Source organism: Bacillus sp. YBsi01 (assembly GCF_038406745.1).
Taxonomy (GTDB): Bacteria; Bacillota; Bacilli; order Bacillales; family Bacillaceae; genus Bacillus; species Bacillus siamensis.
Window position 1 is genome coordinate 2409427 of the sequence record NZ_CP151679.1, and the last position, 115343, is coordinate 2524769.

Below are 115343 nucleotides of genomic sequence, written 5' to 3' on the forward strand. Positions count from 1 at the left end.
AAAATACTCCGCATGACACTTCCAAATGGGTGAGAAACAATGGCTCCCGCGTTTTTTATGATTTTGGCATCGCCGTTTCTGAGTCCCATCGCCTGCGGCAGAAGCTCCGTCAGCCTTGTATCCATACAGGATACGATGACAAGCTTTTTTTTCGGGAATTTTGTCGTTTGGTAAGGTTCATATTTCCTTTCTTGGACAAACTGCTGGTTGTGCTCCAAAATGCTTGATAAAGAAACCATTTTTCTAATCATCTCCCATCCGATTGTATTGCAAGCCTTCTTACCCAGCTTACAGTAAGGAATTATAGCACAGAAAAAGGCCTCAAAAGCGCTTTCAAAAAAAGACACGATAATTTAACTGTAAATTCAGATTATATTCATTTATATCTTTCAAAAATAATAAAATTTATCTTTATACAAACCTATAAAGCTTTTGAAAACAGCGGTCCCGCGCTTTTGCCTTTAGAAATATAGGCGGATTCTGTTATGGATTGGAGAAATCACACATGTATATCTCTTCTTCTTTTCATTTTGGGTTCAAAAGAACCAGAAATTCACCGAATGCGTTTGAATATTTCTCACTTTACCGCTTCTCTTATATAATAAAATAGAGATGAAAGACAAAGGAGGAGAAGCCCCGTTGAAACCATATGTATTCATCGCAAAACCGATACCGCCGGAAGTCGAACAAATGATAGGCGAGCATTGCCGCTATGACATCTGGAAAGAAGATACCATTTCAAAAGAAGAATTGTACGAGAAAATGAAGGATGCTGAAGGGCTGCTGACATCCGGAACGGCGATTGACAGTGATTTGCTGGATCACGCGCCGAAACTGAAAGTCGTCAGCAACAATTCAGTCGGCTACGATAATTTTAATATAGAAGAAATGAAAAGACGCGGGGTCGTCGGCACACATACGCCGTACACCTTGGATGACACGGTCGCTGATCTGGCTTTTTCATTAATCCTGTCTTCCGCCAGACGGGTTGCCGAATTGGATCGATTCATCCGGGCCGGCAAATGGGGAACTGTTGAGGAAGAATCCCTTTTCGGTATGGATGTCCACCATCAGACATTAGGCATTATCGGCATGGGCAGAATCGGTGAACAAGCAGCCAAACGGGCAAAATTCGGCTTCGATATGGACGTGTTATACTATAACCGCAATAGAAAACCGGATGCTGAGAAAGAGCTCGGCGTTACATATGCCGACTTAGATACACTGCTGAAAACGTCAGACTTTGTGCTTTTAATTACGCCGCTTACTGACGAAACGTATCATATGATAGAAGAACGGGAATTTAAAATGATGAAAGATACGGCATTTTTCGTCAATATTTCCCGGGGAAAGACGGTTGATGAAAAAGCGCTCATCCGCGCATTGCAGGAGGGCTGGATAAAAGGCGCCGGTTTAGATGTATTTGAAAAAGAGCCGATCGGTGAAGACAATCCGCTCCTCCAGCTGGAAAACGTCACATTGCTTCCGCATATCGGGTCAGCAACGGCTAAAATCCGTTTGAATATGTTCAAGCAAGCCGCCCAAAACATGATTGACGCCGTATACGGAAAAACACCGAAAAACCTCACGAAAGAATTTCAATGAGAGGAAAAATCCCGGTTGGTTCAGCCGGGGTTTATTTTTCGCTGGATCAAAAGTACTATTTTTAAATTCTATCTATTCCTTTCTTTCGATGCTGATACAATAAAAAGGAATCAGCTTCACATGATGAAAAATGGGAGGTATTGCTTTGAAAAAACGTTTATCATGGATTTCCGTATGTTTACTGGTGCTTTTCTCGGCGGCGGGGATACTGTTTTCAACGAATGCCAAGACGGAAACACCGTCTCACAAGGCACACACAGAAGCACAGGTTATCAACACATTTGACGGGGTTGCGGATTATCTTCTGACATATCACAAACTTCCTGATAATTACATTACAAAATCAGAGGCACAGGCCCTCGGCTGGGTAGCATCAAAAGGGAACCTTGCAGACGTCGCTCCGGGGAAAAGCATCGGCGGAGACATCTTCTCAAACAGGGAAGGCAAACTCCCGGCCAAAAGCGGGCGGACGTGGCGTGAAGCGGATATTAACTATACATCAGGCTTCAGAAATTCAGACCGGATTCTTTACTCAAGCGACTGGCTGATTTATAAGACAACAGATCATTATAAAACCTTTACGAAAATCAGATAAACCGAAACAAAAAACGGCTTCCCTGCGGGAGGCCGTTTTTTTCTGCAGGAAATCTGCAGGCTTTACATAAAATGAGTATTAAACTTTTCTTCAAACTCTGATCGGTCTATTCTGCTGTTTTCCGCTGTGCCATCGTGTTTTTTTATTGTTATATTGCGTTCAGACAGAACCATGTGCCCTTCCGGTGTCCGCTTAGAAGCAAGCAGGCGTTTGTTGAAAGGAGAGCGTTCATGTTCAAAGATTGTTTGTTTCATAGACTTGAGGTCCTTTTCATCGATTTCTTCAAGCGAAAATGCGTAACCTGTCTGCCAGCCGTCCCCTTTGTTCATTTCAAGCACGTATGTCCCGAATTCCGTCTCTTCTATCCTCACACGGAACGCGCCGGCCGCTGATACCATCTCGTCTCCCGAAATCGGCACAGGCTGCATGGCGAGATTGAGGCCGAAGCCTGCATCAGCGATGTACTCACTCCCCCCGGCGGAAAGAAGCACGGCCGCATGTGTGCCGGGCAGCGCCCAGCCGTTTTTCCAGACCGTTCCGCGGATCAATTTGACATCAAATCCGGCATCTTTCAGTATGAAATAAAGCAGTCCGTTCAAGTCATAACAAAGGCCGCCATGAGGTTCCTTCACCATGTGCCGCCACAGTCCTTCTTTCGTGACGTCATATTCTTTTTTGGACAAAACCGCGCGATTTTCAAACGGAAACCGATACGCGAGCGCCTTTAAAAACTCCGGCAGGTTGCTGAAATCGAGGGAATCCTTTTCCCAGCCTATCGTTTGATAACAATCTTTCAGAAACTCATTCATCGTTCCGTCCCCCTTACAAAGTGTTTACACTTCTTCCTGCACATAAGCGGACAGCTTTTCCAGCGCTTCCTTTTCATCGTCGCCTTCAGCGATCAGAGTGACTTCCGTCCCCGTGCTGACCGCCAGACTCATTAATCCCATAATGCTTTTGGCATTCACTTTCTTGCCGTTTTTCTCAAGAAACACATCTGATGCAAAACGATTTGCCTCCTGTACAAACAATGCAGCGGGACGCGCCTGCAATCCCGTCTTTAAACGCACTTCCACTTTCTCCTGAACCATAAGATCTCCCCTTTTCTGTACGGTTATTTCAAAGTGATGCTTTGTCCTGTACGCAGCTGTTCTGCAATTTCATCGAGCTTTCTCAGCCTGTGATTGATGCCGGATTTGCTGATTTTCCCGCTTGCAACCATTTCCCCAAGTTCTTTCAGCGTGACTTCCTGATAATCAATCCGCAGCTGCGCAATTTCGCGAAGCTTTTCCGGCAGCGCTTCAAGACCGATCCGTTCATCAATGTATTTAATATTTTCCACCTGTCTGAGCGAAGCCCCGATGGTTTTGTTTAAGTTAGCTGTTTCACAATTAACGAGGCGGTTCACCGAATTTCTCATATCTCTGACAATCCGCACATCTTCAAAGCGAAGCAGTGAATTGTGGGCGCCGATGACATTCAGAAATTCAGTGATTTTTTCCGCCTCTTTTAAGTACGTAATATAGCCTTTTTTCCGTTCAAGCGTTTTGCTGTTCAGATGGAATTCATTCAGCAGCGCGCATAATGAATCGTTATGTTCCTTATAAAGCGAGAAGATTTCCAAGTGGTATGACGATGTTTCAGGATTGTTCACGGATCCCCCCGCCAAAAACGCCCCTCTCATATAAGAACGTTTGCAGCAGCGTTTCGCCACCAGTTCCTCAGAAATATTCCTCTCGAATACAAAGTTCTCCCCGAGGATTTTCAATTCCTCCAAAATCAGCTTTGCATTTTCAGAAAAGCGTACAATATAAACATTGTTTTTTTTCAGCCGCATTTTTTTTCTGACTAACAGTTCGACCGATACATCATATTGTTTCTTCAGCAATGTATAAATACGGCGCGCAATCGCCGCATTTTCGGTTTGAACGTCAAGCACGAGATGGCGGTTTGAAAATGACAATGAACCGTTCATCCGAATCAGCGCGGACAGCTCCGCCTTGGCGCAGCAGTCCTTCACTTCCAGATTCGTCAGTTCTTTTTTGGTTTCCGATGCAAATGACATATTAGCCACCTCATTTCAAAAGACCTCTAGTCCCTTAATAAATCGACGAGAAGAGAAGCCACTTTATGTGTATCGTGACGGATTACGCCATTTTTATACGTGATAATCTGGTCTCTGATCACTTCAAGCCCCATGGCTTTCAGCTTTTCAACGTTAAATTCAACGGGCCGGGCCAGCTCTTTCGCATATTTGCTTTTGATTTCGTCAGGGATATCTTCATTATTGATTAAAATCGTATCGATAAACGGCTGCTCCATATGATCGTTCAGCGCCTTAACATGGTCGGCCGCGCTGTATTGAAGCGTTTCGCCGGGCTGCGTCATGACATTGCAGATATATACTTTTTTGGCCGCAGCCTTGACGACTTCCTCTCCGATTTTCGGCACGAGCAGGTTCGGGAGAATGCTTGTATACAGGCTTCCCGGGCCGATAATGATTAAGTCGGCCTGGCGGATCACGTCAATCGTCTCCGGCAGCGGATCAATTTTTTCAGGCGTAAGAAACACCCGTTTAATGCGCTGGCCGTAAGAAGGAATGGTCGATTCTCCGGAGACGACCTGCCCGTCCTCCATTTCGGCATGAAGAACGACGCTGGTGTTGGCAGCCGGCAATACTCTGCCGCGGACATTCAGCACTTTGCTCATTTCGGTGACAGCGTGAAAGAAATCACCGGTTATATTCGTCATCGCTGCCAAAATCAAATTGCCGAGCGAATGTCCGGTTAAGTCGCTTCCTTTGTTGAAACGGTGCTGAAACAGGTTTTCAACGAGCGGCTCAACATCTGACAAAGCAGCCAGTACGTTACGGATGTCACCCGGCGGCGGAATTTGAAGTTCATCCCGCAGACGGCCTGAACTTCCGCCGTCATCAGCAACGGTCACAATCGCCGTAATATCAACGGGCTTATGCTTTAATCCGCGGAGCAGCACAGACAAACCCGTTCCGCCTCCGAAGATTGCGATTTTCGGCTTCTTATTCATTTTCGGCTTCTCTTTTCAATGTCCCGGTGAGTAACATGAGTATAGAAATCCTTTTTAAAGTAATCAGCCAGATACTCAGCGAGTGTAACAGAGCGGTGCTGGCCGCCCGTACAGCCGATCGCGATGACAAGCTGGCTTTTTCCTTCCCGCTTATAAGACGGAAGCATAAAGCCGAGCAGATCAACAAGCTTTTCGATAAACTTTTGTGTTTCATTCCACTTCATCACATAAGATGAGACTTCCTCATCTTTCCCCGTAAGCGGCCTCATGCTTTCAATGTAGAACGGATTCGGCAGAAACCTTACATCAAACACGAGATCGGCATCTATCGGAAGACCGTATTTGAAACCGAATGACATCACGTTCACTGTAAAGGTCTCACCTTGGTTCGTGGCGAAATGCGCCACTATTTTTTCGCGCAGATCACGCGGTTTCATATCCGACGTGTCATAGATCAGCTGAGAGCGCCCTTTCAATTCTTCAAGCAGCTGGCGCTCCAGTGCGATTCCTTCGAGAGGAAGCCCGGTAGCGGCCAGCGGATGAGAACGTCTCGTTTCTTTGTATCTCGTCACAAGGATGGAATCCTTCGCATCTAAAAAGAGAATGCGCGGTGTAATCCACGGATTTTCCGCCATTTCATCCAGCGCCTCAATCAGCCTGTCAAAAAATTCACGTCCCCGCAGATCCATGACAAGCGCGACCTTGCTCATTTTTGAACTTGATTCTTTCATCAGTTCCAAAAATTTCGGCAGCAAGGAAGGTGGCAGATTGTCGACGCAAAAATAGCCGAGATCCTCAAAGCTTTGAATGGCGACGGTTTTCCCCGCTCCAGACATTCCCGTTATGATGACGAGCTGAATATCATGATTTTCATTCACACTCATCTTTCTCCCCCCTGAGGTCTTTCTTTTACTTGATAAGCTGCGGATCTAAACGATAGCTGAGCAGCTCGAAGTCCGGCGTATACGTAAAGGTGCCGTGCAAAAGCCCTTGGCCCTTGATCATAAAATCAAGGATATGTCCGTCTCCGGGTGCCATCGGAAGGCTGTGGATATCTTTCACGTCATGCCACTTCAGAATGCCTTCCTCTGATTCAGCGACATTCCGCCCCGTGTAGGAATCGGCGACAAAAGTAAACATCATCCACTCTGACACGATTTGTTCCTGTTCCTTAATAATAAAGGTAAACACGCCTTTTAACTGCGGATTTAATATATAAATTCCCGTCTCTTCTCTGTACTCTCTGATGACGGAATCTCTGACTGATTCACCGCTCTCCATCTTCCCGCCGGGCGCGACCCACCAGCCCCGTCTCGGCTTTTGGAGAAGGAGAACCTGATCATCTGTCTGCAGCACACAATTTGTCACTCTTTGCACAAGTACGTCACCTAACCTTCTCAACAAATCATCGTCTCTTCATTATACCGTTTCGGCATGTCTCTCACAATGCAGAGACACCGACATCCTTTTCTTTTATTTGACAGAAAACAAAAATTTACAAAAAAAGGGCACGGATACTGGAATCCGTGCCAAGGTGTATTCATATAAAAAGGGGGTCAATTACTACATTCATCTTAAAACATCAGTATTTCACCCGTGTTACAGCGGAATTAAAAGCCAGTAACGATTCAAAAACTGAACATTACAGTGATTATTTAACGGTTTTGAGCGTCTCCTGAAGCTCTTCCACATAATGCTGAACGCTTTGGGCCGCAATACTTCCGTCACCTGTCGCCGTAACGATCTGGCGGAGTGATTTTTCACGGATGTCTCCCGCAGCGAAAATGCCGGGAACTTTCGTTTCCATTTGATCATTTGTTTCAATGTAGCCTTCTTCATTTGTGATGCCCAAGTTTTCGAACGGTTTAGAAAGCGGAAGCATGCCGATATAAATAAAGACGCCGTCAGCTTTGAATTCTTCCTCTTCTCCCGTCACAGTATCCACAAGTGTCAGTCTGCCGACTTTTCCGTTTTCTTCATGGATTTCTTTTACGGTTTTATTCCATTCGAAATCAATTTTGTCATTGTCAAAGGCACGCGCCTGAAGAATGCTTTGCGCACGCAATTTATCACGTCTGTGAACGATGGTGACTTTTGAAGCGAAGCGTGTCAGATAGACGCCTTCTTCCACAGCCGAGTCTCCGCCGCCGACTACGACAAGCTCTTTATTTTTAAAGAATGCGCCGTCACATACCGCACAGTACGATACGCCGCGGCCGCCAAGTTCTTTTTCCCCGGGAACGCCGATCTTTTTGTATTCCGCTCCGGCAGAAATGACGATGGCGCGCGCTTTATATTCTTTTGAACCGGCTTTGACCGTTTTATATTCTTTGCCGTCGACGATTTCTTTAATATCGCCGTACGCATATTCCGCACCGAATTTTTTCGCATGTTCAAACATTTTATTAGAAAGTTCAGGGCCGAGAATGCTTTCAAAACCCGGATAGTTTTCAACATCCTCTGTGTTAGCCATCTGGCCGCCCGGAATTCCTCTTTCGATCATTAATGTGGATAAGTTCGCTCGTGATGTGTAAACGGCAGCGGTCATCCCCGCCGGACCCGCGCCGATAATGATCACATCATAAATTTTTTCTTCTGACACCATGATTCACTCCTTTTCGAAATGGGGCGCACCCTATATGAATAAGAATCCCCATCAATCGTATTCCTTACCCATATCCTATAAAATCTGAGGGCGATTCGCTATTTTTTTGCTCATTTTTCTGAGAAAACGTGATTAGGCATCTCCTGAGCGGGTATACAAATAAAGAAAGAGCCTTCCGGGATGGAAGGCCCTTGTCTTATTCATTATTGCACGACACGTCTTACATTGCCGTTGAATACTTTTTTCCAGTAAGGGTTGCTCATAGAATCGATGGATACACCATGAGATGTATTATCGTTCAGGAATGTCCCGTTACCTAAGTAGATGCCGACGTGGCCGTTTGTTTTATACGTATCGAAGAATACTAAGTCTCCGCGTTTCATGTCAGACGCGCTGACTGCTTTACCTCTTCCGATTAGCGTATCTGTGCTTGTGCCGCTTACAGGTCCGAGGTTAACGCCTGCGTTAGCATAAGCCCAGCGTACAAATGATGAGCAGTCAAAGATACGGTTGTTAATATCAGATTGTGTGCGTCCGCCGCCGAATTTGTACGGAGATTGACCCACAAGGCTTGATCCTACGCTGATCGCGCCTTCAATACCGCCTGAATTTGAGATAACAGATCCGCCGTCAGAATCATCTGAACCGCCGCTGTTATGAGATGAGCCGCCTGAAGTGCCCGATTTGCTTGAGCTGTCAGATGAATCAGATGATGTTGAAACAGCCGCTTTTTTCACAGTTTTAACCGCTGCCGGCTGGCTGTCATCTGTTTGGTTTTGGTCTTCAGAGGCTTTTTGCGCTTCTTCCTGCTTTTTGATCAGGGCAGCCGCTGCAGCCTGCTCAGCTTTAATGCGCTTCTGTTCTTTTTCAGTGTCAGCTTTTGCGTTTGCAAGCTGTGACGCTTCTTTTTTCAGATCAGAGATAGCGGCAGCCGCTTTTTTCTGACCGTTTTTCGCTTCGTCGAAAAGCTTGTCTTTCTGATCAAGCTGTTTGTTCAGGTCTTTTTGCATAGACTCTAGCTTCGCAAGGTCATCCTGGACTTTTTTCAGCTTCACGTTAAGCTCAGCTTCCGCATCTTCGAGTTTCGCTTTATCCTGCTCCTGCTGTTTGATCAGATCTTTATCCGCATCAACGATAGAAGATACCGCAGTCGCACGTGAAATGAAGTCCCCGAAGCTTGTCGCCCCTAAAAGAACATCTATGTATCCTTGAGAACCGCCGTTTTCCTGTAAAGAACGAACGCGTTTTTTCAGGATTTCATTGCGTTTTTCAATACGCGCTTCTGTTTCTTTGATTTCTTTTTTCAAATCAGCGATGCGCTTTTTCGTTTTTTCGTTTTCAGCTTTTTTATCTTCAATTTTATTACTTGTATCCAACGCTTTTGCGTTAATGTCTTTCAGTTCTTTTTCAATCTTAGCCTGCTTGTCCTGAAGTTTAGACAATTCCTTTTCTTTTGCATCAAGGCTTGAAGCCACCTCAGATTGCTTGCTTTCGATTTTTGCTTTTTTGCTGTCTAATGTTTCCGCCGATGCAGTTTTTGTAAATGGGATCAAAAAACTGCTTGTCCCGATGACGGAAGCCAAACCAAGTGTTAATAAACTCTTTTTCACTTTTTCTTTCCTCCCTTTTACTTTAAACCTGTTCTCATTTGGAATTCTATTATGAACATCAAAGTTACGCTTCCTCACATACCCGTGAGGCTGATGATTTTTATGTATGAATCTTTTAATCTTTTAAATTGGTATAGATTATACAGCACATGTAAAATAAACTAATCTCTTATGTACGAGAATCATTATACCATCATGTTTCGACAATTTTTATTACAGTTATATTTCAATGTGATTGCAAATCTCATATTTTGCAAAATAAACGGTGCTGGCGGCCTGATTTCGGTTCAAAAAGCAAAAAAAAGACGTATAAAAATCTCTTTTTCCGGCAGTAAAGTTCTGTTTTGCCCCTTTCTGATAAAAAAAGAACCGACTCTTTATATAGAAAGAATCGGTTTTATTCCAATATATCATCTATTTGTCTGATGTATTTTGACAGTGTTGCCGGAGATACACCGTAAATGGCGGCCGTATCTTTTTTCGTCGTTTTTTCGCCGTTTGCTTCTTTCCATACGTATGCGATGGCTGCGGCCCATGCCCGCTCATTCTGTACGGCAGCAGCGGCGCGGATGTGCTGAATGACGTGAAAAACCCAGCAGCTCATGACGTCAGTCTTTAAACTGCCGGCATCCGCTTTCTCCAGCAGCTTGACCGTCCGATACGTAAACAAAGCATCATGAGAAACGCCTGAAGCGCCTTCTTCACCGGAAAGCAGCAGTCTGACGAAGTCTTGTTCAAACGGTGAAGCAGCGCGTTTTGCCGTCAGAACTTTCTCAAGCTGGTTTCGCTCTCCTTCAGCGCTGCTGATATAATAGGCGGCGAGCCGCTGTTCAAGTGCAGCAGGCAGCGGTTCCTGCCGTTCTGCCCAAGGCGCGGACCGGTCTGATTCGGGAAATTCGGTTTCGGCCTTTCTCCAAATGGTTTCGGCAAATTCTGTGCGGCCTGTCCCGTAGGCTGAGGCGGCCAGCCAGTAATAAAACGTGTCGTCGCCTTCAAACCCGCTTTTGTAGAGAGACCGGAGCCATTTATAGCCGAGATCATGTCTGCCGACAAGCGCCAGCGTCGCCCCCAGCTTGTAGCGCTGTTCGAATAAAATCGGATACACATTGGAGAGCCTTTCGCTCAATTCCCCGACTTTTTCATCTTCTCTCTCGTAATAGCAGAATACCAGGTAGTTGCACAAGGCATGGAGATTGCCTTCATTTTTCTCAAGCACTTCGAATACCGTCTGTTTCGCTTTTGTGACATTGCCTGAGTAAAAGTAAGCGAGCGCAAGGTTGTTGTACGCGGACCAAAGCTCGGGATAATCGGCTGTAATCTCTTCAAGCATGACAACCGCTTCATGAAGCTGGCCGCTCTCAAGAAGCGTTTTTGCCCGGTCCTGCCTGATCAGCAATTCATCCTGATCATAGAGCGATTCGTTTTCACCCGCTTCACCGAAATCCAAAAGCTCCATCAGATTTTCTATCTCTTCGCTGAATTCTCCGTCCGGTTCGGCATCTGAATAAGCCGCGGCTTCTTTGTATGCTTCCTGAAAGAGCCCCAAATGCGCGAAATTGTTCGCTTTAAAGTAATGACACTCGGGCATTTCTTCTTTCAGGTTCACCATAATAAAGTCGAACAGCTCATTTGACTGCTGGTAGTGGCCCATTTCAGAATAAATGACGGCCAGCCGGGACAGCATTTCGGAATCATTCGGCTCGAGGTGAACGGCCCTCTGAATCAGTTTGCTGGCCCGTTTTAAATTCCGCTCTTTATATGCTTTTAAGCCTTTATGAAAAAAATATTGTCCATCCTGAAGCAGCTGGACAATTTGTGCGTGCTTTTTATGTTCAGAAGTGTGTTTTCCCACAAATATCCTCCGTTTTATACGTATTACCGTCAGTAGTATACCATAAAACGGTTTCGCCTCAATAGTTCAAAAGACAGAATCAGCTTCGTTTTTTACTGGCTGGTTCGACCAGATTTTAGCTGTTTTTTTTCATGCGGATCGGCAGGAAGGGTGACGCGGAAAAGGGTTCCTTCGCCCCGCTTGCTTTCTACCTCTATCGAACCGCCGTGCAGCTCGGCGATTTTTTTGGCGATGGACAGGCCGAGGCCGCTGCCCCCTGCGTTTCTCGCCTTGTCCGCTTTATAAAACCGTTCAAATACGCGCTCCGCCTGCTCAGGCTCCATTCCGATTCCGTTGTCGGCGATTTCGACAGCCGCCGCCTCCGGCAAATCAACAATTTTAACGGATATACGGCCTCCCTCACCGGTAAACTTCACGGCATTGTGAATCAGATTCATCCATACTTGGCTGAGCAGCGCCTCATCTCCGTACACATACGATTCCTGTAAATCGATGAGAAATTCAATCTGTTTGGCGGACCACTCAGGCTCACAGGTCAATATGGTGCGCCGCAGCTGTTTGTCAATGCGAAACGGTTTTTTTTGAATCGGTTCGGTTTGGCGTTCGAGTGCAGTGAGCTTCAGCAGATTTTCACTGATTTTGGATAAGCGTTCTGTTTCTGTCTCGATGATGTGCAAGTAGCGCCCCCGCTCCTCATATGATAAATCCGGTTTTTTCAGGAGGTGCGCGTACCCCTTTAATGAAGTAAGCGGGGTTTGGATTTCATGGGAAACGTTCGAAATAAATTCTTGTTTCAGTTTTTCCATTTCGCTCAGTTCGGCGGCAAGTGTCGACAGTTCATCAGCCAATTTCGTCACGGGGTGGTCCCGTTCAATCTTCTCCATTTTCCTGGAGGCGGCCGCGGTGAAGTTGCCGCTCGACATTTGCTTGATCGTGGCGGTCAGCGAATCCCAGATCGCATGATGTCTTTCACGTGCTGACTTTGAAAAAATAAACATCGTGACAAACAGCAGGCCGAAAACAAGCCAAAGCGTGAGAATCTGCTGGACGTAGGGTACAAGCAAAACCGGCCATATGAGACCGAATCCCTGAACGATCAGGTGGGCCGCCAGCCATAAGAATGCGGTGACGGTGAGAAGGATAATGATTCTTCCAGCCGTTCTGAAGATCCGTTTCATCCTGTCACCACAAACCGATAGCCGAGCCCCCGCACCGTATGAATGGCAAAAGGATAGTCTTTTTCCGGAAACCGTTCTCTCAGCCTTTTAATATGCACGTCAACCGTCCGCTCATCACCTTCATAATCAAAGCCCCAAATATCTTCTATTAAATGTTCTCTAGAAAACGTCTTATTCGGGTAACTGGCGAGCTTGAATAAAAGCTCAAATTCGCGCCGGGGCAGCGTCATTCCCGCTCCGCCGCCGCGCGTTACGGTGCGGGATTGCTTATCTAATGTGACCGTTCCGACGGTCAGCAGTTTTTCAGCGGTGATCCGGTACCGTTTCAGCAATGCTTTGACCCTCGCTTCAAGCTCAAGCGGCTCAAACGGTTTGACGAGATAATCGTCCGCTCCGGAAGTAAAACCTTGCACTTTGTCCAGTGTTTCGCCTTTTGCCGTCAGCATTAAAATCGGAATATCCGTAAAGCTGCGGACGGCTTCACTGACTTCAAACCCGTCCATTTTCGGCATCATCACATCCAGTATGACAAGATCAACAGGTGTTGATTCTATCAGCCGCACCGCCGCTTCTCCGTCTTCAGCTTCTGCGACGTCAAAGCCGCTCTGCTCCATCATAAGGCGGACAAGCTCACGGATATGGCGGTCATCATCCGCAACCAATATGACAGCCATAAAAATCCCTCCTTCTGATTTTTTACTCATCATCTTTTAATGAATCGACATGATTTTTATAAGCCGTCTGATCTTTTCATTGTCTCCTGTATCGACATACACTTTTTTTGTATGGCGGATCATCTCCTCCGTCACTTCTTTCATTACGCCTTTTTCAGAAGACTCCCAGCGCAAAGGAACATTGTATACCTGAATGGTGCCGTCGCCGTTGCTGCTGTAAGTGACCGCCCCATCAACTAAACGGGAACCGGCTAACTGAGTAACATCTTCCGGATAGCGGGCGCTCGTACGATCGTCAGGATTGACGAGTGCTCCGGCCGGAATGCGGCGAACGTTCAATTCATCTATCAGCTGATTTTCCCCAAGCTGCAGCCAGACGCGGGCATATTCAATTTGCAGAGGAGAATAATCTGCCGCGATGCTGTCTGGTTCGCTTTTGTCCGCAGAGATGTGATGTGAATCTTTGTTTACAGCTTCGTTTTTTTCTGCCGGTGATGCTGTTTCAGTCTTGTTTATGCTGCTTCCCCCGGCCGGACTTGAAGAATGGGCCGGCTCTTCGTCGTTACCGCCCGTACACCCGGCAGTCATGAATACGAGCAGCACGGCAGCGTGACAATAAAAAATCGTTGTGCGTTTTTTCATGATTTAACCCCCGCTTCCAATGAATAGGATTCCGGCTGCAAAATAAAAAGCAGCTTTTTCAGCTGCTTTCTATTCCTAAAGTCTTGCTTTACACAGCTTTGTTTTCTAAATCGGCATTCAGCTTCAGCTGCTGTTCCGCAAAATCGCGGTACAGCGCATGGGATGCCATTAATTCATGGTGTGTGCCCCGTCCGGTGATTTCCCCCTGTTCAACAAAGAGAAGCTGATCTGCATCCACAACCGTGGATAAACGGTGGGCAATCACAATAGTGGTGCGCCCTTCCATTAAGACTTCGAGCGCCTGCTGCACCCATTTTTCAGATTGGCTGTCCAGACTGGATGTCGCTTCATCAAGCATCAGAATACTCGGATTGCGGAGAAGTGCTCTGGCAATGGCAATGCGCTGGCGCTGTCCGCCTGAAAGCATAATCCCCCGTTCACCGACCTCGGTTTCAAATTTCTTCGGTAAGTCTTCAATAAATTGCAGGGCGTAGGCCATGTCAGCCGCTTGTCTCAGTTCCTCATCAGTCACCTCGCGTTTTAATCCGTAGCAGATATTATCGCGGATGGTTCCTGACATTAACGGGCTTTCTTGCGACACGTAGCCGATATGCTCCCTCCATGATTCAAGAGAATACGCATCAATCGGTTCGTTTCCGAGCAAGATGCTTCCGGCCGTCGGATTGTAGAATCGTTCAAGCAGCTTAAATAACGTTGTTTTCCCGCCGCCGCTCGGTCCGACAATCGCGGTGACTTTGCCGGCATCAATCGTTGCCGTAATGTCTTTTAAGATGGTTTGATCTTTTTTGTAGCCGAATGAGACTTGTTCAATCTTAATCGGCTGATCTGCGTTTTCAATGATTTTTCCGGTTTGGATATCTTCTTCTTTTTCTGCAAGAATGTGAATCATCCGTTCCGTTGCGCCGACGGATTTTTGAAGCTGTGTAAAAAATGAAGTGATCTGGCCCATCGGCATAATGATCTGAAATAAATACAGAATAAAGGCAACGAGCGCGCCGGCTGTCAGTTCACCGGATGACACCTGCATTCCGCCGTACCCGATGACAGCGACCAGCGCCGCCATTAATACAAGTGTAATAAGCGGGCCTACGAGCGACTGCACCTTCGCTTCACGCAGCCCGAGTTTAAAGAGCGCCATGATGCCGGCTTTTCCGCGGCCGTATTCCGCTTCTTCAGCGTTTGAGGCTTTCACAAGTCTGATTTCCGGAAGGATGTGGTTTAATAATCCGGTGAATCTCGCCGTCTCATCCTGTGTCTCCCGAGAAATTTTAAACATTTTCCGGCCGATCGGCACTAAAATCACCGCAGCCAGCGGCACGACGATCAGCACGAGCAATGTGAGCTTCCAGTTCATGAAAAATAAGATCGTCAGTGACCCGATAACGGAAATGATTCCGGTAATAAATCCGCTGATATTGTTTGTGATCAGCTCTTTTACCACCATCGTGTCATTGGTGACACGGCTGATCGTTTCTCCCGTGGCGTTTTTGTCAAAATAAGAGACAGGCAGTTTAATTAACTTCTGCCACAACAAATCACGCAGCCCCGAGATGATTTTCTGGCCGCTGTAGTTCAGGGCATAGGTGGCGTAGGCGCTTAATGCAGCCTGTACGATAAACACGGCTGCAATGATTCCGATTTGCACGCCTGACAGCGACGACATGGAAAAGCCGTCGACGAGCTGCTTTGTCAACAGCGGAATCAGCAGGCTGACAAGCGTTGTCACAATACTGAGAGACAGCGCGAAGGCCAGCATTCCGTAGGATGGTTTTGTTTTTTTGACTAATGAAAAGAATGAGCTGAATTTCCCTTTAGATTTTGGTTTTTTATTCGGCATATATTTTCCTCCTATATCACTGTTTATACTATAACGGATGTGCATGAACGGAATATGAACAAAACGTACATTTTTGATAAAAACCAAAATAAACTCTATTAGTCAATATTATCAAATTCATCTGCCTCCGGTTGCGAAATAAGGAATATTTTATTGAATGTTTAAGTTCGGGCATATTTAAAAACCTCACGGAGCTCTCCGTGAGGTTTGTTTTACTCAGATGCTGAATGGCGTTTCGCAAGAACGTCAAGCACGTCGTCCAAAGGAAGCGACTGTTCACGCAGAAGAACGAGCAAATGATACAGCAAATCTGCCGCTTCCCATTTCAATTCTTCATGGTCGCGGTTTTTCGCGGCGATGATCACCTCTGCGGCTTCTTCGCCGACTTTTTTAAGAATTTTATCGACGCCTTCCCGAAACAGATACGTTGTGTAGGCTCCCTCAGGCATCTCCGCCTGCCGTTTGGCGATTACGCTTTCCAGTTCGTTTAAGATGCCGAAACGATCCTGTGCGTCCGCTTTTTCCGGAGAAAAGCAGCTGTAGCTTCCCTTATGGCATGCGGGTCCTGAAGGCTCCGCAAGCACAATGAGGGCATCTTGATCGCAATCATAGCGGATGGCTTTCACCTTTTGGGTATTCCCCGACGTCGCTCCTTTATGCCACAGCTCCCCGCGTGAACGGCTGTAAAACCAGGTTTCTTTCGTTTCTATCGTTTTTTCGTAGGATTCACGATTCATATAAGCCAGTGTCAGTACTTCTTTGCTTGCCGCATCCTGTACGATGGCGGGAATCAGCCCGGCCTCGTCAAACCGCAGTTCATCTGCCCGTTTCATCTCACATTCACCCCGTGTTTCTTCATATAATCTTTCACTTCTTTTATAGATGTCTCTTTGTAATGGAAAATGGAAGCTGCAAGCGCGGCGTCCGCTTCACCGATCGTGAAGGCTTCAAGCATATGGTGCGCGCTGCCGGCTCCCCCTGAGGCAATGACGGGCACCGGGACGGCATGTGAGACAAGTTTTGTAAGCGTATGGTTAAAGCCTGTTTTCTCACCGTCAGCGTCCATGCTTGTCAGCAGGATTTCACCCGCTCCCCGTTTGACGGCTTCTTTTGCCCAAGCCGTGACTTCCCACTCGGTTTTCTTTCTGCCGCCGTGTGTGTACACCTTATAGCAATCCGAATCTTCGTCATACTTTGCGTCAATCGCCGCTACGATGCATTGCGAGCCGAAAAACTCAGCTCCTTCCGTAATCAGCTCGGGTCGGAGGACGGCCGCTGTATTAACGGATACTTTATCAGCGCCGGCGCGAAGCATTCTTTTCATATCGCTTAATTGATTGATTCCGCCGCCGACCGTAAACGGAATTGCCAGTTTTGCCGCAACCTGCTCAACGACGCCAGTCATCGTCTTCCGGCCTTCATGAGAGGCGGAAATGTCGAGAAAAACAAGCTCGTCAGCGCCCTCCCTGTCGTAGGCTTCGGCCAGCTCGACAGGATCGCCCGCATCTTTCAGCCCGAGAAATTGAATGCCCTTGACGACGCGTCCTTCTTTCACATCGAGACATGGAATGATTCGTTTCGTGATCATGCGTCCTTCACCCCGCTGAGCGCTTCAGCCAATGAAAATTGTTTTGTATACAGCGCTTTTCCGATAATCGCTCCCGATACGCCGGTGTCTTTGAAGCGGGCCAGCGCTTTGAGGTCGGCGACTGAGCTGACACCGCCTGAGGCGATGACGGTTTTCCCCGTTGCTTTTGCGAGCTGAACGGTGCTTTCGATGTTCGGGCCTGACAGCATGCCGTCAGTCGCAATATCCGTGAAAATGAAGGTTTCCGCCCCTTCCGCCGCCAATTCACGGCCCAGATCGGACGCTCTTACCGAAGATGTTTCCAGCCACCCTTCCGTCGAGACATACCCGTTTCTCGCATCGAGACCGATGGCGATTTTCCCTCCGTATTGTTTCAGCATGCTTTTCACAAACGCCGGATCGGAAACGGCCGAGCTGCCGAGAATGACACGATCAGCGCCTTGTGATAAGTAGCCGTACACATCCGCTTCAGAACGGATCCCGCCGCCGATCTCAACCTTGACATCAAGCTGCCGGACGATGTCCAGAACATGCCTGTCGTTTACTTTCCTGCCCTCTTTCGCACCGTCAAGATCCACGAGATGAATCCATTCGGCACCTTCGTTTGCAAATTGCGCCGCCATGTCTAAAGGTGAGTCTCCGTATATCGTTTCCTTGCCGTAATCACCTTGAATGAGGCGGACGCATTTGCCGTTTCTCATATCGATTGCCGGATATAATGTAAAAGCATTCATTTTTTCACCTTCTGTTCCGCTGCCATTTTTGTAAATTGCGTTAAGATCGCCATTCCGGCCGTGCCGCTTTTTTCCGGGTGAAACTGCGCTCCGAAGACATTGCGTTTCCCGACGACCGCAGGAACACGAACGCCGTACTCAGCGCTTGCCAGAAGATCGCCTTCTTCCATCCCGTCTATATAATAGGAATGGACAAAGTAAACAAAGCCTTCTCCCGCTTCCGAAAGCAAAGGAGATGTTTGGTGAACCGTCAGCCGATTCCAGCCCATATGCGGCACCTTCAGCTTATTTCCTTCGGCATCCCTGTCTTTGAGTCTCACTGCTTTTCCAGCTAATAAACCAAGTCCTTTTGCAGAGCCGTTTTCGCTGCTTTCTTCGAAAATGAGCTGCATGCCGAGGCAGATGCCAAGAAGCAGCTTCCCTTCGTCAACCATACGGTGTATGAATTGATCAAGCTTCGTGCTGCGTAAATTGTCCATGGCGTCACTGAATGATCCGACACCGGGGAGAATAAAAGCATCCGCTTTTTCGAGCTCTTCCGGCCGGTCTGAAACGACATACGGGACGCCGACGCGTTCCAGCGCCTTCGACACGCTGAATAAATTGCCCATTCCGTAATCAATTACACCGATCATTTACAGCATCCCTTTCGTAGACGGCACACCCTTGACGCGCGGGTCAATGGATGACGCTTCGTCCAGCGCTCTGCCAAGCGCCTTAAACACGGCTTCTATCATATGATGGGTATTCGTGCCGTAATGAACGATGACGTGCAGATTCATTCTCGCTTCGAGCGCCAGTTTCCATAAGAATTCATGTACCAGCTCGGTATCAAACGTTCCGACTTTCGCTTGCGGAAATGCAGCGCGCATCTCAAGGTGCGGCCGGTTGCTCAGGTCTACGGCGACTTGGGCGAGCGCTTCGTCCATCGGCACAAGCGCTGATCCGTACCGTTTGATTCCTTTTTTATCACCGAGCGCCTCCAAAAAAGCCTGCCCTAAGCAGATGCCGATATCTTCAGTCGTGTGGTGATCATCTATCTCCGTATCGCCTTTTGCGTCAACGGTTAAATCAAATTGTCCGTGCTTTGTAAACAAATCAAGCATATGAGTCATAAACGGCACATCCGTGCTGATATCGGCTTTTCCTTCTCCGTCAATACCGAAAGCCAGCTTAATATCCGTCTCATTTGTTTTTCTGGCGCGTTCCGCTTTTCTCATCGGTCATTTCCTCCGTTTCTCGCTTCAATCGATCTTGCATGCGCTTCAAGCCCTTCCAGTCTCGCAAAGGCGGCAATGCTGTCCGCGTGGGTTTCAAATGCCTTCCGGCTGTATGAGATGATGCTCGATTTCTTTTGAAAATCCGTGACATTCAGCGGGCTTGAAAACCGCGCCGTCCCGTTTGTCGGCAGAACGTGATTCGGTCCCGCAAAATAATCGCCGACCGGTTCAGCGCTGTATCGCCCTAAGAAAATCGCTCCCGCGTGCCTGATGCTTCCAAGCAAAGCCTCCGGCGAATGCGTCATGATTTCTAAATGCTCAGGCGCCAGCGCATTCACCGTGTCCACCGCATCCTCCATCGTTTCCGCGATGTAAATATGGCCGTGATCTTTGATCGATGCTTCGGCGATTTCTTTACGCGGCAGCGTCTGAAGCTGTTTATCCACTTCACCTGATACCGCTTCTGCAAGCTTCCGTGAGTCGGTGACAAGCACGCATGAGCTGAGCATATCGTGTTCGGCCTGAGAAAGCAGGTCAGCGGCAACTTCTTCGGGCACCGCCGTATCGTCTGCCAGGACTGCGATTTCACTTGGCCCGGCTATCATGTCAATATCCACATCGCCGAAGACTTCGCGCTTCGCCAGCGCCACAAAAATATTGCCGGGACCTGTAATCTTATCAACAGGCTGTATCGTTTCCGTTCCGTAAGCGAGCGCGGCAATCGCCTGCGCGCCTCCCGCTTTGTAAATTTCCTTTATGCCGAGCTCAGACGCTGCCGCCAGAACGCCCGGCGAAAGGCTGCCGTCTTTTCCCGGCGGACTGACAAGAACGATCCGCCCCACTCCCGCAGCGAGAGCGGGGATGACATTCATTAAAACGGAAGACGGATAAGCGGCCGTCCCGCCCGGCACATATACGCCCGCGGAATCAAGCGCCGTTATTTTCTGCCCGAGCATCGTGCCGTCTTTACGATGGTAAAACCAAGAGGATTGCAGCTGGCGCTCGTGATATTCTTTAATATTGGAAATTGCCTGCTTGATCACTTCCAGCAGCTGATCATCAAGCAGACGGTACGCCGCTGCGATTTCTTCTGCGCTCACCGCCAACTGTTCCAGGCTGATGCCGTCAAATGTTTTTGTATAGGCCAAAACGGCTTTGTCGCCGTTTTTTCTGACGTCTTCAATAATCGCCCTGACGGTTTTCCGCTGTTCTTCGGTTCCGCTGTCAATGGAACGCTTCAGTGAAAACCGCTCGCTTTTATTTATTGCGGTTATTTTCATTTTGCCGTTTCTCCTTCCACAACCCTGGCCAGCCTGGCAGCCATTTCGTCGATTACGTCATCCTTCATACGGTAGCTGACCGGATTGACGATAAAACGCGATGTGATGTCACAAATGTGTTCTGATTCAACGAGTCCGTTTTCCTTTAATGTCCGCCCTGTTGATACGATATCCACGATTCTGTCAGCAAGCCCGATTAAAGGTGCCAGCTCAATGGAGCCGTTCAGTTTGATGATTTCCACCTGCTCGCCCTGCTCTCTGAAATAACTTGACGCAACATTCGGATATTTCGTCGCGATCCTCGGGGCGACACCGTTCCAATCCGCTCCCGGAAGCCCCGCAACGGCGAGATGGCATTTGCTGATATTCAGATCGAGCACCTCATACACGTCACGCTTTTCTTCAAGCATGACATCCTTTCCGGCAATACCGGCATCAGCGACGCCATGTTCGACATAAGTCGTGACGTCCATCGGCTTCGCTAAAATAAAGCGGAGATTTTCTTCAGGAACATCGATGATCAGCTTTCTTGATTCCTCAAACTCCTCGGGCAGCCTGTATCCGGCCTGCCGCAGCAATCCGGCCGCTTCTTCGAATATCCGCCCTTTTGGCATTGCCATTGTGAGTACCTTACCCATTTTGCTCTTCCTTTCTGGCACCGATAAAGTATGTGACGTTTGTGAATGATTTTGTCATATGATCGATATTTTCAATGCCCGCCAAATCCTGCAGGACGATCTTTCTGCCTCTTGCCCTTTCTTCCTCCGCGAATAAAATGGCCTGCGCCCGCTGCTCCTTGCTGAAAATAACGGCGTCCGCCTCGCTTGTTTCTTCCTGGATGCCGAGCGCTTCAATCAGCCTGTCGATACGGAGTCCGAAGCCCGTGGCGGGAGCAGGGCTGCCGAAATGGCCGAGAAGATTGTTATAGCGGCCGCCGCTTCCGATGACAAACCCGACATTTGCCGCATACACTTCGAATAAAATTCCCGTGTAATAACTCATATGGCTGACCATGTTCAGATCAAGGCGGATATGCTCGGCACACCCGTAATCTTCAAGAATGTCCCATAGGTCTTCCAGCTCCTGAATCACGTTTTGCCCGGAGATGCCGATGATCTCCTCCGCTTTGGCGCAGATCTCCTTTCCGCCGCGCAATTCCAAAAGTCCGAGCAGCCGGCTTTTGTCTATTGAAGAAAGCGGAAGCGATTTGACATGTTCTTTGTACCCCACATAATTCTTTTCAAAGAGAAAGCGCCGCAGGACATCCGCCCGCTCGGCATTGCCCAGCACCTCGACAAACAGCTCATCTGCGAGTCCTGCATGGCCGATCGCGATTTTAAATTGGTGCAATCCCGCGTTTTTCAACGCGCCGGCCGCGAGTGCAATCACCTCAGCGTCCGCGCTTGTTGATCCGTCGCCGATCAGCTCCGCGCCGACCTGTTCAAATTCGGCCGGACGTCCGCCTTCCCGTTCTTGAGCGCGGTAGACGCTTGCCGCGTATCCCGCTCTGAGCGGATGATTATTTTTGTGCAGCTTAGACGCCGCCACCCGGGCAATCGGTCCGGTCATGTCAGGCCGAAGCACAAGCGTTTTTCCGTCCTGATCGAGAAGCTTAAACAGCTGCTGTTCTTCAATGGCTGACTGGACACCCACTGTTTCATAGAATTCGAGGGTCGGAGTCTCCATAAACTGATAACCCCATTTATCAATTAAATCCGTCAGTGTGGAACGGACTTTCTTCTTTGCTTCGTATAAACCGGGAAGCGTATCTCTCATGCCATGCGGTTTCTCAAACATAAACATTGCCTTTTGCACCTCCGCTTTGTCTGAAGGAAAATTCCGAATCCTTTAGTTCGCTAATATGATAATATGTTAGCAGATAAAAGAATGGATTGCAATGCCCAATGTCCGCCTATTCTTTCCCATATTGATGACTAAATCATGAACAAATCTGTAAACATAACAGAACAATCTAATCATATTGAACAGAAGTGCTATAATACATAGAATAGCTTCATCAGAAACAAGGGAGAATAATTGATAATGAAGACGCTTGGAACATTATGTGTGCTGATTCTGACAGCCGTCCTTGTCTATCTGGGATATAACATCTATACAAACGATATTCATTTGAATTTTTTCAATCAGCAGTCCGACGAGCCTGATGAGAAAACACCGTTAAAAGGGAGCGCGTCACCGCTGAATGTCGTTTTGTACAGACAGATGGATTCACCCAGACTGTACAATGGCTGTGAGGTGACAAGCCTTGCTATGATTTTGAACAATGCCGGATATCATGTATCAAAAAATACATTGGCGGATCGAATCAATAAAGTTCCGCTCACATACAGCAGCGGGCTGAAAGGAGATCCGAATGAAGGATTTGCCGGAGACATGGAAAACGGCCCGGGTTTAGGCGTTTATCATGAGCCGATTGTTAAACTGGCCAAAGAGTATGCGGGAAACAAAGTATACGACCTGACAGGAAAAGACATTTCTGCTGTGTACCGCCAGCTTGAAAAGGGACGGCCGGTCTGGGTGATTATCACCACTTCCTTTAAACCGGTTGATCATATGCAGACTTGGAATACGCCGAACGGAAAGGTCGACATCACGTTCAGCATGCACAGCGTAGCCGTCACCGGTTATGATCACGATTATGTATACGTCAATGACCCTTACGGCTATAAAAACAGAAAAACGGACCGGACTGAATTCGAAAAAGCCTGGAAGCAGATGGGCAGCCAGGCCATTGTAATCAAGTCATAAAAAAACCCCGCTGACGTTAATCAGCGGGGTTTTCCATTCGTTTTTTCATTTCTTCGTGCGTATAGATCAGCTTCATCGGGTTTCCTCCGACAAACGCCCCGGCCGGGACATCTTTATGCACCAGCGTGCCGGCTGATACAACGGCTCCGCTCCCGATGGTGACGCCGGGCAGAATCGTTGTGTTTGCCCCGATCATTACCTCGTCACCGATTGTGACATCACCGGTCCGGTACTCATGTATTAAATATTCATGAGCCAAAATCGTCGTATTGTAGCCGATGATGCTGTTTTCTCCGACAGTGATTTTTTCAGGAAACATAATATCCGGCATCACCATCAGCGCGAATGAGGTTTGTTTTCCGACATTTATTTTCAAAAAGGTTCGGTACAGCCAGTTCTTCACGCTTAGAAACGGCGTATACCTTGCAATCTGGATGATGATGAAGTTTTTTATCACCTTCAGAAAGGGAACCGTCTGATATACATGCCACAATGAATTTGCACCTGTAACCGGATGGCGGTCTGTTTTTCTCACGGATTACTTCACTCCGGTAATGTGCAATAAATCACTCATTTTCTCAAGCATATAATCGGGTTCATACGCGGAAAGCGCCTGTGCGCCTTTAATCGTCCACGCGACGCCGGCTGTTTTCGTGCCGGCGTTTTTGCCCGCCATGACATCGTGATAATTGTCACCGACCATCATGGCCTCCGACGGATCGCACCCCAGCCGGCTGAGCGCAAGCCGCACAGGTTCGGGATCAGGCTTCGGATGCTTTACATCATCAAGCGTGACGACAGTATCGAAAAACTCACCAATGCCTGTCAGCTTCACTCCCATATTGACTGTATCCCTCAGCTTTGTGGTAACAATCCCGAGCTGATAGCCCGCTTTTTTCAATTCATCGAGCGTTTCATAAACCGTTTCGTACTCCGTGACAAGCTCATCGTGCTTCTCATGATTGAATGCCCTGTACATGCTGATCATGTCATCGCACTTTTCGGCATCAATGCCTGAAAATGTTTCGTACAGAGGCGGGCCGATAAACGGAAGCACATCTTCCCGTTTATACTGTCCCGGGCAATAATGATCAAGCGTATGAAGATAAGAAGCGATAATCAGTTCATTCGTGTCAATCAGCGTGCCGTCGAGATCGAATAAAATGGCGGTTAAACGTTTATCAGTCATCTTATGTCCTTTCCGATTTCAGACGTCAGTCCGTATCCGCATACCGCTTATCGGCATACCCTTTAACGCGTCTGAAAACCATTAAAATAATCGCAAGAACAATCAGCACAATGGAAATGACCTGCGCGATCCGAAGCTGGCTCGTGAGCATCAGGCTGTCCGTGCGCATTCCTTCAATAAAGTATCTGCCGATCGAATACCAGATGATATACGTTAAGAACAGATTGCCCCTGCGCAGGTTCACGCGGCGGAGCAGAAGCAGAATCACGACACCCGCAAAGCTCCATAGCGATTCATACAGAAACGTCGGGTGATAATAATGTCCGTCTATGTACATCTGATTAATGATGAAATCCGGAAGGTGAAGACTTTCCAAAAATGAACGGCTGACCGCTTCGCCGTGAGCCTCCTGGTTGATAAAGTTTCCCCAGCGCCCGATGGCCTGACCGAGCAGAATACTCGGCGCGGCAATATCCGCCAGCTTCCAGAATGATATCCCTCTTACTTTTGAAAAAACAACGCCCGTTGCGATCGCGCCGATCAATCCGCCGTGAATCGCGATGCCGCCTTTCCAAATTTTAATGATTTCCCCGGGGTGTTCCGAGTAATAGCTCCACTCGAAAAGCACATAGTATGCCCGTGCGCAAATGATTGCGATCGGGATGGCGAAAAGAACAAGATCAATAAAAATGTCCTTTTTCAGCCCCCGCTTTTCGCTCTCCCTCATGGCCATCCAAAGCCCTAATAACGCACCCGCGCCGATAATGATCCCGTACCAGTGCACGGATAAAGGCCCGAGCTGCAAGGCAATCGGATTGATTGGTGTTCCTGCTTCATTCATATTATTGCCAACTCCTATTCGTCTTGTTCGCCGTCTTCAATGACATCCGCCAGCTTATTCGTAAATTGCTCGGCGGCATTTAAGCCCATCCGCTTCAATCTGAAGTTCATCGCCGCAACTTCGATAATAACAGCGAGATTTCGCCCAGGGCGGACTGGAATGGTCAGTTTTGTAATTTCCGTATCAATGATTTTCATTTTTTCTTCTTCAAGTCCGAGACGGTCGTATTGCTTCCCTTGCTCCCAAAGCTCAAGGTCCATGACGATTGTAATTCTTTTATTGCTTCTGACAGCGCCCGCTCCGAACAGCGTCATGACATTTATAATGCCGAGACCCCTGATTTCAAGCAGATGCTCAATCAGATCAGGCGCATTTCCGACGAGCGTATCCTGATCCTCCTGCCGGATTTCGACGCAGTCATCCGCGACAAGACGATGGCCGCGTTTGACGAGCTCCAGGGCCGTTTCACTTTTACCGACACCGCTTTTTCCCGTTATGAGCACACCGACGCCGTATATATCCACAAGCACGCCGTGAATGGCGGTTGTGGGCGCGAGACGGCTCTCAAGAAAATTCGTCAGCCGGCTTGACAGTCTGGTTGTTTTCAGAGGGGATCTCAGCACCGGCACGCCGTTTTTCTCGGATGCTTCTACAAGCTCCGGCGGGATCGGCATATCTCTGGAAAGTATGATAGCCGGCGTCACATCGGTGCACAGCGATTCCATCCGCTGTTTTTTATCCTCCTCAGGAAGCTGATCGAAAAATGACAGCTCCGTTTTTCCTAAAAGCTGCACCCGTTCTCTCGGGTAATATGTAAAATAACCGGCGATTTCAATACCGGGCCGTGATAAATCACTCATCGTAATCGGGCGGTTAATCCCTTCTTCTCCGCTGATCAATTCTAAATGGAACTGCTCCATTACGTCTTTGGTCCGAACCTTTGCCAAGATATGTTCCTCCTGTTCTGGGATGTTCCGAGCTTTGAACAGTTATATTTTATCACTTTACCGTCTGAACCAAAACAGATTTATACAATTCCGGCATAACTGGTCTAGATAACTAGTCTGAAAAAGAGTAAAATAAAACTAACAACTAACAAGAAAGGCGTGTTTTAAAGTGGCTGAAAGCTTGTTAATCAGCGGTGCGGACATCGTAACAGAAGAGGAAATCATCCGAAACGGATTTCTCGGTATAAAGAACGGCATCATTTCTTACGCGGGGAAAACAAGACCGCAAGAAACGTATGAGAAGGAATGGAAGGCGCCCGCGGGCTCGTATGCGCTTCCCGGAATGATTGATATTCATATTCACGGCGGATACGGCGCGGATACGATGGATGCTGATGTTGCAGCTCTTGATACAATGTCCGCCCGGCTGCCCGAAGAAGGAACAACCGCTTTTCTAGCGACAACGATCACACAGCAGCACGAAAACATTGAAAAAGCGCTTAAAAACGCCAAGGAATGGACGGACTCCTCACCGCAGGCTCATAAAGGCGCTGAGTTGATCGGCATTCATTTAGAAGGACCGTTTGTCTCTCCGAAAAAGGCGGGAGCACAGCCGAAACAATGGATTACGCCGGCCGATGCCGGACTCTTTCAGAAATGGGAGCGTCTCTCCGGAGGGCTGATTAAAATCGTGACGCTTGCGCCGGAAGAAGATCCTGATTTCAGCCTGATCCGTTATTTAAAAGACCGGAACATCATCCCGTCAATGGGACATACAGACGCGGGAGCCGATCTTTTAGAAAAAGCGGCGGATGCCGGAGCGCTGCATATGACACACCTTTTCAACGCCATGAGCTCCTTTCACCACCGTGAGCCGGGGGGCATCGGTACGGCGCTCGCCTGCGGCCGCATCACGGCGGAGCTGATCACTGACGGCATTCATTCTCATCCTTTAGCTGTAAAGCTTGCCTATTTGGCGAAAGGAAGCCAAAACCTGATCATGATTACAGACTCCATGCGGGCAAAAGGGCTTAAGGACGGAGAATACGAATTCGGCGGACAAAGAGTCACCGTTTGCGGAGACCAAGCGCTTCTTTCTGACGGGACGCTGGCCGGTTCCATTTTAAAAATGAATGAAGGCGCGGCGCTCATGCGCAGGTTTACGAACTGCTCATGGCTGGATATAGCTAATATGACAGCAGCAAATGCAGCCCGCCGGCTCGGCATTTTTGACCGTAAAGGAAGCCTTGCGGAAGGAAAAGACGCCGACGTTGTTTTGACGGACGGACAGTGCGGCGTGCTGGCAACGATTTGCCGAGGAAACACCGCATATATCTCAGGAGGAGCTGATTGGACATGAACGTCATCACATGCAGACATTATGAAGAATTAAGTGAAAAAGCCGCAGAGATGATTGCTGAAACAGTTAAACAAAAGCCGGATGCCGTTCTCGGGCTTGCGACGGGCGGCACCCCTGAAGGCGTATACAAAGAGCTTGTGCGGATGCACCGCTCCGAGGGTCTGTCATTCCGGGATGTCACGACGATCAACCTTGATGAATACGCCGGGCTTTCTCCCGAGGACAAAAACAGCTATCATTATTATATGAATACACATTTTTTTGCACATATCGACAGCAAAAAGGACCGCCGCTTTCTCCCTGACGGACGGGCAGACGATCTTGAGGCTGAATGTGAACGCTATGACCGATTGATTCAAACACTCGGCGGAGCGGATATTCAGCTTTTAGGCATCGGACACAACGGCCATATCGGCTTTAATGAGCCCGGAACGCCATTTGAATCCCGAACCCATGTCGTTGAGCTGAATGAAGAGACAAGACGGGCGAATGCGCGGTACTTTCCGTCAATCGATCAAGTTCCTGAAAAAGCCGTGACAATGGGGATCAGGACGATCTTGTCCGGCAAACGGATTTTGATCATGGCATCCGGAAAAAGCAAGGCCCAAGCGGTGAAGCAGCTTCTGGACGGGCGCGTCACTGAAGCATTCCCCGCCTCCGCCCTGCACGAACACCCGGATGTGACGGTCTTGATTGATGAAGAGGCTGCGGGCGGCGATTGAAAGGATTTGACCTATGCAGATTGATAAACAATCTCCGATTCCGATTTACTTTCAGATTATGGAACAATTGAAAACCCAAATCAAAAACGGCGAGCTGCAAGCGGATGCGCTGCTTCCGTCGGAACGGGAATACGCCGAACAATTCGGCATCAGCCGCATGACGGTGCGCCAGGCGCTTTCCAATTTGGTGAATGAAGGATTTTTATACAGACAGAAAGGCCGTGGAACCTTCGTCAGCAAACTGAAGATGGAGCAGCCGCTTCAAGGGCTGACAAGCTTCACCGAAGATATGAGAAGCCGGGGCATGAAGCCGGGGAGCAGACTTGCCGAATACCAGCTGATTCAGGCGACGGAAGAGTTATCTTCTATCCTGGGATGCGGCTGTCCGGCAACGCTTCATAAAATCATCCGCGTCCGGCTGGCGAATGATATCCCGATGGCGATCGAAGCCTCGTACATCCCGTTTGACAAGGCGGGGAAATTGGATGCCTCCCATTTTCAATCATCCATGTATGAGCACATCGAAGCGTACAATCAGATGCCGATTTCACACGCCAAACAAGAGCTTGAACCGGGAGCCGCTTCCGAGGAAGAAGCCGAACTGCTCGGAATCCAGCCCGGCGCGCCCGTCCTCTATATCAAGCGGACCACTTATCTGCAGGACGGCACTGCCTTTGAGCATGTCAAATCCGCCTACAGAGGCGACCGCTACACATTCGTGCATTATATGGACAGGGTGAAATGAAACATCTCCAACCGTTACGGGTTGGAGATGTTTTTTTGATCTGCCATTTTCAAATCAATTCTCTATGACTCTGTCAAAACGGAGAGGCTGGGGTTCTGGTATCTATTTTTATAAAGAAAAGAGTACTAAAATGCTACCCTCTGTTTTGGACAATATACGGAACCTGCTTTGAAATCAGCAGCAGCGGTTCTTTGTTTTTGTGAGCCAGTGAAAACATGATTGCGCCTTCAATCATCGAGTTGATTGTCATCCCAAGCTTCTCCGCTTCCTCTTGTTCAAATCCATGTTCAAGAAATTTTGCCGCAAACACATCCGTCCACTTCTTGAACACCTCAACACATGTGCATCTTAACGTTTCATTGATCAGAGCGGTCTCACCCGCCAGCAATCCAACCGGCACGCCCTCAATATTCTGAGGATCATTAAACTGTTCAGCCGTTACATGAATAAAGTGCTGAATGGCTTCTACAGGGTCCCCGAATTCAGACATACTATTCTGTATTTGCTTTTCAACGCATCTTCCCGTATGTCTGATCGCCGCAATGGCGAGTTCTTCTTTTCCGTTTGGAAAGTGATGATACACAGACCCTCTGGGTGCTCCGCTCTCTTTTATAATTTGATTCAAACCTGTCGCATGGTATCCCTGAATCTGAAAAAGATATGCAGAGGTTTGAATAATTCTTTCTTTTGTCCCGGTTTTACTGTTCATTATGTTTCCTCCTGCATTTAAGAAAACCAATCGATTTTAGTATAGAAAAGGGACATAAAAAAGTCAAAAGCACTTATTACAGCAGGGCGCTGCTATTTCCGTACAGAAAAAATCCTGCTGACCGTCAGATTTCTGAGCGATCAGCAGGCGGTATTTCACTGTTATGGGTTGGAGACATGCCTGAAATCAAGCTGATCCGGAGCTGGAGCATACGGCGTATTTCCCGTTTTGAACATCCAGATCGGTGATATTGTTTTGCCGTTGTACGGATCTTTGACGACGGTGTACCAGTAATAAACTGATTCTGGCTGCAGGCCGTCCCAGACCCACTCTGCGGTTTTTCCGCTTTTTACGTGTTTTTGATGACCGAGCAGTTCGTTCGTATAAACGTTGCATTCAAAATAATCGGTCGCTACCTTTTTCATTTTCGGCTGTAAATCCATTTCAGCTGAAAATTCGTCTTTATCAGCGAACAGATCGGTGTCATAGTAATTGATGTCATCCGTATACGGCGAGTAGGAGAACATGTGAACCTGATTGGCGGCCTGATCGAATTGCATGATGCGCATATAGCCTTGGCCCCCTTCAGGACCGTCCTGATAGTCGGTCAGAATTTGATGAACGAGGCGGTCCGGTTTTCCGTCGCCGTCATCGTCAAGGGCATCGGTTTTTTTCATGGCATTATGATAATGGCCGCTCAATACCATCGCCACATTGCGATTCGGCTTAACGACTTTTTGGTAGATCGTCTCCCCGATCGGGCTTCGGTTTCCGCTCACAAGCAAATACTCATGAAAACATAATATGGCGGTTCGGTCCGGATATTGCTTAAGCACTTGATTGATCCAGTCAATCTCTTGATCCCCAATGCCCCAGCCCATATAAATCATAATAAAATCGTTCCCGCTTGCCGACAGCAGATCATAATGCCCGCGGTTATTTTTGTATGACCCGCCGTAATGCATGTTCTTTTCAAAACGGCGGCTTCCGAAGAAATCCCCGAAGGTGCGGTATGTGCCGTCTTTATGGCCGACGTCATGATTGCCGGCAAGCACGCCGTACGGAATCCCCGCCTTATCAAGTGTCCGCATGGAATGATCGGCGTTTTTCCACTGTTTCATTACCATTGAATCATCGACGATATCGCCGGTATGAAAGACATATTTGATATTGTGCTTTTCCTTATTTTCTTTGATCCACTCCGTCATTTTGTCAAAAATGTTCGGGTGCCCTTGTGCGTAATACTGTGTATCGGACATCCAGACAAACGAGTAATTGCCTTTTGCCGGGATTTGATCCTGAACGATGACATTCATCTTTGAGTTTTTCACCGCATCCGCTGCGGACACGGCGGCTTTTAACGTAAACGGCTTTTTATTTTTGGCAAGGCCGCTGTCCGCCTCCTGCCAGCGGCTTGTCCGGTAATTCCAAATATACATGGTTACCTTTCGGCCGGGCAGAGAGCTTCCTTTCCAGACCGCCTCGGCCAGATCCGTTTCGTCAATAGACGGGTCAACGGTTACTTCAAATCGGTGATAAGGGAAACGTTCCTTGCTTTCTGATGAGACTGTTTTTCCGTCATTTGCCGAGATACGGTTCATTTCCGGCAGTGTAAACGGCATTTCATTTTCTTTTATGCCTTGCGGCGGTTCTGTTAATGAGGCGTGTTTATACACTCTCACGCTGCCCGGATTCCGCGCGGTGTAACGGAATCCCCGGTAAAATGATACATTCATCTCATCCTTCGTCGGATCTTTTACCCGGACGGACAGCTTCGCTTTATGGGCGCTTATGTTTTGATCGGCAAGCTCCGGCTGATCCGGCTCCTCCCGTTTGATATGGAAGGTGCGGACGGACGTTGTTTCATTTCCGGCAAGGTCTGCCGCAGTGATGGTAAGGGTATGCTTTCCGGGCTTAAGATCGGCTGATGACGTATGATGCGGGAGCGTGATGCTTTCTCCGTCCAAAAACGCTTTGACTTCTTCCACCTTGCTCCATTTATCACGGATGTCCGCTTTCAGCTCAAAGTTACCTTTCAATGTCGCGCCTTCTTTGATACCCGGAACAATTTTCGGCCCTGTATTGTCCACCCGTACAGACTGACTGAGCTGCTCCTCACCGTCGCTTACAAAAATCTGATGATAGCCTTCAGAAAGCTTCGCCGTATTCCATGGCAAAAGCCGCGACGTAAATAAATGATCCGGCAGGCTGAATGAGAAGGTCATGCTCTGATTCGCCCGCTTCCCGTCACCGATAAACAGCTGCTCAGCAGGATCCCGCTTCCCGTCTTTGATCAACGTTCCGTCTGAAAGGATCAGGCGGGCATTTTTCACGATAAAATCATCCCGATTCTCCCCCGTGTCATACGGAGAAACCTTTGAGCCCGCGCGGATGGATACTTTCTGCGTTTTGCCCCCTTTTTGTAGCAGACGTTCCGGAAGCAGAACCGAATACGTTCTGTAGCGGTGAGCCGGATCGTCAAAAATGTGCAGCACCTCGTTTTCCATCATGACGGTGTTTTTGAAATAAAGATTGGTTTTTCGGGCATCAAAGGCGAAATAGACCTCTTTTTCCAGCGCCGGCCGGGTCTCCTGCCGCTTGCCGTCAATCCACAGCCTGATCTTATCCGCGTCGGCGTCAGATGTGGCTTTGAGCAGATAGGTGCCCGATATCGTATCTTCCGGTTCAATGTTCATTCTGAGTCCGTGTGATTTACTCGTCTGTTCAATGTCAATCATCTTGACGGGTGTTTTTGCTTCATTTTCCCCGTCACCGGCTGCGATATAATACTCCAGCTGATCCTGGCCGAGCAGTTCCGGAGAATAAATAATGTGACGGTATAAGCTGTCGTTGCGGTCTTTTTCAGCCAGAATTCGTTTGAATGGTTTGTTCTCATTGGTTCTGTAATAAAACGCGGCTGTTTTGACAAGGTTTTTGTCCCGGATGTCCGCTTTTAATTCAATGCTTTCTGCCGGCCGGACCGGCTTTTTGTCTGTAAGGTCTTCAATGACTGGTTTTTCCTTGTCCGGTTTGATCACTCTTTTCTGCTGAGGGATCTGCGCCTGAAAAACGGAGCCCGGTGACGGCTTATGTTCGCTTGTGGAGATCTTCAGCAATTCTCCCGTTCCGTTCAGCGGATATTTGTACAGCAAAGAAGTCAGCCGGCGGAATGCGTGTTTTCGGTAGTGCGCTGAGGCGATGGTTTTTCCGGTGTTTGCTGACAGCACCACCGTCCGCGGGCGGCCGTTGGACATTCCGTCCGTCCCTTCGATGACGGCGAGATGTTTTCCCTCCTCCAGGCGGGTTCCGTAATAGCGGTTGAAATCATCTGCCGTCAGTTCTGATCCGGCGCGTCTCAGCCAAAACACATAAGCGCCGCCTGACGGAATGACAATATCTTCTTTCGGCCTCCATATCACATCTGAATCCGGCCCTTCCTTCGGGTAGCGGTAGCGGATATGATAATCCTTAAAGTGAATGGGTCTGTCCGTCGTGTTATACACCTCGATAAATTCATAGGCATCAGCGCCGTCTTCATTTTTCGTATCAACGGCAAGCTCCGTAATCATCAGCTCGGGAATATGATTCAAATCTGCTTGATAGCCGTCCAGCTTCAGCCGCTTTTTCTCCGATTCCGCCCGCTGTCTGCCGTTGGTGAAAACGAGGTAATATTCCAATTCTCCATTCCAGATATCCCGTTTTGAAACCTGGGCCGTAAACAGCCGGATTGCGCCTGGAGCGGGCTCCATCGGCACCATCTTATATCCCAGCTCATTGCTTTGTTTATAAAAAAGAAACGCCGAAAACGCTTGATAATCGGCATTCTGTACATGAGCCTGTATGAACAGGTTTCTTTTCATTTCCGCCTTTACTTCGATTTGGGGAGGATTCTCCAGAAGCGGTATGTAATGAGGCGGCTGTCCGAATTCCTGCTGATTCACCGGGATTGCCGATTCTTTGCGCGCCGCACCCGCAGAAGGACTCACACAAAGCAAACCAATCAGAAAAAAGAGCGTCATCACAAGTTTCATCTCATTACCTCCCTATGCATTATGTTGCGTCAGGAGGCCTCCGCTTATGTAACCGCACATAAAAAAGCTGCCCCCTCGGGGACAGCTCTTTTTTTATCCTTTTCTAAGCGGCTCCAATATGCCTTTTTGAATCAGCAAGTGGAAAACGGAAAGCACGACGGATGCCCAAATGGCGGTGCCGAACCCGTCAATCTGAAAGCTGTCTCCCATCAAGGCAGCGGTCATCATTAACGTAATGGCGTTGATGACAAACAGAAAAAGGCCGAGGGTCACAACCGTGACAGGCAATGTCAATATGACGATGATCGGCTTGATCAGCACATTTAACACAGAAAGAATCACACTGGCGATGACAGCCGCTCCGATACTGCTGATATGGACGGAATCAAAATATCCCGCGATAACGATTAATAATAAAGCATTTACTAAAATGCTGACTGCCCATTTGATCATTTATTTCAAATCTCCTTCTAAAGGTACGACAAAACACCAGATAATATATACAATCGGCACGATTCCGCTCGTGACAAGCGCTAATACAACGGTTATGATGCGCAAAAGCGATGCATCCATATTGATATACTCCGCCAAACCGCCGACGACACCGGCGATTTTACGGTTTTTTTCTGAACGGTAAAGTCTTTTCATCCAATCACCTCTGAGTATGCTTGAGCTTAATGGCTCCTGTTAACGATTCTGAGAAAATCGAGAGATGCTGATCATGGCCTTGATTTGATTCCAGCATCAGTTCTTTTTGAATGGTATCATTCTTTTCCTTTAAAATCTCCGCATCAATCAGCTCGTGGCTGAGAGAGCCGAGATTGCTTTTGAGCTCCGCTTTCACCGCCGAGTCATCAGGCAGGGCGATCTCCACATTTCCGGTCGTCGTTTTTGTGTAGATGGAGCGGCAGTGCGGCGCTGTCACGGTAAGGATGATATTGCCGTTAAAGCTTTGGACGTCTATAGATTCACTCGATCCGCGCAAATCAATCAAGCCATTAATTGTTTCTGCTTCGATCGCGCCGCATTGATGGCCGGCCAGCTTGATTTGTCCGTTAGCCGTTTCCGCCGACGCTTTCTCAGCCGTCAGATGAGAGAACGACAGAACGCCGTTTGTCGTTTTCGCCGAGAATTCTTTTACATGTAAATGTTCCCCTCTGATCGGTCCGTTAAACAGTTTCACTCTTATCTTATCGTACTCTTTCTGAGGAACATAAAGCGTGACATTGGTTTTCATCGTTTTCTTTTCCGTGCGGACAAAAAACTTATTGCCCTTCATTTCACACTCAATGTGCTGGAGGAATGCGGTGCGCGCCGCCTCCTGACTGTCCGCCCGGTACACTTTCGCCTGGCACTCCGCTCTGACATCTTCATCCTCCCACGGTACGATATTGACGCTGCCGTTTGCAATCTGCATATCAATGGCTGAGAATTCACTGTCTTTAAATTGAAAAATATGCTGCACGTCGTGTGCGTGGCCGAAATTCAGATCCAGATCCGCTTCCTTCACTTTTTTGACAGCCGAATCAATCCAATCGAACAGCTTAGCACCGAGCGACGGCTTTTGGCTTTCTTTTGTCCCGCTTTTGAAATCTTCCGCAGATTCCTGGACCTCCGTTGATAATGCGGTGATCTGCTCTTCTTTTTCTTTATATTCATGATCCAGTTTTTCAATGAGCGTCAAAGCTTCCTGCGCCGTCAGCCTGCCTTCTTCCACAAGCTTTAAAATCCGTTCTTTCTCCTGTTTCATATAAAACTCCTCCCCCGACTTTTCTTACACCTGGCGTAATACCTTTATTCCCTGCACGATATTCCAAATGACCATTCCGATGAGGATCAGAAAATAAACAGCTGCTCCTGCTATCATAACAAAAACCGGAACCATACTCTCCCCCTGAGCCGTAATCGCTCCTCCGACAACACCGGCAATCACAATCAGCAATCCCGCAAACGGAATGATGTGAGAAATCAGGGCGCGCATGGCATGCCGCTTCGTCTCTTTTTCATCGACGACGAAGTAAGCCACAATCGGAAGAATAAGAGGCGCAAAAAACACGCTGAAATAACAGATGGATGCGATGATCGCTTGGTTTCGATTCAATAAAAACACTCCCTGTGCGGTAATGTAAAAGGCCCTTCATTATACATACGTATGACGAATGGGCGGGTTTCATTTTCATGCTAAAGGACATGCTTCGTTATACGTAATTTTTCATTTCAGAGATTTCACTATAGAATCTTTTCCCCTAACCGATTACAATATGTAACAAAGCCTGACCGTATGCAAGGAGGACATACCAAATGGAGAAAGATCCCGGAAACGACCAAGTAACGGAAGAAAGTCTGCGAAAATTGATTCGCGAACAGAAAAGAATGAACAGCGAAATGCTGGCTGAACTGGAACAGATCAAGGCGGCGCCTCTTCCCATTTCTCATGATATTCAATATATAAAAGTGCTGCTGGACAGCAGCAGCACTCATATTCTGCAGGACTTAATGCATTTAAGCAGACAGCTTCCCCAACAGAAGAAAAGCCTGTAGCACAACAGCCCAAAACCGATCGGTTTTGGGCTGTTCTTGTATCTGTTAAGTGGCTGCCGTTTCTTTTTCGGCCAGCAATGCTTTCATCCGTTTTTTATCACGTTCCATTACCGGTTTCAGATAGCGGCCCGTATATGATTCTTTCACTTCGATAATTTCTTCAGGCGTCCCGGAGGCTACGATCGTGCCGCCGCCCGCGCCGCCTTCAGGTCCGAGATCGACGATGTAGTCCGCCGTTTTAATGATATCGAGATTGTGTTCAATAACCAAAACGGTATCTCCGTTATCGACGAGTCTTTGAAGCACAACCAAAAGCCTTGCGATATCATCAACGTGGAGGCCTGTCGTCGGTTCGTCCAGAATATACAGCGTCCGGCCGGTGGAGCGCTTATGCAGTTCAGAAGCAAGCTTGACGCGCTGCGCTTCTCCGCCTGAGAGCGTCGTCGCAGGCTGACCGAGCGTCACATACCCGAGTCCGACATCGGCAAGCGTTTGAAGCTTGCGTTTGATTTTCGGGATATTTTCAAAGAAAGACAGAGCATCTTCCACCGTCATATCCAGAACATCAGAAATGCTTTTGCCTTTGTACGTGACCTCAAGCGTTTCCCGGTTGTAACGTTTGCCGTGGCACACTTCGCACGGGACGTACACGTCAGGAAGGAAATGCATCTCAATTTTGATGATGCCGTCGCCGCGGCAGGCTTCACAGCGCCCGCCTTTCACATTAAAGCTGAATCGGCCTTTTTTGTAGCCGCGTACCTTTGCTTCATTTGTCTGCGCGAACACATCGCGGATGTCGTCAAACACACCCGTGTAAGTTGCCGGATTCGATCTCGGCGTCCGGCCGATCGGCGCCTGGTCGATATCGATCACTTTATCAAGATGATCGAGGCCTTTGATCTCTTTATGGCTTCCCGGTTTCGCTTTGGCTTTATGAAGCTTTTGCGCAAGCGCCTTATGCAGAATTTCATTCACAAGCGTGCTTTTTCCGGAACCGGATACCCCTGTCACCGCCGTAAAAGTGCCGAGCGGGAATTTGGCATTCGCTTTTTTCAGGTTGTTTTCCGTAGCGCCTTTGATTTCAATGTATCGGCCGTCAGGTTTTCTTCTCTCCGGAGGCATCGGGATGAATTGAGCCCCTGACAAATAACGTCCGGTCAGAGAATCCGCATCATTCATCACTTCTTCAGGCGTGCCCGCAGATATAACACGGCCGCCGTGAATGCCGGCGCCCGGTCCGATATCTATCAGATAATCGGCAGCCATCATCGTATCTTCATCATGCTCGACGACAATCAGTGTGTTGCCGAGATCTCTCATGTTTTTCAGCGCGCTGATCAAACGGTCATTGTCACGCTGGTGAAGACCGATGGACGGCTCATCAAGAATGTACAGGACGCCTGACAAACGGGAGCCGATCTGCGTCGCAAGCCTGATACGCTGGGCTTCGCCGCCTGACAGCGTTCCCGCCGCCCGGCTCAGCGTCAGATAATCAAGACCGACTTTATCTAAGAAACTGAGCCGTTCCACAATTTCTCTTAAAATTAAATCTGCAATCTGCATATCTTTCTCAGACAGCGTCAGGTTTTTGAAAAATTCCAGCGCATCGCCGACGGAAAGTTCGGTAATGGTTCCGATGTGGCGTCCGTTGACCAAAACGGCCAGCGCTTCTTTCTTCAGCCGGTAGCCTTTGCACGTCGGGCACGGCTTCTGTGACATATATTGCTCCATCTGTTCGCGGATATAATCGGAGCTTGTCTCTTTGTACCGTCTCTCAATATTGCGCAGCACGCCTTCAAATTCAATTTCATTTTCCCGCACTTGTCCGAAATCATTCTCGTATTTAAAGTAGATCCGTTCATTGCCGCTGCCGTACAGCACTTTATCAAGCTGATGCTTCGGCAGGTCTTTGACCGGAGTCTCCATATCAATGCCGTAATGGCGGCAGACCGCCTGAAGCAGTTGCGGATAATATTGGGAACTGATCGGCGTCCACGGTGCGATGGCGTGCTCTTTTAATGAGAGCTCAGGATTTGGAATGACGAGCTCCGGGTCCACTTCAAGCTTCAAACCGAGACCGTCGCAAGTCGGACAGGCGCCGAACGGGCTGTTAAACGAAAACAGCCGGGGCTCAAGCTCTCCGATGGAAAAACCGCAAATCGGGCAGGCGTGATGCTCGCTGAACATCAGCTCTTCCTGGCCGATGACATCTATCATGACACGGCCTTCTCCTAAGCGGAGGGCGGTTTCCAGTGAGTCGGAAAGCCGGGCGGCAACGCCTTCCTTGACGACAATCCGGTCAATGACTACTTCAATGGAATGCTTTTTGTTTTTTTCAAGTTCAATATCGTCGGAAAGCTCGGCCATTTTTCCGTCAATCCGCACCCTTACATACCCTTGCTTTCTGATTTGGTCAAGGACCTTAACATGGGCGCCTTTTCTGCCTGAGACCATCGGCGCAAGCACTTGAAGCTTCGTCCGCTCAGGATATTCAAGAATCCGGTCAACCATCTGTTCAATCGTTTGCGATGTAATTTCGATGCCGTGCTCCGGACAGTGCGGCTTACCGACTCTCGCGTATAAGAGCCGGAGATAATCATAAATCTCCGTTACCGTTCCGACGGTTGACCGCGGATTTCGGCTTGTCGTTTTCTGGTCAATGCTGATGGCCGGAGAAAGCCCTTCGATCGCATCAACGTCCGGCTTATCCATCTGCCCTAAAAATTGGCGTGCATAGGCAGAAAGCGATTCAACATACCGCCTCTGTCCTTCCGCATAAATGGTGTCAAAAGCAAGGGATGATTTTCCCGATCCGGACAGACCCGTCACGACGACGAGCTGATCCCGCGGAATCGTTACATCAATGTTTTTTAAATTGTGCGCCCTTGCCCCTTTCACCTCAATCCGGTCAATTGCCATGTGTTCATCATCCTTCCGCTTTTAGCTCTAACAGTAAGTCACGAAGCTCTGCCGCCCGCTCGAAATCAAGCGCTCTGGCCGCTTCTTTCATTTCATGCTCCATTTGCTCAACGACTTTCTGGCGTTCTTTCTTCGTCAGCTTCGTCAGCTTAGGCGCGGCTTTTGTTTTGTATTCTTCTTTATCCTCAGCGGCCTGCGTCGCGCGGATCACATCGCGGATTTCCTTATTGATCGTTTGCGGCGTAATGCCGTGGATTTCGTTAAAATGCTCCTGCTGTTCCCGGCGGCGCTTCGTTTCATTCATCGCGATTTCCATCGAATTCGTGATTTTATCGGCATACATGATGACCCGGCCTTCTGCGTTTCTCGCTGCCCGTCCGATCGTCTGAATCAGCGAACGCTCAGAACGGAGGAAGCCTTCTTTATCCGCATCCAGAATGGCGACAAGCGACACTTCCGGAATATCAAGACCTTCTCTCAGCAGGTTGATGCCGACCAGCACATCATATTTTCCGAGCCGGAGGTCACGGATAATCTCAATCCGTTCAAGCGTCTTAATCTCGGAATGCAGATAATTGACCTTGATGCCGATTTCTTTCAGATAATCGGTCAGATCCTCTGACATTTTTTTCGTTAAAGTCGTCACAAGCACGCGCTCATTCCGTTCTATCCTCGCCTGAATCTCGCCGATCAGATCATCAATCTGTCCTTCGATCGGCCGAACGTCAATGAGAGGGTCGAGGAGTCCCGTCGGCCTGATGATCTGTTCGATCATTTCCGGCGTATGCTCAATCTCATACGGTCCCGGAGTAGCCGACACGTACACGATATTGTGCATATGTTTCTCAAATTCCTCGAATCGGAGCGGACGGTTGTCAAGCGCTGACGGCAGGCGGAACCCATGATCGACAAGCACCTGTTTTCTTGCCTGGTCACCGTTGAACATGCCGCGCACCTGCGGAATCGTCACGTGTGATTCATCAACGACGATCATAAAATCGTCCGGAAAATAATCAAGCAGCGTATACGGCGTAGAGCCCGGAGGACGGAGCGTCAAGTGTCTTGAATAGTTCTCAATGCCCGAACAGAAACCCATTTCCCGCATCATTTCAAGATCATATCTCGTCCGCTGCTCAAGCCGCTGCGCTTCAAGGAGCTTGCCGTTTTCGCGCATGACTTTCAAGCGCTCCTCAAGCTCCTGTTCAATGTTCAGAATCGCTTTTTCCATCTTTTCCGCCCGGGTGACGAAGTGGGAAGCCGGGAAAATCGCGACATGATCGCGGTCGCCGAGAATCTCTCCGGTCAAAGCGTCAACTTCTCTGATCCGCTCTATCTCGTCTCCGAAAAATTCCACTCTGATACAATGTTCGTCACGGGAAGCCGGGAAAATTTCCACAACGTCGCCGCGCACGCGGAACGTCCCCCGCTTAAAGTCGATATCATTGCGGGCATACTGGATATCCACAAGCTTTCTCAGCAGCTCGTTCCGCTCAATCTCCATTTCCGGTCTGAGCGACACGACCATCTCCCGGTATTCTTCAGGCGAACCGAGACCGTATATGCATGACACACTCGCAATGATAATGACATCTCTCCGTTCAAACAGAGAGGATGTCGCGGAGTGCCGCAGTTTATCAATTTCATCGTTAATACTTGCGTCTTTCTCTATAAATGTATCCGTTTGAGGCACATACGCCTCCGGCTGATAGTAATCGTAGTAGCTGACAAAATATTCGACAGCGTTGTTCGGAAAAAACTCCTTAAACTCGCTGTACAGCTGTCCGGCAAGGGTTTTGTTATGGGCAATGACCAATGTCGGTTTATTGACTTCTTTAATCAGATTGGACACGGTAAAGGTTTTGCCCGTCCCTGTCGCACCCAGGAGAGTCTGATGTTTTCTGCCTTCCTGTATGCCTTTGACAAGCTTCTCAATCGCTTGCGGCTGATCTCCCTGGGGCTGATATTTCGAGACTAACTCAAAACGATCTTTCACAAAAAAGCCTCCGTTTCTTTACGAAATCTTCCTATTGATATAGTAACACAATGACGGGCAAAATCACTAAAAATACGAACTAAAGTTCGATGGTTTGTTTTTACCAAGTCAATTTTTGTATAAAAAACCTGCTTTTATGGCGTAAAAGCAGGCTTCCATTTCATATTCACCATGTCAGGCATTGTCTTTCTTTTTGTCTGCTTCTTTTTTGGCCATGTACAGCCCGCCGGCTACCAATGATACGACATCCAATCCAACGATGAAATACGTTTCGGTGTAACCTTTTAAATAGGATGCGAAAAGCAGTGCGGCTGTGAGCGCGATCGCCACATAATGGTTAAAAGTGACCCGCGTAAAAAGGACGACCAGCATAAAAGGGAAACATAATGCAAAAACGGCTTTTGTAATCACAAAAACCCTCCTCGGGAATTCTTCATCTCATCTGATTATAGTAAAAAATGAAGAATCGGACAATCGTTCCCCTGCTATCACAATACCCTTTTTCAGCAGTCTTCAATCATTTGTCAGAAAAAATGTGAATGTAAATCTATTGAACCATTAATGAAATGAATCAAATTGCCTTTCTTCAGCCGAAAGGAGGAGAAGGATTAGGTCTTTGTGTCTTTTACAGTTTCTTCCTTCCTCTTTACAATGTAATGATAGTGTTTACTATCATTTTCTTGGATGAAGAAAAAGGGGGTTATACCGCATGTATTCAGTACGATTTCAAAAAGCGGAAGAATCGAGCCGCTCAGCAGGCGCAAAAGGAATGAACCTGATTAAACTGACGAAAAACGGCCTGCCCGTTCCCGACGGTTTTGTCATTCAGACAAATGCGCTGACGCGTTTTATGGAAGATAACCGGCTTCAGGCAGAAGAGGAAGAGATGGAGCGCGCCATTATAAACGGCACGTTTTCAAAAGAGCTCCGCGATGAGCTGATTGCCTCTTTTTATGAATTGAGAGAATCATACGCCTCTGTTGCCGTACGTTCCTCGTCTGCGTCCGAAGATCTTGAAGGCGCTTCTTTCGCGGGCCAGTACGAAACCTATTTAAATATCAAAACAGAAGAAGAGTTTCTTGGAAAAGTGAAAGAATGCTGGGCTTCCTTCTTTTCGGCGCGGGTCAGCGGTTATAAAGAGAAAATGAACAATGACACTGCAGAGCCGTTAATGGGTGTTGTCGTCCAAGGGCTGATCAATTCTGAGGTGTCAGGGGTCATTTTCAGCCGAAACCCCGTCACACATGATGACGGGGAACTGATGATCAGCGCGAGCTACGGCCTCGGAGAAGCAATCGTTTCCGGAAGCGTGACGCCCGACACATTTATCGTCAATAAAGACACATTCCGGATTGACAAAGAAATCGGTTTAAAAGAAATGTATATCGTTTCTCAAAAGGAAGGCGTGACCGAAAAAGAAACGTCCGCTGACATGAGAAACCGCTTCTGCCTCGACGACGAGAGCATCAAAGAACTTGCCATGCTGACGATAAAGACAGAAGAACTGTACGGTTATCCCGTGGATCTTGAATTCGGATTTGCCGAAAATAAGCTGTATCTGCTTCAGGCCAGACCGATTACAACGATCGCGCAGGATCAGAAAGCGGCAGACGAAGAACGGGAATTTATCATGACGCCTCGGGACCAGAAAGATTTTTGGCTCAATATGGAGTCCAATATAGAAGGCCCCATCAGCCCGTTATTCGCCTCTCTCATTGTGCCTGCTCTAGAATACGGCCTCAAAGAGAGCACGAAGGCCTTCCCTGTGATGGGCATCGAGATTGAGCGTGTCAAGCTCCACCAGGGTCATGTTTTTTCCAGACAGCATAAGACGGACGACAACCTGCCCCCAGAACAGTTAGAAGCGCTTTTTCCCGTTTTGGCTGACCGCATGTATGATATTATTCATGAAACCTTTCTGCCTTTTTATCAAAAGCTGGACGGACTGGCGCATAAAAATCATACACCGGAGACTGCCCTTGAGGCGTTCCGAAACCTGCAAGAATTCTATTTAAAAGGATATGAAGAACATTTCAACATTGTCTTTCCGCAGATTGCGTTAAATATGACACTGGAGTCCATGTACGGACAGATTGAAAAAGACAACGCCTCCCTTCTGTATGAAATGCTGGCCGGCGTCATGAATAAATCACTGGAAACCGACAGACAGCTCTGGCTGCTTTCCGGACAAGTAAAAGACAACCCTGAACTGCTGCGTGTCTTTACGGCTTCCCAGGCCGACGAGCTTCATCAGACGCTTCTGCAATCAGACGAAGGAAAACGCTTTCTCGAACAAGTTGGCGAATTCTTACAAGAATACGGCTGGAGATCAGTAAAAAGCCATGATCTGATCGAAGAAACGTGGGCGGAAAATCCTTATTTCGCTTTGGCTAACATTCAAAACTACGTCCGGAACGGCTACGATTTTGACAGTGAGTTTCATAAAACGATAGAAAAACGCAAACAGCTTTACGCCGCCTTCATGAATCGAATTGAAGATGACGGCTTCCGGGAGACGTTTGACCGTTATTATCAGTGGGCGTTATCTGCATCTGTCATCATAGATGATCACCATTTTTATATCGATGCGATGCTGGACGCCAAAGCGCGCCTTTGTCTCTTGAAAATCGGCGAGCTGCTGCAAAAACAAGGCGTGATCGATGACCGGGAGGATATGTGGTACTTATATAGCGATGAAGTCGAGAAAGCGCTGGTGACGCCTGTTCCGATGAAGGAAAAAACCGCTGAACGGAAACAGCTTTTCCAGCAATATCAGCTGCTTGAAGCGCCCGCTTATCTCGGCACACCGACGCCCGAACAGCTGAAAGCCGCTGAGCAGGTTACAGGCGCCATCACAGAAGATGAAAAAAACACTGAACATCATATTTACGGACTTGCAGCGTCAAGCGGAATCGCAAGCGGCCCGGTGAAAGTCATTCGTGACGCCAGTGATTTTTCCCGTTTTTCATCAGGAGATGTGCTCGTCTGCAAAATGACGACACCGCTTTGGACCAGTCTGTTTCAGGATGCAAAGGCCGTCGTTACGGATACGGGCGGCATCCTGTCACATGCAGCGATCATCGCAAGAGAATACGGGCTTCCCGCTGTTCTCGGCACACGTGTCGCGACTGACAGGCTCAATGACGGAGATATCGTCTCGGTAGACGGCACAAACGGACAGATTACGATAGTCAAACGCGCTTCATGCTAGGTTTCCCTCTTTATTGACGGGCAGGGCGGGTGTATACTTGTCCTGCCAGTATTTACGCGAGGTGAAACATGTTGAGAACGACGAACAAGAGAATTCTTGACGCTGCGATGAATCTTATCATTCAAAAAGGATACCGCGCCGCGACAACAAAAGAAATCGCAGAAAGAGCGAATGTAAGCGAAGCAACGATTTTTCGTAATTTTAAAAACAAACAAGGACTAATGAAAGCCATGATTGAGCAGCAGGCACCGGTTCCGGAAAGCGTAATCACCAAGGCGGAAGGCAATCTGTATGAGGATCTTCTTCATTTCGCCACGACCCTTTTGCAGCGATTGGAACAAAAAAAAGAGGTGTTCCGCATCTGCCTGCGCGAACCGGAATTATTCGAAGACGTCCTGCAGGATATTGTCGTATATCCGCAATCCGTGAAAAAGGATTTAATCGTTTACTTTAAGGAACTGACAAAGAAAAACAGGATAAGCCCCGGCAGCGAAGAAGCTAATGCAGACGTCTTTATGACGATGATTTTCGGTTATTTTATGCACCGGCTGCAGCTGGGGAAAAGAGTCATCACTCTTTCTGAAGAAACGATGCTGAAACATAGCACTGAGATTTTTATTAAAGGAATTATCAGCCGGTAATGTCCGGCTCCTAGGAGGATGAAGGATGAGTTCAAAGAAAGAATGGGCGCTGATCGTTTCGCTTTTGCTGGGAGCCATACTCGTTCCTATCAATTCTACGATGATCGCAGTCGCTCTTTCATCCATTTCCCGCTCATTCAGCGAATCAATTGCCAGCATCACATGGGTCGTGACGGTGTATTTAATTGTGATGGCCGTGACACAGCCCATTGCCGGCAAGCTCGGTGATATGTACGGAAATAAAAAAATGTATTTATGGGGTGTCGGCCTTTTTCTGATCGCTTCATTGGGGTGCGCCCTCTCGCCAAGTCTTTTTTTATTGATTTTCTTCCGGGCGCTTCAGGCTGCCGGCGGCGCTTTGCTTACGCCAAACAGCATCGCCATCATCCGCCATGTCGTGTCCGAAAAACGGCTTCCGAAAGTATTTGGTTTTTTCGGCCTCGGTGCCGGGCTGGGCGCGGCTCTCGGACCGTTTATCGGCTCTCTTTTAATCGAGAGTTTCAGCTGGCATTCGATCTTTTGGGTCAACATTCCGTTTCTGGCGATCGCACTCGGGACGGCATTTATCATGTTTCCTAAATATAAAGAAGAAACCTCTGACGCGCCGCTTGATATCATCGGATCCGTTCTGCTTGCCGGGAGCATTGTATCTATTATTCTTCTGACGAAAAATGAAAGCTCTTTGGGCTATTGGGTGTACGCGCTGCTCATTCTATTATTTGTTCCCTTATTTTTCAGGCGGGAGCTGCGCACGAAACATCCGATTATTGATTTTGACCTGTTTAAAAACACAACCTTTACAAGCGCCAATCTGTCCGTTCTGTTAAGCAATTTAATGATGTATGCCGTGTTATTGATTATGCCGCTCTTTATGACCGGCCACTTCAGCATGAATACATCGCACAGCGGTATGGCTCTTTCAGTCTTTTCCATTTTTATGTCCGCCAGCAACTGGGGCGGAGCTCAGCTGCATCACAAATGGGGCGCGCGAAGAATGATTTTTCTGTCGTTCGGGCTGATGGCCGGAGCCAATCTTTTATTTCTGCTTTTGGTTTATTCCCATTCCGTCCCGTTCCTTATGGCATCGCTTATTGTGGGGGGCATCGCGTCCGGTGCGGGGCTGACGAGCATGCAGGTGTCTTCTCTTGCGACGGTAGAACCGGGCATGTCCGGTATCGCATCCGGGATTTTTTCCACCTTCCGTTATTTCGGAAGCATTATTTCTTCAGCACTGATCGGTTTAATCTCCGGATTTCACATTCTGTTTATAATATTGATCGGCGTATCTGTGATCGGCTTGTTCGTATCGCTTGGAATTAAGTCCGGCGAAACCGTTGATACGAAAAAAAGCCATTCAGCGTAAACAAAAAAGGTTCCGTGAGCACCCGCTTTCCGGAACCTTTTCTAGTTTTCCTTCTTATTTTTCTCTCTCGAAAGTGTCACCGCACTCCCCGCGGCATAGAGTATCGCAATGCCGTTTGCTCTATGAGATTCTTTTTATTTAAAAGAGAGAAGGGGAATGTAACTGAGTTCGGCCGCTGGCGCCGTAATCCGGCCGTAAAAAAAAGCCCGGCCGCCGTGTTGTTAGCGGCACCGGGCTTTTTATAATGCTGTCATTTCTTCTTGCTCATGTTCATCCTGAACGAATAAGATACCTAATTCATGATGTTCGCCTTCATAGGACGCGCGCTGATCAAACCGGATCTCACCATTCAGGCCGATGATCTCCATTTTTACAAATGCGCGGTTTTTTTGAAGTGCTTCGTAAAAATCCGATACATGCTTTACGGGAATGCCGTTTACTTTCGTTATAATCTCACCGATCTTCAGCTCAAGATCTTCCGCGGGCGTATTCGGAATGATGCCGAGCACCATTAAGCCCTGATCCCGCTTAGAGAAATAAAACGGAGCCGCGTTATCGTTCAGCCGCTGTCTCAATGATAAGAACAGGCGTCCGAGCACCGCAATACAAGCGGCAGCACCGGCAAGCGGACTCCACCAAAGGGCCGCTGCCCCGAACGCGGTGACGATAATCCCGAGAATCATGACACGCTTCGCCGTTATCCGTATGCTGACTTCTGGCAGGGATCCCTGCACACGCTGTCCGAAGCCGGCGATATAAGGAATCCAGATCAGATGGAAAGAGCCGCCCGGCACGGTAAAGACAGGCCACCAAGAAAGGTGTGACTCAAGCCCGCTGCCCGGCACCAATAAGAAAAGCGGAAGCAGCCATGCGCGATTCGCCAATTGACGGCCGATGGGCAGACCTCTGCTGCTGACGACAAGCGCCGGAGATGTTTTCAGGTGCGCTGAACGGTAAGCAGCCGCTCCCTCCGTGATGATCAAAAGGCCCATAAACACGGCCGCTGATGCCCAATTCACGCCGAATGCCTGCGGAAACCGATCCGCAAACGGCACTGTGTGGGTATACTGAAGGATAAACGCAATCATCATGCCGGCGCTGACAATATAAGCTGATGACAGCCAGTTCATACGGAACGTCAGCGATGCCAAAGCCGTCACAGCCGCAATTATGCCGAGAAGACCGAATGGAATCGAAATTCCCAGTCCAAAAAATAATATGGAGAGAAGAATACCCGGTATAAGCCCTTTTATGTATGTAAAGATAAGCTCGTCATACATATCTGCGATTTTTGTATGAAACGTATGGCGTTCACGTTTAATCCGCAAATATCCGCATGCGAGACTTATGATGATAAAAAACCAAAACATCGGGTGCAAAAAAAACAGACCGATACTTTTCAGAAGTTCAATTCCCCATTGAACAGACATTGCTTTCACCGCCTCAAGCCAAACATTTTAATTCTATTCTACCAAATAATCATTGGCTTGAATATCTCAAACGTCTATCTCTCTTCCGTCATCCACAACGTCACATTTGATAGAGAGAAATCTTTCAGATAGTGGTCGACTTCCACCTCGATTACACCGCTGATCAAAAGCATGGACCGTTTAATATCCGTCAGATTGATTCCTAAACGCTTATGGTTTTTCATTAAGTAGGTGAAATAATGCTTTGCACACTCCTCATTGATATCGTGAACACATTCAACATTTGTGTAATTGACCAGGTATCTGCTGAACAGCATAAGAAGACTTAGTGCTTTTGTTGATGAAAATGTAACGTCTTTTGTTCGGTCTTTTAGTTGTTCCACTAATTCATAATATTTTTTTTCACGCACAATACTTGCCCTCTTCAATTGTGAACCCCCATTTTTTTATCCAGATAAGCACGGGTGATTACAGCTGCCGTGCTGAAGCGCCGCAAACACTTCTGCTTTCAATACTGAAATGCAGCTGCCAAACTAAAAAACTGTTCTCTATTAGAACCTTCTTTTATTGTAAGAACTAAAACTGACTGAGGCAACTTTCAAAAGTTTCATTTTGAATACATATTAACTCGGCATAAAGTCTCTCTTCCATATAAATATCGGGTAATGTTTGTCCTTTATAAATGTTTAAATGTGAAAATTTTTTTAATATCTTGTCAAAATCGTCATAATTATATGTCTTTTGGTTCATTTATGAGACATGATAAAAGAAACAGGAGGCTTAAAAAAAGCCTCCTTTTCATTTATTTAACAAATAATGATTTTAACGCCATTTGCAGCTGTATATCATTTTTTTCGTCAGATTTCTTCTCATTCATCAGCTGATTCATTTTTTCCGCTGTTTGTTTGTCAATGACAGCTGTTTTATCAAGTTTGTACCGACCTTGGAACGCCATGACGGCTTTTTTCATTGTGCCGCTGAAATAGCCGTCCGCCCTGCCCGGGTCGAAACCCAAACCTTTCAGCAGGATTTGCGCGTGTTTGACATCTGCGCTGTTCATATCAGGCTGAAGCGGCTGTTTCAGCTGAAGCGGTCCCGCCGCAAAATAATCCGGCTGGCTTACGGTGATTGTCGGAGTAATGCCTTTTTTGTGAATCCAATTGCCTTTCGGCGTCAGCCATTTGTAAAGCGTCAATTTAATGTTGCTGCCGTCTCCCATCGGCACGGCCTGCTGTACCGTTCCTTTACCGAAGGAGGTATCACCGACAACGTCATAATGCCCCGCTTCTTTCAGCGCGCCCGCAAGAATTTCTGAAGCGGAAGCGCTTCCTTTATCCGTAATGACATTAACGGGATACGGCTTCTTATGTTTTAAAGTTGAGAAATATTGTTTTTTATCTCCGTTGCGTTCCGCGATTTGGATATACGGCATGTCTTTTGTGACGAAATGCTTTAAAATCTGTTCGACGCTTTGAAGGTAGCCGCCGGGATTTCCTCTTACGTCAAGAACGAGTCCGTCAATCCCTTGTTTCTCAAGCTTTTTCAGCGCCGCGGCGAAGTCCTGAGCAGTATGCTCGGAAAATGTCGATATAGCGATGTAGCCGACATGATGCCCGCCTGATTCCTTGCGGGAAGCAAATACGGTTTCCAGCGGGATTTCCGCTCTTTTAATCCGGAATGACAGCTGTTTTTCAGTGCCCGGACGATGTATTTTAATAGAAACTTTCGATCCTTTTTTCCCTCTGATTTTCAGCACGGCTTCATTTAAATCTTTCCCGTTCATTGACTCGCCGTTTATACTGATGATTTCATCATTCGGCTTGAGGCCTGCCTTTTCAGCCGGAGATTGCTTAAACGGTGATACGATAATGATTTTATTCTCTTCCATACCGACTTCAGCGCCGATCCCTTCAAAAGATGAATCCAGAGAATCGGAAAACTGCTTGGCGGTCTGCTTGTCCATATAAACGGAATAAGGGTCGTTTAATGTAGACAGCATCCCCTGAATCGCTCCTTCAAGAAGCTTTTCTTTATCCACATTTTCCACATATTCGTTCGAGATCAGCTCATATGCTTTTTCAATTTTTTCCATTGCCTGGCTTCTTTCTGCTTCTGATGATTTCGGCTGTGCCGCCCCGGCAATATGGGCTCCGCCGCACAAGATGCTGACGGCCGCTATCGCTGCGATTATTTTCTGCTTCATCGTTTACCTCCTCTTAGTCCTTTTACGAAAACCTGGAGATAGTATGTGTAAACTGAAAAGAATTCATGTAACGGCAACAAAAAAACGGAACCGATAGATTGTTTCATATAAATGGGTAACGTATAATAATTTGTATGCAATTCATTAAATATACAGGAGAATGCGATATGAAAATAAAATTATCGATTTTATCCGCGGCGGTGCTGGCCGCAGGCATTACCGCCTTTGTCTGGCAAAAAACAGAGGCCAATGAAAAATCACAGGCTGACGCTCTTTATGTTTCTCCCGCGGGAAACGATCAAAATGACGGAACGAAAGAAAAGCCGTTCCGCACATTGAAGCATGCGGCGGAAAAGGCGGAGGCCGGAACAACAGTATTGATTCGGGAAGGAACGTACGACGAAACATTTGAAGTAAAGCACAGCGGGACGGCGAAAAAGCCGATTACATTTCAGAACTATCAGAATGAGCATGTCACCATCAGCGGCAAATCTGCATCTAAAAGCGATTCTGAAACACCGTTAATTCAAATCCGCAATAAACAGTACATTACCATTCACGGCATTACGCTTGAAAACCTATCCGTCTCATCAGAAGATGCGACAGCCATGGGCATCTATGTCACCGGATCAAGCAGTCATATCGCCATTGACGGCAACCATATCCGGAACATTAAAACAACGGCTGATGAGGGAAATGCACACGGCATCGCGTTTTACGGCTCGGGCGCCATGAAGGATGTCAGCATCACAAATAACACGGTTGAAAAATTGACGCTCGGCGCAAGCGAAGCGGTCGTGCTGAACGGGAATGTTGACGGTTTTAAGATCGCCGGCAATACCATCCGGAACAACAACAATATCGGGATTGACGTGATCGGCTACGAAGGAACTTCCAAGCAAAACGACTATGCGCGAAACGGCGTCATTGAAAACAATACGGTGAGCCATAACTCTTCTTACGGAAACCCCGCCTACGGCAATGAATACTCTGCCGGCGGTATATACGTTGACGGCGCAGAACATGTGGACATTAAGAAAAACACCGTTTACAACAATGACCTCGGCATTGAAGCCACTTCCGAGCATAAAGGGAAGTACGCACAAGATATACGGATTACGGATAACAAAGTGTACAACAATGCTTACACGGGTATTTCAATCGGGGGATATGACACAAAACGAGGCGGCACAATCAATTCCGTGATCGCTCACAATATTATGTACCGAAATGACACGAAGGACCTTGACGGCGGCCAGCTGCTGCTCCAGTACGATACAAAAGGAAACACCATCGAAAAGAACATCTTGACGGCAAGCGGTTCACGGATTTTTATCGCAAATGATTATACGAAAAACGAAGGCAATACCGTTAATCATAATGTCTATCACAAAGAAGCGGGAAAAGACGGCATTTGGAATTGGAAGAACAAAGAATATGATTCATTCGCAGATTACAAAAAAGGATCGGCAAATGATTCGAATTCCATATATGCCGATCCGATGTACCGTGACGAATCGTCTTATGACTTTACATTAAAGCCGGGATCACCGGCCCTGCCCGTCATTCAATAACAGAACCATCAAAAAAGCCAGTCTGACAAAGACTGGCTTTTGCATTTATACACGAAGGAATTTCCGGATGGAAGTCAGGCTTCCCCATACTCCGATAACCGCGCCGATCAGAATGAGCACAAGTGATACTTGGAACACAAACGGACTGTACGGCAGGAGTGAAACAAATGAGCCCTGAACTTTCGGAGCCACCCAAGCGACCATTGACTGGTACGTGCTCAGCACGAGAGCGATCGGTATGACAGAACCAAATACCCCAAGCAGCAGCCCTTCAAGGAAAAACGGCCAGCGGATAAACCAGTTTGTCGCGCCGACAAGCTTCATGATTTCAATCTCTTTTCTCCTGGCGAAAATCGTGATTTTAATTGTATTTGAAATTAAGAACATTGCCGTGAACAGAAGGCCGATGATTAACGCGATCCCGATGTTGCGTGACACTCCGACGATCTTGAACAGACGGCTGACTTCTTCTTTCCCGTATGTCACTTTATACACATGATCCAGCTTCTCAATTTTTTTCGCGACTTTCGGCGTATCATGCGGATCTGTCGTTTTGACAATAAACGCGTTGTTCAGCGGGTTTTCCTGATCTTGCATTTTCATGGCCTTTCCGCTGTCGCCGAAGCTTTTGACCAATTGATCAAGCTCTTTATCTTTAGATGAAAATTCTACGCTTTGGATTCCCGAGATGTCTTTAATCTCATTCTGCAGCGTATCCTGCGTTTTCTTATTTGACGTCAGATCGATTAATACTTTAATTTCCACTTCTTTTTCAGCATTTTTAGCCATATTGTTTAAATTCAGCATAATGACTAAAAACACGCCGACCAAAATCAATGTAACGGTAACAGCGCTGATGGATGCAAATGTCATCCATGTGTTTCTTCCGAGAGATTTAAAACTCTCACGCAAATGGCGCCCGAGAATTTTAATCATAAGAACCATACTCCCCTCTTGACTCATCACGCACAATAATTCCGTCTTCGATCGCGATGACCCGTTTCTTCATGGTGTTTACTATTTCTTTATTGTGTGTCGCCATCACGACAGTCGTTCCGCGGTTGTTAATCTCTTCCAGCGTCTTCATGACTTCCCATGATGTTACCGGATCAAGGTTGCCCGTCGGTTCGTCAGCTATAACGACGTCAGGATTGTTGACGATGGATCTTGCGATGGAAACACGCTGCTGTTCTCCTCCGGAAAGCTGGTCGGGAAACTGCCGCGCTTTATGCTTCAGCTGCACAAGATCGAGCACTTCGAGCACGCGTTTTTTAATGACTGACTGCTGCTCTCCGATAACCTCAAGCGCAAACGCTACGTTTTCAAATACCGTCAATTTCGGAAGAAGTTTAAAATCCTGGAAAACAACACCTATTTTACGCCGCACGAAAGGAATCTCTTTTTCTTTCACAGCCGCGAGATCTTTATGATTAATCAATATTTGCCCTTTTGTCGGTTTTTCTTCTCTGTAAATCATTTTAATAAAAGTAGATTTACCGGCTCCGCTCGGTCCTACGACATATACAAATTCTCCGGGATGAATCATGACTGACAGCCCGTTAATCGCTTTTACACCGTTCGGATAGGATTTATATACTTCTTTCATCTCTATCATGAAATCACCTAATCTTTTATTTATGTCTTGCAGCCATAGAGTTCGCAAAAATACTGCGGTTTATGGCCGATCTACCAGGAAACAGATGAAAAATCTGAAAGTTCCTTTTCCTCAGTACACTTCATTATACGTCAAATTTAGACATATTACTATTACAGTTTCTTTTCATTCCCAGGCCGTGAAAAAACCTTGCCCCTATAACAGGCAAGGTTTTTCTGTTATTTTTTCTGTGACAGCCATTTTGCGATCTTCGCGGCTTCCTCATCATTTACAAGATGGCTCGGCATATTGCCGCGTCCGTTTTTAATGATGCTTTCAATTTTAGCTTCATCATACTTCCCGCCGACTTCCTGTAAATTCGGACCTCCGCCGCCTTCTAAGTCTTTACCGTGACAGCCGATACAGCTTTGCTGATAAAGCTCTTCGCCCGCTGACGCAGATGCTTTCGATCCGCCTGAGCTGTCAGAGCTTTCTTTTTTCGATTCATTGGAACCGCCGCATGCCGCCAGCAGGACGGACATGGTCAGAACCAGCGCCAATAGCGCCCATTTTGATTTCATATGTAAGATGCACCCCTTCGCTATTATAACCCCGTTTACGCGCGTTTGAAACCCTCGCCGAGCACCTCGCTTGCGTCTGCGACAATGACAAAGGCTGACTCATCAATTTGTTTGACGATTTGTTTCAGTTTTGTGAATTCAGTCTGGCCGACGACACACATTAAGATCGGCCGGTCATGTTCCGTATACCCGCCGACTGCCGAAATCTTCGTCACACCCCTGTCAATTTCCGTAAACACAGCCGACCTGACGGCTTCTTCATGCTGCGTTATAATTAAAGCCATTTTGGAGCGGTTGAACCCGACCTGCACGACATCAATCGTTTTGCTTGACATAAATACCCCAAGCATCGCATACAGTCCCTGTTCCACTCCGAAAACGAGCATCGCGCTCAGCACAATTAATCCGTCCATGATGGCAAGGCACGTTCCCAGTGAAAGCCCCGTGTATTTGTGAAGGATCTGCGCCGCCAGTGCCGTTCCCCCCGTGGAGCCTTTGCCGAGATACACGATGCCGATCCCAGCGCCGATCCCGACGCCTCCGAAAATCGCCGCCAGCAGTTCATGGGTCGTCGCGGCAGGCAGGTCTCTTGTTAAAAAGACGGCAAGCGGCAGAACGATGGAACCGACAAGTGTCTTCATTCCGAATTTCCCGCCGAGAATGATCACTCCGGCGATAAACAAGGGGATGTTAATGATCCACTGCACGTAAGCCGGCTCAAAACCAAACGTCTCCAAAATGGTGCTGATTCCGCTTACTCCGCCCGCCGCTATACGGTTCGGCAGCAAAAATACGTTAAACACGACCCCTGTAATCGCCGCGCCGATCATGATATATATGTAATCTTTGATCAGCCGGAGCGGCTTATTGTGATTCACATCCATGCAAAATCCTCCGTTCTCCGATTTTCTCTCGATAGCATTTTAAGTCTTCCCGGCTTAGAAGTAAATAACAGCCAAATACCGTATTAATTTGCTAAAGCGCTATTGTGAAAAATGGAAAAAGAGAACGGATAAAAAAACACACCATGCCAAAGGCAGGTGTGTTCCCGGATTAAGACAGTTTAGAGCGTAAGTAGGCATCAATGAAGATATCAATATCTCCGTCCATAACCGCCTGTACGTTCCCCATTTCCGTATTGGTCCGGTGGTCTTTCACCATGGAGTACGGATGGAATACGTAAGAGCGGATTTGGCTGCCCCAGCCGATTTCTTTCTGTTCGCCGCGGATTTCGTCAAGCTCCGCCTGCTGTTCTTCAATTCTGCGCTGATACAGCTTCGCTTTGAGCATTTTCATCGCTCTGTCGCGGTTTTTGATTTGTGAACGTTCCGTCTGGCACGTGACGACTACATTTGTCGGCAGGTGGGTGATCCGAACGGCTGAATCAGTCGTGTTGACGTGCTGTCCGCCGGCACCGCTCGCCCGGTACGTATCAACTTTAATATCTTCGGTACGAATATCAATGTCGATTTCTTCATTGAATTCAGGCATGACTTCACATGACACGAATGACGTGTGGCGGCGGCCTGATGAATCAAATGGAGAAATCCGCACGAGACGGTGTACGCCTTTTTCCGCTTTTAAATAGCCGTATGCATTGTGGCCTTTAATGAGCAGTGTGACCGACTTAATTCCGGCTTCATCACCTGGCAGATAATCAAGCGTTTCAACTTTGAATCCGCGTCTTTCCGCCCAGCGGGTATACATTCTGAGCAGCATGGAACCCCAGTCTTGGGATTCTGTACCGCCGGCACCCGGGTGAAGTTCTAAAATCGCGTTATTTTTGTCATATGGTTCACTGAGCAGCAGCTGAAGCTCAAATTCATTCAATTCCTTCGTTAATGACTTCAGCTCTTTCTCAAGCTCCTGCTGAAGATCCGTATCAGGTTCTTCTTTTAAAAGATCATGTGTCATTTGGAGCTCTTCATGAGACTCGCTCAGCTGATGGTAGGAGTTCACGTAGTCTTTCAGACCGTTCGCTTCGTTGATGACGGTTTGGGCCTTCTGCTGGTCATTCCAGAATTCCGGTTCCGCCATCTTTTCATCTAATTCTGCAATGCGGGCTTCCTTTGATTCGAGGTCAAAGAGACCCCCTGAAGTCCGCTAAACGAGAAGCCATATTTTCGAGCTCTGCCCTGATTTCTGATAATTCCATTCCATTCACCTCATTAAAAGATCCGGGGCGCCATAAGACGCAGACCCGGTCATGTTCGATGCATACAGTCGTGACTATTCTGTCCGGCCGCAGCAATTTTTATATTTTTTTCCGCTTCCGCAATGGCAAGGCGCGTTGCGTCCGATATCTACGACTTTGCGCACCGGCGCTTTTTTCGCTTGTTTGGCCTCATCGCCGTCCTGCGGCTGGTGAGCAGTCGTTTGGCCCTGAACAACTTCTTCGCGTTCCAGATTGCTTTCAATCTCGGCCTTCATGACGAATTTCGCCACCTCGTCCTCAATGGACTCAATCATGTGCTCAAACATAGCGAAACCTTCCATTTGGTATTCACGCAGCGGATTTGTCTGCGCATAGGCGCGAAGGTGAATCCCTTGACGCAGCTGATCCATCGCATCAATATGATCCATCCATTTTGAATCGACGGCACGCAATACGATGACTTTTTCGAATTCACGCATCTGCTCGGTGCCGAAATTCTCTTCTTTTTCATTATATTTTGTCATGATACGATCCATGATCATCTCATGCATTTCATCCGGTTCTTTTCCGAAGATATCGCTCTTTTCAAGCGCGCCTTCATCAAGATACGTTGTATTCACAAGCTCCACGAGGCCGTCAAGATTCCATTCTTCCGGAAGCTCCTCTTTCGGCGTATAAGCGGCAATTGCACGCTCCAGTGAAGACTTGATCATGCCTTCCACAATGTCACGCAGGTTTTCAGAGTCAATGACTTCAAAACGCTGCTTGTAAATGACTTCGCGCTGCTGACGGAGCACGTCGTCATATTGGAGAAGCTGTTTACGTGAATCGAAGTTGTTTCCTTCGACACGTTTTTGAGACGATTCCACGGCGCGTGACACCATTTTGCTCTGAATCGGCGTGGAGTCATCCATACCGAACCGGTCAAGCATCGCCATCGTCCGTTCAGCTCCGAAACGGCGCATCAATTCATCTTCCATTGAAAGATAAAATTGTGTGATACCCGGGTCTCCCTGACGCCCTGAACGTCCGCGGAGCTGGTTGTCAATCCGGCGGGATTCGTGGCGTTCCGTACCGACGACTGCAAGGCCGCCAAGCTCTTTTACGCCTTCACCGAGTTTAATGTCGGTTCCGCGTCCTGCCATGTTGGTCGCAATTGTGACAGCGCCTTTTTGTCCCGCTTCTTCAATGATCTGAGCTTCACGCTCATGGTTTTTCGCGTTCAGCACCTGATGCGGAATTCCTTTATTCTTCAGAAGTTTAGAAATCAATTCAGATGTTTCAACGGCAACCGTACCGACAAGAACGGGCTGTCCGGTCATGTAGCGCTGGGCGACATCCTCCGCCACCGCCTTGAATTTCCCTTCCATTGAGCGGTAGATCAAATCCGGACGGTCTTCACGGATGACCGGCTGGTTGGTCGGAATGGACACAACCTGCATGTTATAAATATTGCGGAATTCTTCCTCTTCCGTTTTTGCGGTACCGGTCATGCCGGCAAGCTTTTCGTACATACGGAAATAGTTTTGGAACGTAATCGTCGCCAGAGTCATGCTTTCATTTTGAATCTCCAGGCCTTCTTTCGCTTCAATCGCCTGGTGAAGGCCTTCGCTGTAGCGGCGTCCTTTCATCAGACGGCCGGTGAAGGAATCGACGATGACGACCTGGCCGTCCTCAACAACATAATCCACGTCTTTCTGCATCGCCGCATGGGCTTTTAAAGCCTGATTGATATGGTGGTTCAACGCCACGTTTTTGACATCAAACAGGTTGTCGATGCCGAACGTTTTTTCAGCCTTCGTCATTCCTTCTTCCGTCAGCTGAACGCCCTTAGTTTTGACGTCATACGTATAATCCTGATCTTGCTTGAGTGTGCGGACAAACGCATTTGCCTGCACGTACAGTTTTGTGGACTTCTGAGCTTGTCCGGAAATAATCAATGGCGTTCTCGCTTCATCGACTAAAATGGAATCGACTTCATCAATAACGGCAAAATGAAGCGGGCGCTGCACCATTTGTTCTTTATAAAGCACCATGTTGTCACGCAAATAATCAAAGCCGAGTTCATTATTCGTTGAATATGTGATATCGGCCGCGTAAGCTTCGCGTTTTTCGTCTTTTGACAACGAATTCAGGTTCAGGCCGACTGTAAGCCCGAGAAACTCGAAAATTTCTCCCATTTGCTGAGCATCACGGCTTGCCAGATATTCGTTGACCGTCACGACGTGAACGCCTTTTCCCGTCAACGCGTTTAAATATACCGGAAGGGTGGACGTCAGCGTTTTCCCTTCCCCTGTTTTCATTTCTGCGATATTCCCCTCATGAAGGGCAAGGCCCCCCATCAGCTGCACTTTAAACGGGAACATGCCGGTTACGCGGCGTGAAGCTTCACGAACGACGGCAAACGCTTCGACAAGAAGGTCATCCGTCGTTTCTCCTTTTTCAAGCCGCTCTTTAAATTCTGCCGTTTTTTGTTTAAGCGCATCGTCAGAGAGATTTTCATAATCTCCTTTTACAGCATCAATGTCATTCGCTATTTTTTCGTATTTGTTCAGCGCACGTTTGGTCGGATCAAACATTTTATTTAAAATCCCAAGCATCTATAACGCTCCTCTATGTTCACATGCAGATTTCGCATGGAATAAATGATAATTTTCTGTCCATGTATACCTCTCATTATCATAACATACCTTTGGTTATTTCCAAAGAATTTGCAGATAAAGTATAGAGAAAAACCTTCCGCGCGTTCACGGAAGGCTGGATGGTTTATTCAGTCGGTTCAATTAATCCGTATTTGCCGTCATTTCGGCGGTAAACGACATTTGTGAGATTCGTTTCCGCGTTGGTGAATACGAAGAAATTATGTCCGAGCATATTCATTTGGAGAATCGCTTCTTCATTATCCATCGGTTTTAAATTAAAACGTTTCTGACGGACAATTTCCGGGCTGTCATCTTCAATTTCGTCCTGAACCGCTACGTTTGTATCAGCTGCGCTTCCGTTCTCGAAGTAATGTTTCGGAAGACCCTGCTCGCGGAATTTTCGGTTGACTTTTGTTTTATGCTTTCGGATTTGACGTTCCAGCTTGTTTGTTGCGAGATCAATTGCATTGTACATATCCTCGTTATGCACTTCGGATCGAAGCGCCAGATCAGTCATCGGAATGGTGACTTCAACTTTGGATTCCTTATCATTATAGAATTTTAAGTTGACGTTCACATCGGCATTGACGCTCTGCTCGAAATATCGTTCCAGCTTGCCGATTTTTCTTTCCACATGATCCTTTAACGCAGGTGTAACCTCAATGTTTTCTCCTCTGATATTGTAGTTCATCAAAGAACGCCTCCCTTTATCTAAGGATATGTAACTATTTCTCTTTTTCCCCTTCTGATCCCTGCTGAAACGTTAAAATAATGTGTAAATTCGGTGAACGATGACGAATGGTGTCGGCTTATATCCGCTGCTTCCGGCAGGATTATCAGTATATGCAGAAGACGCAGGCAAAAGACCTGCCGCTTGCAGCAGGTCTAGTGAAGAACATACGGTTTGATGCAGTCGTGCGTCTGCTCCATCCACACCTTATAATGCGGCAGAAAGATGGTTTTTAAAAACTCCTGAAATGGAGCGGACGGGAAATCATAATCATTTAACATGCTGAAATCCTGAAAAATCTCGTCAAATGACCGAATCGCCGTCTCCACGCATCGGCACTCAACGATAGACAAGAGAAGCGCATGAGAGGAATCGAGATGAAAAAAAGCCTGAATCAAATCGTTGTAAATCCGTTCGCCCTCCGTCTTGAAAAAATCATCCTGCGTATCCAATAGGTAGCAAAGCCCCTCATCAATGGTAAAAAGAAGCTGGTAGTATGCTGACACCAAATGGTAATCGTTCAAACTTCTCAAAACACTCACCTATTTGCGTTTGTCGTAATAACGGCCGTCACTTGTCGTTTGATGATACGGATTAAAATACGTATTATGGTACACCCGTTTTTTCTTGAGTGTTTTTATTTCATTTCGGATGCCGTCCTGGATCCGTTTCACTTCCCCGGTAATCAAGCGGTCCATCGCGGCCACCTGCTGAAGCAGCGTTTTTTCTTCTTCGGAAAAAGGCGGCCTTATGCCCGCAAGCATCTCCTCCCTTTTCTCCGTAAATGCCGTAAAGCTGCTGATGAGGCCGTCGCTTTCCGGGGCATCCTTCAGTGCGGCGTGCATGTTCTTCGTTTCGTTATACAAAGAAAGGACATTGCTGTTCATCAGGCAAGGCCGCCCGCGCCGTGGCTGTTTTTCCGTTCGCTCTGCATGGCCTGTTTCCACGTATCGCGGAATTCAGTAACAAGCTTTTCCGCTTCATCTAAAAATCCTTCATTATTCTGCACGTTCGCTTCAATCAGGCGGCGGCGTATGTAATCATAGATTGATGACATTTGTTCAGAAATCTCAATCTCCCGGTTTAACGTGATGCTGAGCTCTTGAATGATGTTTTGCGCCTTTACGATATTTTCATTTTTGGCTTCATGGTTGTTTTGCTTCATCGCCTGCCTTGCCAGCTTAATGAATCGCAGGCAGCCGTTATAAAGCATAAGGGTCAGCTCTTCCGGAGCGGCTGTAAAGACGGATGTCTGCTGATAAGCAGCAAAAGGATTATTTATTGCCATTTTTATAAAACCTCCAAGGTTATGATGTTGAAGATCCTAACATTGACGTGAGATATGAAGATTGGCTGTTCAATTTCTCCAATGCCGTATCCAGTGCGCTGAACTTTTTATAATATCTCGTCTCGATGTCATCCAGCTTCGTTTTCATATTGGAAATATTTGTTTCTATTTCATCCAGGCTTTTTCCGATGGCAAAGCTGGTTGATACCGAGCTTTCCGTACCCGCCTGTTTTGAAATTTGAATCTGCATTTTATTTAATGTGTCTTTTAATCTCCGGGCAATCCCCTGTTCCTCCGGGTTTTTGGTTTTCGCTGTATCAGGGCTGTCTGCATTAAACAGTTTAGCCACGAGAGCAGGATTCTCGGTAATTTTCTGTTTCAGTTTCGCTTCGTCTTTAATGACAAGCTTTCCTTGATCCGTATAACTATCAGACGTCTCAATTCCGAAATCGGCAAGCTGATATTTTTTTCCGTCAATCGTAACCGTTGAGTACAGATCAAGCCGCATCTCCGCCAAACCGTTCTGCAGCGTGCTGTCGCTCCGCAATAAACCGCTTTTGGCTTTTGCCTCCCACTGCTCAACCTGCTTATCGGTCATCGCTTCTCTTTGTTCATCGGTTAACGGCGTATAATCGCGGTATTTTGATTCTGTCACCTTTTCGTTTGCGCTTTTAATTAACGTATTGTATTTATCAACGAAATCTTTAATGTTGTTAAAAATGCCGTCCGTATCAGTCGTGCTGTTAATCGTAACCGTTTTATTGCTGTCCGTCACGCTGTTCAGCGTGTATTTGATGCCGTTGATCGTAAAGTTATTTGACGTTTTTGTCATTTCAAGCCCGTTGAACGTAAACTTCGCGTTTTTCCCTTCGGCATTGGCCGTCAGTTCATTCGTTGTATCATCAACGGCAAAACCGAGCTGATCTTTCAGGAAGCTTTTAGTTGCGTCATCACCTGCGGCAAGGGCAAACCCTTCTCCCGTTTTATTGGAAGTAAACGCGATCGTATCCACATAATCCGTGCCGTTGGAGATTTTCTCTTTTAAAGCCGTCACCCCGAGGCCTGAGCTGTTCAGTTTGGTGACCACATCATCAATCGTATCGGTTGCGGCGATCGTGACGTTTACCTCAGTCGGCTTCGTTTCGCCCGGATTTGTGACATTGAATTTCAATGTTTGGCTTTGACCCGAAGTGAAATTGATGGCCCCTGAGGATTTATAAGTCGTCGGCGTAGCCAGCTGCTGTACAGACATGCTCGTTGAAATATTCTGTTCAGCACTGACAGCCGCCGCGCTGACACTGGAATCCGAACTTGTTACTGTTTTTTTATTCCAGTTTGTGGACATCAGCATATTATTAAATGTAGTGGAATACATGTCGGCAATCTGGGTATTCATTTCCCGATAAGCATCGCGCTTCCATTCAAGCGTCTGCTTTTGCTGGTTTAATTTATTAAGCGGCTGCTTTTCGGCATCCATCATTTTTTTCACCAGAGAATCTACATCAAGACCGGAATTAAGGCCTGTGATTCTTGTGACCATATGTACCCTCTCCTTTTCGGCGTTTAGTCGTAGACGGCTCTATGACAACAGTGAGTTTCCGACTGTTTATCATATCACAGCTCCATAAATGTATGATCTTATTCTTATATCGGTCAGATTAAAAGGTTTTCAATAATTTAACTGCAAATTATAACGTTTCATTTTGTCAATAGGATTCCTTGGCATGCTGAGGGGGGAATGCTGCAAAAATAAAAAAAGACCCTGGAGAACCAGGATCTTTCCGTCATTAACCTTTAAGCAATTGAAGAACTTGCTGAGGCTGTTGGTTAGCTTGCGCAAGCATTGCTTGAGAAGCCTGAGTAAGGATGTTGTTTTTCGTGTACTCCATCATCTCAGAAGCCATGTCTACGTCACGGATACGTGATTCAGCAGAAGTCAGGTTCTCAGAAGAAGTACCAAGGTTGTTGATTGTGTGCTCTAAACGGTTTTGAACCGCACCAAGTTTAGCGCGCTCGCTAGATACTGTGTCGATAGCTGTTTTGATTGTTGTAAGAGCTGAAGACGCAGCTTTAGCTGAAGAAGAGATGTCGATACCTTTTGTTACTTTAGAATCTCCAGCCACAGCACTGTCAGCTTGATAAACTAATTTATCAGCAGCATCATAGTAGCCATTCGGTCCTTTAGAACCGTCAGTTACAAGTGTTGCTTCATTTCCATCTTTATCTGTAATTTTAGATCCGTCAGCATTTGCTGTATAAGTTGTACCGACTTTCAGGCTTTCAGAATCCATTTTATTGATAGACAGGCTCATTGTTTGGCCTTCGTTAGCTCCGATTTGGAACGTAAGATCTTTTGCAGTTCCGTCAAGAAGTTTCTTCGTGTTGAACTCAGTGTCAGTAGAAATTCTTGTTACTTCAGATGATAATTGGTCCATCTCTTTTTGAAGCTCAGAACGGTCTGAATCTGTGTTTGTATCGTTCGCCGCTTGTGTAGCAAGCTCGCTCATACGCTGAAGAATGCTGTGAGTTTCGTTCAATGCACCCTCAGATGTTTGGATAAGAGAGATTCCGTCTTGAGCGTTTTTAGACGCCATGTCTAAACCGCGGATTTGAGAACGCATTTTTTCAGAGATCGCAAGACCCGCAGCGTCATCACCAGCGCGGTTGATGCGAAGACCTGAAGATAATTTTTCCATGTTTTTTGCAGCAGAGCTTGAACCTGCATTCAGCTGACGGCTAGTGTTAAGAGCCGCGATATTGTGGTTGATTCTCATTTTGTATTTCCTCCCTGAATTGTTTTTCGCACGTCCTTGTGCATTTGTGCAGCATCATTTTTGAAGAAAATTTTCCTCTCATTGGCTACACTATATATATCGGACGGCCGCTTCTATTGTTTATATTGAAAATAAAAAAACCCTCACTTTTTTTGTGAGGATAAATTAAGTAATAAATCAGTATTAAAAGATACAGCTCTGTTATTCTCTTCCAGGATAGACAAGTATATTTCCTTCCGATGAATATCCACGTGCTGCGGCGCTTCAATTCCCAGTTTCACTTGCTCTCCTTCGATGGCAATCACCTTGATTTCAATATCCGGCCCGATTTGAATGGACTCATTCACTTTTCTCGAGAGAACTAGCATGATCCTCCTCCTATCAAATGTTTTGTTTCATAGGAAGCATCATGTAAAATGATTTGTTTCGCCTTCATTTCCTTTTTATTCACGATAATCGGCGCTTTTAAATTGGCGGTCGTGTTTTCAAAAGGCTCTTCCAGCGTTAAAATCGCCATCACTTCGACGTCCTCTATATCTTCAATGTGCAAAAGCTCCAGAGTCGATTGGTCAATGTCAAATTCGTATCCTTTAAAGAAAATAAACGGACTGGCGACAATAAAGGCGATATGCTCCTGTTTGACAGACTGCAGCGCCAAAAACGGTGAATCTTCCGACAAAGGAAGAACAACAAATTGAGTCTCGTCATTAAATCCCGGCAGCCCGTTTTCAAATGAGATAATCTGCCCTTCGTCTATTCTGATTTCTCCGTGATATTTTGTTTTAATAATCATGCTTCACAATCCTTTACCACTTTCATCTTTTATTCTGTATTACCGTCGTCAACCGAAATCGTCACTTTAGGGTCTTGCCTCATATCAATCTGAACTCTCCCCGGTGTGTAATTCCATACCGGTTTATGGGCGGTGGCTTCAATTGAAGGTTTGCGGGCTTCAATATCAACCGTAAGCTTTGAAGGAATGCAGTCAATGTCAACGAGAAACTGCGCAGGCAGAAAGTCGCTGAATTCGCCGAATGGATCAGGCGGGCTGACATCCGCTGCCTGCCGGGCCATCACATTGCCGGTTTTCTTTTCGATAGCCGCCATTTCCTTCCCTTCTCTGACTGTTTTCGCAATAAACTCACTGCATGCTTCCGCACCTTTCTGGGCGGCTTCAGCGTTCAGCTTTTCAAATGATTTCAGATTTAAGTTCTCCCACGCCCTCGTCTGATCAATCGTCAGTTTGGCCGGCGTGCTTTCAATGTTCAGCTCTGCCGGCGGCTGCTCGATTTCCAGGTCAGCGGGCGGCTGTTCCATCTCGATTTCTTCCTTCTGAAAGGTTATACCGATTTTAGCAGGCACACTGTCAATAATCAATCTCTGCATCTGCATAGAGACCCCTCCTCTTTAGAGTGTTCTAGTAAAAAAAGCGATCTCCCTGTTGTGAGTCGCTTTTTTTATATATAGAAGACGTTTCATCTATTATTTCAGGAAGTCGATCAGTGACGGCTGAATGATATTCGCATTTACTGACAGCGCAGCTTTATGAACCGTCTGCTGAGATAAATAATCAACAATCACATCTTCCATTTCTACATCTTCATTATCTGACAATACTTTTTCAGCGGTAGCAGCTTGAGATTCCAACCTTGTCTTAATGAGTTCCAAACGGTTTGTTCGGGCGCCGATATTGGATTTTTCAGCATTCATTTTGTCAGTAAAACCGTCGATGTCTGACAGAATTTGATTTGAATCTGCTTCAGAAAGCGTACCTTTGCTTAAAGAAGCTTCTAATGAGTTGAGAAATTCAAATACATTATCTCCATTTTGAGCGACGCCCCCGAAAGCTGATTTCGGGTCAGAATTCACTTTCAGCACTGCCCCGTTCGAAATGTTGATGTTAACATCCGAAGCACTAGTGTAATTTTCATAGTTGTACGTATACGTGCCGTCGGCATTTTCAGTGATCGGCGGGACATCTGAATTTGTTCCGTTAAACAGGTAACGCCCGTTCACTTGAGTATTCGCGACAGAAACGAGCTGCTTTTTCAGCTGGCCGATTTCTGTACCGATTGCTTTTAATTCCGTTTCACCGTTCGAATCACTTTTTGCCTTAATCATCAAGTCTCGGATTTTCCCCATAATATCCGTCTCTGAGTTTACGCTGGATTCCGAGTTTTCCAGCCATGTGAAACCTTGCGAAACATTCCGCTGATACTGGTTGACCTGCGCAAGCTGAGTACGGTACTGCATTCCCTTCATTGCGACGACCGGATCATCAGAAGCTTTGGTGATTTTTTTCCCCGTAGACACTTGCTGCTGAAGCCGATCGAGCTTGTCATAACTTGAGCCGATAAATCGAAGAGAATTTTTTGCGATCATCCCTTGAGTTACTCTCATTTACTTATCTCCTTATCTTCCTCCGGTGCCCATACCGTTAATAATTTTATCGTATATTTGATCCTGCATCGTTATGATTCGCGCAGCGGCATTATAAGCGTGCTGAAACTGAATCATATTTGTCATTTCTTCATCTAATGACACGGCGCTGACTGATTGTCTCCGCTGATCGGCCGAAAGGGTGTTGCTTTCAGAGTTGTTCATAAGATTGGCCGCTTTTTGTGAATTAACGCCCAGCTTGCCGATAAGGGATTCATAAAAGTCATTAATTGTAGTGGTTTCACCGTTAATTGTCAGCTTGCTGTTCTGCACGGCTGCCAGGTTTGTCGCGTTTGTGCCGTCGCTTTTTTCTCCGTTTAACGACGCTGCGATATTGTCTGTAGACGCAAGGACTTTGTCACTGACTTTTATTTTGGCTGCCGCCCCTTTTACCGGCACCGCTTCATCACCGCTGAAATCAAAAAATGCTGCGCCCTGTTCGCCTGTATAGGTCTTTCCTTTTTCGTGAACTGCATTAAACGCGTCAGCAAAGGAGAGCGCCATATTATCAAGAGCAGTCATCATTTCAGGATAAAGGCCCTTTTCTTCTCCATTTGACATATAGCCGTATGACTCAATAAGACCTAAAAGTGAGCCTTTGCCGGTAAATGCATCAGCATTAACCGCATTGCTGCCGACGGATACGCTTGACACAAGACCGCTGTCCTGGTCGTAGTTGATTTTCATTTCTGAAACGGTTTTTGTATTACCATCAAGCAGTGTTCCGAGAGAATTGTTGTTTCCGTTCAGCAATTCCACGTTGACCGTGCCCTCAGCAGTCGCCAAGGCATGTCCGCCCGACTTATTATATGAAACTTTTATATTTGCCATAGAAGATAGTTGGTCAATCAATCTGTCTCTTTGGTCATATAAATCATTAGGAAGCATACCGCTCGGCTCAACTGCCGCTATTTGAGTATTAAGGTCATTCAGCTGATTTAAAATTGAATTGGCCTGATCCGCTGTGTTATCCAGGTTCTTTTTAATATCCCCCTGAATGTTAGTCAAAGAGCTTGATATATAGTTAAAACTCTCGACAAGAGATTTCCCCTGCTCCTGCAAGACTGAGCGCGCTCCCGTATTTTCCGGGTTCGTCGCCAGGTCCTGAAGGGCATTCCAAAACGAACTGAGTGATCCGTTTAATCCGTTATCATCAAGCTCTTTCATGACGCCTTCCATTTGCGACAATGAATTGGAACGGGCTGTATAGTAGCCTAATTTTGTATTTTCAGTTCTGTACTGATAGTCTAAAAAACTGTCTCTGACACGCTCCACTGAACCTGCTTTGACCCCGGTTCCGATTTGGCCGGCCGTCAGCTCACTGTTTTTTGATACAGCAGGGTAAGGGCTCGTCGATTGTAAGGTGACGCGCTGCCTTGTATATCCTTCTGTATTTGCATTTGCAACGTTATTTGAAACTGTGCTCAATGCAGTCTGCTGCGCACTCAGTGCACGTCTTGCTGTTTCGAGCCCCATAAATGTCGATGGCATTGAAAATCCTCCGTTCTAAGCTTTTGAATCGAATAATGTCAAACGGCTGACAGGCTGGCGCGCCGCTTGCGGCTCTTTATAATTCATATTCTCTTTTTCATCCGGCATGATCATATCGAATGCCCCTGAGATGAATTGCAAAGCCTGAATCGTGAGCTGCTTATTCATCTCGTTCACTTCTTTCAGACGGTTAAGAAGCGCAGATAAAGAGTGAAATAATCCTTCAAGCTCCTGTTTTTCACTGCCTGAAGTTCTTGAGATACATGCAGCAATTGTGTTATCTTCATCGCGGCTGAGAAACTGGGAAGTTAACTTGATTCGCTCTTCTTCAGTCTGCCCGATTGCCTGAATATACTTTTGCTCTTTGGTTAATATGTTGGAAAGCTCTTTTGTTTTACCTGCTTTCAGCGCTTCCGTTTTCTCCTCAGACAGCGTGAGCAGATGTTCATGCAGTGCGCAAAGTCGCTTCAGTTGATCGATAATTGGCTTTGCTGACATTGGCTTTCTCCTTTTTATTGCTTTTTATAGAAATTCATTATTTTTTCAGCGATGCTGTTTGAATCTATTTTATATGTTCCGCTCTCTATATCCGCTTTCAGCTGAGCGATTTTTTCCTGACGTGTTTTAGTGACCGCATCAGACGCATTTTGAAGCTCTTTTGCATGAGAAGAAATTTCCACTTTGTCTTTCGGCTTTGCAGCCTCTTTTTGTACGGCTTGCTTTTCGTAATTTTTTTGGTATGGATTAACGGATTGTGTTCCGTACTGATTGATTTTCATTGGATTCCTCTCGCTTTCTGTTCGCAGTCTAATTCTTTTATCGACTGCGTTATCAGTTAGTTTAGGGAATCAGGTGTTTTTGGTATTATAGGCATAGTATGTGTCTTTAGTACCATTTTTCTCTTTGAATTCAGCAGCTGTTTCTTGGTTCATATGATCTAATTGCGACTCGATATCAGTCTGACAGGACTTGCAGAATTTCCCCGTCCTGATCGGATTTCCGCACCTTTCGCAAGGGTATGCCAAATTCGGAAGATGGCTGATTTGAATCCTTTTTTGTTTGATAAACTTGAGGATCAGCTCTTCTTCCACACCTGTTTCCTCAGTAATCTGCTGCATCGTCGACTGTCTGTTGATCTGCTTTCTTAAAAATTTATAGACGGTTTCAAATGCTTTTTCTTCTTCTTTAATACATGCCTGGCATACGGTCTGCAGGTTCGTTTTAAAAAATAAAGCATTGCATTTTGGACAATTTGCCAATTCACCCATCGTTTTAACTCCTATTCCTTCATTTATCTGCCTTATATTTCTATCAATTATATCGGCAGAAAAAATGAATGATTTAGCTCCTGATTAAAGTAAAAGAGGAGACCGATAATGCTTTGCCTGCTGTCAGCAGAGCTTCGGCAGCTTGATGCAGTGTGGCGCCCGTCGTATAAATATCGTCTATTAAAATGACGTTCATACCTTCGACGGAGTTTTCAGCAGCTGAAAACTTTTTTTCTGCGGAGAGCCTTTCTGTTTTGCTTTTTTTGGATTGTTTTTCATTGTTCAGTCGGATGAGGGGGTAAATGACGGGCATTCCGAGCAGAGAGGCCAGCAGCTCGGATTGATTGAATCCGCGTTCCGCCAGCCGTTCGCCGCTCAGCGGAATAGGGACGAGAGTATGTGTATTTGACGGGTATGCCGCTTTAAAGCCGGCAGCAAAATCACGTTCAAATGCTTGAATGATTTTCGCATCACCCCGAAATTTAAACCGGGCCAATGCATCCTTCATCGCATCATTATACAAATATACCGAACGGTTCTGCCGCAGTAAAAAGCGCTTTTCCGTTTTTGATTCCCGCGACATGCAATCAGCGCATTTTTCATTTGACTCCTGAGACCTTCCGCACAAACAGCATACGGGACCTTCAATTTTTTCGAATTGATTGCTGCATGCGCTGCATACCTCTTGTTCCGGCGCAAGGGAAAATAGAGATCTCCAGGTCAGTGAACTTGAAATTGGTGAATCACACAATAAACAATTCAGAGATATTACGCTCCTTCCCGATTTTCACAGAACTCGCTTGGTTTAACTGAAACAATCGCGGCTGATTCAGCCAGAATGACAAGCAGCGCCGTATTTTTCTGTTTATCAACCATCTCTGCTTTTGCATAAGCTACTTTCTTTTTATCAGTAACATATGCCGGTTCAGCCCGGTTTAATGAAAGAGCCAGTACATCATTTTTGCATACGCGGCATGTGCATTTCATATGAAGCTGAGGCATATGGCGGTCGAGAAGTTCCCTTAATATGATTTCTTTAGAATTGACAAGCATGTTGACAGCTCCTCATAGGAAAGTATGAGTATACTGTATCACGTTTTCTGAAATTAACTAGTCCAACAATTTACTTTTTTGTGCCAATTTGTTCATATGTTCTATATGTTTTTTTGCTTTTTTCATTCCGTTTGTCATTCCGAAATGAAACATGACGACATCACCGCTGAAATGTTTATAGTGCCTTCCCGTTCTGCCTGCGATCTGCACGAGTGCGCTCTCAGTAAAGATAGGTGCTTCCGCGCCGAGGACACATGTCTGAACTTTAGGTACGGTAACTCCTCTTTCTAAAATCGTAGTTGTTACCAGCAGATCAAGCCGGCCGTCTCTGAACCGTTTCACTTTATCCTTTCTGAATGTGTCTTCCGCATGTACGCCTTCTGCCCTTACGTTTAATTTCTGAAAATAATCCGTTGTCTTTTTCAATACGTGTACAGACGGAACGAATAAGAAAACAGGCAGCCGTGATTGAAGTTTTTGACGGACCCAATCCGTTACTGAGTGTGGCAGTTTTCCTTTCTCAAGCTTCTTCTTCCAATTGCCGCACCACAAAAAACGCGGCTCCGGGAGAGGTTTTCGATGATATCTGGCCGGTATGCGGACGCTTTTCAGCAAACCGGCTTCAGCCTTCTTTTTTAATGCGTCTGAAGGAGTTGCCGTTACATAAACAAGGGCGCTGTTGTTCTTTCTGGCTTTATCAACCGCGAATCTTAATGTCTCATCGGCTGAAAAAGGAAATGCATCCACTTCATCTATTATCATGACATCAAAAATATCACGATAGCGCATCAGCTGGTGAGCGGTTGAAATCATTAGCGGAGTTAAACTGCCTTTGTCTTCACTGCCGCCGTACAGAGCTGAAACTTCAACATTCTCAAATGCTTTTTTCAGTCTCGGCAGAAGTTCAAGCACGACATCTGTACGCGGAGTCGCGACACAGACCCGCAATCCGTGATTCAGTGCAAACTCTATACCCGGAAACAGCATCTCTGTTTTCCCTGATCCGCAAACCGCCCACACTAACAGCTCTTGTTTCTCTTTTATCGCTTTTATAAGCGCGCCGGCCGCCTGCTTCTGTCCGGCTGTCAGTGTTCCTTCCCAAGCAAGCTTTACAGGCGCCCAGCCGCTTTCTGAGGTTTGATTCCAAGAATATAATGACGTCAGTTCATCAGCCCTTCCCATGACGACACAGGCACGGCAATAGGTAATATGTCTTTTGGCAGAAGGCGCCCAGAATGCGGCAAAGCAGGATTGGTCAGACTGGCCGCATCGGCGGCAGACGTAACGGTTTTTCCTGCGGATGACAGACGGCTCGGCCTTTATATATTCTTTTTCTATAAAAGGATTGATACGCTGATCTGAAAACGGTATCTCAGATCTCAACAAATGCCTGCCGTAAAAGAAATCCCGCACCTCTGAAAATTCTGAAGCATCTTCGGACATCTCTCTGCCTCCTTTCTGCTCAAAGTATGCCTGACGGGAATTTTTTTGTCGAATCCCGAAAATTAAAAAATAAAAAAATCTCCGCCCTTGAAAACGGAGATTTTCACTTAGTTTTTAAAGCACCAGCCGATTCCGATGGCGCCTTCGCCCAAATGCGTTCCGATCACGGCACCGAAATAGCTGTTATAGAATTCGACTTGAGGGTATTTACCGCTTAATTCTTGAATAATATCCGCGGCTTCTTCCTCCCTGTTTGCATGAATGACAGCTGCCCGCATCGGGATTCCTTTACTTGCATCCTCCCCAAACAGCTCAAAAATTCTAGAAATCGCTTTTTTGCGTGTCCGAATCTTCTCAAAAGGAACAATTACCTTATTGTCAAAATGAAGAATAGGCTTTACCTTTAACAGACCGCCGATAAATGCCTGAGCACTGCTTAGGCGCCCGCCCCGCTGCAGATGTGATAAATCGTCAACCATAAAATACGCACGGACTGTTTTCTTCATTTCTTCCAGCTCTTTTAAAATCTCTTCCGGAGAGTCAACACCGTCTTTAATAAGCTGTGCCGCTTTTAATGCATAAAAACCTTGCGCCAAACAGCTGATCTCTGAATCAAAAGGATAAACTTCGATATTATCAACCATAGCGTTTGCCGAAGCGGCGCTGTTATAAGTTCCGCTGATTCCGCTGGACAAATGTATGCTTATGACTGCATCATATGTTTTGCCCAGTTCTTCGTACAATGCGATCAATTCACCGAAAGAAGGCTGTGACGTAGTCGGCAGCTCATCATGATTTTTTACTTCTTTATAAAAGCTTCTCCAGTCGAGCTCTGTTTCTTCGCGGAATGTTTTTTCACCGAAAACCACTTGAAGAGGAATCATATGAATATGATGTTCTTCTCTCATCTCTTTCGGAATATATGCTGTACTGTCTGTTACAACTGCAATATTCATCACTTTACCTGCCTTATTAAGTACTTAATAAGTATTTTAATAGATATGAAGCTGTAAAAAAAGACTTGCCTATTATGGCAAGTCTTCTCATACATGACTAACGCATCTCTACCCAGCCGTTTTTAATGGCTACGACAACGGCTTGTGTCCGGTCGTTAACGTTCATTTTCTGCAAAATATTACTCACGTGGTTTTTCACTGTTTTCTCACTGATAAACAATGATTCACCGATTCCGCGGTTGCTTTTTCCGTCTGCAAGCATTTGCAGCACTTCACATTCCCGTCTCGTTAATATATGTAATGGTCTCCGAATTTCCGGATAAACCTCATGCTGAGGATGAGCGGAAACTCCGCTTGTCGCAAGACGTCGGAATTCGTTGACAAGATTGTGGGTTACTTTCGGGTGAAGGTACGAACCGCCTTCGGCTACCACTTTCACTGCCTCAATTAAAGTATCCGCGTCCATCTCTTTCAGGAGATAGCCTCTTGCGCCTGTTTTTAAAGCATGGGTCACATAGTTTTCATCATCATGGATGGAGAGGATAATCACCTTAGATTCAGGGTACAGCTCAACAAGCTGTTTAGTAGCCTCTACTCCATTTACATTCGGCATATTGATGTCCATTATGACGACATCGGGATGATAATGCTCGACGATACGAGCCGCTTCATCTCCATCGTCACCTTCTGCTACCACTTCAAAGGTAGGTTCAAAATCCAATATTCTTTTTACACCCTCACGGAATAGTTGATGGTCGTCGATAATAACAATATTTACTTTAGTCACACGCTACGCCTCCTTATCCTATTGTTCTATATACGCCGCTGTTCGGTCAATATGTCTTTTGGCTCTATTTAACAAATTATAGGCCGAGAGATAACGGAACCTTAATCATGATAAATGTCCCAAGACCTATTTTAGAGTCTATCGTTATCGTTCCTTCAAGCAGATCTACTCTTTCTTTCATTCCCAGCAAGCCGAATGACTTGTTTTTCTTTTGTTTAGCTTCCTTAATATCAAAGCCTTTTCCGTTGTCCTTAATGATAAGAACGACAAAATCAGCGGTTATTTCCACTTTTACCGTAATTTCCTCTGATTCTGAATGTTTGAGGGCATTTGTAACGGCTTCCTGAGCGAGACGGAAAAGCGCCACTTCAAATTGCGGGGCAAGCCTTTTGTTCTCCGTGTCTCCGATACACTGAAAATGTATTTTCACCTTTCCGTTGTATTCTTCAGTTGTATAAAGATATTTTCTCAGCGTCGGAATCAGCCCGAGATCGTCCAATGCCATCGGTCTTAAATCATATATAATCCTTCTGACTTCGTAAAGGGCATTCCGCACATTCTGCCGAAGATTTCTGATTTCCTGAAAGCCGTCCTCCGTGCCGCGGTCGCGAAAGATCCGTTCTATCAATTCCGATCTCATCATGACATTTGCCAGCATTTGCGCGGGACCGTCATGAATTTCTCTGGAAACTCTTTTTCTTTCTTCCTCTTGGGCTTCGATAATTCTTAAACCGAAATCTTGTTTAGCCTGCGCATCGGCAAGCAGAAGCCCTACTTGGCGAAGGTCTTGATTCAGGTAATTCAGAACGACGGTTATTTGGCTGACCAATGATTCTGACCGTTCAATGATTTCCTGTAGCCCTAAAAGCCGGCGTTCCAGATCATCCCTTCGCTCCCGCAGCTGTTTTTCACGCTGCTGAATCATCGTCAGTTCCACTTGAAGTTTGTGCGCCTTTTCATAGGCGTTGCGAATCTCTTCTTCGCTGAACTTATGGAAATTTCTGCTTACTTCAGACAAACGGTTTCTTGCGTGCCGAGTATGAACTTCAAGTTTGTCTCCCAGTTCAATGACATCGTAGACCTGCTGTTTGATCTGTTTGAGCTCTTCGACCAGCTGTTCATATTGCTGGCGCGACTGCTCTCCGATTTGAAAAACCTCGTCTTTGCTCCCGTCCACGGTTTTCAGCATTTTCATAAGTATAGAATCCAAAACTTTGGAGTCCATCTTCGATTTATTCATCGGTCTCCCTCCGTAACGGTGTTGTTATGTATTTTTATTATAAATGTAATTGAACTGCAATTTATGTCGAATTATAATGAAAGAATGCGTATATTCTAGAAAAAAACATTTTTATATAGTATCTTACTCTTTCATGATACCAAAATATGCGCAAAAATTCTAAAGTCTGTTCGAATTTGTAGAAACAAGTCTTTTAATGCTTGTCAGGAGGGTCCAGCAATCATGCTGCACAGCTATTTAACTGTTAAAGAAACGGGTGAACACGAGATTGTGATTGAAAAATCACGTTTTATCTGCCACCTGAGCCGTGCTGCTTCTGAAGAGGAAGCGCAGGAATTTATACAAAAGATAAAAAAACAGCACTGGAATGCGACTCATAACTGCTCAGCTTATCTGATCGGAGAAACGGATCATATACAAAAGGCGAATGATGACGGAGAACCAAGCGGCACAGCAGGCGTACCCATGCTGGAAGTGCTGAAAAAACGCGGCCTGAAAGATACCTGCGCGGTGGTTACCCGGTATTTCGGCGGAATAAAGCTCGGTGCAGGCGGATTGATTCGTGCATACGGGAAGTCAGTGTCTGAGGGGTTAAATCATATAGGGGTTACGGAGCGGAAGCTGATGCGGATTATGCATACATCGGCGGATTATACGTGGCTCGGCAAGATAGAGAATGAATTGAGGGAGTCAGTTTTTTTACTGAAGGATATCCATTATGCAGATCACGTCGAATTTGAAACGTACGTTGAAGAAAAAGACAAAGGCGAGTTTATAAAATGGATGACAGAACTGACGAACGGCAAGAGTAAGAATACAGAGGGAGAACTGACGTATTTAGAAACAGACGTCAGCCCTAAAGGAGACTAATGTAATGGCTGAACGTGTAAGAGTGCGTGTTCGAAAGAAAAAGAAAAGCAAACGAAAGATTATTTTCAAGCGGATTTTGCTGCTGCTTACCCTCGTTTTGTTAGTCGCTGCCGGGTTCGGCGGGTACAAAGTATACAAAACGATCAATGCGGCAGATAATGCATATGATGCCCTTTCCCGCGGAGATAAATCAAAACTGAGGGATGAAGTCATCGATATGAAGAAAAAACCGTTCTCCATTTTGTTTATGGGGATCGAGAATTATGCCACTAGCGGAAAAGGCGGACGATCAGATTCTCTTATTGTCGTTACCCTTGATCCGAGAAATAAAACAATGAAAATGCTGAGTATTCCGCGTGATACGCGGGTGACGCTTGCCGGCGACACAACCGGTAAAAAAACAAAAATCAACTCGGCTTTTGCTAAGGGCGGAGCGGATGAAACCGTGGCGACCGTAGAGGACTTATTAGACATTCCGATTGATAAGTATGTCACTGTGGATTTTAACGGATTTAAGGATGTTATTGATGAAGTCGGCGGAGTCAATGTAAAAGTGCCGTTTGACTTCGACGAGATGAGTGACGTCAGTAAAAAGAAACGGATTTACTTCAAGAAAGGAAACATGCATTTGAACGGTGAGCAGGCTCTGGCTTACGCGCGGATGAGAAAGCAGGATAAGCGCGGAGACTTCGGCCGGAATGACCGTCAAAAGCAAATCCTCAATGCACTGATCGACCAAATGTCGAAGGCTGGAAATATTGCTAACATCGATAAAATCGCTGAAACAGCGAGCAATAACGTACAAACGAATATCCGAATCACTGAAGGACTCGCTCTTCAGCAGATTTACAGCGGCTTTACCAGCAAAAAGATTGATACACTGTCCATTACAGGATCAGATTTATATTTAGGCGGCGGCGGAACCGCATCTACGGGCGGAACGTATTATTTCCAACCGGACCCGGCCAATCTCGAAAAAGTACGCCAAACCTTGCAGAAACATTTAGATTACCCGTCCGGAAGCGGCACCGCGGCCGATACTGCTTCTGACAGCACCGGAACGGACAGTACGACTGGTTCAAGTTCCGGCGGCACAGGAACAGACGACGGCACGACTGATTCGACTTCCGGCAGCACGGGAACAACTGATTCAACCAGTACTCCAGGTACAAACGGAACGGACAGCACACAGTCCGAGAGCACAAATTCAAACGGCACAACAGGCTATTAACAGCAAACCCGATCCTTTGAGAAGGATCGGGTTTTTCTATATAATAAGAGAATAGCAGAATCCATAAAAAAGCAGACCATTTGCATGATCTGCTCTTTTTAATTTTTCTTTACCAACCTCTTGTAAAACTTGGTAAATGGTTTAAATTGTTCATTTACTAACCCTGTGACCTCTGCTATGATTTGCATAAATACAATCAATACAAAAATAATAAACAGCGAAAGCCATATGGTCGCGCTTTTCAGCAGGATTGCACTGACGCTGAAAATAAAGCCGATTAAATAAATGATGATGACAGCCGTACGGTGTGAAAGCCCGAAGGCCATCAGCCTGTGGTGTATATGTGACTTATCAGGCGCCGAGATCGGCTGTTTGTTTAAAATCCGCCTGATGACAGCGAATGTCGTATCAAAAATCGGCACGCCCAAAATAATGATCGGAATGATGATACTGAATAAAGTAACGCTTTTATAAAGACCCAATAATGAGAGTACTGAGATGACGTATCCGAGAAAGAGCGATCCGGTATCTCCCATAAATATTTTTGCCGGATGAAAATTATAAAATAAAAATCCGAGTGTGCTTCCTATCACTACGAGAGAAAGTGACAGAATCAGGATTTTGCCTCCGGATAACGCCATTACTGCGATGGTGGACAGTCCGATGACTGACAGGCCCGCAGCGAGTCCGTCCAAACCGTCTATCAGGTTCATCGCGTTCGTGATACCGACGATCCATAACACAGTCAGCGGGTAAGCGACCCATCCCAATTCTAAACGTTCCGTTAAAAACGGCACGGAGAAAAAGTCCATTTTCAGTCCCGTGCTCACAATCATAATGGCCACGGCTAACTGGACGAAAAACTTTACCTTTGCGCTTAATTGGTATTTATCATCAAGGATTCCTAAAATAACAATAATAAACGCGCCCACCGTGATGGCGGTCATCTTCGTTTCATTATATATGCCGGCCGCGAGCACCCCTGCCGCTACGCCGATAAAGATAGCCAATCCGCCCATACGGGGCATTATTTTATCATGTACTTTTCGGTTGCTGGGCTGGTCAACTGCACCTATTTTGATCGCAATTTTTTTCACGATAGGAGTTAGGATTAAAACCGTTAGCAGAGAGACAAAAAACGCAACAACTATGCGAAACATGCGTTCGTCAAGCATAAAGAAGTCTCCTTTGGAATTATATGAAGTCTTTTCTGATATTGAACCGTTCCTTCCATTATAATTCTTACTAGTTATTATAACAAGCATCATCAAAAAGAAACACGCAAATCAAAAAATGCGCTTTCCCTTTTAATGGGATTGCGCATTTTTCAATATACCCGTGCATTCGAGCATTCGGCCGAATAAAACGTTCCAATCCCGTCTCCGGGCCAATTCACGGCGCAACGCCTCATATGATCCGCTCCGTTCCGATGCCAGCAGGGCGTCACAGGCCGCAATGAAATCTGCGGGGTCCCCGCCTTCAACGTATTCATAAACGAAAGGCCTTTTGATTTTTGCCGTAGAAGTAAGGTTGCACCCGACAACCGGTTTCCCGGCGGCTAAAAATTCAAAAAGCTTGAGCGGAAATACCGCGTCATTATAAGGTGAATTTTTATAAGGCATAATGCCGATGTCGACGAGCTGCATATAGGACGGCACTTCATTCGGCGCGGCGGGTCCCGTCCATATAACATTCGGGCGTTCCAAAAGCGACTTGAAATCCGGGTCATCGTGAGCCGTGTTCGGGCCTACCAATAAAATCGTCCAGTCCGGCCGTAAATCTGCGGTTTCCGCCAAAAGCGCGAAATCAAGCTTCGGTTTGATTCCGCCGATAAAACCGAGAACGTTTCCGTTTCTTCCCCGTAAAATGTCTTCATCCGGCTGTTTATTTTCCCGTGAAAACAGGTCATATTCCACTCCGTTTTCAATGGTGAACACTTTCTGGCGCGGATTCTCCAGCTTTTTTCCGACCTCCTGGTGCAGAAAGTCAGATGTGCAGGTAATGGAATCCGCCCGCTGAATGATTCTCATTTCCGCCTGTTTAATGATGTTTCTTCTGACATTTGACAGCACACCGGCACGGCCGCTGATCGGAGCGGCCCATAGATCGCTGCAATCGTAAATCACTTCATCCCAAGGGTAAAGATCTGATAAAAGCGGAAAACCGGGGAAGGTATACCATAAGCAACAGCGGGCCCCTTTTCCTTCTTCCTTCAGCACGGCCAGCAACGATGAAAGCTTATGCCTGTAGCACATATCTGTATACCTGCCGAATCGAAATGCTTTTTGCCGGAAGAGATCCTTTACCGCGAACTGCCGGATTCCCTCGGAAATTTCGGTCATCTGTCCGTCATTTTCCCGCGGAGACGGACATACCCAAATGACGCTTTTCGTTTCTTTTTGCCGGGCGAGAAATTCAGCCAGCCGGTGCCGTCTGTATCTCAGCCGGTCATGCCCCCATTCCGCCGCTCCGACGATTACGTGAATAATCGGTTCCACCTTCATCACCCAGCTCCTCTGACGCCTACAGTCTTTTCAAGACCGCGTTTTTCGCATATTGCATAAAACACCACGAAGCCTTGATAAAATGCAGGCGCTCAATTTCTCTATAGACAAACCATGTTTTTTTGGCGGCTTTCCACTTGTTGCTTGAAATCGAATTCTGCACAAGTCTGTATTCTGAAAGACACTCATTCAAACCGTAAGCTGTAAATCCCCTTTTCAGCAGGGAAAGCCAAGTCGCCAAATCCTGCCGCGTTCTGATATCAGGCATTTGAATCTGCCCCGTCTGCTCTCTGTCAATCATGACCGTTAAACATCCGATAATCGTGTTTTTTAAAGCTTCATCATATGACAGGCTTTCAGGCGCTTGAATCGTTTTATCCGTCGGCGTTCCGTCCTGCTCCATGACGCTGTAGCCCGTGAATGAAAAGGCGCAGGACCGCTCTGACATAAACGCCAGCTGTTTCTGAAGCTTTTCCTTCTTCCATCTGTCATCGCTGTCCAAAAATGCGACATAACGCCCCTCGGCATGCTCGAGGGCTGTATTTCTGGCAGCCGCGGCTCCCTTGTTCTCGTCTAAATAAACGACGCGGATCCGCTCATCCTTTTGTTCATATTGCCGTAAAATATCTCTCGTTCCGTCCGTTGAACAATCATCCGCAATGATCATTTCCCAATGCGGATGGCTTTGATGTAAAACGGATTGAATCGTGTCTTCGATATATTCACTTGCATTATAAGACGGTGTAATGACAGATACGAAAGGTTTCCAGTTTGTCATGGTCACATCTCCATCGCAGATTTTTAAAAGGACTCTCTAAAAAACTCAGGAATGACAATGAACATAAATGCAACTGCAATGCCGATCAAAACACCCAGAACCGCTTTCTTTTTCGGCGGCATGCCTTGTCCCGCCGTTTCACTCACCGGCTCTGAATTGATGACGCCGGCTGATTTCAGGTTCAGCTGTGTATTTTTCAATTCGTATAAAAATCTTTCCTTATCCACTTTGGCATCCGCGCTGACGGTTTCTCCTTCAAGTGCATCAATGCTTTGCCGGACCACTTTTGCCCGTTTCTCAAACAGCTCCTGATCATTCTTCAGAAATGTCTTCATGACGGACTGAAACACCGATTCGGTCTCCTGCTTGTTTTGATCGCTGTAGCTGACCGTGATCAATGAATCTGATTGTGTTTCGACAGTCAGTTTACTTTTCACGGCCGTCCTTTCTTCGTCTGTTTTGTCAGGCAGAGCCTGTTTTAAAAAAGCATCGCTCGTCAAAAGGAGCGGAATTTCTTTTGTGTTGTTATAAAGCGGATGATCATAGTTTCCGGCGGCAATCGCGGCTTCCGATGTGAAACTGCTGCTTCCGGTGATTTTTGACGGCAATAGATAACCCGCCGCCCCCAGCACTACGGGCAGCGCAATGATCCAAATGATATTCTTTTTGATACGCCGAATTATTCTTGTCAACATATCCTTCATCTCGCATCTCCCTGTTTTTCATAGTACGCCGTAACGGCAGGCTCCTTTTGTAAACGTCTCAGAATATTGACCGCCGCAATCACGAGTGAGAGAAATACCCAGTGGAAAAATAAATTTGATACGGAGCTTGGGCTGATGCTGCTTACCAAAAAACCGGCCATTGCTGTGATGAGTCCTTCTGTGATCAGTCTTGACTGATTTTCCGATTTTCTTTCATGGCATTTATAAAGTGTCCAAAAAAGGTACAAATAGACTGTCAAATAGCCGAGCATCGCAAGCACGCCGAAGTTCGCCATAATCTCGACGAGCCAGTTGTGCACCTCAACTACGCCGCCCGTATCATAAACGGGCTCGGCTTTTAAATAGTACGAGACGTTTCCGGCACCCACTCCGAACCCCCAGGAATCAATCACGTAGTAAAAGGCGTTCTTTAAAAGATTCGCCCGCGCGAGGTTCGATGGAAGCGGGTGCTGTCCCGGCATCGCCTGCGGAGCTGAAAACAGATTCAAGACGGCATTTGTGATACGGGCCGCAAATAAAACCGCAAACAGCGCAGCACCCGCTCCCGCTGCGTACAGCGCGAGTTTTTTCAGCAGGGACGGCAGCAGGATAAAGACGTATACAGCCGCCCCCGCGCATATGCCCAGCAGGCTCGCGCGCGAACCGGTCAACATGATTAAATACAAAGCGCTGATCGCAAAGAGCAGGCTGACGGCTTTTACATAGCCGTTTTTCACATTTTTCACCGCCGCCGCGTACAGAAAGAAACTGATGCACAAAAATGTCGCAAAATCATTTTGATTAAAGAAAACGGACGTCGGATAATGCTGTTTGTACTGCGGCCCGTTATAAAGCGTTGAGCTCGGCAGTTGGTGGTGAGTAAAATGGTTGTAAAAGCCGATCGCCATCACAAAAATGGTCATCACAAGCCAGATGCCGTAAAAAACCATCAGCTGATCAAAGCGCTGAATAAACATGACGATGAGATAAATCAGAAACATGCCCATCGCCATTAAAGCTAAATATTTGATCCCGTACGTCACGGATTTTGCCCACAATAACGATATGAGACCGTATGTAAACCATAAGGCGAAAAACATCAGGATGCCTTTTACATTCACTCGATTCCATCTGTCAATATGATGACGGTTTGTCAGGATGCCGGCGATGTGAAGAGCGCCCGCTCCGATTAATAACAGCCGGTATATAAATAAGCTGAAAAACCCGAGATGGATCGCAAAGAAGGCCTGATTTAAAAATGTACACGCGATCAGAACATAAATGAGCCCCATAAACATCTGACCGTTTGTGGCAAAGGCCGATAGCAAAGCAAGACCGGCAATCCCGATCATGGCGGCAAGCAGCATCACGGTGATTTTTCCGAAGCCGGCATCCGCCCTGACCGCCTCCACCATGATAAATCCTCCAGTAATGACAGCGGCAAGCAGCACAAGAACATGTGCCGCTGAACGTTTGATAATCACATGGCAAACCCCTTTCCAAAACCGGCAGCCGAGCCGGACTGCCGAGAGCCTGAAGACAAATCTTTTTCTATCTTGCCAGTTCTTTTATTTGCCGATCGGCATGAACCGCCGGACGTCCGACGGAATGATAAGTGAATCCTGAAACCCGCATATATTCCAGCGGGAACATATTTCTGCCGTCAATGATGACCGGCTGTTTGAGCAGCTGCTTCGCCCTCTGAAGATCCATCTCCCTGACTTCCGGCCAATCGGTTGTAATCAGGCATGCATCCGCATTTTTGATGGCGCTGTACAGCTCTGTGTAATAGTCAATGCCGCCGTTTCCTAATGCCGCAGACGCTTCGGGAATCGCGATCGGATCATACGCTTTTACGTGAGCGCCCTGCTCTTTAAGATGCGGAATGATATCGAGAGCCGGGGCGGAGCGGACGTCATTTGTGTGCGGTTTAAAGGCCAGCCCCAGTACGGCCACGGTTTTCCCTTTTACAGAACCGATGGCGCGGTTTAATTTTTCCGTTATGAGAACCCGCTGCTTCTGATTGGTTTCAATGACGGCTTCCATCATTTGAAACGGATATCCGGCGCTGTTTGCGATATGCAATAAAGCCGTTGTATCTTTCGGAAAGCAGGATCCGCCGAACCCGATGCCCGCCTGGAGAAATTTATTCCCGATCCGGCTGTCAAGGCCGACGCCTTCTGACACGTGAGAAATGTCCGCGCCGACACGTTCGCAAATATTTGCGATGTCGTTAATAAAAGATATTTTGGCGGCTAAAAAAGCATTTGCTGCATACTTAATCATTTCCGCGCTTTCAAGATTGGTCTTAACGATCTTCGTACGGAACGGCTTGTGAAGCTCTTCAATAACCGAAGCGGCATGTTCGCTTGTGGCGCCGATGACCGCCCGCTCCATCTGCATCGTATCCCGCACCGCCGAGCCTTCGCGGAGAAATTCAGGATTTGACGCGACATCAAACGGATATTTCCCCTTCGACGCTTCGCTGACGATTTGGTAAACGAGCTTTCCCGTCCCGACCGGAACGGTGCTTTTGCTGACAATGATTTTGTATCCGTTCAGCTGTTCCCCGATTGTTTGCGCCGCGGCCTTGATATAGGTCAAATCGGCTTCACCCGTCTTTGACATCGGTGTACCGACGGCAATATAGATGATATCAGCGGCTTTCACAGCCGGCCCAATCTCTGACGTAAAGGATAACCGCCCGGCACTGACATTTTTTTCAGCTAATTCCTCAAGCCCCGGTTCATATATCGGGATGACTCCGTTTTGCAGGCTTCTGATTTTCGCTTCATTGATGTCACAGCAAGTCACATGATGGCCGATTTCCGCAAAACAAGTTCCAGATACGAGACCTACATACCCTGTTCCTAATACAGCGATTTTTTTCACAGCTTCATCCCTCTTTCGAAAGGTTCTCCTCTTGCCCGGCCCGATTCATGACGGTCCGGTATTTCTCTTTCAGCGCTTTTGCGTTTTGGCTTGCGTCAAAATACGTGCGGACGGTTTGATAAAGTTCTTCGGCTGTTTGCGTTGTCCATGCCTCTCCTTTTTCATATTGCAGGATGGATTCCGCCAGCGTTTCGGGTGAACCCGGTCTGATCAGCAGCCCCCGGTGTTTACCGAATAAAGAAGCCACTCCTCCGACATCAGTGCAGAGCACCGGCACCTTCAGAGCAAGCGCCTCAATGACCACAGTCGGCATGCCTTCGCTGTAGGACGGCAGGGCCATGATATCCGACGCCAGCAGATAGTCCTGTATCTTGTCATTCGGCACTTGCCCCGTGACGATGTGAGCGGCTTCCCGCAATGAGGCTGCGGCGGGTCCGTCACCGACAAAGACGGCTTCAAATCTTTCATCCAATGACTGAACGGCTTTTGATAAGTCGAAAACACCTTTCTCTTTGACAAGCCTGCCGATGAACGCGATCAGCTTTTTATCCGGAGGAAGGCCGAGCCGTTTTCTGATGGCTTCTTTCGTCTCGTTTCTTTTTTGGAAGGCGTCAAACGTGATGCCGATCGGAAGCACGCTGCAATCCGCTGCGCTGATCTTCTTCATTTGTTCCCGCAGACTGCCGCTGACGGCATAAATATCGGCAGCCTCCCGCACCGCAAATGTAAATGCGCGATGAGCGCTTTTGCTGTAATGCGGATAGACATTGACATCGCTGCCATGCAAGGTCAGGACATACGGAATTCCCAGAGCCTTTGACACAATGGCGGCCGCTCCGCCTGACGGCATGGCGAAATGCGCGTGAATCAGATCAGGCTTCAGGCCGTTCTTTTTGATCGCAGAAAGAACCGATGCCGCCATTCTTTTATGCGGCTGCGCCCATTTCAGCTGCCCGGGAACCGCCTGATAAAACGGCCGGTGTACGGACACGCCTTTCCGCCATTCATGCGCAGGCCTTATATCCTTTTGCCGATATGTCTTTTTCAGCAGCCGGAATGGCGCGGCGAGTTTCGGCCGCGGACAGATGACGGTCATCTCCGCGCCAAGCTTGCTCAGTTCTTGCGCCTGTGTTTCATGAAAAACGCCTTCCCCCGGCTTTTCACTGCTCGGATAGACACTTGTCATCCACAATACCTTCATAGCAAACGTCCTTTTCTTAATTTACTTTTCATCTGCGGATAAGCTTTGATTAAAAGAAATAAATAACACAATGCGCCGCAGGCTACTGAGATCGCCAGACGCAGCTTTACATCAAGGCTGATCCGCTCCGTTCCGAGGCTGGCTGTAAAGGCGATGACACCCATCGCCGCCGTAAGCAGAAACGGTTTGGCCACGGCTTTGAAGTAAGCCGACAGCCGCAGCTTAATGACATATGCCAACAGCCAGCGGCCGATCAGGAAATTCAAGATGCTGATGAATGCGTACGTCCAGGCTACCGTCAAGAGATTTCCGGACAGCACGGCAGCGTACAATGATGCACCATACAGCAGCATCACCCCGGCGTCCCAATAAAACGCCAGATCGGCCCGCCCTTTTGCCAGCAGCACAGATCCGTTCGGGTTCATCAGGACCCTTAAAATCCCGACAATGGCGAGAACATTTAAGACCGGGACAGCCGCAAGCCATTTTTCTCCGAATACCGAAGCCACGAATGCATCCGACACTGAAACCAAACCGAGCAAAAGCGGAAAGGATATCAGCGCGAGCATTTTGGTCATATTGAGAAAGCCTTCTCTGATGGCGCTGTTTTCATGCTTGTTTTTCGCAAAGACGGGAAACGCGACTCTTGTAATGATTGGATTAATTTTTAATACCGGAAGCGTGACGATCTGATAGGCCAGATTGTAAATGCCAAGGGCCTCGGCGCCGATAAAACTGCCGATCAGAATCATATCAATATTCGCCCCGAGCCGGTTCACAAGCCGGGAAGACAGCTGAAAGGCTCCGAAAGAAAAGAAGCCTCTCATTCCCTTCAGATCAAAAACGAACGACGGACGCCATGTTTTTCTGCAGGCCATCCAGTACAGAATCCCTTTCGACGATTGCAGCAGCACCTGGGAAATCACATACGCGAGAATCGGGTCCGTATAAAAAACCGCAGCCGCCAAGTAAACGAAGGACAGCACATTTGAAAAGATTTCAATTTTGCTTAACGTGTTAAATGCCAGCGCTTTTTGCAGCATATACTGATATTGCTGACCGATCGGTGCGATTAAAAACATGACGGCCAGCACGCGGACTAAATAGTCAAGCTCCTCCCGCTGATAAAAATCAGCAATGAGCGGGCTGCTGAAAAACAGCAGCGCAAACAGTGCAAGCCCCGTTATGATATTCAGCCAGTACAAGGAAGACATCTGTTTTTCAGTGACATGATCTTTTTGAATGAGCGCGGCGCCAAACCCCATATCAAGCGCAATTTGGGCAAACACCGCTACCGTTGTGATCATGCCGACAAGGCCGAATTCAGCCAGTGACATGACCCGCCCGAGCAGGGCGAATTGAACGATTTGAATGACCGTAATACACGCTGTCGAAATACTTGTCCATTTGGCGCCGCTCAAAATTTGATTTGTAATACTAGGCATCGTTTTCCCTACTTTTTGTCTGCTGACCAGAATTTTTATCGTGCCCCGTCACCGGTCCAGATTACTTTGCACGTTTTGAGCATAATCTTCAGTTCCAATGAAAAGGTCAGGTTGCGGATATAGTATAAGTCAAACATCAGCTTTTCCCTCGGTGTCATGTCATATCCCCCATTGACCTGCGCCCAGCCGCTTAATCCCGGCTTAACAGCCAGCCGCTCCGTAAATCCCGGGATTTCTGCCTGAAACTGTTCCGTAAACACGGGCCGTTCGGGGCGCGGGCCGATCAGGCTCATTTCTCCCCGAAGCACATTTACCAGCTGCGGCAGCTCATCAATACGGGTCCTTCTGATAAAAACGCCGACCTTTGTCACGCGGGGATCCTTTTTCAGCGCCCAGACCGCACCCGATTTTTCAGCATCTATTTTCATAGAGCGGAGCTTATACAAATAAAACGGCTTCCCGTTTTTGCCTACCCGCTCCTGCTTATAAAAAGCCGGGCCGGGCGACTCCAAACGAATCAGTATGGAGAACAGGCCTATTATCGGAAGCGCCGCCAAAAGCCCCGCAAGCGCAAACACAATATCCATGAATCGCTTAAAAGCCAAATAACGGGCCGTTTTTTCCGTTACGGCAGCGGAAGTCCCCTGCCGCACTGCATAGTTATTATTTACATTCATGCTTTTCTCTGCTCCCACTGACACACACCTCACGATTTGTTGGGATGTTTGATGACCTATGCCGTGAGTTTAGCAGATGGATGTTAATTGGAAGTAAAGGAAACGTTAATGTTTATTAGAATGTTTCGATTATTGTTTTTTTATTGTAAATCTATTCATATCCATAAACGGCGGTTACTATAATTGCAAAGGATCATTATGAGGGGAAAACAACGAAAAAGCCTGCCGATCAATTTTGACCAGCAGGCTCGTACACAAATATATAAAAGTTTTACTTATAATAAGACACGATTCCATCATTGATGGCTGCAGCTGCCTTTTCCTTATAAGATGCTTGCTTTAATTTACTTGCATCAGACGGATTCGTAATAAAAGCCGTCTCTATCAGTACACTAGGCATTTTGGAATACTTAATGACATAGAACGGAGCTGTTTTAACCCCTCTGTCTCTTGTTTTTAATGCATTAACAACCCTAGGCTGAATTTGTCCTGCCAGGCGTTTGCTTGCAGCGGCTTGATATGTCTCATCATAGTAGGTCTCAGTTCCGTTTGCAGAAGTTGCATCATTTGCATTGCCGTGAACGCTGATAAATAAATCAGCTCCTGCGGTTGCGCCTTTATTTACCCTTTCCTGCAGGGAATAAAATGTATCATTAGATCTCGTCATGACCGGCAGAGCACCAGAAGCATTTAATTTTGTATTCAGCCTTTTAGCGATATCAAGATTGACGTCTTTCTCTAAAATGCCGTTACCTATAGAACCGGAATCCTGATCACCATGACCGGGATCAATTACAATCGTTTTTCCCGATGCCGGATTTTTCAGCTGATTGGCTACATTTGCGCTGACAGCCGGGGTGTTGCCGATAATGGTAAAACTGCTTAGTTTTTTTCTTCCTATAATTACTCTTGTTTCTTTTGAAAGATTGCTTCCGTTAGTCAGAATGATAGATTGTTTTTTCTTTGCAGCAAGCGCAGCACCAGCTATAGAATCTGCATATCCAAAACCATTGCTGACGAATACATTGCCTGTCGGAAGATTTAACTGCTGAACTAAATTGGCCGCAAGTTCGTATCTGTTGCTTCCGCTGATTCTTTTTGGAGACGGAAGTTTCTTAAAGACCGAAGCATTTATGCTCCCGGTGCCCCCTGCTACAATAGAGCTTTTAATTCCCTTGCTTTTTATAGCTCCTGCTGTCGCGCTGTTGATATCTGTTTGATTCGTAAACAAAATTGGATATCCGTTCATCGCAGCATACGGAATTGCAGCTATTGCATCAGCATATAAAAATCCGTTTGCAATAACAGCTTTTGAAGCGGACGACATTTCCTTCGCTACTTTAGCTGCCGTATCATATCGATTGCTTCCTGAAATTCTTTTAACGCTGATGCCGAGCGCTTTGATTTGGTTTGCTGTATTTGCTGATACAGCAGGCGTTCCGCCGACAATAATGACCGTTTTTGTTTTCAGTTCTTTTAGACGGGTTTTCGTCTCTGATGACAAATTATCTTTATTTGTATAAAGCAGCGGAGCATTCTTTTGATATGCCATCGGTGCGGCGGAAATAGCATCTGCATACGATCCTCCTCCGACGACAACAGCTGTGCTCGCTGTTGAATACACCTGCTTGGAAAGCACAGCTGCGGTACCGTATCTGTTGCTTCCCCCTGCTCTTTTAACCGCGTTATCAGCTAAAGCTGATGGGATAAATAAGATGAGTCCCAGCATAGAAATGACCAGGACTTTAAGATAAGAACGCAATTGCCTTCCCCCTGCTCTCTTTTATTTAATAGGCAGTCAATGTTGTGCCCGGGTAATAAAATTTTAAAATCGAACTATATGAATCTCCTGATTCCGCTCTTGCCTTAGCGCCGTATTGGCTCATACCGATACCGTGTCCATATCCCTTTCCGGTGATTGTAAAAGCAGAGCCGTTTTGGCTGACACTCACATAAGTGCTTTTAAATACGGAAGCGCCGATCATCGTTCTCAATTCAGTCACCGGCACAGTCATGGCAGCCGTTTTATTTGTTTCGTAATTGCCATTGTTATTTTTGACAGCGTAATTCACTTTCAAAGTTGCGGTTTTGGCCCGCTGTCCTTTGGTTGTTCCGCTGAATGTTAAATCGTTTATTTTTAAAATTTTAATGGCGGAAGCGCCCGTTTCCTTATTTTTCAAAAGCCAATTTTTAATACCGCTCAGTTGGGCTGCATTCGTCTCATTCTTTGAAGCAAACCAAGATGACGGCTTATTTACATCAATTGAATCTGTGCTGATTTGCTGCTTAGAGAGGGTCAGGCTCCAAGCTGTTTGAGGATCCTTTGTGTCTTTTTTGGCAGTTAAATAAGGAACGCTTGAACCCCATACTTCGCCGCTTGATTCTGTATAACCGCCGTTACTTGATGAATAAGCTGCCGTAATTAAATTCCCGTTGTAAGTCAGCACTTTATTTTTTGTCTGCTGCACCGCTTTAGTTGTATTGGCATTCCAGCTGTACCCGCCATATACTTGAAAAACAGTAGTATCAGCAACAGTGCTTCCAGTCTTTGTAATTGAGTATGTTCTTGCCGCAACCGTCTGCGCCTTCAGCGCTTCAAGAGACCAGCTGGCAGGCATTTCATTCGGTACGACACCTTTCAAATAATCTTCAAAAGGAATATTCTCATTTACAGGTCTGATATATTTGCCTGACTCTATTGAAAAATTAATCGTCCCCAAGTATTCTTTTCCATTCAAACTGATCCGGTTGGATTCATTGTATGTTTCCGGTTTTATTCTCAAAGAATTCCCGTATGTTTTAATATGATTAAGATTTAACTTTCCATTACTGATTTGCAGGTTATATGTGCTTCCGCCGGCTAAATAAAAATGGTTTGAAAGCTCATTTTCAACCCCGGCGGAAATTGAGCTTGTACTTCCGATAAAGTCGTATGCATACGACGCCTTCTCTTTTGCCACTGATTTAGCTGCTGAAGGAACATCATCTTGTTTGATATATAAGATTTGGCTGTCTTTTTTGGCGGCTAACGAAGCACCTACCAGAACGTCAGCATATTTAGTTCCATTAGTCATGACGACTTTATCAGCCTTCAACTTTAGCTGGTTAATAATATTAGCAGTCAATTCATACCGTGTTGATCCGGGTATTCGCTGCACAGTTGAAGTTTTTTTTATTTGATTTTCTACTGCATCACTTACGCTGAATGAACTTCCGATAATTATGACTTGCTTCGGAAGATCATAATCCGGCAATCTATCCTTTTCAGTCAGCAATATGGGATAGCCGTGTGCAGCGGCATACGGAGCTATGGCTAAAGCGTCTTGAAAAACATTCCCCGTTACAACAATTGCTTTGTCGTAATTGCCCATTTGTTTTGCAATGTTTTCAGATAACACATAACGGTTTTTCCCGCTGATTCTTTTCACAGCTCCATAAGACTTAAGCTTATTTTCTACGTCTTTCGAAATGCTTTTAGCACCGCCGATGACCAGAATATTATCGGGATTGAACTTAGCAATCTGTTTTTCTGTTGTTTTTGTCAATGTGTCCGGCTGTGTAAATAACACTGGCGCATCCAATTTTTTTGCCAGAGGAATTACTGGTAATGCATCGATAAAAACATCACGATTAACGAGAATAACTGTTTTAGGATTCGTCCATTGGGAGTCAGATGCAAGAGCCGCCGTCTCATATCGAGATGCTCCTGAAAGACGGTTGGTTACAGCCACATGATCACCAGTAACCTGATAAAAACCGGTTGGAGATATAGAAATACTTGATTGATTTCCTATGTAATTTGTCAGCTTAACTGATATATCGGAATCTGCCGCAAAGGAAACCGCAGGTATAAGCAATAAAAAAGCAGCTAGAGTCAGTCCTATTAAATGTTTGCAAGTTTTCAAGATTACAGCGCCCCCCTATTCCTAATTTGCTGGTTCAATATCCTTCAGCATAAGCTGCCCTTTGCTGTTTTTTTGATATTTCACTGTCACTTTGTCGCCATTATCCAAATTCTTAACATCATCGGCCGATTCTTCAGTGATGTCAAAACTTACCGGTTCATGATCGACAGTGACTTCTATTGTATGAGTATCCGCCAGTCCTACATAAGTGCCCTCTTTCGTTACCAGCTTTTCTCCTGAATCCTCACCTTGGGATTTTTCATTGGTAACTCCGCACCCGGCGAGAAGCAGTATAAAGAACAAACAACCAAAAATTTTTTTCATTTTTTTCACCTCATTATGGATTATCGTCAATATATTATCTATTTTAAAGAAAAATTAAGAAACATTGAAACTTTTTTCGATAATATTCGACTATATTAGGATTTATTGTATTCTATTATAAAAACTTGTATTTTCTGGCGGGCTGATTTTCAATTCAAACAGATGGGGTGTATTGAGATGAGAAGTAAACGAAGAAAAAAGAAAAAGACTTTGTTGCTGGTCTTTCTGACAATCATCGGCATTTTCATTTTAGTTTCCGGCGGCTTTACATACTACCTATGGCACAAAGCGGCATCAACCGTCGCAAGCATTCACGAAGACATTAACAAATCAAATAAACGCAGTACTGAGGTAAAAATAAATAAACACGAACCTTTCTCTGTTTTAATCATGGGAGTAGACGAACGTAAAAATGATAAAGGAAGGGCCGACTCGCTCATTTACCTTACAGTCAACCCAAAGACAAAAACAACGGAAATGGTCAGTATTCCGCGTGACACCTATACAAAAATAATCGGTAAAGGCACAATGGATAAAATCAATCATTCGTACGCATTCGGCGGTACACAAATGGCAGTAGATACGGTGGAGAATTTTTTGAACCTTCCTGTCGATTACTTCATTAAAGTAAATATGGAAAGCTTTAAAGATGTCGTTGACACTTTAGGAGGCATCACTGTCAACAGCACATTCGCTTTCAACTACGACGGTTATTCCTTCGGCAAAGGCAATATTTCATTAAACGGCGATGAAGCCCTCGCCTACTCACGAATGAGAAAAGAAGATCCTAAAGGAGACTTCGGCCGCCAAGACAGACAGCGGCAGATTATTGAGGGGATTATCAATAAAGGAGCAAATATCTCTTCTGTCACGAAATTCGGGGATATGTTTAAAGTGGTAGAGAATAATGTAAAAACGAATTTAACCTTTGATGATATGTGGGATATTCAATCCGGTTATAAAGATGCCCGCCAGAAAGTGATTCAGCACGAGCTGAAGGGTGACGGCACCAAAATCAACGGAATTTACTATTATAAAGCAGATGAAAACGGACTTGCCTCCATCACAAAAGAATTAAGAAGCAGTCTCAACCTCTAATTAATGAAAAAAAGCAGCTCAGCATAACTTATGCGGAGCTGCTTTTTTGTTACACCTCAAAAGAATCAGGACGCTCTGTACGCAATCCGAATTGATAGAGCAAACCTTCAGCAATCCTTCTTGACGCCATGCCATCTCCATAGGGATTAGATGCCCGCGACATTTTTTCATATTCTTGTTTATCAGTTAACAGTTGTTTTGTCAGCTGATAAATCGCTTCCTCATCAGTACCTGCTAATTTCAGCGTGCCCGCTTCCACTCCCTCAGGCCTTTCAGTAGTATCGCGTAATACAAGAACCGGCTTTCCTAAGGAAGGAGCTTCCTCCTGAACGCCTCCTGAATCGGTTAAAATGAAATACGACCTAGACGCAAAATTGTGGAAATCAATCACTTCAAGAGGTTCAATTAAATGGACACGCCCCGAATCACCAAAGTGCCTGTCAGCAGCTTCACGTACAGCGGGATTCAGGTGTACCGGATAAACGACTTGCACATCGCTGAATTCATCTGCGATCCGGCGGATGGCTTTAAACATATGTTCCATCGGCTGGCCTAAATTTTCCCGGCGATGCGCCGTCAGTAAAATCATTCTGTCATTGCCGATTTTCTCAATAATGCTGTGGGAATATTCAGAGCGAACCGTTGTATGCAAAGCATCAATCGCTGTATTTCCGGTAACAAAAATGGAGCTTTCTTTTTTATTCTCTTTCAATAAATTTTGCTTCGCTTGCTGAGTCGGAGCAAAGTGGATATCAGCAAGCGCTCCGGTCATTTGGCGGTTCAGTTCTTCCGGAAAAGGTGAATATTTGTTGCCCGTCCGCAATCCGGCCTCAACGTGACCGACTGCAATCTGGTGATAGAAAGCTGCAAGGCTTCCCGCAAAAGTTGTTGTCGTGTCACCATGAACAAGAACAATATCAGGTTTGATTTCCTTAAACAGGCCGTCCAGTTTCACCAAGGCGTTTGAAGTGATTTCAGCCAGCGTCTGCCGTTCTTTCATAATATTCAGATCAAAGTCAGGCTTAATTTGAAATGCGTGAAGAACTTGATCAAGCATTTGTCTATGCTGGGCAGTCACAGTGACATATGATTCTATTTCAGGGTGTTTTTTTAATTCGAGCACAAGGGGCCCCATTTTTATCGCTTCAGGCCTTGTACCGAATACCGTCATGACTTTAAGTTTTTTCATATCTCTTTCTCCTGTATCATGTTTGTGATCATCATTATCAACCCATTTTACACGATATGATCCGCCTGTTAAATATCTTGTATTATTTTTCCCCTAAATGAAAAAGGATATATCATTAAGGCTTTACGGATAAAACTTGTTTAATAATGGTTTATCTTATATCATTAAAAGTGTTAAAAATGAAATATCGGGTATACAGAATATATCAGCAAGCCTGAGTCTGTATAGATATCATAACTTATATTTAAGTGACGCTAAGGAAGGTGCTTTAAAGTGAAAAAAGTACGCAAAGCCATAATTCCCGCTGCAGGTTTAGGGACACGCTTTCTGCCGGCAACAAAAGCCATGCCGAAAGAGATGCTTCCGATTGTAGACAAACCAACGATTCAATACATAATTGAAGAAGCGGTTGAAGCGGGTATTGAAGACATTATTATTGTTACGGGAAAAAGCAAGAGAGCCATTGAAGATCATTTTGATTACTCACCAGAGCTAGAAAGAAACTTAGAAGAAAAAGGGAAGATCGAACTCTTAGAAAAAGTCCGAAAAGCCTCTAATCTTGCTGACATTCATTATATCCGGCAAAAGGAACCAAAAGGTCTTGGGCATGCCGTTTGGTGCGCACGTAATTTTATCGGTGACGAGCCATTCGCCGTCCTTCTCGGAGATGATATCGTTCAAGCTGAAAAACCAGGACTTCGCCAGCTAATGGATGAATATGACAAAACACTTTCTTCTATTATAGGGGTTCAGCAAGTACCTGAAGAAGAAACCCATCGATACGGAATTATTGATCCGCTGACAAGCGAAGGCCGCAGATATCAGGTGAAGAACTTTGTTGAGAAGCCGCCGCAAGGGACTGCTCCGTCCAACCTGGCAATACTGGGACGCTATGTCTTCACTCCTGAAATCTTCATGTACCTTGAAGAACAGCAAATTGGCGCCGGAGGAGAAATTCAGCTTACAGACGCCATTCAAAGGCTGAATGAAATCCAGCGGGTTTTCGCCTACGATTTTGAAGGCAAAAGATATGATGTCGGTGAAAAACTAGGCTTCATTACCACTACATTAGAATTTGCGATGCAGGATCATGAACTGCGTGATCATCTCATTCCTTTCATGGAGGACCTGTTAAGAAAAGATGAATTATAAGAGAAAAAGCTGCTGGATGTATTCCAACAGCTTTTTTATTTTAACATGCAGGTTAAAGTTTGATTGTCGTTATTAATGATAAAAGCGTATTTATCATTTTCGGCAATAAATTGCCGATCACTGCTTCCCTTTACAACATCTTGATCATTCAGAGATAGATCTGCCGGAGTAATAGCTGATATTCCTCTGAAAATAAGCTGTTCGGCCTTGCCATTCTTAATTACATAACTGACCTGTCCATTTTTAAGATATAGCATCTCCCGGCCATTCACTACTTCTTTCTGCAGCCCTTTCGTTCCTTGCTGTACATCATTAACGCGCTCTCCCAGAAGTGACACAAGTTGAACAGCATCGCCCTGCTTTACATACGGAGAAAAAGCGGATACTTTTACATTTGCACTCTTTCCGTTAAGGGCTGCTGCGTTTTGAGGGATATAGTACTTTTTATTGTTGATCTCAACCTTTGCCGATTGCCTGTCTTCAGATACTACTTTAACCTGAGCACCGAATGGAATAAGGAAATCCGCCTTTTTTTTCAGCTCTGTATCCTTATACGCCTGCGTCTGGTCCTTTAATACGAAACCTTTTTTATTCACCGCTGTCTGGACTTTCCCCTTATTGGCATCATCTTGATACCCGATCTTACCGAACGAAGCGATCGTACGGAGCGGGGCGCTGAAAAACATGGTTCCGGCCATAAACACAAGCAGTATTGATAATATTGCAATTTGAATAGCATTGACTGCTGATCCGGATTTATTTCTTTTCTTTTGTTCCTTCACGATTGCCTGCTGCTCTGGCGATTCTTTTTTACGTTCAGCAACCTGATCTTTCTTATATTTCTCTTTGTCTTTTTTGGAGAGTTTATTAAACCAATCGATAAATGATTTGTACTCTTTGACTACGGTTTTAGTATCGTCGAACATTCTTAATTCACCATAGTGCATCCAAGCCACACGATCACACATTTTTTCAATCTGACCGATGGAATGACTCACAAAGAAAATGGTTTTTCCTCGTTCTTTAAATTCCTGGATTCGGTCGACACATTTCTGATAAAATGTCTGATCCCCGACAGAGAGGGCCTCATCAATGATTAAAATATCCGGATCTATATGCACGGAAATCGCAAAGCCGAGACGGGACTTCATACCGCTAGAATAGTTTTTCACCGGCTGATTAATAAAATCACCAATCTCAGCAAACTCAACTATGCTTTCATACATCTCATCGATTTCTTTATTGGTCAGCCCCATCATTAAACATTTGAGTCTAATGTTATCCCGGCCCGTCAAAGCATTATTTAAACCGGCTGCAATCGCGATCAGCGACGGCTGGCCGTTCATTTCAATTTCACCGCTTGTCGGCGGTATTATTTTTGCAAGCAGATTTGACATCGTCGATTTACCCGATCCGTTAATTCCTACAAAGCCGATTGTCTCCCCTTCATATACATCAAAGGAGACATTTCGCACAGCGAAAAAACCGTTATCTTTAGCAGGGAAAAACAAACCTTTTATTTTGTCCGACTGTTTTTCATAAAGATGATACTGCTTTGAAACATTTCGAAACGAAACCTTTAGTTTCATCGTACAATCTCCTTACGTATTAAAGAAAGTCAATAAACTTATCTCTGAATTTCATGTGTAAAACAGAACCGACTGTTAGTAAAAATAAGGTGAACAGCCAGAAATACAGTGTATATTTCATATCTTGAAAGAACCACTGACCATCTAAGAAACTGTTCCTGAATCCGTCAATAATATAAAAAAGCGGATTCAGCTTCAGGACCGGCACCAATTCCGGGTGATCTGCCCCCAGTTTCGAGTGAATGTCCCAAAAAATCGGCAGCAGGAAAAACAAAAGTCTTGTCACTGCCTGCAGAAGAAACTGATAGTCTCGGATCAGCACGCTGATTGTCGAATTAAACAAGCTGAACGAAAATAAGAAAGCCATCAGACAAACAAAATAATAAATATATTGCAGCCAATGAAGGCTCGGATAGATTCCGCTGGCGAGCAATGCAATGATATAGATCACCATCATAATTGCATAACTGAACAAATTAGAAGCGATAGCGACAGACGGCAAAGAACTGATTGGAAAATTCATTTTAGCAACCATTTTAATTCTTTTAAATACACTATTTGATCCGTCTAATATTGTCGGGCTTATAAAAAACCACGGTATCAGACCTGCAAGCATCCACAGAATAAAAGGCACTTCTCCGGCACCTGTAGCCATCGGCCCCCCTTTTCTGATCCCCAATCCAAAAACAAACCAATAGGCGAGCATTTGAATAAGAGGATTTAAAAACTGCCATAAAACGCCTAAATAATTCATTTGATATTTAGACTTTGTTTCGTAGGCCGCTAATCTCATGATTAAAGGAAATGATGTTACTTGCTCTTTTAGTATTTTCACTACAGCATTCATTTTAATCTTCCTTAGGTTGATTTGATTTTATAAAGCATCGCTGATAATTGTACCAGAAATCAAATTTTTTTTCACTTTCAAGCCGCATGCAAATGCTGCTAAAAGGTTTGTAAAGCATAATAGAAAAACCCCTTGATACAAAGGGGTTTTTCTATTATTCAGATTCAAACACAATCTTTACGACTTTCTCAGAAGAATGACCTGACTCAAGGTAACAGAATTTGTCATAAAAAGGTTTGAATGAAACCGGGTGCTGATAATCCGGTGATGAAATATGTTTGATTGCCTCGATCGTTTCCTCTGTCGTTTTCACTAACGGACCGGGAGCATCTTTCTCAAAATCGAAGTAGAACCCTCTGAGTTTATCCCGGTATGTTTCAATGTCGGGAACAAAAAACAGCATCGGGCGCTTCAAATTTGCAAAATCGAAAAATACAGAAGAATAATCGGTGATTAACAGATCTGAAATCATATACAATTCACGAATATCTTCATGTGCAGAAAAATCATAAGCAAACCCTTCAAACGGGCCGAGGTCAAAATTTTCTGCCACAAGGTAATGCATTCTCAGAATAACGAGATATTCATCTCCAAGCTCTTCCCTTAATTTATGCAGGTCCAAATCAAGGTCAAATTTATAACGGCCTTTTGCATAAAACTGGTCATCTCTCCATGTCGGCGCATAAAGAATAATTTTCTTATCCTCAGGCAGGTTTAACCTTCTTTTGATCGCTGTGATTGTCTCATCATTATTGTCATTATGAAGAAAATCATTTCTCGGATAACCTGATTCAATCATCGTTTTCTCGAATTGGAAGGCGCGGGCAAATATCTCAGACGAGTAGGCATTCGGGGAAATTAAATAATCCCAATTCGATGCCTCTTTAATAAAATTCTTTTTATATTTTTTCGTATTAGTACCCGGCATATGGACTTCTTCCATATCCATTGCAAGTCTTTTTAAAGGCGTGCCATGCCATGTTTGAAGATAGGTTGTATGTTCCGGCTTTGGAATCCATAAAGGCAGGCGGCTGTTGACGACCCAATATTCAGCCCGCGCCATAGCAAACAGCCACTTGATTGAAAGCCTGTTAATGTATTGAATGCCCTTCTCTTTAAAAGGCGCTGCATACTGTTTATTTACGCTCCAATACATTTTATATTCCGGGTGATTGATTTGCATGTATTCATAAATGGCTCTCGGATTACAGCTGTATTGTTTGCCGTTAAAGCTTTCAAAAATAATGGTTTTGTTTTTAACAGGCATTTTGCTCGCCATTCTGAAAACAACTTTATAACCTTTCGTAATAAGGGAATTTCTGCGTTTTTTCAGTTTTTTCATTTTTGAAATGAAGCGTTTTTTCTTCCCTTTTATGAAGTATCTCATCCTTGTTTTCAGGCTGTAGTCGTTCACACGGATACAGACAGTCTGCTTTTTCTTCTTTTTATATACTTCATATCTGACCGGCCCGCTGTCTTTATTTACAACGCTTATGAGGCCTTTCAGTTTATTTTTTCTGTCTCCGAGCACAAGCGGAGTGCTGCTGAGAACAATATGTTCGGCTTCCTCGTTTTCACAGTGAAATTCCATAAACATGCGGTAGACAAATCGTTTTTCCAAAGAATAAGGAATATCTTTTAATGGAATCTTGATTTGGAAATCAAAAATTTCAGGGGTGAATTCATCTTCCCGAAGCTGTTTAATATTCTCCGTTTTTTTCGTCATTTCAATAGGAAAATGTTTTTCTACGGGGTCTTCTCCCCCTTTTTTAATGACAAATTGCAGATTTTTAACTGAAAGCTGATTCTCCGAATTTAAATATCCGGCATACCCTGAAATCATAATCTCTTCTGCCTTCAGCTGAATCTCATCAAACTTCACAATTTTCGCTTCTCTTTTTACCTTTAAAGAGAAATTGCCCTTATCGGTTGTATAAGGCAAAATTAACAGCTCAGTCGTATGATCAAGGTGGTAGGCACGCTCAATCGCTTCAGCTTCCACGGATAAACGCACCTGCTTCGGCTGTTCTTCTTCCTCCGCTGCCGGTTCCCCCAGTACTACATAAAAATCATAAGTCTGTCCCATTTCTAAAGCTTCAGGAAACGAGTGAATATTAATTGATGCGCTGTATTGCGCCGGGCTCTCTTTCTTTAAAATAACAACATCCTCTGCTCCGGAACGCCGTTCTTTTAATTTTAAATAACATTTCACTTCCTCAGCTAACGGTTCTTCGCTTTCAAGTGAAATAGAGAGCGCCAGATCGCCCACATTATTTTTCAAGCTTTTCAAAATACATTTACTCACAGTAGTTTCATCCATACTTATTTTCTGCTCCTCTGTATTAAAGCTCTTCACTTTGCCGATTTACTTAATCGATGTGATCCTTTTTGTTTAATTTAATAGAGAAATTCCCTTTCACAGTCGTATAAGGTTCGAAAGTATATCCGTTATTCATAAACCGATCCTTTTCGCCGAAATTGACTTCACGGCTGGATACCCTTCTTAGAATGCTGATATGGTCAGCTGTTATATATTGAATATAAAAGTCAAGAACTGAAGTATGATTCGCTTCGATTTTTTCTTTTTTGATGTCCTTCTCAAAATCAATAGTAAACGGCTGAGCCGCATGATCAGCGGATACGGAGATGATTTCAGCTTTGTTTTTCCGATCAATCCCGATCAGGCTCACCTTTTCAAAGCCATCATTCTGATCGCACACTGAAACGCTGATCGCCAATCCGGTGCCATTATTTTCAAAGGATGTAATCGGCTGTTCTTTAGATCCGACTTTTTCAGAGAGCCGTTCCTTTTCTTTTCTCACTTCAATCATCTTTGAAAGAGCATATGACCAATTTTTAATATAATTTGGCTTTGAATATTTCTCAGCCATTTTAAAGGCCTGACGCGAAAATTGTTGATGAGTGCTGTCATCTCTCATTAAAGAGACAATGGCCTCGGCTAATTTTTCTATATTATATTGCTCGATTACATAGCCGTTTACTCCATCTTCTACCAAGCTTCTGGCACCGTAATCATAATCGTAAGTTACGACAGGGCACCCGTTGCTCAGCGCTTCCATGTTGGAGAGACCGAAGCCTTCAAAGTGAGAAGTCGAAATGGTCAGCCACGCTTTTTGAAACTCATAATCAGGGTTATTCGTGTAGCCTTTCAACAATACATTATTCTGAAGGTTTTGAGCTTCAATTTCCTTTTTGATTTTTTCTGTATCTTCTCCGGACCCGTATATTTCCAGTTTCGCATCCGGGATTTCATTTACGACAAGTTTGAACGCTTTAACGGCATGCGTCAGGTTTTTCATCGCAGCAAGCCTTGAGATAATAACTGCTTTATTTCGTTCACTCGGGACGTTCAGAACCTTTTCATCAAGCGGTTTATTAATCGTATGCGGCGTAAAAAAGAACGTCTCTTTTTCCCCTGTAATCAAAGAGAAATCTGCAATCTGCTCCTCAGTAATAAAAAATACGGCATCCAGATTATTCATCTGACCGAAAACTTCTTTATAACGCCCTTTGATCTGGAATTTATTATCACCATAATGTTTATTGTGAATAATCGCGGCATAATATGATGACGGCGCTTTTTTCACTCTGAAGACATGTTTGTCCTGAGGTCTGCTGTCTACCAAAAATAGTTTAGGCTGATCGTTTTCATTTTGAAGAACCTCTATCCAATACCGGCGCAGCTCAGATTCATCCTTAAATGTTAACGGACCTTCCTCCGTATACCACGTAAAATGTGTAAATTTGACTTCTTCACTTTGGCTGTCCCACATGTAGTGTTTTTCCAGATAAACGACATTTTCGCTGTTGATGAACTCCTGAAGGAAGATTTGATTAATCTTTGTATCAAAATGAGAGACAATGACGGGTTTTCCTTCTTTATTGTATTCTTCTCTTTTGATTACTTGTTTTTCATCATTCAGATAGTCTACATAGCGCACCGCAGCACCGCCTGAATAATAGGAAAGAATATAATCATTTGATGATTTGCCGAATATTTTTGAGATCGCTTTGCTTACTTTTCCCTTGCTGACATGTCTTTTTATTTGATCCAGCTCGGTTTTCTCAGAATAAATCCGTTTGCCTTTTGTTTTTTTACTTAAAAAGTCATCATACATGTTGATCACTTGAGTATAATCAGAGTCAGCTTTCCCCTTTTCAAACAGCTCGTTCTTTTTTCTTGCAAACTCTAAGTCAAATCTAAAAGTAAGAAAGGCGGTTTTCTTTTGGCTTTCTTCTCCGAATAGTTTAGAACGCAATAAAAGAGATTTGGTTAAACCTCCGTAATTATCCGGCAGTCCGCCTGAGATAAAATAATACATCATATCGGGAAGCTCATTATTATAGTTAATAGGCTGATTGGACAAATTTTTTCTCCCTTTCACCATATGAATTTAGTAGAACACTGCAAAATAATACTATTCCCGCAGAATAAATTAATAAAACCAATTTAAGCATCAAAAAGTACTTCTTATCAATAAATAAGAAGTACTTTGATGGTTTTTCACTCAATTTATTATATTTCGGTATTACACCCCGGCAATTTCTTTTTTAATCTGAGTAGTGGAAATGCCTTCGGTTCTAGGGAGATAGATGACTTCGCATTGATCTTTAAGGAAGTCGAACTTGCCTTCCCAATCGTCTCCCATTACGAACACGTCGATGTTGTGCTCCGCTACGTCCCGGACTTTTTGATCCCAGCTGTTTTCCGGAATAACTTCGTCGACATAACGGATCGTTTCAAGAATTAACTTTCTGTGTTCATAGCTGTGGTAGGCCTTTTTTTGTTTTTGAAGGTTGAACTCATCTGTTGAGATGGCAACGACAAGATAATCTCCAAGCTGCTTCGCGCGCTCGAGCAGTTTAATATGACCCCAATGCAGTAAATCAAACGTTCCGTAAGTAATGACCTTCTTCATGAAACAAAAGCTCCTTTCTATCATCATACGTATAACAAGCAACTGCCCTGAAATGCTGTGCAGCTGTATCCTTAATCACTAAAGTGCCAATTTCGTACTCATGGAACCTCATTATATCACATAGCCCTGAAAAGGTTAAGCTAATGTAAAACGAAGTTAAATTCCACTTATTAACAAATGTTATTGCAATAGGAGTTTAGCAGGGTTTTTGCGCGTATGATTAAAGAAATTGTTATCTTATTTATATTTTTGTAAAACTATTGTTAAGTTTATCTGAAGGTATTATGTTAAAATAAAGCTTAGCTTAAGTCACGAAAAAGTGAAAGAAAATCCCGTACAAAAAGGAGGACGGCAGATGCAGACTGAAATGGTGCACAACCTTTCTTATGTTAATGGAAATTTACAGGAGTTTATTTCATATTTAGACACTTATTATATCGCACAAAAGCAAGGAGCCGTCATTGCGACGGTCAATCCAGAGATCGGATACGCTGCGGCGAAAGACAAAGGTTATCATCAAGTCATTTCTTCCGCGGATTTCGTCCTGCCGGATGGTATCGGCGTCGTGTTAATGTCACGTTTGACGCAGCACCCGCTGAAATCAAGAATTGCGGGATTCGATGTGTTTCTGTCGCTGCTCGGTCTCGCAAACCGGCAGTCTAAAAAAATATTTTTATACGGAGCTAAGCAAGACGTGCTTGACGCCGTTTTGAATCGGATCGATAAAGAGTATCCGAATATCGAGGTTGTCGGAGCCAGCAACGGCTATGAAGCCGATAAACGCTTCGTCGCCAAACAGATTTCCCGGGCGAAACCCGATATCGTGTTTGTCGCCTTAGGATATCCGCATCAGGAGCAATTTATTTATGAATACAAACATCTTTTCCCTCAGGCTGTTTCAATCGGTTTGGGCGGAAGCTTTGATGTGTTCAGCGGAACGGTGAAACGCGCCCCTGAATGGATGATCAAAACAAATCTGGAATGGCTGTACAGACTGGTGACGAATCCGTGGAGATGGAAAAGGATGCTGAACATTCCGAAGTATGCTTTTACCGTTTTGAGAAACAATAAATCAAATAAGAGCCTGTACTCCAAGCAGGCTGAAGATCAAACGAAACAGCTTTAAACAAATAAAACAGCAAAAGAGATTGGTAATCTATGAACTTGCGATCTTTATTCGCCGCTTTCTATTCTATATATCTGTCGGTTCTCGGCGTTTTGTTCAAGCCTGTAAAGCCAAAGAATCACCTGACCCTGCTGGTATCTTTTGAAGAGAATGCCCAGGCTCTCATCCGTTCTTACAAGGCGCACGCTGAATCGCTTTCTTATGAAGTGACGGTTCTGTATACGAGACATGCCGTCAGTCTGAAAAAGGAGCTGGAAGGTCTCGGCTCTTTTTATCTGAACGAAAAAAACCCTCTGCATCTTGTGAAGGCCGTTTTCATCCTTTTTAAGAGCAAAGTGGTCATAACGGATAACTATTTTCTCCTGACAAGCGTCTTAAACCGCCGGCCGCAAACGACATGCATTCAAGTATGGCATGCGAACGGCTCTTTGAAAAAGTTCGGCCTTGAGGACGTGACGAACCGAAGCCGGCCGGCATCAGATATCAGCCGCTTTAAAAAAGTGTACCGTTCGTTTGATTTTGTCACGGTCGGTTCAGATGAGATGGCTGACGTTTTTAAAAAGTCGTTCGGTATACGGGATGCCCAGCTGTTAAAAACGGGAGTTCCCCTGACTGACGTCTATTATGAAGAAAACAAGCCTGAACCGGAGCACAAATGGCCGAAAAAAATCATTCTGTACGCACCGACATTCAGGGATTATGATATGCAATCCTTCCGGCTCCCATTCACCGAAGAACAGCTCACAAACGAATTAAACGGAGAGTATATGCTGCTTGTAAAGCTTCACCCTGCCGTTTTGCATCATATTTCAGCTTCGTTTGAAAGCGAATCAATCAAGAACGTGTCTGACATGCGTCTTCATGATCTCTTGAAAGCGGCTGATATTTTAATTACGGACTACTCTTCCGTGCCTTTTGAATTCGCACTCTTAAATAAACCGATATTCTTTTTCACCTATGATCTGGAGGAATACGATCAAAAACGCGGTTTGATCGACAATTATGCTTCGGTCATCCCCGGAAGAGCTTGTCATGACAGCAAAGCCCTTCTCGAGGAAATGACGAAAGAACCCTTTCATGCAGAAGAAATGAAGCGGTTCTCGGACAAATGGAATATGTATTCAGATGGGAATTCGAGTGAAGCGTTATTGAAATTTGCGGAAACAAAAATGAAAAATTGTGCTGAAGCACCTGCCTGAATCCGAGGCGGGTGTTTTTTTGCATGAAGAAAGGCTGAAGCAACAACTTCAGCCTTTTTTTTACACTTTCATATACACAGGAACATCATAGTAAAGCGTGTAGTCGTCCAGAAGTGAGTATAAGCTGTACATGCGGTTTACCTGCTTATACGCCCAGCCGATGTCTGTCGCATACTGATGGGATGCGGCTGGAGACCATCTCATTTTATACAGGGTATCCTGGTTGTATGCGGAGTTGTGAATATATGACGCACCGATAAATTGGGCTCCGCCGATAATCGCGGCTTCCGGAGTAAACCAGCCTTGATTATATGCGTATTGTGCGCCGTAATAATTCGGGTTGCTGTCATAAGCCCCGATGCCGTACATGTTATAAACCTTTTTTCCATTATACGTAATGCCGTTTGCAAGCTCTGACGTGCCATTGCCCGTTTCAAGCAAAGCATGCGAAATCAAATACACTTCATTGATGCTGTATTTTCCGGCGGCTGTAATAAAGGCTTGGCCTTTGCCTGTCAGAATTCCTTTATTGACCAGCACTTTTTGATTCAATTCAGATGCGTTCAATCCCGCTGTCTGAGAGAGCTTCAGAAATTGAAAATAATACTTGCTGTCTTGTGCGAAGTGATCGGGATTGACGTATTGCTCGACTTCATCACTGCTGGCGTTTCTCCAGCCCATGCTGAGTTTGGCCCAGCCGTTTGTCTGGCCGGTGATGCTGACTTTATCGCCTTTTTTCAACTGCCCGATAATATTGCCTGAGCTGACTTCCGGAGTTGAGCGGACGTTCAGTACGTCGGCTGTGACCGTCCCGGAAGCCGTATTGATGTAAGTAAGCGACGCGTAAGCCGAGGCATCAGTCTGCGGGCTGACTGTCATTTGTTTTTTGACCATATCCGCAAGCGAGATGTTGTAATTGGTATTCATAATTTGCGGTCCGTTTTTTATTTTCAAAATAGTCATCGTCCATCCGTACAGCTTTTTCAGCTTTTGAGAGGCGGCGTCCGCAGACTGCGAGCCCGTGAATTGATCGCGGAGATGGAGCTCATAAACCGGATGGCTTTCACTCGTATAGCCGGCCTGCAATTGTTTGGCGCTGAAATAGCTCATGCTTTTATTTAAAACGGTTTTACCAGTGAACTTTTCGGTTTTGATGACGTACTGTGAATAGGCGGTTTTCCCCGTCTCCTTTGCAGTGCCGGCTGCTTTGTTTTGTTTGAAAAAGGCAGTCACGCGGTCAATGTCTTCCTTCTTAAGCAGCGGCGCCGTTTCAATCCTGAATTGTGTATACGCTGTTTCACCTGTTTTCTGTGAAGAAGCGGATACTTTTTTCCCTTTGAAGAAATCCAGCGAACGATTGATCTTTGCCGTATCAAGCAGTGATTCAGTTGTGACTTGGTACGTTGTTCCCGTTTGCTTGGCTGCTGTTTTGGAAACGGCACTCAGTTTATATCCGGCCAGAAGATTCAATCCTTTTTTAATCTTCGATTGGTCTGCCGTCTGCTGAGAAAGCAGCTGATATTGGTTTTCTGCTGTTTTTCCTGCCGCAGTTCTTGCCGTCTTTACATGCTGCTGGCGGAAAAACGCCTCCGCTTGATCTGCCTGTGCGGCAGTAAGCTGTCCTGCTGTAATCCTGTAAACGGACGCTGACGCTGTCTTTTTGACAGACGTTGTGTCGCAATGCCATTTTTTCTTTTTAAAGAAGGATTGAACGCTTTGCATCTGCTGAGCCGTCAGTCCGCTCATCGCGACCGTATAATTATTTTTCGTGCCGGCTTTTTGATAACTGCCGCTGACGCCCGTATTCTTCTTGATTTGGCTGACGGCATTTCGCACGGCGCTTACTCCGTTAAAATACCCTGACCGCACGTTGTACACGGCAGCTGTTTTGCTTTGGGCATATGTTTGAACATTCCCTTTGATGCCCGTTTTCTGCTGCAGCTGTTTCGCTAAGCCTGCCGCTTTATTTGCATCCGGGATGCCGGAAGCTGTCACGGTGATATTCGGGCTTCCTTTTGTTATCACCTTCAGCGACGATTGTAATCCTGTTTCCTTTTGAAAATCAGTTTGGATTTGAGCAGCTTTTTGATCGCCGGTAATTGTTCCTGATTGGATCTGAAACTGGGCTGTTTCCCGCTTGCTCGGACGGTATGATGCTTTTACGCCCGTCTGCTTCGTCAAATCTTGAGTGAGCGTTTTCGCGTCTGCTTCGGCTGCGATCTCTGAAGTCACGACCTGCATGTACGGCTGCTTCGTTCCCGACTCTTTGACGGCGCCGGTCACGCCCGTTTCTTTCGTCAATTTGGCAAGAAGGTTTTTCGTCTGCTGCCCGTCTGATAGAACTCCTGATGTGACGGTCACGTACGGCTGTTTGCTTCCGCTTGCGCTGTAAGTGCCGGCCACACCCGTCTGCTTCGTAAAATCTTTCAGCACGGCTTTCGCGTCCGTTTCATCGTGTAAGCCTGAGACGGAGATTTGATAAGCAAGCAGCGCATTACCGGCTTTCTTTGCGTCAGCCTGCCATCCCGTATCCTTTTTCAATTTCGCTGCCGCTTGAAGCGCCTCATTCTCAGAAGCGAATTGCTGCTTCGTTTCCAGCTCATAAACGGAATAGTCGCTGTATGCAGCCTGGGCGTGCTGTGTAACGGTGCTAAAGACAAGGAAAACGCCGGACAATAACATAGGTGCAACGAATCTCTTTTTCATTCCTTCTCCTCTTTCTGATTCAATTGGTTTCTATCAAACTAGTTTATTTATCGGCCGGCTTTCTTCATATTTACAGAGAGAAATTATCCAATTATCCAAATAAAAAAACTTAATCCCATCGCTGGGATTAAGTTGGGTGATTTATATATGAGAAACGATGATTGTGCATTCTCCGGTTATCGTAAAGTCAGGCATCTGATCCGGCAGTATGAAATGCGCGCCTTTTTCAAGTGTTGCGGTCTTGCCTTCACAAGTGATGGAGCCGCTTCCTTCTATAACGCTGCACAGCATAAACGGAGCGTCCTGGGTCATTTCCGCCGTCCCGCTGATATCCCATTTGTAAACAGAAAAATATTCTCCCTGCACAAAGGTTTTGATGGTGATGCCTTTTCTCGTTTCAGTTGATTCATCTAAAAATCCGTCCACATGAGGAACGGTGGCGGCGTTGACGGCATCGCGGATATGCAGCTCACGCGCCTCGCCGTTTTGATCTGTGCGCCCGTAATCATATATCCGGTAGGCGGCATCTGAATTCTGCTGTATTTCCAGAACGAGCGCCCCGGCGCAAATGGCATGGATGGTTCCGCTCGGCACATAATAAAAATCACCGGGTTTGATTTTCACGCGGCGCAGCAGGCCTTCCCAATCACCGCTGTTAATCATGGTGACAAGCTCTGCTTTCGAACGGGCTGTATGACCGTATATTATCTCCGCATTTTCTTTACAGTCGATAATGTACCAGCACTCAGACTTCCCCGTTTCGCCCAGTCCATGCTCCTCGGCGTCATAATCGTCTGGGTGGACTTTGACGGACAGGTGATGTTTGACGTCCAGTATTTTCGTCAGCAGCGGAAAGCGGTCCCCTTCCGTTCCGCCGAATAATTCTCTATGCTGATTCCACAGTTCGATCAGGGTTTTCCCTTGATACGGACCGCTTTTGACCGTGCTCATCCCGTGCGGGTGGGCTGATATCGCCCAGCATTCGCCGGTTGTTTCTGAAGGTATACTGTATCCGAATCGTTCGCGTAATAACGTGCCGCCCCATATTTTTTCTTTACATACAGGCTGTAAAAAAATCGGCTCTTGCGTCATGTTCGTTCCCCTCCCATTAAAAAGCGGCTCATATCCCATTCCCCCTGTACCTATTTTAAAACACGGAGAGAGCCGCCAGTTAAAAACAATATGTATAAATGGCTGACCTGCTCATTATACCATTCGGATGGGGCGGAATGCTCAGTCATTTCCTATTCCAGAATAAAATCCCTTGTTTGTCGCAAATTAAAATAACTGATGAAAGGGGGGAAACATTGTGACGATAAATGCTGAGCTCGGACAAAACCTTCAAGCGCTGAAAAAACGGTTCGGCCAAAGCGATGACATGATGTTTTATTCATTTACGTACGGAAACGGCAAATGTGACGCTTGCCTTGTGTATATAGACGGACTGACTGAAAATCAATTGCTTGCCGAATATATTATTTCGCCCGTGCAGGCGGCCGCCCGGCATCAAGAGGAACCGGCTGAAACACCTCCGGCATCCATTTCTTTCGGGTATCACCACACCCGGCTTTCTTCACTTAAGGATGTTGAGGCTGACATTCTTTCCGGCAAATCGGTTTTGCTGGCGGAGGGATGGAAGGAGGCCCTTTCCTTTGATACGGAAACATTTAAAATGCGGGATGTCGAAGAACCGGCATCAGAAGTGCTGGAACGCGGGCCGAGGATAGGTTTTGTCGAAAAGCTTCGGACGAACACGGCGCTTTTGCGTGAGCAGTCCCGTGACCCCAATCTCCAGATCAAGGAGCTGACACTGGGCGAACGGACAAAAAAACGGATCGCCGTTGCCTACATTCGGGATATCGCGCCTGATGATGTCGTAAAAGAAGTGATGAAAAGACTGGAGTCCATCACCATTGATGATATTCCGGAATCAGGATCGATCGAACAGCTCATTGAAGATAACACGTATTCCATTTTCCCGACCATTTTGACGACCGAACGGCCTGACCGGGTTATGGGCGCTCTTTTAGAGGGAAGGGTCTCCGTTCTTGTAGACGGAACGCCATTTACCCTTTTGGTGCCCGCTACCATTGATGAATTTATCCACTCCCCTGACGATTATAATCAGCGGTGGGTTCCGGTTACCTTTCTCAGGCTGCTTCGGTATTCATGCATTTTAATCACGATTTATTTACCCGGCCTTTACATCGCGCTCGTTACGTTTCATACCGGGCTTTTGCCGACGAGAATGGCGGTGACGATTGCCGGGAGCAGGTTGAATGTCCCGTTTCCCCCTTTTGTTGAAGCGTTTATTATGATTTTCACGATTGAAATGATCAGAGAAGCCGGACTCAGACTGCCGAAGCCGATCGGCCAGACGATCGGCCTGATCGGGGGAGTGGTGATCGGCCAGGCCGCCGTACAGGCGAATATTGTCAGCGCGATGATGGTGATTGTCGTATCCGTTACGGCATTGGCCTCTTTTACGGCGCCCTCCTATGTGTTCAATTTCCCGCTGAGGCTCATCCGCATTTTTTCGATGATTTTATCGGCGATTTTAGGGTTATACGGACTGATCATGTGTTATCTGCTCGTCGTCGGCCATCTGATGCGCCTGAAAAGCTTCGGCCAGGATTATATTATTCCGATCATGGCGCAGCCGGGACAGGACTTAAAGGATACGATTGTCAGGCTGCCGACACCGCTTTTTAAAAAACGGCCGACCCGAAAAGAGACAAAAGATAAAATCAGACAAAGGTGATCCCCATGATAAAACCGGAAGACAAGCTGTCTTTTATGCAGACCCTTCTCATGGTAAGCGGAACAATGATCGGAGCGGGCGTGTTAACATTGCCGCGCTCGGCCGCAACAGCGGACAGTCCGAGCGGATGGATCATTATTCTGTTGCAGAGTGTCGTGTTTATCGGCATTGTCCTGCTCTTTATGCCGTTTTTGCAGAAGAACAGCGGGGAAACTATCTATGAGCTGAATCAAAGCATCATGGGCCGCGCTATCGGTTCTCTTTTGAATTTATTCATCAGCTGTTATTTTGTCGTCACCGTCTGTTTTCAAGCCCGGTTTCTCGGTGAAGTCATCAATTACTTTTTACTGAAAAATACGCCGATGGGTGTCGTCATATTCATTTTTCTGGCGGTCGGCATTTACCATGTGACCGGCGGGGTCTATCCCATTTCAAAGCTCTATGCGTATCTCTTTCCGGTTTCGATCATCATTCTGCTTACACTGCTCATATTCAGCCTGAGACTGTTTAAGCTGGATTTCGTCCGCCCGGTCTTTGATGGGGGCTACAAAAGCTTTTTTGAGCTGTTTCCGCGAACCCTTCTGTATTTTTCGGGGCTTGAAGTGATTCTTTTTCTGGTGCCGTTTATGAAAAACCCGAAGCAGGCGAAAAAGGCGGCTGTCTTCGGCATCGCGGGCGCGAGCTTATTTTACAGCTTTATACTGCTTATCGTGATCGGCTGTATGTCGGTTGCTGAAGCCAAAACGGTGACGTATCCGACAATTTCCCTGATTCACGCCTTGGAAATCCGCGGTATTTTCATCGAAAGATTTGATATCTTTCTTTTAATTACGTGGACATGCCAGCAGTTCACCTGTATGCTCGGTTCTTTTAAAGGAGCGCATCTCGGATTCAACACCATTTTCAGGCTGAAAAATAAAAACAATGGCTGGCTGCTGGGGGGATTATTGGCGGTGACATTCGGCCTTTCAATGTACCCCGATGATATCAACAGTGTGTTTGCATTCGCTAATATTCTCGGATATGCGTTTTTTGCCGTCATTATGATTCCTTTTCTCATTTGGTTTGTCAGCTGGATGAAGAAAATAGCGGGGAGGAAACAGACGTCATGACACATTTCATAAAATGGGCGGCGGCGCTTTTCATACTGATAATGCTTTCAGGATGCTGGGACGCGAAGGAAGTCGAAAAACTATCGTTCGCCCGGGGAGTGGCTATAGACGAGACGAGTGACCGCCGATATAAACTAACCTATCAAAACCTGCTGCCCCAAAGTGAAAACAGCCAGGCTTCCGGCCGGCCCGTGTTTGTCAATGTGACGACGCGGGGGGATACCATTCTTGAAGCCGTCAGTGAAGTCTCCTTAAAAGATCCGCCCGTTTACAGCGATCATTTAAAAGTGCTGATATTCAGCGACAAATTGCTGGCCGACCAAAATATACTGCAGATGATGAATCATTTTATCCGTGATGATGAATTAAGGCGGAGCAGCTATCTTTTCGCGGCAAGAGGAAAAGCGTCTGATATTCTGACGGAGCCGACGCCGAATCAGCAGCAGCCCATGGCCGCGGAAAAGCTCATCGACCTCACAAACAACGGCGGCTACAACGGAAAAATTTTAAGGCCGCTCAGAATCGGGAGAGCTTCGATTTACTGCCATAATAAACTCAGCTTTCTCATGCAGGCCGTCAGCAATCAAAAAGGAAAAACGGTGTATGACGGAGCGGCCATCATCAAAAACAAAAAACAAAACAGACTGGCGGGATTCCTGTCATCATACGAAGTACAGAGCCTGAATTGGCTGACGGGAACGATACAGGGCGGCGTGCTGCCTGCTTTGGATAAAGGAGGGCACCCGATTACCTTCGAGATCAAAAAATCAACATCCTCCATCACCCCCCGGCTGAAAAACGGGAAGCTGTCATTTCACGTATCGGTAAAAACAAAAGGCATCTTGTCGGAGGATCAATATGCCGGCGAGGATTCATTCAATCAGCATTATTTAAACGGGCTCGAAAAGATTTTCGAAAAAAAACTGAAAAGCGATATAAAAGAAGTCATTGATAAGCTGCAGAATCAATATGAAACGGACCCTGTATTCTTTTCTGACAGAGTCCGCATTCAATATCCCGACTATTGGAAGAAAGTGAAGAATCATTGGGATGAGACCTTTTCCGAAGCAGCCTTTGACTATGATGTTTCCATTCAGATTGTCAACTTCGGAACAATGGGCCGGTAGCCTTCAGTGTGTTTTTTCGACACGCAGGAGGATTTGATAAATCCGGCTTTGTTCGGGCAGCTGTGTTACCGGAAATTGCATCGCCTGCGCCATTCGTGTGATTTCTTGTAAAAACAGCTGCACCCGCTCATCAACGTGAACATACGTATAGGACTGCTTTTTCACGTCAAATGTCTCTTCCGGAAAGAGCGTGCGGACCGTCTGCGGCGTAAAAAACCGCAAGTGGGTGCGGTCGAGAATGCCGGCGTCCTTGTATGTCCAGTCACCGAGCAGAAGCGGAAACAGCGCTTCGGCGTGAGAAATATTCGGAATGCTGCAGACGATTGATCCGGCAGGCGCCAAATAGGCTGAGTACGTTTCAATGACACGCCAAGGGTCTTTTAAGTGCTCAAGAATGTCTGCAAAAATGATGCAATCAAAAAAGCCTTCCGGATACGGGAGCTTCACTTCTTCGACATCTTCCTGCAGAACCGCTTCATAGTGTCCTTTTGCCGCTTGCGCCGCCAGCGGGTGCAGTTCTATTCCGTACAGTTCACAGGGCTGTCTGTTTTGAAGTTCCAGTCCCGTAGCACCCGCGCCGCAGCCGACATCAAGTACCCTTTTCGCTTCCCGGGGAACAAGCTCCGCAATTTCCGGTCTCGGGTGGGTAAAGTACGTAAAATCAGTGCCCCATTTTTCCGTAAAACGCTGGCGGTTCTCCAAATATAATTGATTGATATTGATATCCTGATTAGCCGTAAACGTCGCGTGCCCGTGATGATGCACAAAGGCATCGAGGGCGATGTGCAGGCTGTAGCCTTTTTGCAGGGCGCGCAGACATAGGTCATCATCTTCAAAAGAACCGTATCCGAATTGTTCATCGAACGGGCCGACGTCTTCAATGACGCTTTTTTTCACCAGAAGGCAGAATCCGACAAGGCGGAGCACCCGCTTCGTGTTATGCTTTTCTCTTTCACAATAAGCCTCCGCGAATGACTCCAGTTCATCAAGCGATTGATACGCGTTATGGATCATCTGCGCGCCGCTGACATAGTTGCTGACGGGACCGACCATGCCGTTTTTTTCAGATTGATACAGCACTCTCAGCATGGCGCTGAGCCAATTTTTCGTGACCATCGTATCGTTGTTCAGAAACAGCAGATTGTCCCCCGCCGCCGCTTCGATTCCCTGGTTGCACCCTTTGGCGAACCCGAGATTTTTTTCATTTAGGATGACTTTGACGTCAGGAAGTTTTGATATGTACTCTCTCGTTCCGTCTGATGAACCGTTATCAACAATGATCAGCTCTATCTCTTCTTTGTCGGTGTATTGATCAATGCTGGCCAGACATTTTTTGGTCAGTTCCAGCTCATTATATGTAAGGATAATAATGCTCGTTTTCACCGGCATCCCCGCCTTTATCGTGACTTTATACTAACGTATGACATATTCCTGTCATTTATGTGACCGGGCGCGGGACGCAGTTTTAAGGGGCCGGTGTATAACCGCCCCCTCTCACACTGGAATTAAGGATGAACTGTCTGCCGATTGGATTCTGATTCAGAGCCTCCGTTACGGCTTCGCAGATCCTGTTCGATTTCTTCAAGGCTTTTCCCCTTCGTCTCGGTCACTTTAAACCAAACGAACAGGAATGCCATTACCCCGATCGCGGCATAAATGATAAATAGATAGCTGATGCCGACGGCCTCCATTAATATCGGATAGGTTAATGAAACAAGCAATGTTCCGGCATGCAGCATCAAAGTCGAGACACCCGTGCCGATACCGCGGACATGCAGGGGGAATAATTCCGGCAGCATAACCCATACAACAGGCCCCCAGCTGAGCGCAAACACGACGATAAACAGACCTAAACAAATGACCGTCGTCCATGATGCGGCTGCTGAATGTTCAAAGAAGAGATTGACCGCGGCCAATACGAGAAGACTGATGACCATGCCCGCATTTCCGGCCAAAAGCAGCGGCTTCCGACCGATCTTATCAATGACTTTGATAGCCGCAAGCGTCATGATGACATTGACGGCGCCGATTCCGACGGTTCCCAGGATAGATGCGGAATTGCCGAACCCGACACTGGTAAATGTTTTCGGGGCGTAATAAATAATAGTATTTGTCCCGATGAATTGCTGTAAAAAGGCTAGCCCGAGGCCGGCAATCAACGCGGGTCTCACCCACGGCTCAAACAATTCTTTCAAACCGCCTTCGTTTTCCTTTTCCGCTTCTTTCATCTGGTCAATCTCGCCATCAATATTCTTCGTTCCCCGCAATGACGAAAGAATTTCTCTTGCTTTATCTTCTTTGCCGATTGTAAACAGCCAGCGCGGGCTTTCCGGCATGAATAATATTCCGATCAGCAGAATGACTGACGGCACGACCGCAAGACCAAGCATCCAGCGCCAAGCGCCTGCATCGGCAAATATATAATTCACGATATACGAAACGAGGATTCCGACTGTAATCATCAGCTGGTTCAGTGATGAAAGCGCCCCCCGTTTATGCTTCGGAGCCAGCTCCGATAAATAGAGCGGAACGATCGTTGTAGATGTTCCGACAGCCAGTCCGAGAATGATCCGGAATAAAACCATCACCTGGGTATTCGGGGCAAAAGCGACCCCTAGCCCGCCAATACAAAACAGCAGCGCCGCTCCCATGATGGCCTTCCGCCTGCCGAACCGGTCGGTCAGTTTGCCGGCGAATCCCGAACCGAGAATCGCCCCCGCCAATAACGAACTGACGACGAGGCCTTCTGTAAAGGCGTTCAGTCCCAGTTCTTTTTTCATAAATAAAATAGCCCCGGAAATGACTCCGGTATCATATCCGTATAACGCGCCGCCTAGAGCGCCGAAAAAATAGAGCCATTTATTCGAGTGTATGCTTTTCATGTGATATAGACTCCCCTCATCCTGCGCTGTATCCGCGAGGAATTGTTCTACTGCTTCTTTTGCCTGATTCCGATCGTTTCAAACCTTCCGACGGTTAACATCCATTATTTTACTGATTATTTTTTACAACCCGACGAAACATTTTCCGGTTCCCGCCGTCCAATATAATGTGAACCTGATGTAAAAATAACAGTAGATGTTGTCGAAATAGAGAGAAAGATTTGGAATTTTCTCATTTACAGAGTTGTTCCAAGCCAACAATTATGGTACGCTTCACAAAGAATAGAAACGAGAGGTAATGATATGGAAGAACGATCTCAACGCAGAAAAAAGAAAAAACGCCTCAGAAAATGGGTGAAATTCGTACTGGTTTTTGCCGCTTTCTTATTGGTGATTGCCGGTTCCGTCGGCGCCTACGCATTTGTGAAACTGAACAATGCGACCAAGGAAGCGCACGTCAGTCTTGACCGCGGCGACCAGTCCGTAAAACGGATTAAAGAATTTGATCCGAAGAAGGATTCTTTCACCGTATTGCTTTTAGGAATTGACGCCCGTGACAATAAGGGCGAATCAGTAGATGACGCAAGAAGTGACGCCAACGTGCTCGTCACCTTCAACCGGAAAAAGAAAACAGCGACAATGCTCAGCATTCCGCGGGATTCCTATGTCAACATCCCAGGTCACGGCTATGACAAATTCGCGCACGCACATGCTTACGGCGGTTATAATTTAACTTATAAAACAGTAGAAAACATGCTTGATATTCCGGTAGATTATGTGGTTGAGAGCAACTTCGACGCGTTCCGCGATGTCGTCAATGAATTGAACGGCGTTACGGTAAATGTAAAAAGCCAGAAAATTGCCGATCGTATTAAAGTCGATACAAAAGGAAAAGTCGTGCTGAAGCCGGGCGTTCAGACGCTTGACGGCGAGCAGGCACTGGCTTATGTAAGAACACGTAAAGCGGAC

The 115343-nt window shown here is 46.1% G+C and carries 107 protein-coding genes (2 of these 107 only partly in view); 21 read left to right on the forward strand and 86 right to left on the reverse strand.

All coding sequences use genetic code 11. The features are described 5' to 3' along the window. Positions 1–248 carry the 5' portion of a carbonic anhydrase gene (locus AADZ70_RS12070; protein WP_095241440.1) on the reverse strand. 343 nt of this gene lie to the left of the window's left edge, so 248 of the gene's 591 nt are visible here — the first part of the coding sequence; its start codon is at positions 246–248; its stop codon lies beyond the left edge, outside the window. Between the two features lie 364 nt (positions 249–612). Here AADZ70_RS12070 and AADZ70_RS12075 point away from each other — a divergent pair, with 364 nt between their 5' ends. Continuing rightward, on the forward strand, positions 613–1605 hold the full coding sequence (locus tag AADZ70_RS12075) for a D-glycerate dehydrogenase (RefSeq protein WP_342007102.1): 993 nt from the start codon (positions 613–615) through the stop codon (positions 1603–1605). A 130-nt stretch (positions 1606–1735) separates the two neighbouring features. Next, a complete protein-coding gene (locus tag AADZ70_RS12080) occupies positions 1736–2200 on the forward strand; it encodes a ribonuclease (protein ID WP_016937826.1) in 465 nt (154 codons plus the stop codon). A 62-nt stretch (positions 2201–2262) separates the two neighbouring features. Here the strand turns inward: AADZ70_RS12080 and AADZ70_RS12085 are convergent, their stop codons facing one another. The 21 genes from AADZ70_RS12085 to AADZ70_RS12185 form a co-directional block, all read right to left on the reverse strand. Beyond that, positions 2263–3009, reverse strand: coding sequence for an arylamine N-acetyltransferase (locus AADZ70_RS12085; protein WP_342007103.1), 747 nt, complete (start codon positions 3007–3009; stop codon positions 2263–2265). A gap of 24 nt (positions 3010–3033) precedes the next feature. Further along, positions 3034–3291, reverse strand: coding sequence for an HPr family phosphocarrier protein (locus AADZ70_RS12090; RefSeq protein ID WP_012118534.1), 258 nt, complete (start codon positions 3289–3291; stop codon positions 3034–3036). Between the two features lie 23 nt (positions 3292–3314). Next, complete coding sequence (gene whiA, locus AADZ70_RS12095; RefSeq protein ID WP_007407421.1) at positions 3315–4265, reverse strand: DNA-binding protein WhiA; 951 nt, start codon at positions 4263–4265, stop codon at positions 3315–3317. A gap of 26 nt (positions 4266–4291) precedes the next feature. Then, on the reverse strand, positions 4292–5245 hold the full coding sequence (locus AADZ70_RS12100; protein ID WP_013353725.1) for a YvcK family protein: 954 nt from the start codon (positions 5243–5245) through the stop codon (positions 4292–4294). Further along, positions 5242–6129 carry an RNase adapter RapZ gene (gene rapZ / locus AADZ70_RS12105; RefSeq protein WP_013353726.1) on the reverse strand — a complete coding sequence of 296 codons (888 nt, stop codon included), beginning with the start codon at positions 6127–6129 and terminating at the stop codon, positions 5242–5244. The genes AADZ70_RS12100 and rapZ overlap by 4 nt, the downstream gene beginning before the upstream one ends. A gap of 25 nt (positions 6130–6154) precedes the next feature. Next, complete coding sequence (locus tag AADZ70_RS12110; protein ID WP_013353727.1) at positions 6155–6622, reverse strand: 8-oxo-dGTP diphosphatase; 468 nt, start codon at positions 6620–6622, stop codon at positions 6155–6157. Positions 6623–6896: 274 nt separating this feature from the next. Continuing rightward, positions 6897–7847: a thioredoxin-disulfide reductase gene (trxB, locus tag AADZ70_RS12115; protein WP_029575303.1), complete on the reverse strand. Its 951-nt coding sequence runs from the start codon at positions 7845–7847 to the stop codon at positions 6897–6899. Positions 7848–8053: 206 nt separating this feature from the next. Then, on the reverse strand, positions 8054–9460 hold the full coding sequence (locus tag AADZ70_RS12120) for an NlpC/P60 family protein (RefSeq protein WP_049627469.1): 1407 nt from the start codon (positions 9458–9460) through the stop codon (positions 8054–8056). Between the two features lie 397 nt (positions 9461–9857). After that, the gene (locus tag AADZ70_RS12125) at positions 9858–11312 is read right to left on the reverse strand and encodes a tetratricopeptide repeat protein (RefSeq protein WP_016937823.1); all 1455 of its coding nucleotides are present in this window, start codon (positions 11310–11312) and stop codon (positions 9858–9860) included. A 92-nt stretch (positions 11313–11404) separates the two neighbouring features. Beyond that, complete coding sequence (locus AADZ70_RS12130) at positions 11405–12490, reverse strand: HAMP domain-containing sensor histidine kinase (RefSeq protein WP_016937822.1); 1086 nt, start codon at positions 12488–12490, stop codon at positions 11405–11407. Next, positions 12487–13164 carry a response regulator transcription factor gene (locus AADZ70_RS12135; RefSeq protein ID WP_016937821.1) on the reverse strand — a complete coding sequence of 226 codons (678 nt, stop codon included), beginning with the start codon at positions 13162–13164 and terminating at the stop codon, positions 12487–12489. The genes AADZ70_RS12130 and AADZ70_RS12135 overlap by 4 nt, the downstream gene beginning before the upstream one ends. A gap of 36 nt (positions 13165–13200) precedes the next feature. Then, positions 13201–13806: a hypothetical protein gene (locus AADZ70_RS12140; RefSeq protein WP_016937820.1), complete on the reverse strand. Its 606-nt coding sequence runs from the start codon at positions 13804–13806 to the stop codon at positions 13201–13203. 88 nt (positions 13807–13894) lie between these two features. Then, positions 13895–15664, reverse strand: a complete 1770-nt coding sequence (locus tag AADZ70_RS12145; RefSeq protein ID WP_342007104.1) for an ABC transporter ATP-binding protein — start codon at positions 15662–15664, stop codon at positions 13895–13897. 212 nt (positions 15665–15876) lie between these two features. Next, positions 15877–16497 (reverse strand): bifunctional phosphoribosyl-AMP cyclohydrolase/phosphoribosyl-ATP diphosphatase HisIE, encoded by a 621-nt coding sequence (hisIE, locus tag AADZ70_RS12150; protein WP_016937818.1) that lies wholly within the window; start codon positions 16495–16497, stop codon positions 15877–15879. Continuing rightward, positions 16494–17252 (reverse strand): imidazole glycerol phosphate synthase subunit HisF, encoded by a 759-nt coding sequence (gene hisF / locus AADZ70_RS12155; RefSeq protein WP_342007105.1) that lies wholly within the window; start codon positions 17250–17252, stop codon positions 16494–16496. The genes hisIE and hisF overlap by 4 nt, the downstream gene beginning before the upstream one ends. Further along, positions 17249–17986 (reverse strand): 1-(5-phosphoribosyl)-5-[(5-phosphoribosylamino)methylideneamino]imidazole-4-carboxamide isomerase, encoded by a 738-nt coding sequence (gene hisA / locus AADZ70_RS12160; protein ID WP_342007106.1) that lies wholly within the window; start codon positions 17984–17986, stop codon positions 17249–17251. Before hisA ends, hisF begins: the two co-directional genes overlap by 4 nt. Then, positions 17983–18621: an imidazole glycerol phosphate synthase subunit HisH gene (gene hisH, locus AADZ70_RS12165; RefSeq protein ID WP_016937815.1), complete on the reverse strand. Its 639-nt coding sequence runs from the start codon at positions 18619–18621 to the stop codon at positions 17983–17985. Before hisH ends, hisA begins: the two co-directional genes overlap by 4 nt. Then, complete coding sequence (gene hisB, locus AADZ70_RS12170; protein WP_016937814.1) at positions 18622–19206, reverse strand: imidazoleglycerol-phosphate dehydratase HisB; 585 nt, start codon at positions 19204–19206, stop codon at positions 18622–18624. It lies immediately after the preceding gene. After that, positions 19203–20486 carry a histidinol dehydrogenase gene (hisD, locus tag AADZ70_RS12175; RefSeq protein ID WP_016937813.1) on the reverse strand — a complete coding sequence of 428 codons (1284 nt, stop codon included), beginning with the start codon at positions 20484–20486 and terminating at the stop codon, positions 19203–19205. Before hisD ends, hisB begins: the two co-directional genes overlap by 4 nt. Then, positions 20483–21124 carry an ATP phosphoribosyltransferase gene (gene hisG / locus AADZ70_RS12180; RefSeq protein ID WP_016937812.1) on the reverse strand — a complete coding sequence of 214 codons (642 nt, stop codon included), beginning with the start codon at positions 21122–21124 and terminating at the stop codon, positions 20483–20485. The genes hisD and hisG overlap by 4 nt, the downstream gene beginning before the upstream one ends. Continuing rightward, positions 21117–22289, reverse strand: a complete 1173-nt coding sequence (locus tag AADZ70_RS12185; RefSeq protein WP_016937811.1) for an ATP phosphoribosyltransferase regulatory subunit — start codon at positions 22287–22289, stop codon at positions 21117–21119. The genes hisG and AADZ70_RS12185 overlap by 8 nt, the downstream gene beginning before the upstream one ends. Positions 22290–22529: 240 nt before the next feature. On the opposite strand from AADZ70_RS12185, the gene AADZ70_RS12190 reads away from it, so the two are divergent. Beyond that, positions 22530–23255 carry a C39 family peptidase gene (locus AADZ70_RS12190; protein ID WP_016937810.1) on the forward strand — a complete coding sequence of 242 codons (726 nt, stop codon included), beginning with the start codon at positions 22530–22532 and terminating at the stop codon, positions 23253–23255. Between the two features lie 16 nt (positions 23256–23271). Here AADZ70_RS12190 and AADZ70_RS12195 read toward each other — a convergent pair whose 3' ends face one another. The 4 genes from AADZ70_RS12195 to hprK are packed head-to-tail and all read right to left on the reverse strand — an operon-like array spanning position 23272 to position 26232. Then, complete coding sequence (locus tag AADZ70_RS12195; RefSeq protein ID WP_342007107.1) at positions 23272–23790, reverse strand: acyltransferase; 519 nt, start codon at positions 23788–23790, stop codon at positions 23272–23274. Between the two features lie 3 nt (positions 23791–23793). Beyond that, a complete protein-coding gene (gene ppaX, locus AADZ70_RS12200; RefSeq protein WP_049627479.1) occupies positions 23794–24444 on the reverse strand; it encodes a pyrophosphatase PpaX in 651 nt (216 codons plus the stop codon). Positions 24445–24469: 25 nt separating this feature from the next. Beyond that, on the reverse strand, positions 24470–25285 hold the full coding sequence (lgt, locus tag AADZ70_RS12205) for a prolipoprotein diacylglyceryl transferase (RefSeq protein ID WP_016937807.1): 816 nt from the start codon (positions 25283–25285) through the stop codon (positions 24470–24472). Between the two features lie 14 nt (positions 25286–25299). Next, positions 25300–26232, reverse strand: a complete 933-nt coding sequence (gene hprK, locus AADZ70_RS12210; protein WP_013353746.1) for an HPr(Ser) kinase/phosphatase — start codon at positions 26230–26232, stop codon at positions 25300–25302. Positions 26233–26401: 169 nt separating this feature from the next. On the opposite strand from hprK, the gene nagA reads away from it, so the two are divergent. Genes nagA through AADZ70_RS12225 form a run of 3 tightly spaced genes read left to right on the forward strand, consistent with a single transcriptional unit; the run spans position 26402 to position 29059 of the window. After that, the gene (gene nagA / locus AADZ70_RS12215; RefSeq protein WP_342007108.1) at positions 26402–27592 is read left to right on the forward strand and encodes an N-acetylglucosamine-6-phosphate deacetylase; all 1191 of its coding nucleotides are present in this window, start codon (positions 26402–26404) and stop codon (positions 27590–27592) included. After that, entirely contained in the window at positions 27589–28314 is a 726-nt protein-coding gene (gene nagB / locus AADZ70_RS12220) for a glucosamine-6-phosphate deaminase (protein WP_327814986.1), read from the forward strand. The genes nagA and nagB overlap by 4 nt, the downstream gene beginning before the upstream one ends. Positions 28315–28327: 13 nt before the next feature. After that, positions 28328–29059: a GntR family transcriptional regulator gene (locus AADZ70_RS12225; protein WP_327814654.1), complete on the forward strand. Its 732-nt coding sequence runs from the start codon at positions 28328–28330 to the stop codon at positions 29057–29059. Between the two features lie 133 nt (positions 29060–29192). On the opposite strand, the gene AADZ70_RS12230 is transcribed toward AADZ70_RS12225, so the two are convergent. The 6 genes from AADZ70_RS12230 to AADZ70_RS12255 all read right to left on the reverse strand — a co-directional run bounded on the left by AADZ70_RS12230 (position 29193) and on the right by AADZ70_RS12255 (position 35900). After that, positions 29193–29768: a TetR/AcrR family transcriptional regulator gene (locus AADZ70_RS12230; RefSeq protein ID WP_045925873.1), complete on the reverse strand. Its 576-nt coding sequence runs from the start codon at positions 29766–29768 to the stop codon at positions 29193–29195. A gap of 161 nt (positions 29769–29929) precedes the next feature. Further along, positions 29930–33799: a metallophosphoesterase gene (locus tag AADZ70_RS12235; RefSeq protein WP_327814656.1), complete on the reverse strand. Its 3870-nt coding sequence runs from the start codon at positions 33797–33799 to the stop codon at positions 29930–29932. Between the two features lie 93 nt (positions 33800–33892). Beyond that, positions 33893–34252, reverse strand: coding sequence for a phage holin family protein (locus AADZ70_RS12240; protein ID WP_014418984.1), 360 nt, complete (start codon positions 34250–34252; stop codon positions 33893–33895). Further along, positions 34253–34447 (reverse strand): PspC domain-containing protein, encoded by a 195-nt coding sequence (locus AADZ70_RS12245; RefSeq protein WP_003151448.1) that lies wholly within the window; start codon positions 34445–34447, stop codon positions 34253–34255. 4 nt (positions 34448–34451) lie between these two features. Beyond that, complete coding sequence (locus tag AADZ70_RS12250) at positions 34452–35549, reverse strand: DUF4097 domain-containing protein (protein ID WP_064778549.1); 1098 nt, start codon at positions 35547–35549, stop codon at positions 34452–34454. 24 nt (positions 35550–35573) lie between these two features. Then, positions 35574–35900, reverse strand: a complete 327-nt coding sequence (locus tag AADZ70_RS12255; RefSeq protein ID WP_016937800.1) for a hypothetical protein — start codon at positions 35898–35900, stop codon at positions 35574–35576. Between the two features lie 200 nt (positions 35901–36100). Here AADZ70_RS12255 and AADZ70_RS12260 point away from each other — a divergent pair, with 200 nt between their 5' ends. Next, positions 36101–36340 carry a hypothetical protein gene (locus AADZ70_RS12260; RefSeq protein ID WP_016937799.1) on the forward strand — a complete coding sequence of 80 codons (240 nt, stop codon included), beginning with the start codon at positions 36101–36103 and terminating at the stop codon, positions 36338–36340. A 45-nt stretch (positions 36341–36385) separates the two neighbouring features. On the opposite strand, the gene uvrA is transcribed toward AADZ70_RS12260, so the two are convergent. The 3 genes from uvrA to AADZ70_RS12275 all read right to left on the reverse strand — a co-directional run bounded on the left by uvrA (position 36386) and on the right by AADZ70_RS12275 (position 41663). Further along, positions 36386–39259: an excinuclease ABC subunit UvrA gene (uvrA, locus tag AADZ70_RS12265; protein ID WP_342007109.1), complete on the reverse strand. Its 2874-nt coding sequence runs from the start codon at positions 39257–39259 to the stop codon at positions 36386–36388. A gap of 7 nt (positions 39260–39266) precedes the next feature. After that, entirely contained in the window at positions 39267–41252 is a 1986-nt protein-coding gene (gene uvrB / locus AADZ70_RS12270; protein ID WP_049627486.1) for an excinuclease ABC subunit UvrB, read from the reverse strand. 174 nt (positions 41253–41426) lie between these two features. Continuing rightward, a complete protein-coding gene (locus AADZ70_RS12275; protein WP_003151438.1) occupies positions 41427–41663 on the reverse strand; it encodes a CsbA family protein in 237 nt (78 codons plus the stop codon). A gap of 298 nt (positions 41664–41961) precedes the next feature. On the opposite strand from AADZ70_RS12275, the gene AADZ70_RS12280 reads away from it, so the two are divergent. The 3 genes from AADZ70_RS12280 (at position 41962) to AADZ70_RS12290 (ending at position 46467) form a co-directional block, all read left to right on the forward strand. Next, positions 41962–44463 carry a PEP/pyruvate-binding domain-containing protein gene (locus AADZ70_RS12280; protein WP_342007110.1) on the forward strand — a complete coding sequence of 834 codons (2502 nt, stop codon included), beginning with the start codon at positions 41962–41964 and terminating at the stop codon, positions 44461–44463. A 71-nt stretch (positions 44464–44534) separates the two neighbouring features. Then, the gene (locus AADZ70_RS12285) at positions 44535–45104 is read left to right on the forward strand and encodes a TetR/AcrR family transcriptional regulator (RefSeq protein WP_016937794.1); all 570 of its coding nucleotides are present in this window, start codon (positions 44535–44537) and stop codon (positions 45102–45104) included. 25 nt (positions 45105–45129) lie between these two features. Then, positions 45130–46467 carry an MFS transporter gene (locus tag AADZ70_RS12290; protein WP_016937793.1) on the forward strand — a complete coding sequence of 446 codons (1338 nt, stop codon included), beginning with the start codon at positions 45130–45132 and terminating at the stop codon, positions 46465–46467. A 239-nt stretch (positions 46468–46706) separates the two neighbouring features. Here the strand turns inward: AADZ70_RS12290 and AADZ70_RS12295 are convergent, their stop codons facing one another. The 3 genes from AADZ70_RS12295 to AADZ70_RS12305 all read right to left on the reverse strand — a co-directional run bounded on the left by AADZ70_RS12295 (position 46707) and on the right by AADZ70_RS12305 (position 50100). After that, positions 46707–47897 carry a S1C family serine protease gene (locus AADZ70_RS12295; protein WP_045926623.1) on the reverse strand — a complete coding sequence of 397 codons (1191 nt, stop codon included), beginning with the start codon at positions 47895–47897 and terminating at the stop codon, positions 46707–46709. Positions 47898–47971: 74 nt separating this feature from the next. Continuing rightward, positions 47972–48325, reverse strand: coding sequence for a swarming motility protein SwrAA (gene swrA, locus AADZ70_RS12300; RefSeq protein ID WP_012118562.1), 354 nt, complete (start codon positions 48323–48325; stop codon positions 47972–47974). A gap of 374 nt (positions 48326–48699) precedes the next feature. Beyond that, positions 48700–50100 carry a S41 family peptidase gene (locus tag AADZ70_RS12305; RefSeq protein WP_342007111.1) on the reverse strand — a complete coding sequence of 467 codons (1401 nt, stop codon included), beginning with the start codon at positions 50098–50100 and terminating at the stop codon, positions 48700–48702. Between the two features lie 167 nt (positions 50101–50267). On the opposite strand from AADZ70_RS12305, the gene AADZ70_RS12310 reads away from it, so the two are divergent. Next, on the forward strand, positions 50268–51674 hold the full coding sequence (locus tag AADZ70_RS12310) for a right-handed parallel beta-helix repeat-containing protein (RefSeq protein ID WP_342007112.1): 1407 nt from the start codon (positions 50268–50270) through the stop codon (positions 51672–51674). A gap of 45 nt (positions 51675–51719) precedes the next feature. Here the strand turns inward: AADZ70_RS12310 and ftsX are convergent, their stop codons facing one another. The 26 genes from ftsX to degS all read right to left on the reverse strand — a co-directional run bounded on the left by ftsX (position 51720) and on the right by degS (position 74115). Continuing rightward, complete coding sequence (ftsX, locus tag AADZ70_RS12315; protein ID WP_013353766.1) at positions 51720–52610, reverse strand: permease-like cell division protein FtsX; 891 nt, start codon at positions 52608–52610, stop codon at positions 51720–51722. Then, a complete protein-coding gene (ftsE, locus tag AADZ70_RS12320; protein ID WP_003151418.1) occupies positions 52603–53289 on the reverse strand; it encodes a cell division ATP-binding protein FtsE in 687 nt (228 codons plus the stop codon). Before ftsE ends, ftsX begins: the two co-directional genes overlap by 8 nt. Before the next feature lie 218 nt (positions 53290–53507). After that, positions 53508–53849 (reverse strand): cytochrome c551, encoded by a 342-nt coding sequence (gene cccB / locus AADZ70_RS12325; RefSeq protein WP_003151417.1) that lies wholly within the window; start codon positions 53847–53849, stop codon positions 53508–53510. A gap of 35 nt (positions 53850–53884) precedes the next feature. Further along, positions 53885–54733 (reverse strand): YitT family protein, encoded by an 849-nt coding sequence (locus tag AADZ70_RS12330; RefSeq protein ID WP_064778544.1) that lies wholly within the window; start codon positions 54731–54733, stop codon positions 53885–53887. Between the two features lie 169 nt (positions 54734–54902). After that, positions 54903–56004 (reverse strand): peptide chain release factor 2 gene (gene prfB, locus AADZ70_RS12335; protein WP_099744546.1). Its coding sequence is split into 2 segments (ribosomal slippage): positions 54903–55931 and positions 55933–56004, totalling 1101 coding nucleotides; the frame shifts between segments, so codons are not numbered across the junction. Between the two features lie 74 nt (positions 56005–56078). Further along, positions 56079–58604 carry a preprotein translocase subunit SecA gene (gene secA / locus AADZ70_RS12340; protein WP_047475776.1) on the reverse strand — a complete coding sequence of 842 codons (2526 nt, stop codon included), beginning with the start codon at positions 58602–58604 and terminating at the stop codon, positions 56079–56081. A gap of 166 nt (positions 58605–58770) precedes the next feature. Continuing rightward, positions 58771–59337, reverse strand: a complete 567-nt coding sequence (gene raiA, locus AADZ70_RS12345; RefSeq protein WP_016937784.1) for a ribosome-associated translation inhibitor RaiA — start codon at positions 59335–59337, stop codon at positions 58771–58773. A 194-nt stretch (positions 59338–59531) separates the two neighbouring features. Then, positions 59532–59909 (reverse strand): hypothetical protein, encoded by a 378-nt coding sequence (locus AADZ70_RS12350; RefSeq protein ID WP_029575299.1) that lies wholly within the window; start codon positions 59907–59909, stop codon positions 59532–59534. A gap of 9 nt (positions 59910–59918) precedes the next feature. Then, positions 59919–60263, reverse strand: coding sequence for a flagella biosynthesis regulatory protein FliT (gene fliT, locus AADZ70_RS12355; RefSeq protein WP_095241252.1), 345 nt, complete (start codon positions 60261–60263; stop codon positions 59919–59921). Further along, positions 60263–60664, reverse strand: coding sequence for a flagellar export chaperone FliS (gene fliS / locus AADZ70_RS12360; RefSeq protein ID WP_016937781.1), 402 nt, complete (start codon positions 60662–60664; stop codon positions 60263–60265). The genes fliT and fliS overlap by 1 nt, the downstream gene beginning before the upstream one ends. Positions 60665–60683: 19 nt before the next feature. Continuing rightward, the gene (locus tag AADZ70_RS12365; protein WP_016937780.1) at positions 60684–62204 is read right to left on the reverse strand and encodes a flagellar hook-associated protein 2; all 1521 of its coding nucleotides are present in this window, start codon (positions 62202–62204) and stop codon (positions 60684–60686) included. Positions 62205–62451: 247 nt separating this feature from the next. Continuing rightward, on the reverse strand, positions 62452–63438 hold the full coding sequence (locus AADZ70_RS12370; protein WP_342007113.1) for a flagellin: 987 nt from the start codon (positions 63436–63438) through the stop codon (positions 62452–62454). Positions 63439–63581: 143 nt separating this feature from the next. After that, positions 63582–63806 (reverse strand): carbon storage regulator CsrA, encoded by a 225-nt coding sequence (csrA, locus tag AADZ70_RS12375; protein ID WP_003151402.1) that lies wholly within the window; start codon positions 63804–63806, stop codon positions 63582–63584. Continuing rightward, the gene (gene fliW / locus AADZ70_RS12380) at positions 63800–64231 is read right to left on the reverse strand and encodes a flagellar assembly protein FliW (RefSeq protein WP_016937778.1); all 432 of its coding nucleotides are present in this window, start codon (positions 64229–64231) and stop codon (positions 63800–63802) included. The genes csrA and fliW overlap by 7 nt, the downstream gene beginning before the upstream one ends. A gap of 29 nt (positions 64232–64260) precedes the next feature. After that, positions 64261–64830 carry a DUF6470 family protein gene (locus AADZ70_RS12385; protein ID WP_095241250.1) on the reverse strand — a complete coding sequence of 190 codons (570 nt, stop codon included), beginning with the start codon at positions 64828–64830 and terminating at the stop codon, positions 64261–64263. Between the two features lie 90 nt (positions 64831–64920). Beyond that, positions 64921–65838, reverse strand: coding sequence for a flagellar hook-associated protein FlgL (gene flgL / locus AADZ70_RS12390; RefSeq protein ID WP_016937776.1), 918 nt, complete (start codon positions 65836–65838; stop codon positions 64921–64923). Between the two features lie 12 nt (positions 65839–65850). After that, positions 65851–67368 (reverse strand): flagellar hook-associated protein FlgK, encoded by a 1518-nt coding sequence (flgK, locus tag AADZ70_RS12395; RefSeq protein ID WP_049627498.1) that lies wholly within the window; start codon positions 67366–67368, stop codon positions 65851–65853. A gap of 15 nt (positions 67369–67383) precedes the next feature. After that, positions 67384–67866, reverse strand: coding sequence for a flagellar protein FlgN (locus AADZ70_RS12400; protein WP_045926612.1), 483 nt, complete (start codon positions 67864–67866; stop codon positions 67384–67386). 14 nt (positions 67867–67880) lie between these two features. Further along, entirely contained in the window at positions 67881–68147 is a 267-nt protein-coding gene (gene flgM, locus AADZ70_RS12405) for a flagellar biosynthesis anti-sigma factor FlgM (protein WP_016937773.1), read from the reverse strand. Between the two features lie 69 nt (positions 68148–68216). After that, on the reverse strand, positions 68217–68636 hold the full coding sequence (locus tag AADZ70_RS12410) for a TIGR03826 family flagellar region protein (protein WP_016937772.1): 420 nt from the start codon (positions 68634–68636) through the stop codon (positions 68217–68219). Positions 68637–68709: 73 nt separating this feature from the next. Beyond that, complete coding sequence (locus tag AADZ70_RS12415) at positions 68710–69219, reverse strand: phosphoribosyltransferase family protein (RefSeq protein WP_342007114.1); 510 nt, start codon at positions 69217–69219, stop codon at positions 68710–68712. Positions 69220–69404: 185 nt separating this feature from the next. Beyond that, positions 69405–69689, reverse strand: a complete 285-nt coding sequence (locus tag AADZ70_RS12420) for a competence protein ComFB (protein WP_016937770.1) — start codon at positions 69687–69689, stop codon at positions 69405–69407. A 57-nt stretch (positions 69690–69746) separates the two neighbouring features. Further along, on the reverse strand, positions 69747–71132 hold the full coding sequence (locus AADZ70_RS12425) for a DEAD/DEAH box helicase (protein WP_342007115.1): 1386 nt from the start codon (positions 71130–71132) through the stop codon (positions 69747–69749). 107 nt (positions 71133–71239) lie between these two features. After that, a complete protein-coding gene (locus AADZ70_RS12430; RefSeq protein ID WP_342007116.1) occupies positions 71240–72088 on the reverse strand; it encodes a DegV family protein in 849 nt (282 codons plus the stop codon). A gap of 97 nt (positions 72089–72185) precedes the next feature. Continuing rightward, positions 72186–72875 (reverse strand): two-component system response regulator DegU, encoded by a 690-nt coding sequence (degU, locus tag AADZ70_RS12435; protein WP_003219701.1) that lies wholly within the window; start codon positions 72873–72875, stop codon positions 72186–72188. A gap of 76 nt (positions 72876–72951) precedes the next feature. Then, complete coding sequence (gene degS / locus AADZ70_RS12440) at positions 72952–74115, reverse strand: two-component sensor histidine kinase DegS (protein ID WP_016937767.1); 1164 nt, start codon at positions 74113–74115, stop codon at positions 72952–72954. A gap of 222 nt (positions 74116–74337) precedes the next feature. Here degS and AADZ70_RS12445 point away from each other — a divergent pair, with 222 nt between their 5' ends. Both AADZ70_RS12445 and AADZ70_RS12450 read left to right on the forward strand, forming a co-directional pair. Continuing rightward, a complete protein-coding gene (locus tag AADZ70_RS12445; protein ID WP_045927194.1) occupies positions 74338–74985 on the forward strand; it encodes a YigZ family protein in 648 nt (215 codons plus the stop codon). A gap of 4 nt (positions 74986–74989) precedes the next feature. Continuing rightward, a complete protein-coding gene (locus AADZ70_RS12450; protein ID WP_342007117.1) occupies positions 74990–76216 on the forward strand; it encodes an LCP family protein in 1227 nt (408 codons plus the stop codon). A 98-nt stretch (positions 76217–76314) separates the two neighbouring features. Here AADZ70_RS12450 and AADZ70_RS12455 read toward each other — a convergent pair whose 3' ends face one another. The 12 genes from AADZ70_RS12455 to AADZ70_RS12510 form a co-directional block, all read right to left on the reverse strand. Continuing rightward, positions 76315–77391, reverse strand: coding sequence for an MraY family glycosyltransferase (locus AADZ70_RS12455; protein WP_003151382.1), 1077 nt, complete (start codon positions 77389–77391; stop codon positions 76315–76317). Positions 77392–77523: 132 nt separating this feature from the next. Beyond that, positions 77524–78720, reverse strand: coding sequence for a glycosyltransferase (locus AADZ70_RS12460; RefSeq protein ID WP_342007118.1), 1197 nt, complete (start codon positions 78718–78720; stop codon positions 77524–77526). A 19-nt stretch (positions 78721–78739) separates the two neighbouring features. Then, positions 78740–79498 carry a glycosyltransferase family 2 protein gene (locus tag AADZ70_RS12465; protein WP_099744536.1) on the reverse strand — a complete coding sequence of 253 codons (759 nt, stop codon included), beginning with the start codon at positions 79496–79498 and terminating at the stop codon, positions 78740–78742. A 23-nt stretch (positions 79499–79521) separates the two neighbouring features. Further along, the gene (locus AADZ70_RS12470; protein WP_342007119.1) at positions 79522–80202 is read right to left on the reverse strand and encodes a hypothetical protein; all 681 of its coding nucleotides are present in this window, start codon (positions 80200–80202) and stop codon (positions 79522–79524) included. Beyond that, positions 80199–81686 carry an O-antigen ligase family protein gene (locus AADZ70_RS12475; RefSeq protein ID WP_016937762.1) on the reverse strand — a complete coding sequence of 496 codons (1488 nt, stop codon included), beginning with the start codon at positions 81684–81686 and terminating at the stop codon, positions 80199–80201. Before AADZ70_RS12475 ends, AADZ70_RS12470 begins: the two co-directional genes overlap by 4 nt. A gap of 67 nt (positions 81687–81753) precedes the next feature. Continuing rightward, entirely contained in the window at positions 81754–83094 is a 1341-nt protein-coding gene (locus AADZ70_RS12480; RefSeq protein ID WP_188154385.1) for a UDP-glucose/GDP-mannose dehydrogenase family protein, read from the reverse strand. A gap of 4 nt (positions 83095–83098) precedes the next feature. Continuing rightward, positions 83099–84295 carry a glycosyltransferase family 4 protein gene (locus AADZ70_RS12485; RefSeq protein ID WP_342007120.1) on the reverse strand — a complete coding sequence of 399 codons (1197 nt, stop codon included), beginning with the start codon at positions 84293–84295 and terminating at the stop codon, positions 83099–83101. Then, positions 84292–85740, reverse strand: coding sequence for an MOP flippase family protein (locus tag AADZ70_RS12490; RefSeq protein ID WP_047475795.1), 1449 nt, complete (start codon positions 85738–85740; stop codon positions 84292–84294). The genes AADZ70_RS12485 and AADZ70_RS12490 overlap by 4 nt, the downstream gene beginning before the upstream one ends. Positions 85741–85775: 35 nt before the next feature. Then, positions 85776–86435, reverse strand: coding sequence for an exopolysaccharide biosynthesis polyprenyl glycosylphosphotransferase (locus AADZ70_RS12495; protein WP_016937758.1), 660 nt, complete (start codon positions 86433–86435; stop codon positions 85776–85778). A 253-nt stretch (positions 86436–86688) separates the two neighbouring features. After that, positions 86689–88179 carry an N-acetylmuramoyl-L-alanine amidase gene (locus AADZ70_RS12500; protein ID WP_342007121.1) on the reverse strand — a complete coding sequence of 497 codons (1491 nt, stop codon included), beginning with the start codon at positions 88177–88179 and terminating at the stop codon, positions 86689–86691. 25 nt (positions 88180–88204) lie between these two features. Further along, positions 88205–90322 carry a SpoIID/LytB domain-containing protein gene (locus AADZ70_RS12505; protein WP_342007122.1) on the reverse strand — a complete coding sequence of 706 codons (2118 nt, stop codon included), beginning with the start codon at positions 90320–90322 and terminating at the stop codon, positions 88205–88207. A gap of 21 nt (positions 90323–90343) precedes the next feature. Then, the gene (locus AADZ70_RS12510; RefSeq protein WP_326351129.1) at positions 90344–90646 is read right to left on the reverse strand and encodes a hypothetical protein; all 303 of its coding nucleotides are present in this window, start codon (positions 90644–90646) and stop codon (positions 90344–90346) included. Between the two features lie 177 nt (positions 90647–90823). Here AADZ70_RS12510 and AADZ70_RS12515 point away from each other — a divergent pair, with 177 nt between their 5' ends. Further along, entirely contained in the window at positions 90824–91744 is a 921-nt protein-coding gene (locus AADZ70_RS12515; protein WP_045926565.1) for a LytR family transcriptional regulator, read from the forward strand. A 49-nt stretch (positions 91745–91793) separates the two neighbouring features. On the opposite strand, the gene wecB is transcribed toward AADZ70_RS12515, so the two are convergent. After that, the gene (gene wecB, locus AADZ70_RS12520; RefSeq protein WP_342007123.1) at positions 91794–92933 is read right to left on the reverse strand and encodes a UDP-N-acetylglucosamine 2-epimerase (non-hydrolyzing); all 1140 of its coding nucleotides are present in this window, start codon (positions 92931–92933) and stop codon (positions 91794–91796) included. Positions 92934–93206: 273 nt separating this feature from the next. Here wecB and galU point away from each other — a divergent pair, with 273 nt between their 5' ends. Next, on the forward strand, positions 93207–94085 hold the full coding sequence (gene galU / locus AADZ70_RS12525) for a UTP--glucose-1-phosphate uridylyltransferase GalU (RefSeq protein WP_045926563.1): 879 nt from the start codon (positions 93207–93209) through the stop codon (positions 94083–94085). A gap of 35 nt (positions 94086–94120) precedes the next feature. Here galU and tagH read toward each other — a convergent pair whose 3' ends face one another. From tagH to tagD, 5 genes are all read right to left on the reverse strand, one after another. Beyond that, a complete protein-coding gene (gene tagH / locus AADZ70_RS12530) occupies positions 94121–95674 on the reverse strand; it encodes a teichoic acids export ABC transporter ATP-binding subunit TagH (RefSeq protein WP_045926562.1) in 1554 nt (517 codons plus the stop codon). Positions 95675–95693: 19 nt separating this feature from the next. Further along, positions 95694–96521: a teichoic acids export ABC transporter permease subunit TagG gene (gene tagG, locus AADZ70_RS12535; protein ID WP_013353806.1), complete on the reverse strand. Its 828-nt coding sequence runs from the start codon at positions 96519–96521 to the stop codon at positions 95694–95696. Between the two features lie 154 nt (positions 96522–96675). Then, entirely contained in the window at positions 96676–98841 is a 2166-nt protein-coding gene (locus AADZ70_RS12540; RefSeq protein WP_342007124.1) for a CDP-glycerol glycerophosphotransferase family protein, read from the reverse strand. 49 nt (positions 98842–98890) lie between these two features. Beyond that, positions 98891–100909, reverse strand: coding sequence for an alpha-glucosyltransferase N-terminal domain-containing protein (locus tag AADZ70_RS12545; protein ID WP_045926560.1), 2019 nt, complete (start codon positions 100907–100909; stop codon positions 98891–98893). Positions 100910–101071: 162 nt separating this feature from the next. Then, on the reverse strand, positions 101072–101461 hold the full coding sequence (gene tagD / locus AADZ70_RS12550) for a glycerol-3-phosphate cytidylyltransferase (protein ID WP_016937747.1): 390 nt from the start codon (positions 101459–101461) through the stop codon (positions 101072–101074). A 355-nt stretch (positions 101462–101816) separates the two neighbouring features. On the opposite strand from tagD, the gene AADZ70_RS12555 reads away from it, so the two are divergent. Both AADZ70_RS12555 and AADZ70_RS12560 read left to right on the forward strand, forming a co-directional pair. Then, positions 101817–102587: a WecB/TagA/CpsF family glycosyltransferase gene (locus AADZ70_RS12555; RefSeq protein ID WP_016937746.1), complete on the forward strand. Its 771-nt coding sequence runs from the start codon at positions 101817–101819 to the stop codon at positions 102585–102587. Positions 102588–102619: 32 nt separating this feature from the next. Further along, a complete protein-coding gene (locus tag AADZ70_RS12560; protein ID WP_342007125.1) occupies positions 102620–103786 on the forward strand; it encodes a CDP-glycerol glycerophosphotransferase family protein in 1167 nt (388 codons plus the stop codon). 60 nt (positions 103787–103846) lie between these two features. On the opposite strand, the gene AADZ70_RS12565 is transcribed toward AADZ70_RS12560, so the two are convergent. Then, the gene (locus tag AADZ70_RS12565) at positions 103847–106492 is read right to left on the reverse strand and encodes an N-acetylglucosaminidase (protein ID WP_342007126.1); all 2646 of its coding nucleotides are present in this window, start codon (positions 106490–106492) and stop codon (positions 103847–103849) included. Between the two features lie 141 nt (positions 106493–106633). Next, positions 106634–107584 (reverse strand): mannose-6-phosphate isomerase, class I, encoded by a 951-nt coding sequence (gene manA / locus AADZ70_RS12570; protein ID WP_060964123.1) that lies wholly within the window; start codon positions 107582–107584, stop codon positions 106634–106636. Between the two features lie 217 nt (positions 107585–107801). Between manA and AADZ70_RS12575 the strand changes: the two genes are divergently transcribed. From AADZ70_RS12575 to AADZ70_RS12585, 3 genes are read left to right on the forward strand one after another with little or no spacing between them, the layout of a single operon-like run. Further along, a complete protein-coding gene (locus tag AADZ70_RS12575; protein WP_016937742.1) occupies positions 107802–109253 on the forward strand; it encodes a spore germination protein in 1452 nt (483 codons plus the stop codon). 5 nt (positions 109254–109258) lie between these two features. Further along, positions 109259–110365: a GerAB/ArcD/ProY family transporter gene (locus tag AADZ70_RS12580; protein ID WP_049627521.1), complete on the forward strand. Its 1107-nt coding sequence runs from the start codon at positions 109259–109261 to the stop codon at positions 110363–110365. Then, complete coding sequence (locus AADZ70_RS12585; protein WP_045926554.1) at positions 110362–111492, forward strand: Ger(x)C family spore germination protein; 1131 nt, start codon at positions 110362–110364, stop codon at positions 111490–111492. The genes AADZ70_RS12580 and AADZ70_RS12585 overlap by 4 nt, the downstream gene beginning before the upstream one ends. A gap of 3 nt (positions 111493–111495) precedes the next feature. Here AADZ70_RS12585 and AADZ70_RS12590 read toward each other — a convergent pair whose 3' ends face one another. Together AADZ70_RS12590 and AADZ70_RS12595 are read right to left on the reverse strand one after the other, a co-directional pair. Next, positions 111496–112881 (reverse strand): glycosyltransferase, encoded by a 1386-nt coding sequence (locus AADZ70_RS12590; protein ID WP_342007127.1) that lies wholly within the window; start codon positions 112879–112881, stop codon positions 111496–111498. Positions 112882–112997: 116 nt separating this feature from the next. After that, entirely contained in the window at positions 112998–114374 is a 1377-nt protein-coding gene (locus AADZ70_RS12595) for a sugar porter family MFS transporter (protein ID WP_342007128.1), read from the reverse strand. A gap of 303 nt (positions 114375–114677) precedes the next feature. On the opposite strand from AADZ70_RS12595, the gene AADZ70_RS12600 reads away from it, so the two are divergent. Then, positions 114678–115343: the 5' portion of an LCP family protein gene (locus tag AADZ70_RS12600; protein ID WP_045926551.1), read on the forward strand. The gene runs 321 nt beyond the window's last position; the window shows 666 of its 987 coding nt (coding positions 1–666); it begins with the start codon at positions 114678–114680; its stop codon lies beyond the right edge, outside the window.

Coding starts and splice junctions, on each gene's coding strand:
- whiA (WP_007407421.1), bottom strand. CDS start 4,265: ATGTCATTTGCATCGGAAACCAAAAAAGAACTGACGAATCTGGAAGTG.
- AADZ70_RS12185 (WP_016937811.1), bottom strand. CDS start 22,289: ATGTTTATGTTTGAGAAACCGCATGGCATGAGAGATACGCTTCCCGGT.
- AADZ70_RS12385 (WP_095241250.1), bottom strand. CDS start 64,830: ATGCAGATGCAGAGATTGATTATTGACAGTGTGCCTGCTAAAATCGGT.
- AADZ70_RS12280 (WP_342007110.1), top strand. CDS start 41,962: ATGTATTCAGTACGATTTCAAAAAGCGGAAGAATCGAGCCGCTCAGCA.
- AADZ70_RS12460 (WP_342007118.1), bottom strand. CDS start 78,720: ATGAAGGTGGAACCGATTATTCACGTAATCGTCGGAGCGGCGGAATGG.
- cccB (WP_003151417.1), bottom strand. CDS start 53,849: ATGAAATCAAAATGGGCGCTATTGGCGCTGGTTCTGACCATGTCCGTC.
- hisF (WP_342007105.1), bottom strand. CDS start 17,252: ATGATCACGAAACGAATCATTCCATGTCTCGATGTGAAAGAAGGACGC.
- AADZ70_RS12090 (WP_012118534.1), bottom strand. CDS start 3,291: ATGGTTCAGGAGAAAGTGGAAGTGCGTTTAAAGACGGGATTGCAGGCG.
- fliW (WP_016937778.1), bottom strand. CDS start 64,231: ATGATTATTAAAACAAAATATCACGGAGAAATCAGAATAGACGAAGGG.
- AADZ70_RS12245 (WP_003151448.1), bottom strand. CDS start 34,447: ATGAAAAGACTTTACCGTTCAGAAAAAAACCGTAAAATCGCCGGTGTC.
- AADZ70_RS12225 (WP_327814654.1), top strand. CDS start 28,328: ATGCAGATTGATAAACAATCTCCGATTCCGATTTACTTTCAGATTATG.
- tagH (WP_045926562.1), bottom strand. CDS start 95,674: ATGAAACTAAAGGTTTCGTTTCGAAATGTTTCAAAGCAGTATCATCTT.
- AADZ70_RS12595 (WP_342007128.1), bottom strand. CDS start 114,374: ATGAAAAGCATACACTCGAATAAATGGCTCTATTTTTTCGGCGCTCTA.
- secA (WP_047475776.1), bottom strand. CDS start 58,604: ATGCTTGGGATTTTAAATAAAATGTTTGATCCGACCAAACGTGCGCTG.
- AADZ70_RS12400 (WP_045926612.1), bottom strand. CDS start 67,866: ATGTCAGCAAAGCCAATTATCGATCAACTGAAGCGACTTTGCGCACTG.
- ftsX (WP_013353766.1), bottom strand. CDS start 52,610: ATGATTAAAATTCTCGGGCGCCATTTGCGTGAGAGTTTTAAATCTCTC.
- tagD (WP_016937747.1), bottom strand. CDS start 101,461: ATGAAGAAGGTCATTACTTACGGAACGTTTGATTTACTGCATTGGGGT.
- AADZ70_RS12470 (WP_342007119.1), bottom strand. CDS start 80,202: ATGAAGGATATGTTGACAAGAATAATTCGGCGTATCAAAAAGAATATC.
- AADZ70_RS12100 (WP_013353725.1), bottom strand. CDS start 5,245: ATGAATAAGAAGCCGAAAATCGCAATCTTCGGAGGCGGAACGGGTTTG.
- uvrA (WP_342007109.1), bottom strand. CDS start 39,259: ATGGCAATTGACCGGATTGAGGTGAAAGGGGCAAGGGCGCACAATTTA.
- AADZ70_RS12290 (WP_016937793.1), top strand. CDS start 45,130: ATGAGTTCAAAGAAAGAATGGGCGCTGATCGTTTCGCTTTTGCTGGGA.
- AADZ70_RS12430 (WP_342007116.1), bottom strand. CDS start 72,088: ATGAATATTGCAGTTGTAACAGACAGTACAGCATATATTCCGAAAGAG.
- AADZ70_RS12145 (WP_342007104.1), bottom strand. CDS start 15,664: ATGCCGAATAAAAAACCAAAATCTAAAGGGAAATTCAGCTCATTCTTT.
- degS (WP_016937767.1), bottom strand. CDS start 74,115: ATGAATAAATCGAAGATGGACTCCAAAGTTTTGGATTCTATACTTATG.
- AADZ70_RS12295 (WP_045926623.1), bottom strand. CDS start 47,897: ATGTCTGTTCAATGGGGAATTGAACTTCTGAAAAGTATCGGTCTGTTT.
- ppaX (WP_049627479.1), bottom strand. CDS start 24,444: ATGACTGATAAACGTTTAACCGCCATTTTATTCGATCTCGACGGCACG.
- AADZ70_RS12585 (WP_045926554.1), top strand. CDS start 110,362: ATGACACATTTCATAAAATGGGCGGCGGCGCTTTTCATACTGATAATG.
- manA (WP_060964123.1), bottom strand. CDS start 107,584: ATGACGCAAGAGCCGATTTTTTTACAGCCTGTATGTAAAGAAAAAATA.
- AADZ70_RS12515 (WP_045926565.1), top strand. CDS start 90,824: ATGAGAAGTAAACGAAGAAAAAAGAAAAAGACTTTGTTGCTGGTCTTT.
- AADZ70_RS12075 (WP_342007102.1), top strand. CDS start 613: ATGAAAGACAAAGGAGGAGAAGCCCCGTTGAAACCATATGTATTCATC.
- AADZ70_RS12415 (WP_342007114.1), bottom strand. CDS start 69,219: ATGTCGCGGGAATCAAAAACGGAAAAGCGCTTTTTACTGCGGCAGAAC.
- AADZ70_RS12510 (WP_326351129.1), bottom strand. CDS start 90,646: ATGAAAAAAATTTTTGGTTGTTTGTTCTTTATACTGCTTCTCGCCGGG.
- AADZ70_RS12250 (WP_064778549.1), bottom strand. CDS start 35,549: ATGAAACAGGAGAAAGAACGGATTTTAAAGCTTGTGGAAGAAGGCAGG.
- hisA (WP_342007106.1), bottom strand. CDS start 17,986: ATGAATGCTTTTACATTATATCCGGCAATCGATATGAGAAACGGCAAA.
- flgM (WP_016937773.1), bottom strand. CDS start 68,147: ATGAAAATCAATCAGTACGGAACACAATCCGTTAATCCATACCAAAAA.
- AADZ70_RS12540 (WP_342007124.1), bottom strand. CDS start 98,841: ATGGATGAAACTACTGTGAGTAAATGTATTTTGAAAAGCTTGAAAAAT.
- AADZ70_RS12555 (WP_016937746.1), top strand. CDS start 101,817: ATGCAGACTGAAATGGTGCACAACCTTTCTTATGTTAATGGAAATTTA.
- nagB (WP_327814986.1), top strand. CDS start 27,589: ATGAACGTCATCACATGCAGACATTATGAAGAATTAAGTGAAAAAGCC.
- AADZ70_RS12080 (WP_016937826.1), top strand. CDS start 1,736: ATGGGAGGTATTGCTTTGAAAAAACGTTTATCATGGATTTCCGTATGT.
- AADZ70_RS12485 (WP_342007120.1), bottom strand. CDS start 84,295: ATGAAGGTATTGTGGATGACAAGTGTCTATCCGAGCAGTGAAAAGCCG.
- AADZ70_RS12445 (WP_045927194.1), top strand. CDS start 74,338: ATGCTGCACAGCTATTTAACTGTTAAAGAAACGGGTGAACACGAGATT.
- AADZ70_RS12450 (WP_342007117.1), top strand. CDS start 74,990: ATGGCTGAACGTGTAAGAGTGCGTGTTCGAAAGAAAAAGAAAAGCAAA.
- AADZ70_RS12190 (WP_016937810.1), top strand. CDS start 22,530: ATGAAGACGCTTGGAACATTATGTGTGCTGATTCTGACAGCCGTCCTT.
- lgt (WP_016937807.1), bottom strand. CDS start 25,285: ATGAATGAAGCAGGAACACCAATCAATCCGATTGCCTTGCAGCTCGGG.
- AADZ70_RS12490 (WP_047475795.1), bottom strand. CDS start 85,740: ATGCCTAGTATTACAAATCAAATTTTGAGCGGCGCCAAATGGACAAGT.
- AADZ70_RS12310 (WP_342007112.1), top strand. CDS start 50,268: ATGAAAATAAAATTATCGATTTTATCCGCGGCGGTGCTGGCCGCAGGC.
- AADZ70_RS12235 (WP_327814656.1), bottom strand. CDS start 33,799: ATGAAACTTGTGATGACGCTCTTTTTTCTGATTGGTTTGCTTTGTGTG.
- wecB (WP_342007123.1), bottom strand. CDS start 92,933: ATGAAAAAACTTAAAGTCATGACGGTATTCGGTACAAGGCCTGAAGCG.
- AADZ70_RS12565 (WP_342007126.1), bottom strand. CDS start 106,492: ATGAAAAAGAGATTCGTTGCACCTATGTTATTGTCCGGCGTTTTCCTT.
- AADZ70_RS12085 (WP_342007103.1), bottom strand. CDS start 3,009: ATGAATGAGTTTCTGAAAGATTGTTATCAAACGATAGGCTGGGAAAAG.
- hisB (WP_016937814.1), bottom strand. CDS start 19,206: ATGAGAAAAGCGGAACGCGCCAGAAAAACAAATGAGACGGATATTAAG.
- flgK (WP_049627498.1), bottom strand. CDS start 67,368: ATGCCATCGACATTTATGGGGCTCGAAACAGCAAGACGTGCACTGAGT.
- AADZ70_RS12580 (WP_049627521.1), top strand. CDS start 109,259: ATGATAAAACCGGAAGACAAGCTGTCTTTTATGCAGACCCTTCTCATG.
- hisG (WP_016937812.1), bottom strand. CDS start 21,124: ATGGGTAAGGTACTCACAATGGCAATGCCAAAAGGGCGGATATTCGAA.
- AADZ70_RS12590 (WP_342007127.1), bottom strand. CDS start 112,881: ATGCCGGTGAAAACGAGCATTATTATCCTTACATATAATGAGCTGGAA.
- AADZ70_RS12230 (WP_045925873.1), bottom strand. CDS start 29,768: ATGAACAGTAAAACCGGGACAAAAGAAAGAATTATTCAAACCTCTGCA.
- hisD (WP_016937813.1), bottom strand. CDS start 20,486: ATGAAAATAACCGCAATAAATAAAAGCGAGCGGTTTTCACTGAAGCGT.
- hisIE (WP_016937818.1), bottom strand. CDS start 16,497: ATGAAACGGGCAGATGAACTGCGGTTTGACGAGGCCGGGCTGATTCCC.
- AADZ70_RS12140 (WP_016937820.1), bottom strand. CDS start 13,806: ATGAAAAAACGCACAACGATTTTTTATTGTCACGCTGCCGTGCTGCTC.
- AADZ70_RS12465 (WP_099744536.1), bottom strand. CDS start 79,498: ATGACAAACTGGAAACCTTTCGTATCTGTCATTACACCGTCTTATAAT.
- raiA (WP_016937784.1), bottom strand. CDS start 59,337: ATGAACTACAATATCAGAGGAGAAAACATTGAGGTTACACCTGCGTTA.
- fliS (WP_016937781.1), bottom strand. CDS start 60,664: ATGGCAATAAATAATCCTTTTGCTGCTTATCAGCAGACATCCGTCTTT.
- fliT (WP_095241252.1), bottom strand. CDS start 60,263: ATGAACAGCAATGTCCTTTCTTTGTATAACGAAACGAAGAACATGCAC.
- ftsE (WP_003151418.1), bottom strand. CDS start 53,289: ATGATAGAGATGAAAGAAGTATATAAATCCTATCCGAACGGTGTAAAA.
- AADZ70_RS12425 (WP_342007115.1), bottom strand. CDS start 71,132: ATGTCCGAAGATGCTTCAGAATTTTCAGAGGTGCGGGATTTCTTTTAC.
- AADZ70_RS12330 (WP_064778544.1), bottom strand. CDS start 54,733: ATGGATGTGAATCACAATAAGCCGCTCCGGCTGATCAAAGATTACATA.
- hisH (WP_016937815.1), bottom strand. CDS start 18,621: ATGATCGGTGTAATTGATTACGGAATGGGCAATTTATTCAGCGTGTCG.
- AADZ70_RS12560 (WP_342007125.1), top strand. CDS start 102,620: ATGAACTTGCGATCTTTATTCGCCGCTTTCTATTCTATATATCTGTCG.
- AADZ70_RS12420 (WP_016937770.1), bottom strand. CDS start 69,689: ATGCTTGTCAATTCTAAAGAAATCATATTAAGGGAACTTCTCGACCGC.
- rapZ (WP_013353726.1), bottom strand. CDS start 6,129: ATGAGTGTGAATGAAAATCATGATATTCAGCTCGTCATCATAACGGGA.
- tagG (WP_013353806.1), bottom strand. CDS start 96,521: ATGAATGCTGTAGTGAAAATACTAAAAGAGCAAGTAACATCATTTCCT.
- AADZ70_RS12410 (WP_016937772.1), bottom strand. CDS start 68,636: ATGGGTGAATTGGCAAATTGTCCAAAATGCAATGCTTTATTTTTTAAA.
- AADZ70_RS12130 (WP_016937822.1), bottom strand. CDS start 12,490: ATGAAACGGATCTTCAGAACGGCTGGAAGAATCATTATCCTTCTCACC.
- AADZ70_RS12455 (WP_003151382.1), bottom strand. CDS start 77,391: ATGCTTGACGAACGCATGTTTCGCATAGTTGTTGCGTTTTTTGTCTCT.
- AADZ70_RS12240 (WP_014418984.1), bottom strand. CDS start 34,252: ATGATCAAATGGGCAGTCAGCATTTTAGTAAATGCTTTATTATTAATC.
- AADZ70_RS12370 (WP_342007113.1), bottom strand. CDS start 63,438: ATGAGAATCAACCACAATATCGCGGCTCTTAACACTAGCCGTCAGCTG.
- AADZ70_RS12365 (WP_016937780.1), bottom strand. CDS start 62,204: ATGGTCACAAGAATCACAGGCCTTAATTCCGGTCTTGATGTAGATTCT.
- AADZ70_RS12260 (WP_016937799.1), top strand. CDS start 36,101: ATGGAGAAAGATCCCGGAAACGACCAAGTAACGGAAGAAAGTCTGCGA.
- flgL (WP_016937776.1), bottom strand. CDS start 65,838: ATGAGAGTAACTCAAGGGATGATCGCAAAAAATTCTCTTCGATTTATC.
- csrA (WP_003151402.1), bottom strand. CDS start 63,806: ATGCTAGTTCTCTCGAGAAAAGTGAATGAGTCCATTCAAATCGGGCCG.
- AADZ70_RS12305 (WP_342007111.1), bottom strand. CDS start 50,100: ATGAAGCAGAAAATAATCGCAGCGATAGCGGCCGTCAGCATCTTGTGC.
- AADZ70_RS12135 (WP_016937821.1), bottom strand. CDS start 13,164: ATGGCTGTCATATTGGTTGCGGATGATGACCGCCATATCCGTGAGCTT.